This is a genomic window from Streptomyces sp. NPDC088554 (assembly GCF_044752945.1).
GTDB lineage: Bacteria > Actinomycetota > Actinomycetes > Streptomycetales > Streptomycetaceae > Streptomyces.
The window spans coordinates 1-111,396 of the sequence record NZ_JBIVMF010000025.1 but is presented as its reverse complement, the minus strand read 5'-3'; the positions used below and the strand labels follow the sequence as shown (position 1 = coordinate 111,396).

Here is a 111,396-nt window from a genome sequence, read left to right as displayed (position 1 = left end):
GAGATTATCTGGCCGCCACCAGGGACACCCACGAGGCCACCAGCGGGGAAGATCACTGGCCGCCCACGGGGAGCACTACGAGGCCGTTGACACGGTTCGAAGATCATGACGCAGTGGTCGTGCGGCACAGGGACGGCGATTTTGCCCGGAAACTTGGCCTGTGTCTCGGTGGCTTCCCGTACCCAGTTGAGGGCTTCGTGGTAGCCGAGGTCTGTGCCCTGCTCGCGTGCGGTGCGCTGGAGTTCGCGGGCGCGCTGCTGCTCGGTGGTGCGTTTGGTCATGGACGGGTCCTCTCGGCACCGGGTCCTCGCCCCCACACGGCAACCCCGGCTCGATGGATCCTCAAGGTGCTCGTCAAGCGGTCCGTCGATCCCGGAAGACCTTCCACCAGTGGTCCGGGCAGTGTGGGTGTCCGGATGCGGTGTGGGCGTCGGCGAAGCCCAGGGCGTCAGCCCCGCGGGCAGGATACCGGCTCGGCCGCCGGCTCTTCGCCCTCGCCCGGAGATGCGGGCGACCAGGGCAATGGCGCTGTCCGCGTACGGATCGATGGCTCATGTGCGTGCCGAAGGACAGCACCGGGACGCTGGCGACTTTGTCGTGACCCGTGCCGTCGGCTTGTCGCCGGTGCTTGTCCAAGGGCTCATATCTTGCGGCAGCCAGTGCTGTCCCGAGAATGCAAGAACGGGCAGGCAGGGGCAGGCGACGTGGGAGAACTGACACGACGGACTGCAGATGCCTGCCCTGGCGGCTGGCCGCTTCGAGAGGCGGATGTGGGACAGATCGAGCAGGGGTTGGAGCGCGCGTTACGCACCCGGCCCGTTCCTGCAAGCACCGAGGCCCGCCTGCGGTTTCTGCTGGCATCACACGGTGGTTCCACTCGGCAGGTCGCCACCGTGCTGGAGGTGTCGCAGCGCACCGTGCAGCGGTGGGTGACGAAGAAGCCAGGAGCGCGTCGTCCGCCGGGTCCGCTGCAGGTGCAGGCGATCGAGGAAGCGGTCCTGGCCCGGTGGCAGCCCCGAATACGGGCCCGTCGACGTGCCCAGGCAGAGGCGGAGGGCTTCGTCTTCCATACCAGGGCGCGATTCGGGTTCGCGGCTCCTGCAGGCTCCTCTGACGACCCCCGGGTGCGGTGGATCACCCAGGACCTGCCGGGAGAGGTAGCCCGGGAGCTGTTCGCCGCCCGGGACGCCGGCGCGGGCGAACAGCAGCAGACGGTGATCCTCGCCCGCGCGCTGGGACACGCCTACTTCCGCGAATGGGGCCGCCGGGCCCACGGTCTGCACATCGTCTTCAGCGGCGTCGAGTCCGCCGACTTCTCGATCGGCTGAGCCTGCCCCTTCGAGCGACCGCGTCAGGGTGTTTCAGCGTCGTGAGGGCCTGATGCGACTGGTCGGCACGGCTTCGTACCGCTCGGCTTCCTGCCGCTCGCGCCAGTCCCACTCCACACGGCCGACCGGGCCTTCGCGGCGGGCTGCGGGCGGTTGGGGCGGGCGCAGCTTGGCCGTCTCCGCCACGCGCAGCAGGTGCGCACGGTCACCTGGCGCGGCGAGCAGTTCCTGGTCCTCGTCGGAGACGAGCCGAGTGAAGCGGGCCGCGGCCCGCAGGAAAACGCCCGCCCAGGGTGGTACGGGGTGGGCGGCGCAGCCGTCGGTGTAGCGGGCGCGGTCGTGGAGGGTGAGCGTGGCCGCGGCGGTGTCGTAGTCGCGGGGGCGTGCGGTCGCGAGTTGCTGGAGGGAGGCGCCGGTGAACAGCGCGGCGGCAACAGCCGCGGCCAGGCCAGGATGTGCGGTCGCCGCGTGCAGTCGGTGGGCGACTTTCTGGGCGGTGTGCGCGGTGAGAGGCACGGGCGGTGGGCGGTGCCGCCAGATGATCGGGGGCGGGGTGCACGGATCGGTGCAGGGGCGGGGGCTGTCGTAGGAGATGAGGCGGTCCAGTGCGGGCAGCGTGGGCCACCGGCCGGCCGTCCCGGCGGACTCATCTGGAGGCGGGGGTTCGGCGATAGGCATGCCGTAGTAGTGGCGGCGGGCCGCGTAGAGGTCGGTGGTGAGGGAGTAGTCGGCCGTCCGCAGGGCCTGGTACAGGGCGGCGGGAAGGCGGGGGCGGTGGCAGACCAGGGTCAGGTGGATACCAGTGAGGGTCTGTAGCTGGAGGAGGCGCATCGTGCGGCGGGTGGTGAGGCGGTGGGCGCGCAGGACGGTCAGCCGGGTGACGGGCAGGGCGGTGATCCAGGCCGTGGCGGCTTCCCAGGCGGGCTGGCGCCCGGCGGGGAAGCGCCCGGTGAGTAGGGGCGGTTTGCCCAGGGCGTCGAGAAGGTCGTGGGCGAGGCCGGTTTCGCTGGTAGTGCCCGGGCCGGGGTGCAGGGTGATCCGGCCGGAAGGCGGGTGGTGGGCGGCCAGGGCGGTGTGGGTGTGGATGACGTCGTCATCGCGGTCGATGACCACGGTGACGGACGGCGGCCGCGTGGCGTGAGGCATGGTGGTGTGGTGGTCAGCCAAGGCGGCTGAAGGCCCAGCGCAGCAGTTCCTGATCCACGCGGGGGCGGCCGGTGCGTGCCAGGGCGGTGCGGGTGTGCGCGGTCAGCTGGGCCCAGGCGCGGAAGTTGCCGTGCGCGGCGTGACTGTCGGCGAACGTGATGTCGTCGGGGTCGGCATCGGCCCAGACCGGGTGGAACAGCGGGATGACGTCGAGGACCTCGCTGGGGGCGAGGCGGGTGAAGTGCTGCCAGATGAAGATGCGGGAGGAGAGCATCGGTTCGCGGCGCAGCACGGTATGGCAGCCCTCCCCACCGACGAAGATGATCGCCAGCTGGGTGGAGGGTTCGTCCCACAGGTAACGGAAGTACTCGAACGCCTCCCCGTTGAGCCACTGGGCCTCATCGACCAGAAAGGTGCGGGGGCGCTCGGCCAGGGCGGTCTTGAGCAGACGGTCGAATTCGCTGGGGTGGCGCGGCGGCTCGCCGACCAGGTCGAGCGCGGTGAACAGCTCGTAGCGCACGGCCCGGGCGGTGGGGCGGGCGCGGAAGGTGATCTTGCGGACATCCTCGCCCGGTTGGAGTTCGCGCAGGCAGGTGTTGACCGCGAGCGTCTTGCCGAAGCCGGCGCCACCGTGGATACACATCATCGCGCGGGCGGCGACCGTATCGCCGATGTTCTCCCGTGCGGTGAGCAGGGCCCGGGTGGTGACCACGGAAGCGTCGGGCAGGTCGACGTACTGGTAGGTGGCCGCGGTCACGTGGCGTCTCCTGCGGGTCGGGAGTCGGGCTCCGGCGCAACGTCCGCTGACGGGTCGGCTGGAGCGGAGGCGGGCGGGGCTGGCGCTGTGCCGGCCGCGAGGGCGGGCGGGGTGCGCCAGTACGCCGGAGGCGGGGCGGGCGGGATCAAGTCGGGAAGTGCCAGCCGTGCGACGTCGGTGTAGTCGGAGGCGGCGAGTTCACGCTCGGCCTGGGCGGCCGTGACGGCTCCCAGCCGCTGGGCGGGCTCCGCGCTGGTGGTGGGGGCGAAGCGCTGGCGGCGCAGGCGTTCGGCGGCCTTCGTGTCGGCCCGCAGGCGCCGGGCGCGCTCCGCGCGTGCCTCGCGCAGCGCCTGCAGTTGCTCGGGGGTGGCCGCGTCCGCGAGGTTCGCCGGGCCGAGGTGGCGGCCGCGGGCGTCGCAGACCTCGATCCCGTGGTCGTGGTGGGGCATGTAGCGCACGCGGACCTGGCGGCCGGCCTGGCCGGTCATCCACGCGGCGGTGTAGGTGCGGCCGCGCCAGCTCACGCCGTGGCTGGTCAGCTTCCGGGGCCGACCGTCGTCCTCGAGGGTGAAGGCCCACAGGTCGGCGGCGGGGATGTCGGTGACAGGGGTCGGATCAGCCTGCCACGCCTCCAGCGGCGTACGGCCCGACAGGGCTTTCGGGCGGTGCGCGGTGTTCCACCAGTTCGTCCACTCCAGGACCTCTGCGGTGAAGTCCTGGAACGACAGGGCGGACAGCGCCCCCGCGGGACGTCCGCGCCGCTCCGAGCGGGGCCTGGTGGGCCCGGCGGTGTAGCCGGGCAGGGCGGCGAACAGCATCCGGTCCGCAGCCCGGTTGAGGCTTTCCACCGTGCCTTTCAGATGCGGGCTGTAGGCGGGCAAGTCCTTGACCGTCACACCCATCGCACCGAGCGCGGTGGTTACGGCGGCCGACAGGAAGTCCTTGCCCCGGTCCATCCTCACCAGCTCCGGCACTCCCCCGGCCGGGCCGTAGGGATCGTCCCGCACCACTGCGGCGCGCAAAGCAGCCAGTACCGACGCGCGGGAGGGATGGCCCGGGGTGACAGCGGTACCGGTGATGACCTTAGTGGCGGTGTCGATGAACCAGGTGATCCACGGGCGCACCAGGTCGCCGTCAGCGTCGACCAGCAGCGGGGCCTGGACGTGGTCAGTCTCCCAGGCGTAGTTGCGCCATGACGCCGGCCGCTTGCCGAACACGTCATGGGCGCGTGCTGCCTCCGGTCCGCTGGCGAGACCGGCGCGCTCCCCCGCCGTCAGATCGCGGCGCAGCGCGCGCAGGAACGTCGACAGGGACGGGACCGGATCCAGCAGCGGCACCTGCGACAGGGCTGCCCCGCCCGGCACAGCCACAAGGCCCGGCGGGACGGACACGGCAGTGCCGGACGTCTGCGTGCGTACGCCCCCGGCCTCGGCCGCGGCGCGCTCCACGAGCTGGCGGTGGACTGCGGAGGCGTTGCCGTGCCAGTACGCCAGCAGCACCCGGATTTCCGCGGTGATCTCGAACCTGCTCGTGTGGCGGGCTCCGGGGTGCGCAGCCGCCGCCGGGCTCCGGGACGCCTCAGCCAGCCACCGCCACACCGTGCGCTCCGATGCCCCCAGGCACTCCCCCGCCAGCCGCACGTGCTGCCGCGATAGACCGCCCCGGGCCCTCAGCGCCAGCAGGCGGCGCACCGCCGGCGCCCGCAGCGCAACCAGCGACTGCTTTCCGAGCACGCCGGCCGGATCCCCCGACGGTGGCGGCCACTGTCCTCCCGCGTCAACGCCGTGGCCGCCGTTGGTGTCCCTCGATCCGCTGTCCGTCATCTCGCCGTTTCCCTCCTTGCCGAACGGGGTGAGGTTCTCTGCCGCCGGAACCGATGCGTCCCGGGCGCGTGAGAGTGGCGGTCATGAGTACGGACCGAGCCGGGCGCAGGCCTGGTCGATCGCGTCCCGATCCACACCCGCACCGGGGTCGCGGCCCCGGGCTGCACAGACATGCGAGGTGATCTTCGCCCAGGTACGGAAGTTGCCGCGGGCGGTCTGCTCATCCGCCCGCCCCAGGTCGGCCGGGTCAGCGTCCTCCCACACCGGGTGGAACAGACCCAGCGTCCGCGGTACGTCCTGCGTGTCGAGGCGGCTGACCTGGTGCCAGGTCAGAACCCGGGAACGCATCGCCGCGGCTCGGGCCAGCGCCCGCTCGCTGCCCGCCCCGCACAGCACCAGGGCAGCCGCACAGCCCGGCGAGTCCCACAGCTGCCGCAGGTAGTCCAGCACCGGCGGCGACAGACGCTGCGCGTCGTCGAGGAACAGCACACCCGGCTCAGCCAGCGCCTCAGCCAGCGCTTGGTCGGCCGGTCCGGCCCGGTGGGTCAAGGACCCCGACGGCAGTCCCAGCGCCTCGCACAACGCGGCCCGCACCTGCGGCAGCCCGGGCCTGACTCCCACCACCGCCCGCCACACCGGCACCCGGGCAGGCAGCAGATGCAGAGCCTGCTCGACCGCGACCGTCTTCCCCAGCCCCGTGTCCCCGTACACACAGCCGATCCCCCGCGCGGCGACCGTATGCCCCACCGCCTCCACCACCCCGGCCACCTGCCGCGTGGACACCAGCCGCGCTCCCGGCGCGTACAGGCGCACTCCACCCGACACCCGGGTACGCGAAGCGGTCTTCACCACGCCGGGCCGCTGTTCACCGCCCGTGCCGGACGGCATGGCATCCGGGCCGTCCACGACCGGCGGACCGTTCGCACCCTCTGCGAAGCCGAGTTCGGCCAGCGCCCGGTCGTACCGGCTCGGCTCCACCCGGCCCGACGCCGCCCGGGCGACCTGAAGCACCCGGCCCGCCCGCAACTCGTCCTTGATCGCACGGTGCAGGGTCGCCAAGGACGGCACAAACTCCGCCCCCCAGTGCTCCAGGACGCCCTCGTCCTGCGCCCGGAGCATCGTTCGGCGCAGTTCGGCGACGTTCCCGCCCGCCTGGGTCAGCACCTCCCACAAGGCGTCCCCCACCACGAACCCGCCCTGCCGTGGCCGCGCCTCCAGCCGCCCCTCGCGTCCCTCGGCCAGCCACCGCCATACCGTCCGCTCCGTCACGCCCGCCAAACCGGCCGCGATCCGCACGTGCAACGACGACAGACCGCCCTCCCCCCGGTCCACCACGAGCAGCCGCCGCACCACCACAGCCCGCTCCACCTGCCCGGCCTCCGCCGAACCAGGCGGACCCGGCGCCGTCTCCCCCACCGGGGTTCCCGAACCCGTCACAAGGCCAACCCCACCGCCCCGGCCACCCCCTCCACACGAAGACCGGCAAACCCAACACAGCCGGGCCGCGATCTGCTAGCCGCACCGTGACAGCCACCCGGTCACCCCATGACAGCAGCGGTCTCCCACCCGCGACCGCCGACCACCCGGCTAACCGCAGACAGCTGTCGAAAGTGGCTGCTGTGCAACGCCAAATCCTTTGCTGGCCGCCCGTATTGTGTGGTGAAGTGCCCCATGGGCTCCCGCACGAAGCGACGCGAAGCGCGCAACAAGAGACATCGCCGTTCCGTGCCGGAGACGCTGGTGCTCGATCCGCACGCGCAGGTCATAGCGGATTCCTTGACCACCATGACCACGCTCATGGCCTCCTTCACTGACGACGACCCTGCATCTGAGGCTGACGCGGCCTTCGCCACGGCGATCGAGGAGTTCGTCGTGGAGGTGCGGCGTTTCGACGCGATGCGGCTTATCGAGGTGGCTCGTCAGCGATTCTTGCCGATGGCCCGCGAGGGCGAGATACCTGTCACTGCGGAAGCGGGCGCGGTCTACGTCGAACTGCTGGCGCTGATTGCTCTGACCGCCCGGCAGGAGGCAGGGACGACGGTCGGGCCCGAAGCCGGATTTCAGGAGATGAGCCACTTCGTCTCCAGCGCGAAGGAAGAGCTGAGCAAGGTCCTCCACCTTGCTCAGCTGCGTTCATTCGCGCGTGCTGACCCGAACGACAAGCTCGCCACGGTGTCTTTGTTCATTCGGGGCGCCGAAGTATGGATGCGCAATCCGTCATATCCGGAAATGGTAGAGTAAACCAATCTGGCGCTCCTTGACGGCGTTGAGAGCGTCCGCGCAGCCCTGCAGGCGCAACTGGGCTTCGACGCCGCGGATGCAATAGCCGTCCTCAACGCCTGCCACGACCTGCAGCAGGACAGACTGAACGACCGCATTGAGGCGATGGGCAATGCGGTCCTGGATGCGATGGCGGCGGAGGACGAAGGCCGGGCGAACAGGCAACTGACGGAGCAGGCCATGCTCAGCGTCACGTCGATGTTCGAGCCACCTGCCGAGCAGGCCACTGTCACGATCGACGACATCGTTGCGCATACGAGCCTGCCGGAAGAATGTGTCCGGGCCGTTGTCGAGCGGTTCCGCCTGGACCTGGGGACGGACAGTCCGATAGATGTCGTCGAGGCGTTCACCAGCGGAAGGAACCCGCTGCGAACACGGCCACTCATCGTGGGCGCAGACGGGCGTCTGATGCTGCCGCACCCGGCGTTGAATGTGTTCGCTGTGCGGGAGAACATCGAGGAACACCTGAAGAAGACAGCTCCGGTGTGGAGCCAGTACGCCAAGCATCGCGGAGACCTTCTCGAATCCCGCACACACGCCGCGCTGGAGCGTGTGCTTCCCGGCGCTCGTTTCCGGCGCGGATTGGAGTACTACCTACCCGCGAGCGATGATGAAGCTGAGGCCGCCGACCCGTCGAAGTACACCAAACGGGCCGAGGGCGACCACCTCATCGTCCTCGACGATGTCGCCATCATCGTGGAGGACAAGGCCGTCGCTTTGAGCGCCCTATCCCGCGGAGGCAAGGCGGCACGGATCCGTACCGACCTGACCGGCATCATCACCAAAGCAGCCGACCAGGCCGGGCGCATGCGCGACGCCATCGAGCGGGACGGCGGCCTCCGCACCAAGAACGAGGGATGGATCGACCTCAGCCAAATCCGTGAGATCCACACCATCGCCGTCAGTCTCGATGACCTATCAACGGTCCTGACTGCCACCGCCGAGCTGGTGCGGGCCGGCCTGCTGGCCGAGGGCAACATTCCATGGACGGTATCTCTGCACGATCTCGAGCTGATCACCGGACTGGTGGCACGTCCGGCCGAGTTCCTGCTGTACCTGCGTCGGCGCCGCAACCCCGACGTCACCGTGATGTTCCACGCGCCCGACGAAATGGATCTGTTCCTGTACTTCTTCGAGGCATGCCTTTGGGTGGAACCCGACCCGGTGCAGGTGCGTGCGGCGTTCCCCTTCCTGCCCGAGCCGACCACAGCCGAACTGCGCCGCTACCGAACAAGAAATCCTGCGTTCCTGACCAGCCGAACCGATGCGCTGGACCAGTGGTTCCACACCCAAGACCGCGACGGCGCGCGCTCAGCACTGGCGCCCAAGCCGGCGATGGTGCCATCACCGCTCGCGCCACTGGTCGACGAGTTGCAGTCCCGCAATGTCACTGGATGGCTGAGCATCGGCGCCACGCTGCTGTCTGGGGCAACCGACGTGCAGCACAAATTCGCCCGCCACGGCAGCGAACTCCTCGACAGTCCGAGCCCCGAGGGCCGTAGCCTGACCGTGCCGCTCACGGCCAGCGTCGACCCGGCAGAGGGCTGGCTGTTCGTGTGGGCCACCCATCCGGCTGGAGCCGATTCCGAAGAGACGGACAGGAGGTTCCGCAACTACCTCCGAGCTAAGAAGCACCAACTCGGTCTGCTGCGAGGCGTCGTCTTCCTCTACGACCAATCAACCCGCAAGCTCCTCGATATTTGTTACGACGGGCACACCGGACCGCTTGATGCTGCTCAGACGGCCATCTTGTCGTCCTTGCGGCCGCCCTCAGAGCTTCATCGCTCAATCCACCCGAACGCCAAGCGGCCGCAAGGCGGCACGAGGAACGCAACACGGCACAAGCGGAAGCGATAGGAACAACCCTCGCCAGAAGCCCCTCCGGCGACACCAGCGCCGCCGATCATGGACCTACGTCACATCTCGACGCACTGCGGCGTCGGTGAGCAGCCGGATCCGTAGGACAGGCTTGTGCGCCTTCTGCGGCCCTCGGCTTCGTCCACAAGCGCCTGGAAAGATCTTCGTCGCGGTATGCCGACAACATCGGCCTACGACAAACCCCCGATAGGAACAGCCACCCCCACGACAGCGAACCTGCCCCACCCCAGCTGCTCAACGGCAGCCATTTGGTCACCTCATGGCAGCAGACCAGCACACGTCCACAGCGCATGACCAGGCAATCAACAACCGAACACCGCTGACACACAACCCCTGCCACTAACACGCCCACTCACAGTCCGCTGCCGGGCCGCGCCCGCCGCCTCCGTAGTGGCCGGAGCGGATCGCCCCGCGCCCGGAGGGGGCAGCCGCCGGGCTCAGGCCGGGAAGTCGAGGCGTGCGAGGCGGATCGGGCCGCTCAGGGTGGCCTGGAGGTCCCGCACTCCGGAGAGGCTCAGGCCGGTGCGTACCGTGATGTAGTCGTACGGGCCACCGCTGCCCGTGATCGCGGCCGTGGCGAGGATTCCGCCCCCGGGCAGCGCGAGGGCGACCGTGCCCGTCCCGGACGCCTCGATGGTGACGGCAGCCGTTCCGTCCCCGAAGTCGCAGGCGCGGAAGAGCAGTTCGCCCTTTCCGCCGTCCGGGGTCACGGCGTCGCCCGACACCTTCGTACGGTCCACGATCACGGTGCCGGTCTGTTCGTCGTAGTCGGTGGCGGACAGGCCGTTCTTCAGCACCGGCCGGGCCCGCGGGGTGTTCTCCGGGAGGGTGACCCCGGCCGAGCAGCGGATGTCCGCGCTGGACGCGCCCGCCTCGAAGACCTGGAGCCCGCCCGGTACGGTCCATTCCCCGTGCGCCACGTCGTAGTAGCCGATCCCGGCCAGGGGCACGGTCAGTTCGACCGTACGGGACTCCCCCGGGGCCAGCGGCACGCGCGCGTGCCCGACGAGCTGGCGGTACGGACGCCGGACCTGGGGGGCCGCCTCGCGGACGTACCACTGCACCACCTCGTCGGCGGTCCGGGGACCGGTGTTGGTGACGGTGACCCTGACACGTACCGACTCGCCGGTCACCTGCACCGTCAGGCGGCCGTAGCCGAAGGAGGAGTACGACAGTCCGTGGCCGAAGGCGTACAGCGGTGTGCCGTCGAAATAGAGATACGTCTGGCGCGATCCGATGATGTCGTAGTCGAGCAGCGACGGCAGATCCGCGTCGTCCGCGTACCAGGTCTGCGGCAGCCGGCCGGCCGGGGACACATCGCCCGCCAGCACCCCGGCGAGCGCGGTGCCCGCGGCCTGGCCGCCGTGAGCGGTCCACAGCAGGGCGGGCAGCGCGGCATGCGCGTCCGGTACGGCATAGGGATAGGACGAGGCGAGCACCAGCACCGTACGGGGGTTGGCGGCGTGGGCGGACCGCCACAGCCGCTCCTGGTGGGCCGGCAGGGCGAGGGTCGCGCGGTCCTCGGTCTCGCGGCCGCCCAGGTGCGGATCGTTGCCCGCCACGACGACGACCACCTCGGCGTCGGCGGCGGCGCGGGCCACCGCATCCTCGCCACGCTCCGTGACAACGATCTCGAACAGATCACCGTGTTCGGCAACCTTCAGACCGTCCGCGGCGGCTGATACGTACCGACCGGTTCCCAGGTGCAGAAGGAGATGCGCGCCGTCGTGCGGTTCGAGCCGGAAGCTCTCCTGGACCACCCAGCCGCCGGGCTGGTCCGCAGCGGCCCGTACATAACCGTCGTCGGCCACGGAGAGATAGCGTCCGTCGGGGGCGCGCAGGGTGAGCAGCCCGTTCCCCCAGTCGGCCAGGGCCAGTTCACTCGCCCCGGCCTCGTCGTCGGCGCGGGTCAGCGGGGGCAGGTCGGTGCGGCCCGCGAGCAGCGCCGGGTCGAGGGCGCCCGCCGCGCCGCGCTCCGCCGCCGCGCCGCCGTCCTGCGTCCCGGGCTCGGGGACGCGTACCCAGCCGCCCGCCGTGATCCTCAGCCGCACCCGGTCCACGCCCTCGGCATAGGTGACACACGCGGCACCGAAGCGCTCGGACAGACCGTCGAGCGGGGTGGAACGGTGGATCAGAGTGCCGCTGTACCAGTCGAGTTTGCACTCGTCGGCGAGCAGCCCGACCACCGCGATCCGGCTGCCCGGGGCGAGCGGCAGCAGGCCGTCGTTCTTGAGCAGGACGACAGCCTGTTCCGCGGCCTCCCGGGCAAGCGCGCGGTGCCCTGGGGTGTCCCAGCCGTCGGCGGGGGTGATGCCGGCGTGCGGGTCGAGGCCCGGATCGAACTCACCGAGCGAGAAGCGGACCGCGAGCTGGCGCCGTACCGCCGTGTCGATGTCGTCCTCGCCGATCAGCCCCCGCGCCAGCGCGCCCCGGATCCGGCCAATCATGACGGAGGAGTCGGTGCCGTGGTCGGTGAAACTGTCGACCCCCGCACGCAGCGCCGCCGCCGTGGCCTCCTCGTGGGTGTCGAAGTATGCCTCGGAGTCGGTGAGATTGCTGGGCGCGCCCGCGTCGGAGCAGACCAGGAGGTCCCGTTCGGTCCAGCCGCGCAGGTGTTCGCGCAGGGCGGGCGAGAGATGGTTGGGCCGCCCGTTGACCAGGTTGTACGCGGGCATCACACCGGCCACCGCGCCCGCCTCCACAGCGCCCCGGAAAGCACGCAGATCGTACTCGTGCAGGACCCGCGGGCGGATCGAGGAGGACGTGGTGTCCCGGTCCGTCTCATTGTTGTGGGCGAGCCAGTGCTTGAGCACCGGCGCGGTACGCCAGTAGACGGGGTGGTCACCGCGCAGCCCCCGGGTGTACGCGACGGCGATGGCCGAGGTCAGCACCGGGTCCTCCGCGTACCCCTCCTCGTTACGGCCCCACAGGGGGTGGCGCAGCAGATTGACCGTGGGGGCCCAGACGTTGAGGCCCACGCGCCCGTCACGGGTACGCAGGGCACGTACCTCGATGGACACGGCCTCCCCGATCCGGCGCACCAGATCCTCGTTCCAGGTCGCGCCGAGCCCGACCGCCTGCGGGAAGACAGTCGCGGGCCCCATCCAGGCGACACCGTGCAGTGCTTCCTGACCGGTACGGAAAGCAGCGACGCCAAGGCGTTCCACGGCAGGCGCGAACTGATGGAGCATGGCGGTCTTCTCCTCCAGCGACAGCCGCGCAAGCAGATCCTCGACACGGTCACCAGGAGAAAACCCCGGATCACGGAAAAACGGCTGGACTGCAGTCACGGATAGTTTCCCCTTGGAGGAGTGGGAGGAGCCCGGATGGCCGACCACACCGAAAACCGACCGGGACGGTCCCCGGACCCGCGGGCTTTCGAAGCGCTTCGATGCTCCGAGTCCGATCGTCCGATGTCAAGGCATCCCGGAACAACGGCACTTCGGAGGAGCCGACCGGCAACATGGCTCTCTCTGCGCTCTGTTGAACAGGGTCCTACCAGGGGTAAGGAATCTTGGGATCGACTCTTGTGCCTCCGGATGCGTTCATTTAACCTCGCAGCAACATCGAAGCGCTTCGACAGATTTCGGCCGGATCCAGCGGTGGACGTTCCCCGTCGCACCCGTTACCCGTGGCCCGTCAGGCCGGTTCCATCCGTTCCACTCATGGCATCTCCACTCATGACATCGCAGCCGACCGGCGGGCGTTTCCGCCGGATGGTCCGGCGCACCACGAAGGGTTGACGCAATGACGCCGAGGTCCTCCTCCGCCCCGAGCCGGAGAAGTTTTCTCTCCTCCACGGCGGTAGCCGCCGCGGTGGTGGCCGGCGGGGCACCGCTGCTCTCCGCCTGTTCCAGCGCCCCGGGGAGCAGCAGCAAGGGGGGAGGCACCACCTCCGGCAAGGACGCGAAGAAGATCCTGCCGGCCTTCGTGGCACAGAACGTCGTCACCCCCGACATCCCGTCGAAGAACGGTTCCTCGGCCGGTTTCACCCGGCCGCTGAAGACGGCGGACCTCGAAACATCGGTCCCCACGCCGCTCGGCAGGGGCAGCACGGTGAAGGTGATGGCCCCCTTCTGGGGATCGCCGCCGAAGGCACGGAACCCGTACTACGACGCGATGAACAAGCTGATCGGCGCCGATCTCGTCTGGCACAACCAGGACGGCAACACCTACGACCAGAAGCTCGGCGCGGTGCTCGCCTCCAGCGAGATCCCCGACATGGTGGTGATCCCCAGCTGGAACCTGGGCGGCAGGATCCCGTCCGCCGTCATCAGCAAGTTCGCCGATCTGGGGCCGTATCTCTCGGGTGACAGGATCAAGGAGTACCCGAACCTCGCGGCGATCCCCACCGAGTCCTGGCAGCGCTCTCTCTTCGGCGGCAGGCTGCGCGGTATCCCGATGCCCAGTTCGTACGTGGCGAACATCGTGCCGTTCTACCGCAAGGACGTCTTCGACCAGGAGGGGTACGAACTCCCCACCTCTGCGGACGAGTTCCTGGCGCTGGCGAAGGACATCACCAACGCCAGGGCCAAGCGCTGGGCCTGTGACGACATGAAGTGGACCGCGTTCAATATCTTCGGGGTGCTCTCCGGCAGCGAGAAGCCGCTCGGGTGGAACCTGGTCGACGGCGAACTGGTCTACCGGGTCGAGACCGACGCGTACCTCGAAGCGCTGGAGTGGACCCGCAAGCTGTACGCGGCGGGGTACGTCCACCCCGACGCCAGGGCGGGCAGGACCCAGGGCGACCCCGGGCTGCGCTTCACCTCCGGCGAGACCCTGATCTACAACCAGGACATCTCCCACTGGTACGGAAAGACCGCCGAACAGGCCACCCGGAGGACCGGGGTCGTCATCTGGGGCATGGACCTCTTCGGCCATGACGGCGGCGACCCGACGCTGTGGGCCGGATCGCCCGCCAACATCTGGTCGTTCATCAGCGCCAAGGCGTCCGATGCGGTGGTCCGGGACGCGCTGGCCGCCGCCAATGTGACGGCCGCGCCGTACGGCACCAAGGAGTACATGCTCACGCAGTACGGCGTGGAGGGTGTGCACTACACCGTCGAGGACGGGCTGCCCGTCAAGAACGACAGGGGCAACACCGAGGTCGTCAACGCGTACGTCATGCTCGACGGCCCCCCGCCCACGCTCGCCCACCCCGATCTGCCCGACATCACCACGGCGCAGGTCGCGTGGCAGCAGCGGATGGGCGCCTTCACCGAGAAGTCCTCCTTCTACGGGCTCCAGATCACCGAGCCCGCCCGCTACACCAATCTCTCCAACGACTTCGAGCAGTTGGAGGACGATGTGGTGCGCGGCCGGAAGAAGATCAGCGACATGCAGCAGGCGGTGTCCGACTGGAAGAGCAAGGGCGGCGACCAGCTCCGCGACTGGTACCGCAAGCTGCTGGACGACAGTTCGCCGCAGGGGTGACGGAGTGCCCCACAGCACCGCGTCCGGCACCGACCGGACACCCGACAACGGACACCACACGCCCCCCGCACACGGCTCCCACGACGGGCGGGCGGACGGGCCCGCCCCGTCCCGCCGGACACGTGCCACCGCGCGGGTGGCCAAGGGCGCCGGGCCCGATGTCACGGGCCGGCTCCCGCTGCGGACCCGGTTCCGCAAGGACCGGGCCCTGATCCTGATGACCGTGCCGGTCGTCCTGCTCGTCCTGGTCTTCAACTACCTGCCCATCCTGGGCAATGTCGTGGCCTTCCAGGACTACGACCCGTACATCAGCGACAACGGCCTCATCGCCATCCTGGAGAGCCCCTGGGTCGGGGGCGAGCAGTTCCAGCGGGTCTTCGCGGACTCCGCGTTCTGGGACGCGGTGACCAACACACTGGTGCTGTTCCTCCTCCAGCTCGTGTTGTTCTTCCCGGTCCCGATCGTGCTCGCGCTGCTCATCAACAGTGTGCTCAGGCCCCGGATCCGGGCCTTCGCCCAGGCCGTGCTGTATCTGCCGCACTTCTTCTCCTGGGTGCTGGTCATCACCGTCTTCCAGCAGATCTTCGGCGGCGCGGGCATCATCGCGCAGACCCTGCGGGAGCGCGGCCACGAGGGCTTCGACCTCATGACCGACCCGGAGGTCTTCAAGTTCCTGGTCACGTTCGAGGGCGTCTGGAAGGACGCGGGCTGGGGAATCATCGTCTTTCTGGCCGCGCTGACCTCGGTGAGCCCCGATCTGTACGAGGCCGCCGCGATGGACGGCGCGGGCCGCCGGCGCCGGATGTGGCATGTCACACTGCCCGCGCTGCGGCCGGTGATCGCCCTGCTGCTGGTGCTGCGGGTGGGTGACGCGCTCACCGTCGGCTTCGAGCAGATCCTGCTGCAACGCGACGCGGTGGGACCGGGCGCCGCCGAGGTCCTCGACACCTATGTGTGGTGGAACGGTGTGCGCAACCAGGACTTCGGTTACGCGGCCGCCGCCGGCATCGTCAAGGGCGTGGTCAGCCTCGGGCTGGTCCTCGCGGCCAACAAGATCGCCCATCTGATGGGCGAGCAGGGGGTGTACAAGAAGTGAGCACCCTGACCACTCCCCCGGTACGAAAGACCGGCGCACCGCCCCGGGCGGGCCGCCGGTGGGCGGCGCCCGACCGGCCCGTCTGGGAGGAGCCGCCCGGCCGGGCCGGGCTCGCCGGCAAGGCGGTCGTGCTGGCCGCCGCCTGTCTGGCGGTCCTCTTCCCGCTGTGGATCGTGATCGTCACCAGCCTCTCCACCAAGCAGACCGTCAACGAGGCGGGCGGGCTGGTACTGGTCCCCCGGGGGATCACCTTCATCGCGTACCAGGAACTCCTCAGCGGCGGCCAGGTCACCCGCGCCGCGCTGATCAGTGTGGGGGTCACCCTGGCCGGTACGGCCTTCTCGATGACGGTGTCGGTGCTCGGCGCGTACGGGCTCTCCCGCTCCGGATCGCTCGGGCACCGCTGGATGCTGATGACACTGCTCGCCACCATGTTCTTCGGCGCCGGGCTGATCCCCACCTATCTGCTGGTGCAGACCCTCGGGCTGACCGACACCTATCTCGCGCTGATCCTGCCGAGCGCGGTCAGTGTCTTCAACATCCTGGTGTTGCGCGGCTTCTTCATGGGGATCTCGCCGGAACTCACCGACAGCGCGCGGATCGACGGCGCCGGTGATCTGCGCATCCTGTGGACGATCGTGCTGCCGCTGTCGCGTGCGGTGATCGCGGTGATCACACTCTTCTACGCGGTCGGGTACTGGAGCGCGTGGTTCAACGCGTCCATCTATCTGAGCGACCAGGACATGATGCCGCTCCAGAACATCATGATCCAGCTGGTCCAGAAGCAGGAGCCGCCCGTCGGCATGGGCCAGGCGATCAAGACGGGCCGGCTCTCCCAGCTGTCCGTGCAGATGGCGGTGATGGTGATGGCGCTCGTACCGGTCGCCGTGCTGTCCCCGTTCGTCCAGAAACACTTCAAGAAGGGCATGCTCACCGGCGCCGTCAAGGGCTGAGACGCCGGGCCCGCGCCCCCCATCCCCCCACCGGAAGGTGACGTCATGTCCGATCCCGCAACCGGACCCAGCAGACGTACCGTTCTCGCCACGACCGCCGCGGCCGCCGCCGCGCTCACCCCGGCCGGCACCCCCGCGCTCGCCGCGCCCCGGCCGAAGGCCACGGGCACCACCGCGGCGCAGCCGTACAACTGGCGTACCGCCGCCATCGGCGGCACCGGGTTCATCACCGGTGTGCTGTTCCACCCGACGGTACGGGGACTGGCCTACGCCCGCACCGATATCGGCGGCGCCTACCGGTGGGACGACGCGGCCCAGCGGTGGGTGGCGCTCACCGACCATCTCGGCTGGGACGACTACAACCTGCTCGGGGTCGAGGCCCTCGCCGTCGACCCGAACCAGCCCGACCGGCTGTATCTGGCGCTCGGCGCCTACACCCAGTCCTGGGCGGGCAACGGCGCCGTGCTGCGCTCGTCGGACCGGGGGGCCACCTGGAGCCGTACCGATCTGCCCGTGAAGCTCGGGGCCAACGAGGACGGGCGCGGGACCGGCGAACGGCTGCTGGTGTCCCCGCTGAACAGCGACATCCTGTTCCTGGGGACCCGGCAGGGCGGACTGCTCCGCTCCACGGACCGGGGCGCGAGCTGGGCACGGGTCTCCTTCCCGGCCACACCGAACCCCTCCGGGCAGGGCATCACGTTCCTGGTGGCCGCCGGGCGCGCGGTGTACGCGGGGTGGGGCGACGGCGGCAGCGCGCTCTACCGTACGACCGACGGGGTCAGCTGGCAGGCGGTGCCCGGCCAGCCGTCCGGCGCGTCGGCGCAGGTGCCGGTCCGGGCGGCCTACGACGCGGGCGCGCAGGCGCTGTACCTCACGTACGCCAACACACCGGGTCCCAACAACCAGACCGACGGCTCGGTGCGCCGGCTCGCCGTCGCCACCGGGGTCTGGAGCGATGTGACCCCGGTGAAGCCCTCGGGCGGTGACACCTTCGGCTACGGCGGTGTGGCCGTCGACGCGCGGGTCACCGGCACCGTCGTGGTCTCCACCAACAACCGCTGGGGTCCGGTCGACACGCTCTACCGGTCGACCGACGGCGGCGCCCACTGGACCTCGCTGAAGGACACCGCCACCCTCGACGTACGCGAGACACCGTTCCTGAACTGGGGCGCCACCCCCAAGTTCGGCTGGTGGATCCAGGCCGTGGCGCTCGACCCGTTCGACTCGAAGCATCTGGTGTACGGGACCGGCGCGACCCTCTTCGGGACGCGTGACCTGGTGCGCTGGGCGCCGCAGATCCGGGGTCTGGAGGAGTCGGCGGTACGCCAGCTCATCGCGCCGCCCTCCGGTGCCCAACTGCTCAGCGGGCTGGGCGACATCGGGGTGATGTACCACGAGTCGCTGACGGTCTCCCCGTCCCGGGGCATGGCCGTGAACCCGGTCTTCGGCTCGGCGACCGGGCTGGCCGTCGCCGCGCTCAAACCCGCGTATGTGGTACGCGCGGGCTGGGGCGACCAGGGCAACGGCGCCTCTTCGACGGACGGCGGCCAGAGCTGGCGGCCCTTCGCCGGGCAGCCGTCGATCGCCTCCAGCGCGCCGGGGCCGATCGCGGTGAGCGCGGACGGCGCGACCCTGTTGTGGTCGTTCGTCCACTGGGACGGGACGAAGCACCCCGGTTTCCGCTCCACGGACGGCGGTGCGACCTGGAGCGAGGTGACCACCTTCCCCCGGGGCGGCACACCGGTCGCCGACCCCGTGGACCCCCGGCGCTTCTATGTGTACGACACGGACGGGGGCACGGTGTTCCGGTCCACCGACGCGGGCGCGACCTTCGTGCGGGGCGCGGGCTCGCTGCCGGCCGGGGACGTCCAGTTCCGGATCGCGGCGGCGCCGGGGCGCACCGGTGACCTCTGGCTCTCGGCCAAGTGGAACGGCCTGTACCGGTCGACCGACGGCGGTACGTCCTTCACCAAGCTGACCAGTTGCTGGGGCAGTTACGCGCTGGGTTTCGGGAGGGCGGCCCCGGGGGCCGCGTACCCGGCGGTGTTCCAGACCGGCGCGACCGAGAACTTCGTCGGTGTGTACCGCTCGGACGACACCGGCGCGAGCTGGACACGGATCAACGACGACGCCCATCAGTGGGGCTGGACCGGTGAGACGATCACCGGCGATCCCCGGGTGTACGGCCGGGTCTACCTCGGTACCAACGGCCGTGGAATCCAGTACGGAGATCCCCTCTGATGCCCTCCCTGAACGACTCGACGCGCGGCCGGCTGCTCTTCGGCGGCGACTACAACCCCGAGCAGTGGCCGCAGGAGATCTGGTCCGAGGACGTGGCGCTGATGAAGGCGGCCGGGGTCAACTCCGTGACCCTGGGGGTGTTCTCCTGGTCGAAGCTCGAACCTCGGCCGGGAGCAAGGGACTTCGGCTGGCTCGACCGGCTGATGGATCTCATGGAGACCACCGGGATCGGTGTGGTGCTGGCCACCCCGACTGCCTCTCCCCCGCCGTGGATGGGCGCGCGCCACCCCGAGACGCTGCCGCGCGACGAGGACGGCCGGACCGTGTGGTGGGGTTCGCGGCAGCAGTTCTGCCCCAGCTCGCCCGTCTACCGCACCTACGCGGCGGCCCTCACCGAGGATCTGGCGCTGCGGTACGGCGGCCATCCGGCCCTGCGCATGTGGCACATCAACAACGAGTACTGCACACACTGCTGGTGCGACGAGACCGGCCGCCACTTCCGCCGCTGGCTGCGTGCCCGGCACGGAAGCCTCGACGCGCTCAACGAGTCCTGGGGCACGGCCTTCTGGAGTCAGCGCTACGACTCCTGGGAGGAGATCATCCCGCCCCGGCGCGCGCAGTACATGAGGAATCCGGGGCAGGTGCTCGACTTCCGCCGGTTCACCTCGGACGCGCTGCTGGAGTGTTACACCGCCGAGCGCGATATCGTCCGGCGGCACACTCCGCACACCCCGGTGACCAGCAATTTCATGCCGTTGTGGTCGGGGCAGGACGCCTGGCGGTGGGCCGAGGAGGAGGACGTCGTCTCGGTCGACATCTATCCGGACCCGCGTGACGAGCACGGCGGCCAGTACAACGCGATGATCGGCGACATGACCCGTTCCCAGGCGGGCGGGCCGTGGGTGCTGATGGAGCAGGCCGCGGGGCCGGTCAACTGGCGTGGGGTCAACCACCCCAAGCCTCGTGGTCTGAACCGTCTCTGGTCCCTCCAGTCCGTGGCCCACGGCGCCGACGCCATCTGCTACTTCCAGTGGCGCCAGTCCCGCCAGGGCGCGGAGAAGTTCCACTCGGGGATGCTCAACCACGCGGGCGAACAGGGCCGTATCTTCCAGGAGATCAAGCGGATCGGCGCCGATCTCGCCCTACTGGGACCGTATGTGGCAGGGGGTCGGGTACGGGACGAGGTCGCCGTTCTGCACGACTGGGACTCCTGGTGGGCGGACCAGCAGGACGGCCGGCTCTCGTCGTGTCTGGATTACGCCGAGATCGTACGCGCCTGGCACCGCGCCCTGTGGGAGTCGAACCTGCCCACCGGCTTCGCCCGGCCCGGCCACGATCTGAGCGCGTACCGGATGGTGGTCGTCCCGCATCTGTATCTGCTCGGCGACGCCGCGATCGACCATCTGGTCGCGTACGTCAGGGGCGGGGGCACCCTGGTGTCCGGGTTCCTGACGGGCGTCGCCGACGAGGACGACCGGGTGCGGGCGGGCGGGATGGACGGACGGCTGCGCGAACTGTTCGGGATCCGGACGGTCCACGAGTGGTGGCCGCTCGACCCGGACGAGACCGTGGAGTGCGACGGCTTCCGCGCCTCGTTGTGGTCGGAGGAGCTGGAGCTCTCGACCGGCGAGAGCGTCACCTCGTACCGCAGTGGCGAGCTGGCCGGGCTCCCCGCCGTCGTACGCGAGGGCCGGGCCTGGTACGTCTCGACGCTTCCCGAACCCGAGGCCCTGCGGGGGCTGTTGGCGCGGGTGGCGGACGGCGCGGGTGTCCGGCCCACGCTGGAGGGGCTGCCCGCCGGGGTGGAGGCGGTGCGCCGCGGCGAGTTGCTCTTCCTGCTGAACCACGGCGGGAAAGCTCTCACCGTGCCGGTCGCCGGCCGCCATCACGAGGTGCTCGGCGACCGGCCCGTGGAGGGCTCGGTCGAGCTGGAGCGCCACGGTGTGGCCGTCCTGCGGGAGGCCACGCCCATCACGCCGTAACACCGACCCCGACACCGCGGAACAGGCAGCGCACCACGCCTGTGGTACACCTGTTTCCGCACTTCCCCCCACCCCTCATGGAAGGGACACCATGAAACTCCGCATACCGGGCAAGCTGCTCCTCGCCCCCGTCGTCGCGTTCGCCGCGCTGGTCGGCTTCGCCGCGGCGCCCGCGCAGGCCGCCATCTGGTCCTCGTCCGACCAGTGGGGCAACTACACCACCTCCGACGGCTACACCCTCTACAACAACATCTGGGGTGCGGGCGCGGGCCCCCAGTCCATCTGGGCCAACTCTTCGTCGAACTGGGGGGTTTGGGCCAGCCACCCGAACACCGGCGGCATCAAGTCGTACCCGAACGCCAAGAAGATCATCAACAAGCCGCTCACCACGCTGTCCTCGCTCAGGAGCGGCTACAACGTCACCGTCCCGTCGTCGGGCGCCTACAACACGTCGTACGACATCTGGGACAGCAACCACGACTACGAGATCATGCTCTGGGTCAACTACCGGGGCGCGGTCAGTCCGCTCGGCACCTCGCAGGGGACCCTGACACTCGGCGGGCACACCTGGACCGTCTACAAGGGGAACAACGGCAGCAACGAGGTCTTCTCCTTCCTGCGCACCTCGAACTCCACCTCGGGAACGGTCGACATCCTGCCGATCCTGAAATGGGTCAAGGACACCAAGGGCTGGTGGGGCAATGTGACCATCGGCGACGTGCAGTTCGGGTACGAGGTCACCTCGTCCCCCGGCGGTCTGGACTTCACGACGAACAGCTTCTCCGTCTCGGGGAGTTGATCGCGTACGACCGGATCAGCGCGGGTCCCCGAGAACGGCCCGGGGGCCCGCGCTCTCCCGGACGGTCAGCTCCGGACGGATCAGAACCACCTCGCCCGTACCGTTCCCGGCGAGTTTGGCGACCACCTGCTCGACCGCGCGGCGGCCCATCTCCTGCGCGGGGACGGCCACGGAGGTGAGCGGGACCTGAGCCTGGACGGCGACCTGGTCGGGACAGATCGCGACGACGGAGATGTCCTCGGGAACGGCTCTGCGGTGCTGGCGGAGCAGGGCGAGCAGCGGATCGGTGGCGGCCTCGTTCTGAACGACGAAGGCGGTGGTGCCGGGGCGTTCGTCGAAGATCCGGCCGACGGTGGCGGAGACCGCCGCGTAACTGCCCTCACAGGGGCGGTGCAGCAGCCGGATGCCCAGCTCCCCACTGCGCTCGCGCAGCCCGCCCAGGGTGCGTTCGGCGAACCCGGTGAGGCGTTCGTAGACCCCGGGGGCCTCGCCGATCACGGCGATCTCCCGGTGTCCGAGTCCGGCCAGATGCTCCGCGCACAGGGCGCCGGCCGCGGCGAAGTCGAGGTCGACGCAGCTGAGTCCGGTGGCGTCGGCGGGCAGTCCGATGAGGACCGCCGGACGGTTCGCCGCGCGCAGCAGCGGCAGCCGGTCGTCGTGCAGCTCCACGTCCATCAGGATCATCGCGTCGGCCAGGGCACTGCCCTCGATACGGCGGACCGCGGCCGGCCCCTCCTCGCCGGTGAGCAGCAGAACGTCATACCCGAAAGCGCGGGCGGTGGTGGCGACGGCGATGGCGATCTCCATCATGACCGGCACATACATATCGGTACGGAGCGGCACCATGAGGGCGATGATGTTGGACCGGCTGCTGGCCAGCGCGCGGGCTCCGGCGTTGGGGTGATAGCCGAGCTGCTCGATACTGCGCTCGACCCGTTCACGGGTGGCCACGGAGATGGACCGCTTACCACTGAGGACATAACTCACCGTGCTGGCGGAGACTCCTGCATGCTGAGCTACATCAGCGAGGGTGACCATGCGGATCTCCAAGGCGGACCGTGTGAAGTGAAGCGCTTCGACTCACAGGCCCCCGAGAGTAATCGGCCCGTCCGTGACCTGTCCACAGTCGGATCGAAGCGCTTCGACACAAGGGCCCGGACATACGAAACGCCGGACCGCCCCCATGGGCTGTCCGGCGTCCGGTTCCTCCTGCTGACAGCGGTGACGTGACTGCTCGCGATGCCGGTACGGAAAGAGCGGAACGCTCAGGACTCCGCACGCTCCCGCACCTCGGCGGACCCGCGGCGCCACACGCGCGGCTCCTGGTCGGGCAGCCACCCGAAGGCCAGGGAACTACCGATGACACCAAGGAGCAGCCCGACGAAGAAGCCGCCCAGGTTGGAGGTCACCCAGGTACCGAGTGAAACCAGCACCCCGATGACCGAGTAGAACAACCGCTGCCCGGGGTTGGTGAGGATCAGCAGCCCGCACACAGCCATGACCAGCGGCAGCAGATACGCGGCGATACCGCCCGCACCCGCATGCAGCACGACCGAGACAGAAGCCCGCTCGGTGAGCAGGATCTCGCCCCCGCCGAGCAACAGCAGCAGTCCGCCCCAGAAGGGCCGGGCCCTGCGCCAGCGGGCGAAGGCCCTCGGCGGGCGGCGCCCGCTGTCCGGGACGGCTGTCCCGGACAGCGGGCCCGGCGCGGCGGAGTCCACGCTCAGCAGCCCTTCGAGCTGAATTTGAGGTGGAGGTTGGGCAGCCTGAACCTGACCGCCGTGGTGGCCCAGTTCGTCTGCCGCAGGTTGGTGATGGTGACGGTGTCGGCCTGCTGCCCGAAGACACCCAGCCCGCCCCTGGCGCTGCCCTTGTCGAAGGTGCTGGCATCCCCGCCGATCTCGATGTTGTCGAAGTCGGCGGTGTCACCGGAGAGCACAGTGGAATCGGTGGTCAGATCAGTCGCGGTCACGGGGGTGCCCTTGTTCCCGGCCGTGATGTGCAGGAAGGTCCCGCCGAGCTCAACACTCTGGCAGAGCTTGGTCAGCTCGGCTTTCTTGATGGCGGAGACCACCACCAGGACCTGCCCGCCGGTGTCGCCCGCGTTGGGGCTGTCCGGCGCCATGTTGTCGAGGGCTCCGAACTGTGCGAACCCGTCGCCCACCATCCGCTCGGCGGTGACGGTGAAGGGCATGCCGGAGATGGCGAACTGAGCGGCGATGGCGCCCTGCGCCGTGAGGACCACCAGGGCGGCGGCCGCGGCGAAGGCGGGCGCCCCCATGAGGGCGGCCCTGCGCAGTCGTACTCTTCCCCGTGGTTCGGCTCTCGCGGGTGTTTCACCGCCGGTGACTTCGGACGTGGCCATGAGCTGCTCCTGAAGGTGTGGTGACCAAAGCGAGCGTGCGCGGCGATGTCCTGGCGCGGACGGCTCCCGGCGCCGAAGGGTTTCGACGGTGTGCTACGGCGCTGCCACGGGAGTCGCGGTTAAGTTACTCTCAGGTACCAGCACGGTCAACCACCTTGTGAAAATTGGGTGTTGCTCATGTGTGCGGCGCTGCAGGCAGGGACGTCCGAGGTACCCCGATCGGCCGCGCCACCAGCGCGTTGCTAACCCCGACAGCCCCTCTGACGTCCGGGTACCGCGGGTAACTTTCCTTGGGGACTTCGCTCTTGAACCCTTGACTCCGCCCACCGCGCAGGTCTACAACGCTCTTGGGTTTCCTTCCGTACCGCGCTGTCCGCGCCGCGGGGCGGGGCCATGGCGCCGGCCCCGTTCCCTACCCGCTCACCCGCCCGTTTCCCCGTACCGTCCTCCCGCTCCACCGCCGAGGCGAAAGCGCCCGCGCGGGGGCAGCGGACGGGAACGCCGGTCACACTCCGCCCCCGACGACCCGCGCGGCCGAGCCGCTCCGCCGGGTCCCGCCCCACCCTGCCCCCACCCCGCACGCCTCACCCCGCCACCGCTCAACCCTCCGCTCGCGAAAGGGACTTCGCATGGGTGCTCGACGCACACTCCTCGCCGCCGCCGGCCTCACCGCCGTCGCCGCTCTGCTCACCGCCACCTCGGCGTCCGCCGCAGGCAGCGCCGCCCAGGCCGGCAACGTCCTCACCTACGGCAGCGCGACCGGTCCCGCGGTCGCGGTCGGCGACGTACTGACCTCGTCGCTCAGCTCCGGCACCACGGTGGCGATCCGCACCGCCGTCGGCGGAACCACCGGAATCACCTGCACCGCCTCGCAGTTCACCGCCGCCGTCACGGCCAATCCGACCGCCCCCGGCGCCGCCACCGAGTCCGTCACGGCACACACCTTCGGCGGCTGCTCCAGCAACATCTTCGGCACCACCGGGGTGCAGAGCATCATCCTCGGCAATCTGCCCTATGTCGCGACGGCCGCCTCCGCGGGGACCCTCGATGTGACGGCGGGGACCGCCGGCCCCATCCGTACGACGGTCACGCTCAACACCATTCTCGGTGTGATGGTCTGCGGCTACACCTCGGCGGGACTGAGCGGCACGACCTCCAACACCGATAATTCCATCACCTTCGCCAACCAGCTGTTCACCAAGTCCACGGGCCCCCTCACCTGCCCGTCCAGCAGCTACTTCTCGGCGAAGTACGCCCCGGTCCAGGACACCAGCCAGTCCGGGAGCCCGTCCGTCTTCGTCAACTGACGCAGCAGCGACCGCGGTACGCCCCTCCCCGGACCCCGCGTACCGGTCCGGGGAGGGGTCAGCGCGGCACCGCCCACGCGTAGAGGTGCTCCGGGCGGCCCGTGTCGCCGTACTTCAGGGTGAGGCCGATGTGCCCGGTGCGCTCCAGGTACTTGAGGTAGCGCTGGGCCGTGGAGCGGCTGACCCCGGTACGCTCGGCCACCTCGTGGGCGGAGAGCGGCCGGCCCGACTCGCCCAGCACCCGGCGGATGAGGCCGGCCGTCGCGGCGGAGTGGCCCTTGGGGAGTGCGGAGCGTGGGGCGTCCGCGATCCGGAAGGCGCTGAAGATACGGTCCACCTGGTCCTGGCCCGCCTCGCCCCGGCCGCCGACGCGGTCGAGGGTACGGCGCAGCGCGGTGTAGCCGTCGAGTTTCGCGCACAGCCCGGAGAAGCTGAACGGCTTGACGAGGTACTGGAGCGCGCCGTACCGCATCGCGGCCTGTACAGTGGCCACATCGCGCGCCGCCGTCACCATGATCACGTCGGCGTGGTGACCGAGCTGGCGCATCCGCCGCACCAGGGTCAGCCCCGTCTCGTCGGGCAGATAGTGGTCGAGCAGCACCAGGTCGACATGGCCGCGCTCCAGTGCGGCCAGCGCCTGCGCGGCGGTGTGGGCGCGGGCCGTGACCCGGAAGCCGGGCACCTGGGACACGTACGCGGCATTGATCTCGGCGACGCGGAAGTCGTCGTCCACGACAAGGACATCGATCATGGTGGCTCTCCTCTCCCCCGCCCGCGCGGGCCGGCTCTTCCGGCGCCCCGGCTCCCTGGCGCCCCGGTGTTGCTGTTGCAACGACTCTCTCCGGTTTACGTCGTTGTGAACGCAACGTAAGCCGAAAGGGCTCCGCTGCCCAGCCCCTTGCGCCGCTTTTGCCGTTCCGGCGTGAGCACAATGGGCAGAACGGGGTTTGCGCGCAGAAAGACGGGTTGCGCCCACAAGGCTGCCGCTGTGGCCCGGATCACTCCTAGCCTCCGGGGCCATGAGCAGCCAACCGAGCCCCGCCATCGAGCTACGGGGTACGAGCAAGTCGTTCCGGACTCCGTCGGGGACCCTTCACACCGCGGTCAGGGATCTCGATCTGACCGTCGAGCGCGGCGAGTTCGTCGCGGTGGTCGGCCCCACCGGATGCGGCAAGTCGACCACCCTGACCCTGATCAGCGGTCTGGAGGAGCCCACCGAGGGCGAGGTGCTGGTGGGCGGCGTACCGGTCGTCGGCATCGGCGACAAGATCGGTTTCGTCTTCCAGCAGGACGCGGTCTTCCCCTGGCGCACCGTGCTGTCCAATGTGATGGCCGGTCCCCGGTTCCGCGGGGTGCCGAAGGCCGAGGCACGGGAGCGGGCCCGCGAATGGCTGGCCCGGGTCGGTCTCTCCTCCTTCGAGGACCGCTATCCGCACCAGCTGTCGGGCGGCCAGCGCAAGCGTGTCGCGCTCGCGGCGACCTTTGTCAACGATCCCGAACTCCTGCTGATGGACGAGCCGTTCTCGGCGCTCGACGTACAGACCCGGGCCCTGATGTCGGACGAACTCCTGGATCTGTGGGCGGGCACGGGTGCCTCGGTGGTCTTCGTCACCCATGACCTGGAGGAGTCGATCGCCCTCGCCGACAAGGTCGTGGTCATGACGGCCGGCCCGGCGACCGTCAAGGAGGTCTTCACCATCGACCTGCCGCGCCCCCGCAAGGTGGAGTCGGTGCGGCTCGAACCACGGTTCATCGAGATCTACCGGGAGATCTGGTCCTCGCTCGGCGAAGAGGTCCGCATCACCCGCGAGAGGGGTGCGGCCGATGCCGCCTGAGACCGTCACCGCCACGGCCACCACCGTCAAGACCGCTCCCGCCCCTGGCCCACCGGGCGGTGGCGAACGTACGCAGGCCAGGGCGCGCGCCGCCCGCAACCGCCAGTTCATGGTCTACGGCACCCGGGTGCTGCTGCTCATCGCGCTGATCGGGATGTGGGAGTGGCTCGCCAGGACCGCCGTGATCGATCCTTTCAACTTCTCGATGCCGTCGAAGATCTGGGACCAGATCACCCAGTGGGCGCTGCACGGCACTCCACAGGGCTCGTTGTGGGAGCAGATCTGGTACACGCTGTACGAGGCGCTGCTCGGCTGGGTCATCGGTGTGACCGCCGGTGTGGTGCTGGGGATCGCGCTCGGCCGGGTCCGTTTCCTGGCCGATGTGCTCGGCCCGTACATCAAGGTGCTCAACGCGCTGCCCCGGATCGTACTCGCGCCGATCTTCCTCATCTGGTTCGGTCTCGGACCGGCCTCGAAGGTCGCCTCCGCGGTGGTGCTGGTGTTCTTCCCGGTCTTCTTCAACGCCTTCCAGGGAGCGCGGGAGGTCGACCGCGATCTGGTGGCCAACGCCCGGATCCTCGGTGCGACCAACCGGCAGGTCACCCTCCAGGTCGTGATCCCCTCCGCCACCTCGTGGATCTTCACCAGTCTCCATGTCAGCTTCGGTTTCGCCCTGATCGGCGCGATCGTCGGCGAGTACATCGGCGCGACGAAGGGCATCGGGCTGCTGGTCTCGGCCTCGCAGGGCACCTTCAACGCGGCCGGTGTGTACGCGGCGATGGTGATCCTCGCGGTGGTCGCCCTGCTGGCCGAGGCCGTGCTGACCTTCCTGGAGAAACGCCTCTTCCGCTGGAAGCCTGCCGAGGCCGGTACCGACCGCTGATCCGCCGCCCCTTCCGCTCCTCCCGATGAATCAGCCCCGGTTCAGCCCCGGTTCACCTGGATCACCCCGAATCAGCCCCGAGTCACAAGGACATGACATGCGCAGTCAGCTCAGAATCCCGGCGGCGGCGGTCTCCGCGGTGCTCGCCCTCGCCACCCTGACCGCCTGCGGCGGGGACTCCGCCGCCTCGGGCTCCGGCGGCACGGTCAAGATCATGGTGGGCGGTCTCGACAAGGTCATCTATCTGCCCGCGATGCTCACCCAGAAGCTCGGCCACTTCGAGGACGAGGGCGTCCAGGTGCAGCTGCTCACCGAGCCCGCCGGAGTGCAGGCCACCACCTCGCTCGTCTCGGGCGATGTCCAAGGGGTCGTGGGTTTCTACGACCACACCCTCGATCTCCAGGTCAAGGGCAAGCAGGTGGAGTCGGTGGTGCAGTTCTCGCACGCGTCCGGCGAGGTCGAGGTCGTCTCCAACAAGGCGGCGGCCGACATCACCTCCGCGAAGGACTTCAAGGGCAAGCAGCTCGGTGTCACCGGGCTCGGCTCGTCCACCGACTTCCTCACCAAGTACCTCGCGGTCAAGAACGGTGTGAAGACCGACGAGTTCAGCACCGTGGCGGTCGGCGCGGGCCAGACCTTCATCTCCGCGCTCCAGCAGAACTCCATCCAGGGCGGTATGACCACCGATCCGACGGTCACCCAGATCCTGGACAAGAAACTCGGCAAGGTCCTGATCGACATGCGGACGCCCGAGGGTTCGAAAGAGGCGCTCGGCGGCCCGTACCCCTCCTCCAGTCTCTATATGAACACCGACTGGGTGAACGGCAACAAGGAGACGGTGCAGAAGCTCGCCAACGCCTTCGTGAAGACACTCCGGTGGATGGCCGCGCACACTCCGCAGGAGATCGCCGCGAAGATGCCGGCCGACTACGCGCAGGGCGGCGAGGGGCTGTACGCGCAGGCGATCAGAAGCACACTGCCGATGTTCACGACAGACGGTGTGATGCCCGAGGACGGCCCGGAGACCGTCGAGCGCGTCCTCAAGGCGTTCAACCCGAACCTCCAGAACGCCACGGTGGATCTGAGCAAGACGTACACCACCGAGTTCGTCGACAAGGTGAAGTGAACGGGCCTCCTCGGAAGTGTGTCGTGGACCGGGGTCAGATGCGCCAGCCGCGTATCCGGTCCGCGGCCTGGTAGACACTGGCCTTGCCGGACCGGATGGCCCGCACCAGCTCCACCAGGGCTCCGTACGGCGGGTCGATGCCCTCCCCGGACGCGTGCATGTACGCGGCGGCCACCTGACAGGCGAACAGGCTGTTGCGGTACGGCAGCGGCTCCAGGCGCACCAGGGTGTGGATGAGGGCCGCGGCGCGCCAGGAGACATCGGGCTCGCTGGTGGCGGGGCGCGGGATACGGGTCTTGTGGCGGGCGACGGCGGCGACGAGCGCCGAGTAGTCCGCCACGGACACGTCTTCCGGAACCGCCTGTTCCTGTACGTCCAGGAGCCAGGCCACGTCGATGTACAGCACGGGCATCAGGCGGCTTCCACCTGTCGCCTGCCGTGGGGGGCGGGTGGGATCTCGTCGGCGAACGCCTCGTCGAACTCGCCGCGGTGCTGCTCGCCCCAGGCCACCGCGTAGCGGACGAACTGGAGCCGCTGCTGTTCGCGCAGGGGCAGATCGTGCACGTACTGCTTGAGCGACTTGCCCTCGGCGGCCGCCGCCGCGCGGACCGCCTCCAGCTCGTCCTCGGTGAAACTGATGTTGAGTGATGGCATACCCGTACGGTACCTAACAGGTACCGTACGGGGGAAGCCGGTGTGCCGGGGGCGCGGCCGGTCACGCCGCGCGCTCCAGTTCGGCGCGGTCGACACGGTGGGCCAGCGGCACCCCGCGCAGCAGCCGCTCCACCTCGTCGACGACACACAGGCCGAGGCGGCGCAGTTCGTTGCCCTGCGATCCGGCGAGGTGCGGGGTGAGGAAGGCGTTGGGCAGGTCGAAGAGCGGGGAGTCCGGGGGCAGCGGCTCGGGGTCCGTGACATCGAGTACGGCGCTGACGCGTCCGGTCCGCAGCTCCGCGACGAGCGCCGGGGTGTCGACCAGGCTGCCGCGCGCGGTGTTGACGAGGACCGTGCCGTCGCCCAGCAGCGCGAGTTCGCGGCGGCCGATGAGCTTGTACGTCTCCGGGGTGGCCGGGGCGTGGACCGTGACGATGTCGCTGGTCCGCAGCAGGTCGTCGAGGTCCCTCAGGGTGACCCCCAGCGCGGCGGCCCCGGCGGCGTCCACGTACGGGTCGGCGAGGGAGACCCGGAAGTCGAAGGGGCGCAGCAGCTCGATGAGCCGGCGGCCGATCCGGGAGGCGCCGACCACACCGATACGGCGGCCGAAGTTGCCGATGTCCGGGATGATTTCGGCGGGGGCGAAGGTGCGGGCGGCGCGGTAGCCGTCGCGGGCGGCGAAGAGGTTCTTGCCCGCCAGCATGATCATGCCGAGGGTGTACTCGGCGACCGGCAGCGCGTTGGCGTCGGCGGCCGAGGAGACGAGCAGCCCCCGCTCCCAGCAGCCGGGGGTGAGCAGGCTCTTCACCGACCCGGCGGCGTGCAGCACGGCCCGCAGCCGGGGCGCCGCCCTCAGCGCGGCCTCGTCGACGGGCGGGCTCCCCCAGCCGGTGATGAGGATCTCGGCCCCGGCGAGCGCGTCGCGCACCCGGGGGTCCCGGAAGTCCTCGGCCACCAGAGCCAGATCGATGTCGACCGAGGCACGGAGCCTGGCCAGGGCGCCGGGCGGAAAGAGCCTCGGCGGGTTCTCGGCACGCATGGCGAACAACGCCAGGGGACGCTGGGGCAAGAGAGACCGCCTCCGGCTCGGGTACATGACGGCAACCGGTCTCCACGCTAAGCACCTGGGCCCGCGAGAGGCGACGTGGCACGAGGTAACAGCAGGTCGCGCCCGTGCGTCGACGTGATTATTTTCCCTGCCCGAGGGGGGCGACGGGATCGGGCGGCGTCACCTACGCTGCAAGGAAAACGTCATCTGTACGATCTTGTTCGCCTTGTCCGCCCGTGAAGGGATATTCCATCCGTGTCCAGCGACCGTCTCGACCACGCCTCCCTTGAGCATGTCGAAAGCTACGACCCGGGGCAGGGGCGGCTCGCCCCTCGGGCCCGGTACACGTCGGATGCCATGGTTCTCGATCTGGACGGCGACTGGCGTTTCCGGCTCGCCTCCGGTGCGCGCGATCTGACCCCCGGCTTCGAGTCGCCGGACCACGACGACTCGGGGTGGGAACTGCTCCCCGTACCGTCGAGCTGGCAGATGCGGGACATCGCGAACGGCCCGCGCTTCGGTTCCCCGGCCTACACCAACCTGACGTTCCCGTTCCCGGTGGACCCGCCGCGAGTGCCCGACGCCAACCCCACGGGTGAGTACCGGCGGGAGTTCTCGCTGCCCGGGACATGGCCCGCGCAGGGGCGCGCCGTGCTGCGCTTCGAGGGCGTCGACTCGGCCTTCTCCGTCCATCTGAACGGTGTTCTCCTCGGCAACGGCAAGGGCAGCCGGCTGCCCACCGAGTTCGATGTCACCGAGGCGCTCGGGCCGGGCCGTAACGTCCTGGCCGTCCGGGTCCACCAGTGGTCGGCGGGCAGCTACCTGGAAGACCAGGACATGTGGTGGCTCTCCGGGATCTTCCGCTCCGTCTCCCTGCTGCACCGGCCACCGCAGAGCGCGGGCGACGTCTTCGTCCACGCGGGCTACGACCCCCGTACCGGTGAGGGCGTCCTGCGCGTGGAGGCCGACACGGAGGGCCGGGTCACCGTCGCCGAACTCGGTCTCGACATCGTTGTCGGCCAGGAGGCGCGCGTCCCCGTCGAGCCGTGGACCGCCGAGACGCCCCGGCTGTACGACGCGGAGCTGGCCACGGCGGGCGAGCGCGTCCGGCTGCGGATCGGCTTCCGTACCGTGGCCGTCGAGGACGGTCTGCTGAAGGTCAACGGCACCCCGGTCCTGCTGCGCGGGGTGAACCGCCACGAGTGGGACCCGGACACCGGCCGCACCCTCGACACCGACACCATGCGCCGGGACATCGAGCTGATGAAACGGCACAACGTCAACGCGGTGCGCACCAGCCACTACCCGCCGGACACCCGCTTCCTCGACCTCTGCGACGAGCTGGGGCTGTGGGTGATCGACGAGTGCGATCTGGAGACCCACGGCTTCTACCTCACCGGCTGGCGGGACAACCCGAGCGCCGACCCGCGCTGGCGCGCGTCCTATCTCGACCGGATGAGCCGGATGGTCGAGCGCGACAAGAACCACGCGAGCGTCATCATGTGGTCGCTGGGCAACGAGGCGGGCACCGGCGACAATCTGCGCGCCATGGCCGACTGGTCCCATGACCGCGACCCCGGGCGCCCCGTCCACTACGAGGGCGACTGGGACTGCGGCTACGTCGACGTGTACAGCCGGATGTACACCGACCACGACGAGACCGACCGGATCGGCCGGGGCACGGAGGAGCCGACGAAGGACCCGGCCCTGGACGCGCACCGTCGTGAGCTGCCGTTCATCCTGTGCGAGTACGCGCACGCCATGGGCAACGGCCCCGGCGGGCTGAGCGAGTACCAGCGGCTGTTCGAGCAGCACCCCCGGCTCCAGGGCGGGTTCGTCTGGGAGTGGATCGACCACGGCATCCGCCGCCGTACCCCGGACGGCCGGGAGTTCTTCGCGTACGGCGGGGACTTCGGCGAGACCGTCCACGACGGCAACTTCGTGGCCGACGGGCTGGTCTTCCCCGACCGTGTCCCCTCCCCCGGGCTGATCGAGTACAAGAAGGTCGTCGAGCCGTTGGCGATCACCGTCGATCCGCACGCGCGCCGGGTCTCGGTGCGCAGCGGACTGGACTTCGCCGACACCTCGTATCTGCGTTTCCACTGGCGGCTGGAGGACGAGGGGATCGTACGCGCCGAGGGCGAGCTGTCCGTGCCCGCCGTGGCGCCGGGCGGCAGTACGGTCGTGGCCTGGCCCGAGGCGCTGGAGGGCGCGGTCGCGGCCGGCGCGGACGGCGAGCGGTGGCTGACGGTCAGCGCGCGGCTCGCCAAGGACGAACCCTGGGCGGACGCCGGTCACGAGGTGGCCTGGGCGCAGGAGCGGCTGACGGCCCCCGAGCCCGCCGTGGCCCCCGGTCCCGGGGTGGCCCCGGTGGCGGACGGGGCACTGATCACACTGGGGGAGGGCGTCTTCGACGCGTACACCGGGCGTCTCGTACGGCTCGGGGCACTGTCCGTGGAGGGGCCCCGGCTGGATCTGTGGCGCGCGCCCACCGACAACGATCTGCGTGGCTGGGGCGAGACGGGCGCGGTCGCCGTCAGGTGGCGCGACGCCGGTCTGGACCGGCTGGAACACAAGGTCCTGTCCGTGGAGACGGACGGCGAGGGGCTGACCGTGGCCACCCGGGTGGCCGCCGCCGGGACGGACTCCGCCATGTCGGCGCTCTACCGCTGGACGGCCCCGGCCGACCGGCCGGGGGTGCTGCGGCTGACCCTCGAAGTACGGCCGCTGGGCGGCTGGGACCTGCCGCTGCCGCGTGTCGGGCTGCGGGCATCCGTACCGAAGGAGCTGGACACGGTCAGCTGGTACGGCGGCGGTCCGCACGAGGCGTATCCGGACACCCGGGCGGCCGTGCGTATCGGCCGGTTCGACTCCTCGGTGGACGCTCTCCAGACGCCGTACCTCTTCCCGCAGGAGAACGGCAGCCGTCCCGACGTGCGGTGGGCCAGGCTCACCGGCGCCGGGTCCGCGGCCGGTCTGCGGATCAGCGGCCCGGTCCCCTTCTCCCTGGCCGCCCGCCCGTGGAGCAGTGAGGAGCTGGACGCGGCGGCGCACCCGACCGATCTGGTACGGGGCGACCGGATCCAGCTGACGGTCGACGCCGCCCAGCAGGGCATCGGCAGCGCGTCGTGCGGCCCCGGTGTCCTGCCCGAGTACCGGCTGCTCGCCGGGCCGCTCACCTTCACCGTCGACTGGGAGGCGCAGACCGGCTGAGGCTCGTACGGCGGTGGCCTCCCCGACCCGGACCGTCGGTCGGGGAGGCCACCGGGCGGACCGGTGGTTACCGCCGGTCGTGGCCTACCAGTCCCGGAAGCCCGGCCCGACGCGGCGCTGCGGGCGCTGCCCCTGACGCCGCGGCGGAGCCATGGTGGGCTCCGGCCGCCCGGCGGCGTCGTACGTCGGCGGCCATACGGGGCGTACCGGGGGGTTCTTCCGTACGGGCCCGCCACCGCCCTGCTCGCTCCACTCGCCCTCGCCCAGCACCAGCAGCGGGTCGAACATCACCACGACACCGGCCAGCACCAGGAAGACCAGGGGGCCGATCAGCATCGGGAAGATGATCGACGTGGGTGAACCGCCCTCCGCGGTGACGCCGGTGAGGCCCTGGAGATGGACGCTGACCGAGGCCATCCCGGTGTAGTGCATACCGGTCACCGCGATCCCCATCACCAGGCTGGCGCCCAGGCTCGCCAGGAAGCCGTGGATCGACACGGCCGCCCAGAGCGCGGCCGTGGCCGCGACGATGGCGATCACCACGGAGAGGACGACGATGGTGGTGTCGTACTCCATCCTGCCGTGCAGCCGCATCCCCGCCATCCCGATGTAGTGCATGGCCGCGACACCGAGACCGGTGATCACGCCCGCCGCCGTCAGGGTGACGGGCGTGGCTCCGCGGTAGCCCACGACGAAGACACCGACACCGACCACGACGATGGCGACCACCAGGCTGAGGACGGTCGTCGGTACGTCGTAGCGGATCGGCGCCTCCACCACCTGGAAACCCATCATGGCGATGAAGTGCATCGTCCAGATACCCGAACCGATGGACGTCGCGCCGAGCGCGAGCCATCCCGGCTTCCAGGACTGCTCGGTACGCAGTGACCTGGTGGTGCAGCGAAGCCCGAGCGCGGCGCCGAGGCATGCCATGAGATAAGCCGCCACGGGGGTGACGGCTCCATAGGTGAACCCATCAACGGTGCCCTGCATGATCTGACGCGCCTCCACCCCGTGCGACTCATGTGCGGAAATCGTGCACACGTGCCGACACTATGGCCACGCGCACGCACAACAAACCTTCATTTGATCACTTGTTGATAAAGGTGCTCAACAGGGCGTGATCGGACGGCCGTGACTTCGGCTGATATCCGGATATCACCAGCGGCGCAGCGGATGCGATGAGATGAACGGCAGGGCAGGCTGGGAACAGTGAACTGGCGGCGTGGAGCACCCTTCATCCCTTTCGCCGTCATCGCGCTGGCGGTCGTGGTCGATCTGACGACACCCCCCGCGGTGTCGTCCGCGCCACTGCTGTTCGTCGCGCCGGTGACGGCCGCACCCCTCATGCGGACGAGGGCGATCATCGGGGTGGGGCTCTGCGCGATCATGGTGCACGCCTTCCTCGCGTACGAGGACGGCACGTTCGGCTGGCAGCGCGGGATCGCCAACCAGCTGACCCTCGTGGCCGTCACCGCGCTGGCCGTCCTCATCCACCGCACCCTGCACCTCAAGGACAGCGAGACCCGGCGCGCCCAGCGGGTCGCGGCGGTGGTGCAGCGTGCCGTACTGCCCACACCGCCCTCCCGGCTGGGCCCGCTGCGGATCGCGGCCCGCTATGTGCCCGCCGAGGACGAGGCGCTGATCGGCGGCGACCTCTACGTGGTCCAGCAGACCGCCCACGGGACCCGGCTGATGGTCGGTGATATCCGGGGCAAGGGGCTGGGCGCGGTGGCGGCCGTCTGTGTCGACATCGGTGCCTTCCGGTACGCCGCCGACGAGTCGCCCGATCTGACCGGTCTCGTGGGCTCCCTGGAGCTGGCGCTGCTGCGCGAGGGGGAGCGCCGGGGAAACCTCGACCAGGAGGAGGGCTTCACCACCGCCCTGATCGCGGAGTTCCCGCCCGGTCTGGATCTCGTACGCATCGTCAACCGCGGCCATCCGCCGCCGCTGCTGCTGGACGCCAGGGGCACGGCCGTCCTGCTCGAACCCTCCCAGGAGGCCCCGCCCCTGGGCATGACCACGCTGGGGACCTGGGTCTCCCCCGTCGACACCTTCCCGTTCCCGCCGGGCTCGACCCTGCTGTGCTACACCGACGGGATCACCGAGGCCCGCGACCGCGCGGGCACCTTCTACGATCCCGTACGGCGGCTGCCCCGGCTGCTCCAGCACCGCGCGGCCGACCAGGGCCGCGCGCCCTCGCCGGGGCAGATCCTGGACACGCTGATCCGCGATGTACGGCGGCACAGCCGCGGCACGCCCCAGGACGACCAGGCGCTGCTGGCGCTGCACCGGGCGGACGGGACGGAGGGCTGAGCGGAGGTTCCCGGCCCGGGAGGGAATACCTCTCCCCTGTATCGGGCCGGCATCCGTATGAGCACTCTTGGACTGATCGGCAGTGGAAACAGCGGCGGCACCCTGGCGAGGCCCGGCGTCGCCGCCGGGATCGATGTGGCGCTGAGCAGCTCACGGGGCCCGAGACCCTGGCGGAGCCGGTGGCTGAGCCGGGACCACGGGCGCGGGCGGCGACCCCCGACGAGGCGGCCGCCGCCGGGGACTGGGTCGTGGTCAGCGTCCCGCTGAAGCACCATCTCCGGGTGCCCGTGGCGCCGCTGGCGGGCAAGGCCGTGCTGGACACCCACAACTACCCCGAGCGTGACGGCCGGATCGCCGAGCTGGACACGGAGGAGGTCACCACCGGCGAACTGCTCCAGCGGCGTCTGCCGGACGCCCATGTCATCAAGGCGTTCAACAACATCTACTTCAAGCATCTGGCCGCGCCGGCCCGGCCCTCCGGCGCGCCCGACCGCTCTGCACCGCCCCTCGCGGGTGACGACGCGGCCGCGAAGGCGGCCGCCATCCGGCTGTTCGACCTGCTCGGGTACGACGCCTCTCGACGCGGACCCCCTCGCCGAGAGCTGGCGCTTCCAGCGGGACGCCCGGCCCTATGTCGTCCCGTACGCGAAGGACCCGCAGGGGCTCGGCATCTCGCCGGCCGATCCGGGTGCGCCCGCGAGCGGCACGGCGCTGCGTACGGCCCTGGCGGCGGCGCGGCTGACGGCTCCGGCGGGCGGTGACCGGCCGGGCCGTCACCGGGCCGGGCCCGACCCGCTCTTCGGTATCCGTACGATCGCGGTCCCGCCGTCCAGATCCACCAGGGTCCGGTGCGGCGGGGCGCCGTCCTCCTCGTCGTCCCGCATCAGCAAGGCCGAGCCGCGCTCCTTGAGCTCGTTCTGCTTCCCCGGCGAGAAGCTCGCGTGCAGCTGTTCGAAACCGGTCGCGGAGATCTGTCCCTGCCGCGCGCCGTTGCGCCACGGCAGCATGCCCGCGCGTCCCACGCGCAGCAGGAGTTGGTCGACGAAGGCCACCACGGTCAGCACGATGACCAGACCGGGCAGCGTCATGAACACCAGGGTCTCCATGGCTCCAGTATCGGGGAAGCGGCGCCCCGGCGAAGGGAAATGACCGTATACGGTGTCCGTATCGGTGACCGTGGGACCGTGGCGTCCCGCCGCGGGTTACCGGAGCAGTGGCGGCGGCGCGGGGCCGGCGGGAAGCGGATCGACAGCATCTGGTCTCCGGTCCGCGTACGGCGGCGCAGTTCCTGGAGTACGGCCTGACCGGGGACGCGGCCCCGGGCCCGGCGCTCGACCCCGCGCCGGCCGACGCAGGGATCGGCCGGCGCGTCGACGCCCGCCCCGGTGACACCTACTGGACGGCGCTGTGGGCCGGCCCGTGCACGGCGGACGGGCTGATACGGACCGCCGCCGAGGTCGTCGCCCTCACCAACGCCGGGCGGACCGCCCACGGGCTGCGCCCGCTGGCCGACGACGGCGCGGGACCACAGCGCCGATATGGCGGCGCGCGCCTTCTACGCGCACACTTCTCCCGAGGGCACCCAGCCGGTGGACCGCTCCCACCGCGGCGGGAGCGGTCCACCGGGGCATCGGCGAGAACATCGCCTGCGGCCGGCGCACCCCCCGCGAGGTGGTCCGGGGCTGGAGGGACGGTCCGGGCCACCGGGCCAACATCCTCAAGCCGGACTTCACCCATCGGGGCGTCGGCTTCGCGGGCGGCGGCCCGGCCGGGACGTACTGGACCCAGCTCTTCGGCCGGCTCTGACCGAAGACCGCCCCGAAAGGAGATGGCCGTGGAGAGCGAAGAGACCATCGTCAGCACCGAGTACGGCCGGGTGCGCGGCCGTACCGAGAACGGGATCGCGGTCTTCCGGGGCGTTCCGTACGCGGCCGCGCCGGTCGGTCCGTACCGCTTCCGACCTCCCGTGGCGCCCGAGCCCTGGGACGGGGTGCGGGAGGCGGCCGTCTTCGGTCCCACGGCACCGAAGACCCCGTACAAGCCCCCGCTCGACCAGCTGCTGCCGGAGCCCGTCGTGCCCGGCGACGGCTGTCTCAACCTCAATGTGTGGACGCCCGATCCGGGCGGCGCCGGGCTGCCGGTGATGGTCTGGATCCACGGGGGTTCGCTGCGCAACGGTTCGTCGGCCGTGCCGGTCTACGACGGGGCCGCCTTCGCCCGGGACGGTGTGGTGCTGGTCTCGGTCAACTACCGGCTCGGGATCGAGGGCTTCGGGGTGTTCCCGGACGTGCCCGGGAACCCCGGGCTGCGGGACCAGCTGGCGGCGCTCCACTGGGTGCGGCGCAATGTGGCGGCCTTCGGCGGCGATCCCGCGCTGGTGACCGTCTTCGGCGAGTCGGCGGGGGCCCTCTCCACGGCCTGCCTGCTGGCGTCCCCGCTCGCCGCGGGGCTGATGCGGCGGGCCGTGCTCCAGAGTGGCGCCCCGTCCGCCGTCCTCCCGGCGAAGGCCCGGCGCACCACGCGGCGGATAGCCCGGCGGCTGGGGGTGGAGCCGACCGCCGCCGCGTTCGCCACCGTGGACCGCGCCGCGCTGCTGCGTGCCCAGGGCGAGGTGGCCGGGGGGAGCGGGCTGAGCGGCGGCCCGGCGTTCGACATCGTGGTGGACGGGGAGGTCCTGCCCGAGGATCCGGCGCGCGCCCTGGCCGCCGGGCGGTCCGGGGAGATCGATCTGCTGATGGGCACCACCACGGAGGAGTACCGGCTGTGGTTCGCGCCCGGCGGCGCGATCGACCGGATCGGCCCGCTCGCCCTGCGGCTGGCGATGGCAAAGGCCGGGGTACGGGGCCGGACGGCCCGCGTCTACCGGGCCAACCGTCCCGGCGCGTCCCCCGGGGAGATCCTCGGGCTGCTCGCCACCGATCTGGTGCTGCGGCTGCCGCTGGTCCGGCTGGCCGATGCCCGGCTGAAGGCCCCTGGCGCCACCCATTTCTACGAGTTCGCCTGGCCGTCGCCGGTCCTGTCGCTCGGCGCCTGCCACGGTCTGGACCTCGGCTTCGTCTTCGACACCCTGCGCGACCCGGCCACGATGGCGCTCACCGGACCCGACGCGCCGCAGTCCCTCGCCGACACCATGCACCGCGACTGGATCCGCTTCGCGCGGACCGGCGACCCGGGCTGGCCCGCCTGGGACACGGACCGGCCGGTGATGACATACGGCCTCGGCGCCCCCTCGGTCGTGTACGCGCCCCGGGACGACGAACGCCGTGCCTGGGACCTCTGACGCCGGACCGGACCGGTCGATCCCCGGCCGGTCCGGCGTCGGTCGCGCACCGGTCTCTCAGCGCGTGCGGTACGAGGTCACGTAGCCGGCCGCCGGGGTGCCGACGCCCGTCACATCGTCGTAGCCGACGACCGCGGACAGCGAGCTGTCCCGGCCGAGGCTGCGCAGCGAGGTGGTGATGCCGTCCGTGGCGTCGTGGCCGTTGACGAAGTCGTTGCGTACGACGGCGAGCCCGCGGCCCGCGCCCAGCGGGTGATCGGTCACGTCGTGGTAGGCCGAGGTGCCGTACCGCTGGTAGATCGCGGGGTTGGCGAAGCCGATCGGCACGCCGTGGCGCGCCTGCTGGGCCAGCGCCTGGACGCCCGCGATGACGGGCGCGGCCAGCGAGGTGCCGCCGATGCGGTACTCGCCGTAGCCGAGGGTGCCGTCCGGCCGGGTCTGGGTCTGGCCGACCAGGAAGCCGGTGTTCGGGTCGGCGACGGCCGCGATGTCGGGGACGGTCCGCATCGGCGTCGTACCGTTCGCCCCGGCGAGCGAGTCGGGGACGGTGCCGCGCTGGTAGTACGGCTGCGCCACGGTGGCGCTGGTGCCGCCGCCCGCCCCGGAGGTGTAGGTGCCGGGGAAGTCCGTCCAGCTGTCGCCGGTGGCGGCGAGGCCCGCCTTGAGGGTGCCCCAGCCGGTCTCCCACTGGTAGGTGCCGCGCTTGCCGACGGCGAGCGAGGTGCCGCCCACGGCCGTCACCCACGCGGAGTTGGCGGGCAGGTCGACCTGTTTCGTACCGGTGGTGGCGACATTGTCGCCGTCGTCGCCGGAGGAGAAGTAGAAGCCGACACCCTCGACGGCGCCGCGCTGGAAGACCTGGTCGTAGGCGGCGGCGGAGGCCGGTGTCTCGCCGGACTCCAGGTCGCCCCAGGAGTTGGAGACGATATCGGCGAGCCGGCCGTCCACGACCTTGCCGAGCGAGTCGAGCAGATCGTCGTCGTGGCAGGAGGCGGCGCCCACGTAGACGATGCCGGCGTCGGGCGCGACCGCGTGGACGGCTTCGACATCGAGGGTCTCCTCGCCGTACCAGCCGGCCGCGTCGCACTCCTCGGTGCTGTGGTAGGCGGCGGGCAGTACCTGGGAGAGCCGGCCCGCGCGGTAGGGCCGGTCCCCGTGGCGCCCGGCGTAGGCGCGGACGTCCTTCGCGAGGGTCGGCGAGGCGTACGCGTCGGTGATCGCGACGGTGACGCCCTTGCCGGTGAAGCCCTTCGCCCCGTAGGCGGCGCGCAGTTGCCCGCCGGTGTAGCCCTTGACGGCGTACGGGGCCTTCGTCCCGTACGCGGACGGCAGCGTCCGGTCGGTCTTCGAGCCGTAGTACGCGGAGAACGGCCCGGCGTTGCGGAAGGCGGCGTCCGGCGGCGGGAGGGTGTCGTCGCGGTGGGCCCGGTGGGGCGCGTTGTCGAGTCCGGTGACGGTGAGCACCGCGCCGTTCAGCGAGTCGGGCACCGAGGGCGTGGCCACCGGGGCGCGGTAGGTGTGGCCCGCCTTGGTGTAGTTGTGGAGCTGGGTGGAGAACGCCTTCTCCACGGCGGCGGTGGTGCCACGCACCGTCAGATAGCGTCGGCCGGTGGCGGTGACCTTCAGTCCGGCCGAGGTCAGCCAGTGGGTGACGCGGGATATCTGCCGCGGAGTCGCGCCGAAGCGGTCCTCGGTCTGCCGGGCTGTCAGATAGTGCCCGTACGCGGCGGACGCCGGGTCGGAGACCTCCCGGGCGTACCGTGCGAGACCGGTGGCGTCCCGTCCCGCGAGATAGACCCGAACGGTGACCCCGGTGGCGTCGGGGGCGCTGCCCCGGTCGGCGGCGCTGGACGCCCACAGCGGCTTGGTGCCGTGGAGCGTGTCGCGTCCCGCGGGGCCGGTGTCGGCGCCGGCGGACGGGATGGAGAGTGCCAGGGCTCCGACGACCATGGGCAGTGTCGCCGCCCAGGTCAGTCCGGTGCGCAGGCGCGGCCTACTGGATCTCATGGAACCCCCTGCGGTGTGAAGTCGGTGCGGCGGACGCGGTAGTTGGCCGCTGCGCACACACCTCACTCTTTCGATCAACCGTCCATCAGGGGGACATGCGTTGGCCAAAGGCCCCTCAAGGTCACGTCATGTCCGGATCAACCGGACCGGTGCGGGTCGACGGACCGACCGCCGGAGCTGTGGCGCACCGACGCGCCACCGCTCCGGCCCACCGCACGGCCTACCGCATCGGCAGCTCTCCCGTACGGGCCACCTCGCCGTACCAATGGGCGCTGGACTTCGGGATGCGGCGCTGGGTCGCGTAGTCCACGTACACCATGCCGAAGCGCTTGCTGTAGCCGTACGCCCACTCGAAGTTGTCCAGCAGCGACCAGAGGAAGTAGCCGCGGACGTCGGCCCCGGAGCCGATGGCCCGGTGGACGGCGGCGAGGTGCTCGCGGAGGTAGGCGATCCGTTCCGGGTCGCGGACCTCGCCCTCGGGGCCCGCGTAGTCGTCGAAGGCCGCGCCGTTCTCGGTGATCATCATGGGCAGGCCGGGGTGGTCCCGCCGTACCCGCGTCAGCAGGTCGTACAGTCCGCTCGCGTCGATCGTCCAGCCCATGGCGGTCCGCTCGCCGGGGGTCTGGTGGAAGGCGACCTGTTCGGCGGCGGGCCAGGGGCTGTGGTCGCTCGCGCCGTGGTTGTCGGCGCCGTGGGCGGCCGGGCCCTCGTGGTGGGAGACCAGCGTCGGCGAGTAGTAGTTGACGCCGAGGAAGTCGAGCGGCTGGTGGATGAGGGACTCGTCGCCCTCCTGGACGAAGGACCAGTCGGTGACCGACGCGGTGTCCTCGATGACATCCGCGGGGTAGGCGCCGTCCAGCATGGGTCCGGTGAAGATCCGGTTGGCGATGCCGTCGATCCGGCGGACCGCGTCGGCGTCGGCGGCGCTCCCGGTCAGCGGCCGCAGCTGGTGCAGATTGAGGGTGACGGCCACCTCGGTGCCGGCGGGGAGCCGCTCGCGCAGCTCCTCGACCGCGAGACCGTGGCCGAGGTTGAGATGGTGCGCGGCGCGCAGGGAGTCGGCGGCGTCGGTACGGCCGGGGGCGTGCACACCGGAGCCGTACCCCAGGAACGCGCTGCACCAGGGCTCGTTGAGGGTCGTCCAGGTCTTCACCCGGTCGCCCAGGGCGTCGGCGACGATCCCCGCGTACTCGGCGAAGCGGTACGCGGTCTCCCGCGCGGGCCAGCCGCCCGCGTCCTCCAGCTCCTGGGGCAGATCCCAGTGGTAGAGGGTGATGACCGGCTCGATGCCCTTCTCCAGCAGTCCGTCCGTCAGCCGCCGGTAGAAGTCCAGCCCCTTCGCGGACGCGGGACCGCAGCCGGTCGGCCTGACCCGGGGCCAGGAGACCGAGAAGCGGTACGCGCCGACGTTCAGCCGGGACATCAGCTCGATGTCCTCGGGCCAGCGGTGGTAGTGGTCGGTGGCGATGTCACCGGTGTCGCCGTTGCGCACCCGGCCGGGGGTCCGGGAGTAGACGTCCCAGATGGAGGGGGTCCGGCCGTCCTCCCGGGCGGCGCCTTCGATCTGGTACGCGGCGGTCGCCGTGCCCCAGCGGAAATCGGCGGGGAAGCGCAGGGCCCCGGCGGGGTCCGGATCCTGCCCGGTGGTGGGTACGGAGGTGGAGGTGGCCACGAGGGTCCTTCCGCAGAAGCGAACAGGGTGCGTAGAGCGGTCTGTGGTACGCGTGGTGTGGGTGAGGGGAGGTCAGGGCTCAGCCCTTGACGGCACCTTGCATGATGCCGCCGACGATCTGGCGTCCGAAGACGACGAACATCGCCAGCAGCGGCAGGGTGCCGAGCAGCGCGCCCGCCATGATCACGGACTGATCGCGTACGTACCCCGCGCTGAGCTGCGAGAGCGCCACGGGAACCGTCGGATTCGTCATGTCCAGCGCGATGAAGGGCCAGAAGAAGTCGTTCCAGGCGTGCACGAAAGTGATCATGAACAGTACGGCCATCGGGGGACGCGCGATCGGCAGGACGATGCTCCAGAAGATCCGCAGCGAGTGCGCGCCGTCCAGCCGTCCCGCCTCGATGAGTTCATCGGGCAGGGCCTCCTTCAGGTACTGCCGCATGAAGAACACCCCGACCGCGCTGACCAGCGTCGGGAAGATCACGGAGGGCAGCTTCTGCCCCCAGCCGAGGTCGGCCATCATCATGAACAGCGGTACGACACCGAGCTGCGGCGGCACCATCATCGTGCCGATGACCAGCGTCAGCAGCACGTTGCGGCCCTTGAAGCGGAGCTTGGCGAAGGCGAATCCCGCCAACGTGGCGAAGAAGACCGTCGAGAGCGCGATCACCCCCGCGACGATCACGCTGTTGACCATCGCCCGGCCCATCGCGGCATCGGTCCACGCCGTAGCGAGATTCTTGAGGAGATTCGGCCCGGGGAGGAACGGCGGCGGGGTCTGTGTCACCCGGGTGTTGTCGGTGGAGGCCGCCACCATCGTCCAGTACAGCGGGAAGAGGGAGACGAGCGCGGCGAGGCCGAGCAGGAGGTGGGCGAGCGGTCCCGCGTGGTGCTGACGGCCGGCACCCGGCCGCAGCACCCGGCCGAGCCCTCGCCGTTCGGGCGGCGGCGACTGCGGTGTCCGCTCGCGCGCGTCCGCCCGTACCTGTGCGGTGTCGGTGGTCATGGGGCTGCTGCTCCCTGGTCAGGAGGGACGGGACGTGAAGCGCGCGACAACGCGCTGGAGGACGAAGAGGAGGACGAGGATCAGGAACATGGCCCAGGCGATCGTCGAGGCCCGCCCCATCTGGTAGTTCTTCCAGCCCTCTTCGTAGAGCAGCAGACCCAGCGTCTGGTACTGGTTGTCGGCGCCGCCACTGACGCCGTTGGGGCCCTGGCCGAAGATCAGCGGCTCACCGAAGAGCTGGGTGGCGCCGATCGTGGAGAGCACGATCGTGAAGATGATCGTGGCGCTGATGCCCGGGATGGTCACGGTCCGGAACTGCTGCCAGCGGGAGGCCCCGTCGATGGCCGCCGCCTCGTACAGATCCTTGGGTATGGCCTGCATGGAGGCCAGATAGAGCAGCGCGTTGTAGCCGGTCCAGCGCCAGATCACGATGGTGGAGATGGCGAACTGGGCGTACCACTTCTCGCTCTCCCAGTTGATGTTGTCGATGCCGACGAGCCCGAGGCCCCAGTTGATCATTCCGAAGTCGCGTTCGAAGAGCATGGTGAAGACGAGCGCGGCGGCGCCGATGGAGGTCGCGTACGGGGTGATGACGGCGACCCGGAAGAACACCGAGCCGCGGAGCCGGTAGTTCAGCAGATGGGCCAGGCCCAGGGCCATCAGCAGCTGCGGGACGGTCGATAAGACACCGATGGTGAAGGTGTTGCTCAGCGCGTTCCAGAACCGGTCGTCCACGACGAGATCCGTGAAGTTGGAGAACCCGCGCCACTCCATCGTGTCCATCGAGGACAGTTCGACACGGTGCAGCGAGATCCAGAAGGTGTAGAGCAGCGGATACAGGCCGAAGGCGCCGAAGATGAGGAAGAAGGGGGCGATGAAACCGTACGGCACCGCCCCGAGATCCAGCCGGTGGAGGAGGTTGCGCCGGGACTGCCGGGGCTGCCCGCCCGCGCCGCCCTTTCCGGGGGGACCGGCTGACGCGGGGTGCGGCTGCCCGCCCGTGGGGGCTGCCGGGGTGGAGGTGGCCACGCGGGCTTCCTTCCGTGGGGTGATCGGGAGCGGGTGGTCAGGGGGACCGGGTACCCGGTCGGGGCGGCCCGGCCGGTCGGGTCACCGGCCGGCCCGGACCTGTCGGGCCGGCCGAGCGAGCGCCGGTCGGCCGGGTCCGGCCGGACCCGGCCGGATCACGGGACGGATCAGCGCGTCAGCTTCTTGATGCGCTCGTCCGTCGTGTCCCACGCCGTGTCGGCGTCCCTGCCCTGCTCGACCAGCTGGATACCGGCCGAGAACGTGTCCTTGATGCCGGCGTCCTTGCGCCCGAGGACCTGCTCGGCCGGGATCTCCTTGGCCGCCGCGCCGAAGATCCGGCCGATCGGCGCGTCGCTGAAGTACGCCGACGTGCCGTTCGCGACCGCGGGCAGATCGATCGCCTTCTGCGAGGACGGGAAGATGCTGAGCTTCTCGAAGAGGTACGCCTGCTGCTCCGGCGCGGTCAGCCAGGCGACCAGCTTCCCGGCCTCCTGCTTGACCGGGCTCTTCTCCATCACCCCGAGGAACGCGCCGCCCCAGTTGGCGCCCTTGGGTGCCTTGGCGATGTCCCACTTGCCCTTGTTCGCCGGACCGGCCTTCTCGCTGATGTGGGCGAGCATCCAGGCCGGGCAGACGGTGGAGGCGAAGGTGCTGTTGGCCAGCCCCGGGTCCCAGCCGGTCTGGAACTGCCGCAGCTTGGCGGTCATCCCGGACTTCGCGGCGTCCGTCGCGAGGGCCCAGGCGTTCTTGACCACCGGGTTGTCCTGGTAGATCAGCTCGCCGCTCTCGTCGTAGAACTGCTTGTCCGCGCCGTAGACCATGGCGTTGAACAGCCCGGTGGAGGTGTCCATGAAGGAGACCTTCCTGTCCTTGGACTTCTCCTTGAACGTCCGGCCGGCCTCGATGTACTTGGCCCAGTCCCCCGCCCACAGGTTCGCCACCTCCTCGCGGTCGGTGGGCAGCCCCGCCTGCGCGAACAGGTCCTTGCGGTAGCAGACGGCCATCGGGCCGATGTCCGTACCGAGCCCGATCACCTTGCCGTCCTCGGCCGTGACCTGGTTCGACTTCCACGGCAGATAGCCGTCGATGCCCTCCGTCCCGGACAGATCCGTGAACTTGTCCGCCTGGGTGTCGACCAGCTCCTTCGCACGGCCGACCTCTATGCCCTGGATGTCCTTGAGCCCGCTGCCCGCGGCGAGGTGGGTCTGGAACGCCGTGTAGTAGGTCTGCTCGTCACCGGCCACCTCGGCCTCGATCGTGATGTCCGGGTTCTCCTCCATGTAGCGGTCCAGGAGACCGGACTCCTCGTAGCCCATGACCCCGAACAGGCCCATGCTGATGACGGTCTTGCCGTCCTTGGTGGTCGCCTTGCCCGAGTCGCCGCTCGAACAGCCGGCGACGAGGACGAGGGTCACCGCGGCCGCGGTGACGGATGCGAAGGTCGAACCGGAGCGATGACGGGCCAGGCCCATGTGCTTCCTCCTAGCAGCGGCACTCAGGCACGCGCCTGCTGCGGCTCACGTACGACTGGACGGGAGACCCGCCCCAGAAACTGGGAGCGCTCCCAATGGATTGTGGAAGACTCTCCGTAGACACAGGTTCGTGTCAAGAGTCGAAGTCGGTTCCGTTGCGGGAATGTGTCCGTACCCCGCCCGTCCCTCGCCGGTACGCCCCGGCCGACCAGCGCAAACTCTCGATGGGTGGTTTTGTGGCCCCACGGGAGCACGAGTCAGGAGACGCGATGAGCAGCCGTACACCGTCAGGCCGGAGGCCAACTCTTGAAGCCGTGGCCCAGCTCGCGGGCGTGGGGCGCGGCACGGTCTCACGGGTCGTCAACGGCGCGCCCGGCGTGAGCGCGAAGGCCAGGGCCGCCGTCGAGGCTGCCATCGCGGAGCTGAAGTACGTACCGAACCCGGCCGCCCGCTCCCTGGTCACCAGCAGGACCGACAGCATCGCGCTGGTGATCCCCGAGCCGGAGAGCCGACTGGCCTCCGAGCCCTATTTCTCGGCCGTGATCCGGGGCGTGAGCACGGAGCTCGCCGATACGGAGATGCAGTTGCTGCTGATCCTCATCCGCGACCAGCGCGAGCGGGACCGGCTGACCCGGTTCGTGGAGGCGCGCCGGGTCGACGGGGTGCTGCTGGTCGCGGTCCACCGCGACGACCCGCTGCCCGCGTTCCTGGAGAAGGTGCGGATGCCGACGGTCCTGGCGGGCAGGCGTTCACCCTCCGAACCTCTCAGCCATGTCCAGTCGGACAACGCGGGGGGCGCCGCACAGGCCGTACGACATCTGCTCGGCCAGGGGCGTACGGCCGTCGCGACGATCACCGGGCCGCTCGACATGGATGTCGGCGTGAGCAGGCTCCAGGGCTGGCGCGACGCGCATGCCGCGGCGGGCCGGGGGGCCGACGAGTCGCTGGTCGCGGCGGGTGACTTCACCCGGGAGGGGGGCCGCGACGCCATGCGGGAACTGCTCGCGCGGCGGCCGGACATCGACGCCGTCTTCGCCGCGTCCGATGTGATGGCGGCGGGCGCGCTCGGTGAGCTGCGGGAGCGGGGGCGGCGGGTGCCGGAGGACGTGGCGGTGATCGGTTTCGACGACTCGATCATCGCCCGGCACACGGTCCCGCCGCTGACCAGTGTGAGCCAGCCGATCGCGGAGATCGGGCGGGCGATCACCCGGCTGCTGCTCGAAGAGATCAACGATCCCGGTGTCGCGCGCCGCTCCCTGACGCTCCCCACCACGCTCACCCACCGGCTGAGCACCTGAGCCGGCGTACCGTACCCGCCGGGCGCGGACACCGGCCGACTCCCCCCACGCCGGCCGGTGTCCTCCGTGGCCGGTCCGTCACCGCCGGTACGGTACGGGCCCACCCGCGCCGGACCGCACGCCCACCGCGCCCGGCCGGGGAGGGTCACCGCGCTCAGGCGGTCGGTGCGAACGCGTTCACCCCGGTCAGCTCGGCCGAGAGCGTCCACAGCCGCGCGGCCTGCTCCGGGTCGGTCGCGTACCCCGCCACCCCGCCGTAGACCGCGGGGTCGTCCGCCGCGGGAGCGGCGATCTCGCAGTCCTCGCAGAAGACCCCGCCCGCGTCCGCCAGCATCGGCGAGGTCGCCGCCCACACCTGGGTGGCGGCGCCCTGCTCCGGGGACTTGAAACCGGGGTTCGCCACATCGCCGTTCTCGTCGATCCAGCCCGCCGCGACCATCTCCTCCTTGGCCAGATGGCGCTGGAGCGGGGTGAGGATGCCTCCCGGATGCACGGAGAACGCCCGTACGCCCGACTCCCGGCCGAGCCGGTCGAGGTGGACGGCGAACAGCGCGTTGGCGGTCTTCGCCTGGCCGTACGCCTGCCACTTGTCGTAGCCGTTGGCGAACCACAGGTCGTCCCAGCGGATCGGCGAGAGCCGGTGCCCGGAGGAGGACAGCGAGACGACCCGCGCCCCGCCGGGTTCGATCGCCGGCCAGAGCCGGTTGACGAGGGCGAAGTGGCCGAGGTGGTTGGTGGCGAACTGGGCCTCCCAGCCGGGGCCGACCCGGGTCTCGGGGCAGGCCATGATCCCCGCGTTGGTGATGACGAGGTCGAGGGTGCGGCCCGACGCGAGGAAGCGTCCGGCGAAGCCGGCGACGCTGTCGAGGTCGGACAGGTCCAGTTCGTCGACCTCGACGCCGTCGATCCCGGACAGTGCCTTCTCCGCGGCCTCGGGCCGCCTGGCGGGGACGACGACCCGGGCGCCGGCGGCGGCGAGCGCGCGCGTGGTCTCCAGTCCGATCCCGGAGTAGCCGCCGGTGACGACGGCGAGCTTCCCGGTGAGGTCGATCCCGGCCAGAACCTCGCCGGCCGTGCTCCGGGCTCCGAACCCTGATCCGATCGCGTGCTGCGGTGTGCTGATGTCAGTCATGTACGCAGGCTACGAATGAGAGTGCGCTCCAAGTCAAGCGCGGCCCGCGGGGGCCGGGCAACCGATGGCGGCCGCCGTCAACGCGCGAGCCGTACCGCGCCGGATTTCGCGGCCTGTTGAGCGAGAGTCGAATCCATCAGCGGACCAGGAGGTGCGAATCGCCCACGATCGGGTCAGTGTCACCGGCTCCGGCCCGACCGGCTGCTAGGCAGGGGCGTCGTTGTCCCTTCCGGAGCCCTGGAGTCACCATGCCCACCGATGCCGTTCTCACTCAGGACCAGGAATCACCCGGTGCCCGCCCGGTGATCCCCGGACAGGCGACCGAGGCGAGCGCCCGCGGGCCGGCCGACCGGGTCGAGGAGCGGGATCTCGCCTTCGGAGGGTTCCGCTACACCTGCCGGATCGTCCACGGCGACGACGAGCGGACCGAACCCGTCCTGGTGCTGGGCGGCTCCTCGCAGGACCGCAACTCCTGGGTGCGGCACGAGAAGTGGCTGGCCCCGACGGGCCGGATGATCACCGTCGATCTGCCCGGGTACGGCACCGCCGACTTCCTCCCCGCGTACTACGGCATCGACTTCCTCGCCGCCGCCGTCCGGCATCTGCTCGACGAACTCGGTGTGCCGCGCGTCAATCTGGTGGCCGTCTGCTTCGGCGGAGCCATCGGGCTGCGGTTCGCCCAGCACTACCCGGGGATGGTCTCCCGGCTGATGCTGGTCGGCATGGCCACCCGGATCCCGGCGGACTACAGGGCCGCGATGGAGCGGTGGGCCGTGATGATCGACCGGGGGGAGACCTCGGGGATCGCCCGGGAGCTGGCCGACTACTTCATGTCGCCCCCCGGCACCGGACGGGTCCGCAAGCACGCCGTCGTCGCGCGGCTGGTCTATCAGCAGATCGCCGGGCAGACCTCCGAACAGCTGGGCAAGTCGGCGGAGCACAACACCCGGCTGATGCGGCACGAGTGGTACCGCCCCGAGCCCGTACCGGCCGTACCGAGCCTGGTGGTGACCGGTGAGTACGACACCCTGACCACGCCCGCGATGGGGCGTAAGGTGGCGGCCGTCCTGCCCGAGGCCCGGTTCCTGACCATCGAGGAGACCGACCATCTGGCCCCGGTGGAGCGGATCGCGGAGTTCGCCGATCTGATGGCGCGCTTCTTCTCGGACCGGCCGCTGGACGAACTGCCGTACATCAGCGGGACGGAGATCCTGGGAACGGCCGTCGCCGCCGGGCCCGGGGAGGGGCCGGACGGCCGCCGCCCGGCCGCCGTGGCGGCCGACTGACCCGGCCGGCCCGACCGTACGCGCGGCCGCTACAGGGCGAGTTCGCGTACGGTCGCCATGTCGCTGAACGGGATCAGCCGTTCACCGACGATCTGGTACGGCTCGCTGCCCTTGCCCGCGATCAGGACGATGTCCTCGCGGCCCGCCCGCTCCAGCGCGAACCCGATCGCCTCGCGGCGGTCGGCGATCCGCTCGAACGCACCGCCGGTGGCAGCCAGCCCCGGGGTGATCTGGTCCATGATCGTGCCGGGGTCCTCATCGCGCGGGTTGTCCGAGGTCAGGACGGACAGGTCGGAGTGGGTTCCGGCGATCTCGCCCATCCGCGCCCGCTTGGTGATGTCGCGGTCGCCGCCGCAGCCGAAGACGGTGATGATCCGGCCCCGGGCGAAGTCGCGGATGGTGGTGAGCACCTTCTCCAGCGAGTCCGGCGAGTGCGCGTAGTCGACGATGACGGAGGTACCGCCGGGGGTCTCGAAGCGTTCGAACCGGCCCGGGACCGGCGGCATCCGGTCGAGCGCGCCGATCAGTCCGAGCAGATCGTGTCCGAGCAGATGGCAGGCGGCCACGGTGGCCAGGGCGTTGGCCACCGAGAAGCGGCCGGGCACGGGGATGGCCGCCGGATACTTGCGCCCCTCGTGGTGCAGGGTGAAGCGGGTGCCGAACGCGTCCATGGTCAGATCCGTCGCCCGGTAGTCCGCCTCCGTGTCCAGCGCGTACGTAGTCACGGCCCCGGGCATCAGCACCCCGATCCCGGCGCCCACCGGATCGTCGGCGTTGACCACCGCGCGCTCGCACAGCCCCTGGAACAGCCGTAGTTTGGCGTCCCGGTAGTTCTCCATGGTGCCGTGGTCGTCCAGGTGGTCCTGGGTCAGATTGGTGAAGATCCCCACATCGATGTGGGCCTGGTCCACCCGGTGGTGCAGCAGCCCCATGGAGGTGGCCTCCAGGACGACGGTGGCGACCTCGCGGTCGCGCATACGGCCCAGCAGATACTGGAAATCCGGCGCCTCGGGGGTGGTCAGGACCGACCTCGGCATGGGGATCAGCTCGTCGCCGATCCGGCTGCCCGCCGTCCCGATGACCCCGACGCTCACGCCCTCGGCGAGCCGCAGCACGGACTCGACCATGTACGACACCGAGGTCTTGCCGTTGGTACCGGTGACGGCGACCATGTCCATCGCGCGCCCCGGTTCGCCGTGGTAGCGGGCGGCGACGACGGCGGCGGTCCTGCGGGTGTCCCGTACCCGGACCACACACACGTCCGTGTCCGCCCACACCGACGCGGACAGGTCCGGTGCCCCGCCGTCGACGAGCACCGCCACCGCGCCGCGCGCGAGCGCCGGGCCGATGGACTCGGGCCCGCCCTCGCGATGGCCGGGTACGGCGATGAACAGCGATCCCGGGGAGACCCGGTGCGCGTCGAAGCAGGTGCCCGCGGTGATCTCCGTTCCCGGATCTCCCCGCAGGGTCTCGTGGTCGTGCCCGGCGAGCAGCTCGCTCAACTTCACAGGGGTCCTCTCGAAGGCCCGCGGCGCCCCGGCGGTCCGCGCCGGTCACCGAAGAGGCACCGACAGCGCGCCGTGGCGTCGCGTAAGGGGTGGGGGAGGTACGCGAGCGGTGCCGCGGACCGGCCCGGAGGGGCGTCGGATCACACGGCGGCGGGAAGGCGCTGCGGAGGAAGCGGTGGTACGGACGGGGAGCGCGGTGGGCCCGGAGGGAGAGCGAAGGGTGCTAGCCGTGGCCGTGCAGGGCGCGGCAGCCGGCCTCCGGCGCGGACACCGGTCCCCGGTCCGGGGCCGCCGAACGGGCGGCGGCCGGACACAGCGCGCGAGGGGCCGGTCGCCGGCACTCCCTCATCGCACGTGTGGAACCCATGAGGGGAGTGTACGGGCAGTCGGCCGGTCGGAGCCCCTCCCGGCGGCGGGCCCGGCGGATCACGCCACGGGAAGTCCGGAAGCGGCGAAACCGGAGACGTGAGCCTGATCGACGCTCCCGACCGGGGGCGTCATGGCGGTCTCACACGCACCAGCCGTAGGCCGTACCCAACGGTCGCCGCAGGAAAAGAAAGCTGCCACCAGCCGGTGCGGCCGGTGGCAGTCGAGATACACGGAAGCCCGGCGCCGGGAGCAGGGGCCGCGGAGGTCAGACGCCCCGGCCCGCGCCGGAGGTGCCGGCGGCGGCCTTGATTCCCCGGGTGATCGTGTCCATCACGGAGAGCTTGGGGGCCTTGTCGTTGATGTCGAAGCCGGACCGTACGACGACGAGCATGCCGGAGGTGCGGGGCGAGGGGAAGACGAGGGACTGCACATAGCCGTCGTCGCCCTTGCTGGTGACGACCTTCCAGCGGACCAGGTAGCCCTTCTGTCCGGCCACCGTGACGGCTTCGGACTTGAGCTCCTCGTGCGAGGAGATCGCGCCGTAGGACTCGCTGCCGTAGGACTCCTCGGCATTGGCCCGGATGTCCTTCTCGGCGGACTCCTTGGCCGTGGTGGCGGTGAGCTTGAGCGCGACGGCGGGCGCGGAGAACACCCCGCCGCGTACGCAGTCGGCGGAGGCGCCGCCCGGACAGGTGTACTTCCCGGTGGTCACTCCGGCGCCGAGGGTGCCCGACTGGCCGGTCCAGCCGTCCGGTACGGGAATGCTGATGCCGCTGGCCGCGTCGGTGGCATAGCCGGCCTCGCTCTGCGGCTGCCGGGGGTCGGCGGACCCGCCGTCCCCTCCCCCGCTGCCGCCGCCCGGGCCGCCCCTGTTCTGCGGGCCGTCGGGGACGGAGGGGGCCGCCGACGTGCCGGGTCCGGCGCCCGCCCGGTCCGCCGGGCCGCTGCCGCCGCTGTCGCGTCCGAGCAGGTAGAAGCCGCCCGAGAGGGCCAGCGCCACCACCCCGGCGGTGACACCGAGGAGGACCTTCCGGCCCGTGCCACGGGCCGGGGGGCGTGGTGGTGCGGCGGGGTAGGGCGGCGCGCCGGGCGGTGCCCACTCACCGGGCGGCGCGGCACGCAGCTCTTCGGTCCAGGCGGAACCGTCCCACCATCGTTCCTGCCGGGGACCGTCACCTGTGTGACCCGGGTCGGGATGCCAGCCGGGCGGAGTCGTATGCGTCACGACCCTCAGCCTAAGCATCTTGTCTGAAAAGCTGGTGAGAGGGATCTGAGAATTCTGCTTCCTGCGCCCCGGCCATTCCCCGTACGACACCGAACTCCACCAGATCCTGCGGGCGCAGCCGCAGGATCTGCGGTCGCGCGGGTCTCGGACGCGGGTCTCCTCAGGAGATCCGTGGCGAGTTCGGACACGATGACGGAGAAGTAACTGTCCGGTGTGGCCCCCATGTTGCCGGGCGCGGACAGCGCGAGCGCCCCGCCGGATCCGCCCTCGCCGATCAGCAGGGTGGTGACCGGCACCCGGGCCGCGGCCATCGCTGCGAAGCGGTCCGCGATCGCGCTGCCCGCACCCGGAGTGTCGACAGGATCAGGCCGGGGATGCCCCAGCCGTCCCGCGAGACGGATCAACCGGGCGGCGGTGAGCAATCCGGCCGGGAGAGTGGGGTGAGCGCCGCGTACGGAGGACATGGTCCCCGCCGATCTCCTCGCGGCGGGCGAAGCAGGCGTCCAGACCGGCGCGGGCCCGGGGCCGCCCGGCCGACCCGGCCCGCAGGACCGCCTCCCCGCCGGTGTCCGGGAGCGCGGTCCCGCCGAGGGCGGCGGGCGGCCGCGGCGTCCCGTACTTCCGCGTCCCCGCGCTCAGGAGCGCCGGCCAGTGGGCGACGGTGGCGCGCGGCGCGTCCCGGAGACCACCGCGTCGATATGGGACGGCTCCCTGGTGGCCCCCGGCCCGTGAGCCGTCCGTGCGGCGCGCGCGGGCGCACGCCGCGCGCGTTCCCCAGGTGCCGGGCGCCCCGGCGGGGGACACTGGAAGCGCCGGGCCTCCCACCGGCGTTGCCCGTGGAATGCGCCCGGGGTCCGGCGGGTTCTCCCCTCCGGGCACCGGCCCGGGTTCGGGCCGGGGGCCCGGACCACCCGGGAACGGCCGCGGTGGTGGAGCGGAGTACGGAAAGTGGGCGGCCCCGATGGGTGAACTGATCCTGGTACGGCACGGAGAGACCGCCTGGTCCCTGTCCGGGCAGCACACCAGCTACACCGACCTGCCGATGACCGAGCGGGGCGAGAGCCAGGCCCGGTCCCTGGCGCCGCTGCTGCGCGGACGCCGGATCGGCCTCACCCTCGTCAGCCCGCTGGCCCGCGCACGCCGTACCGCCGAGCTGGCCGGTCTGGACCGGCTCCGGACCCTGCCCGATCTGCGCGAATGGAACTACGGAGGGTACGAGGGCATCACGACCGCCGAGATCCACCGCACCCGCCCCGACTGGGATCTGTGGACCGACGGGGTCACCCCCGGCACCGCCGAGGAGCCCGGGGAGAGCCCCGCCGAGGTCGGGCACCGCGCCGACCGGGTGCTCGTGGAGGCGCTGGAGGCGCTGCGGTCGGGCGACGACGATGTCGCGCTGGTCTCGCACGGCCACTTCCTGCGGGTGCTGACCGCGCGCTATCTCGGGCTGGCCCCGGCCGCCGGATCGCTGTTCCAGCTCGCCACCGGCACCCTCTCCCGGCTGGGCACCGAGCACGGCCGCCCGGTGATCACCGGCTGGAACCTCGCCCTGCCCGAGAGCCTCCTCGGCGCCGCCCCGCGCGAGCGGGAGAGCGCGGCCTGACGGACAGCGCGAAGGGCGCCGTCCCGGTGGACCGCTGGTCCACCGGGACGGCGCCCTGGCGAGCACTCACGTCCGGCCGCGCCGGACACCCGTACTCAGGAGGGGACGATGTTCTCCGCCTGCGGGCCCTTCTGGCCCTGGGTGACGTCGAAGGTGACCTTCTGGCCCTCGGCCAGCTCGCGGAACCCCTGGGCGTTGATGTTCGAGTAGTGCGCGAACACATCCGGGCCACCGCCGTCCTGCGCGATGAAGCCGAAGCCCTTTTCCGAGTTGAACCACTTCACTGTTCCACTGGACATGCCGAATCTCCGTTCAAGGGACACAAGGCACCCGCACGGTTGCGGGCACCGGAGGTGATCGCCCTGGTCCGCAGAGACGCTGAACAGCACAAACGCCCGTGACGGCACGTCACGGGCGAGCGGTACTTCGGAACCACGACAGCTGATCAAGACGCTACATGGCGCGACGCGATACAGCCACAGAAACGACCAACTCTTCCGTCCGCGCCCCCCGATCGGAGCGCCCTCCCCCGTCGCCCCGGCCCCCGGTTTCCGCCCGCCCGTGGCCGCTACCAGCGGGGATGGACCGAGGCCCGCAGCCTGCTGTCGTACAGCTCCCGCACCGCGTCCAGGACCGGCGGCGACAGCGGCGGGAGGCCCGCGGCGGCGGCGTTGGCGCGGACCTGCCCGACGGAGCGCGCGCCGGGGATGACGCTGCTGACGCCCGGCTGCTGGAGGATCCAGCGCAGCGCGGTCTGCGCCGGGGTCGCCCCCTCGGGCGCCAGCCCGGCGAACGCGACGGCGGCCGCCACACCTGTCCGGTAATCGACCCCCGAGAAGGTCTCGCCCTGGTCGAACGCCTCCCCGTGCCGGTTGTACGTACGGTGATCGTCGGCGGCGAAGACCGTGTCCTCGGTGTACGCCCCGGACAGCAGCCCCGAGGCGAGCGGGACCCGCGCGATGATGCCGACCCCCGCCGCGCGGGCGGCCGGCAGAACCTCCTCCAGCGGCTTCGTACGGAACGGGTTGAGGATGATCTGCACGCTCACGACACCGGGGCGGGCGAGGGCGGTGAGCGCCTCGGCGCAGCTCTCCACGCTCACCCCGTACGCGGCGATCCGCTCCTCGGCGACCAGGGTGTCCAGCGCGTCGTACACCTCGTCGGACGAGTGGACCGGCGTGGGAGGGCAGTGCAGTTGTACGAGGTCGAGGGTGTCCACGCCGAGATGGGCGCGGGAACGGTCGTTCCAGGCCCGGAAGTTGTCCAGCGTGTAGTTCTCCGGGACCTGCTCCGCGCGCCGGCCCATCTTCGTCGCGACGAACACCCCGGCGTCCGGACGGTCCTTCAGATAGCGGCCGATGAGCCGTTCACTGCGGCCGTCCCCGTAGACATCCGCCGTGTCGAAGAAGGTGACGCCCGACTCGACCGCCGCGTCCAGGACCGCGAAGGCGTCGGATTCGGCCACCTCGCCCCAGTCCGCGCCGAGCTGCCATGTTCCCAGTCCGACGGCGGATACGGCCCGTCCCGCCCTGCTCATCTCACGCTGTTCCATGCCGATCATGCTACGGGCCCGTCCGTGTCCGCCGGAAAATAATTTTGCGGATTCTGCACTTTTGCATACTCTGCAAGATATGAGGAACGAAGGAAGCGCGCCCGGACTCCGTGAGCGCAAGAAGCAGGCCACCCGCGCGGCTCTCGCGGAAGCGGCGGTGCGGCTGGCCGCCGAGCACGGAGCGGAGAACGTGACCGTCGAGGCGATCAGCGAGGCCGCCGGGGTCTCCCCCCGTACCTTCTTCAACTACTTCGACTGCCACGACGACGCGTTCGTCATGGCCCACACAGGGAGCGGGGAGCGGATACGGCGGGCCGTGCGCGAGGCCCCGGCCGGACTGACCCCGCTCGAAGCCGTGCGCGACGCGCTCGCCGCCGAGCTGGCAGACGTCGAGGAGCAGCAGGAGATCTGGCATCTGCGGGCCAAGGTGCACCAGCGCTCCCCGCATCTGCTGATGCGCGGCCTGGGGGTGCACACGGCCGAGGAGATCCTGCTCGCCAACGCCATCGCCGAGCGGATCGGCGCCACACCGGCCGTCCCCGGAACACCGGGGGTGCCGGGGCGCGGCCCCTGCGAGGGCGGCCCCGACACCTCGGCCCTCGATCTCTACCCGCGGCTGCTCGCCGCCGTCGCCATGACCGCCGTACGGGTCTGCGTCGAGCACTGGTTCTCCCGGGACCGGTCCGTCCCGTTCCCCGACATCTTCCGGCGCCTCTTCGCCCATCTCGCCGCCGGGCTTCCACCCCCGCCGTCGGCCGATGACCGGACAGCCCCCGTCACCCCCCTTTCCCTCCCATGATCCCGAAGGACACCGTGAGCACAGCAGAGGCGACCGAACAGTCGCCGACCTCCATGACAAATCGTCAGATCCTCCAGGCGATGTCCGGGCTGATGGCCGGGATGTTCGTCGCCATCCTGGCCGGTACGGTGGTGGGCAACGCGCTTCCCCGCATCATCACCGACCTCCACGGCAGCCAGTCCTCGTACACCTGGGTGGTCACCTCCGAGCTGCTCGCCATGACGGCGACCGTGCCGCTGTGGGGCAAACTGTCCGACCTCTACAGCAAGAAGCTGCTGCTCCAGCTCTCGCTCGCGCTGTTCATCGTCGGATCGCTGCTCGCGGGCTTCTCCCAGGGCATCGGCCTGCTCATCTTCAGCCGGGTCGTCCAGGGGATCGGCGCGGGTGGTCTGACGGCCCTCGCGCAGATCATCATGGCGGCCATCATCCCGCCCCGGCGGCTGGGCAGGTACGCCGGTATCTTCGGCGCGGTCTTCGCCATCGGTACGATCGCCGGGCCGCTGGTCGGCGGTGTCATGGTGGACACCCCCTGGCTGGGCTGGCGCTGGTGCTTCTTCATCGGTGTGCCCTTCGCGCTGGTCGCGATCCTGATGCTCCAGCGCACACTGCGGCTGCCCACGGAGCGCCGTGAGGTGAAGATCGACTACCTGGGCGCCTTCCTGATCGTCGCGGGCGTCTGCGCGCTGCTCATCTGGACCTCGCTGGCAGGCAACGACTTCGACTGGGTCTCCTGGCAGACCTTCGCCCTGACCGGCGGCGGGGTCGCCCTGCTGGTGGCCGCGGTCTTCGTGGAGTCCCGGGTCCCCGAACCGATCATCCCGCTGTCCATCTTCCGCAACCGCACCGTCACGCTGACCACGACCGCCAGTCTGCTGGTCGGTGTGGCCATGTACGGCGGCACCGTCTTCCTCTCCCAGTACTTCCAGATATCGCTCGGCAAGACGCCGACCGTCGCCGGGCTCATGGGCATGCCGATGATCCTCGGTCTGCTGCTGTCCTCCACCGTCGGCGGCCAGCTGATCAGTGCGTCCGGCAAGTGGAAGGTCTATGTGGTCTCGGGCGCCACGATCATGACGGCCGGGCTGGCCCTGCTGGCCACCATCGATGCCGGTACGAACTTCTGGCTGCTCAGCCTCTACATGGCCGTTCTCGGTATCGGCCTCGGTCTGCTGATGCAGAACCTGGTCCTGGTCGCGCAGAACGACGTACCGGCGAAGGAGCTGGGCGCGGCCACCTCCGTACTGTCGTTCTTCCGCAGCATGGGCGGAACGATCGGAGTGAGCGCGCTGGGCGCGATCCTCGCCAACCGGGTGAACTCCGAGATGAGCAAGAGCCTGGGCGGTTCGGGCCGGCCCGCTTCCGGCGGCTCGGGCGAGGGCTCCGTACCGGACATGTCGACGCTGCCCGCTCCGATGCGGGGGATCGTCGAGCACGCGTACGCGGTGGCCACCGCGGAGCTGTTCCTGATCTCCACCCCGATCGCCGCGCTCGCGGTGGTCGCGGTGGTCTTCCTCAAGGAGAAGCCGCTCAAGACGACCAGCGGGATGGAGCGGCTCGCCGAGGAGAGCGCTGCTGCCGGGGGCAAGCGGTCCGACGCCTCGCCCGCCCCGGTCGGCTAGGGATTTCGTACGCGGCTTTCCCCGGCGGGGTCACCGCGCGCCGGACGGGCCGGTCACGGCCGGTCCGGCGCGCGGCTTTTTCCGGGCGGGGTCCCGGCATCGTGGCGCAGGGGGGTGAGCTGCTCGATGTCGTAACGGGACCGGAGTTCGGCGATGGCCCGCGGGTCGGGCGTGGCGTCGTCCTTGAGGAGGGCGAGCAGTTCCTCGAAGTACCGCTCGTGGCGGGACGGCGGGGACGACTGGAAGAACATCCTGGCGGGCTCGTCGCCCCGGTTGGCGAACGCGTGCGGACACCCCGGTGGTACGACGATGACGGTGCCCCGGGTGGCCCGTACCGTCTTCAGGCCGGAGGCGGACTCCCAGTGGCGCCAGTCCCCGTCGCGTACCCGTGGTTCGAAAGCCAGCACCTCCAGTTCGCCGTCGAGGATGTAGAACAGCTCCTCGCTGTGGGCGTGCCGGTGCGCGCCGACGTCGAAGCCCGGCGGGACGACGACCTCGAAACTGGAGGAGACCCGTGAGTGCTCCCCGGTGGCCTTGAAGGTCACCTGCTGGGCCGCCGTACGGATGGTGGTGCCGCCGCCCGGGGGCACCACCAGTCCCTCGGCCCGGGACAGCCGGGTCACCGTCACCTCACCGGCTCGGTCGCGGGTTCGGCGCCACGGCCGGTGGATCCGATGATCCTGCGGTCCGCGAACGAGGCGGGGGCGTCCGCCGCCGTCCAGCTGCCCAGGGCCATCTCCGCGGTGATCCCGGGGCCGAATCCGGCGATGATGCCCCGGGCGCGGTCGGTCACGCCGCCTTCTTCGAAGAGCCTGCGTACGGCGTCGAGGACGACGGCGCTGGCGATGTTGCCGTACTCGGTAAGGGTGCCCCGGCTGAACCGGAACGCCTCGGGCTCCACGTCCAGGAAGCGGCTGAGGTCGTCCAGGATGCGCGGTCCGCCCGCGTGGATGATGTAGAAGTCGAGGCCGGTGGCGTCCCAGCCGTGCTGGTCGGCCATGGTGCGCAGCGCGGGTGCCAGCGGCTCCATGGTGGTGGGGACACGCTTGTCCAGCAGGAAGTGGAAACCGGTGGCCCGGACGCTGTAGGCGATCCAGTCGGTGGTGTCGGGCACGAGGTGGGAGCCGTTGCGCTCCAGCACGATGCCGGTGCCGCCCTCGCCGCGTACGACGGCGGCGGCGACCGCGTCCCCGAACAGCCCGTTGGAGAGCAGCGAGCCGACGCCGAGGTCGGTCGGCTGGTAGCACAGCGAGCAGAACTCGCACGCGACGATCAGGACGTTGGCGCCGGGATACGAGCGGCAGAAGTCATGCGCCCGGTTGATGGCCGCGCCGCCCGCCGCGCAGCCGAGCTGGGCGATCGGCAGCTGGCGGGTGTGGCTGGGGAAGCCCATGGTGTTGATCATCCAGGCCGTCAGCGAGGGCATCATGAAGCCGGTGCACGAGACATAGACGATCATGTCGATGTCGGCGGGGCGCAGTGCGGCGTGGTCGAGTGCCCGGTGGACGACCTCGGGGACCCTGGCCTTCGCCTCGGCCTCGTACAGCACGTTGCGGTCCTCGAAACCGGGGTGTTTGAGCGTCTCCTCGATGGGCTGGACGATATGGCGCTTGGCCACCCCGGTGTTCTCGATCAGCCGCAGCGCCAGGGACAGTTGCGGATGGTCCGCGTGCAGCGAGCGGGCGAGAGCGAGGGTGTCCTCCATGGTGATCACATGCTCGGGGACCGAGACCGCCGGTTTGCACAGAGTCGCCACTACGCGCTCTCCTTCATTCGTGTTCGCGGTGAACCGCTGCCCACACTCACGGACCGCCCACCGCCCCGCAACCCGGGAAACCCAGGTGGGAGCGGAGGCGGACGGGCCGATCCACGGGCCCGGCGCGGGATCCGGGGAACCGTCGGGAATCCGTGCCGCGACTACCCTGCGTAGGGAAAAGGGACCCCCATTCGGCTGTTCGGGGGTCCCCCGGGCGAGGGGTGGACGGACCCGCTCAGCGCACCGTCAGCCGCCACAGCGAGGTGACCTCGGCGGCGCGGGCGGTGTGGAGCGGGTCCCCGGGGTCCGTGGCGCGCCCGTGGCGCGGCCTGATGTCGAGCCGGGCGGCCACGGCCAGCCCCGCCGCGCCGAACGCGGCGAGCAACTGCGCGCGGGTGCGCAGCCCGAGGCGTTCGGCGAGATCCGACAGGACGAGCCAGCCCTCCCCGCCCGGTTCGAGATGGCCGGCCAGTCCCGCCAGGAAGCCGTGGAGCATACGCCCTTCCGGGTCGTACACCCCCTGGTCGAGTGAGGACGCCGGGCGGGCGGGGAGCCACGGCGGGTTGCAGACGACGAGCCCGGCGCGGCCCGGTGGGAACAGGTCGGTGTGCCGTATGTCGATCCGGTCGGCCAGCTCCAGCCGCCGGGCGTTCTCGCGCGCGCAGTCGACGGCCCGCGCGCTGATGTCGGTGGCCACGATCCGCTCGATGCCCCGGCGGGCCAGTACGGCGGCGAGCACGCCGGTGCCGGTGCCGATCTCGAAGGCGGTACGGGGACGGCCCCCGGCGGCCGGATCCGGCAGTGGCGCCTCGGCGACCAGATCCACGTACTCCCCCCTGACCGGCGAGAACACGCCGTAGTGGGCGTGGACGCGGGCGCCGAGGGCGGGGACGTCGACGCCCCTGATCCGCCACTGCCGGGCGCCGATGACGCCGAGCAGCTCCCGGAGGGAGACCACCCGGGGGCGTTCCGCCGGGCCGTACGCCTGCGCGCACGCCTCCTGGACGTCGGGGGCGCGGCCGAGGGCCAGGGTGTGGTCGTCCTCCAGCCGCATCAGCAGCATGCCCAGGATCCGGGCGCGCCGTTCACGGTCGCGGCGGTAGGAGTGGAACGCCTCGGCCGGAACGGCCTCGTCGGGGGCCCCGCTCGGGCGGTGGGTGCGACCGGTACGGCGGGTGTCCGCGCGGTCGGTGCGGCGGCCCATGGCCCGGAGCAGTTGCCGGGCGTTGTGGAAGTCACCGCGCCAGAGCAGGGCGGTTCCCTCACTGGCCAGCCGGTAGGCGGTGTCGGCCCGGGTGCGGTCGTCGGCGATGACGACCCGGCGGGGCGCAGGCGTTCCGTTCTCGGAGTGCCAGGGGGCGGACTGTTCGGTTCCGGATTCGATCCAGCGGATCTCGGACACCTTGTACTCCTCGTGATCGAGCGTGCGGTGGGCACGAAGAGCACTTCGACGAGGAGGGAGCGAGCCGACGCGACCTGCGGGCAGGGCTGATTGCGGAGAGGGGCAGGGTCGGGCGTCAGGGCCGGTACGGCTCCCGCGTCGAAGCGCGAGCCGAGAAGTCACCGAGGACCATGCCGAGCGTCATGAGACGGCCTTCCGAGAGGGAGGATCGCCGGAACCGTCTCACGCGCGGTACCCGCCGGGCAAACGCGGCCGCCCGCGGTCCCGCAGGACCGTACCGCATGCCCGGCCGGGTCATCGGTCCGCTGCCGGGCTGGCGCCGTGGCCACGGATCGGGCGGCGGAAGCCGGTCGGGGAGGTGCGTATCGTCCCTGACCCACCCCCGTTGATCAGGCGCCCTCCCCCTCGGTCCGTCCGGCGTGGCAGGCTGGGGGCGGCGGAGCAGGGCGACGGGGGGAGAAACACCATGGGCACCACCACGGACAGCGGGGCGTGTCTCGGCCTCACCGGCTGGACCTGGCTCAACCCGCCCGCCGCCCTGACCTCGGGCGACGACGCCCTGGAGGTCACCACGGCGCCGGACACGGACTTCTGGGCGACCACGCACTACGGCTTCGTACGGGACACCGGCCACGCCCTGCTGCGTCCGGTGCCCGCCGCGTTCCGACTGCGCGTCACCTTCTCCGGCGCCTACCGGGACCAGTACGACCAGGCGGGGCTGCTGCTGCGGCTCGACGAGCGGAACTGGATCAAGACGGGGATCGAGTACGTCGACGGACAGCCGCAGCTCAGCGCCGTCGTCACCCGCGAGGTCTCCGACTGGAACGTCGTCCCGCTCGACCCCTCGACCCCCCTCGGCCCGGTGACCGTCGAGGTAGCGCGCGAGGGCGACACCGTCACCATCCGCTACGGCCTCGACGGCGGTGAGCCGGTGACCATGCTGCGGCTCGCCTACTTCCCGCCGGGCGTCGGGGCGCAGGCCGGGCCGATGTGCGCCTCGCCCGACGGGACGGGCTTCACGGCCCGCTTCACGGCGCTACGTCTCGAACTGCCCTGACAGCCGCCCGCGTTCGCGCGCGCGGCTCCCCGATCCGGATCTCCGCCCGCCGGGTCAGCCCGCCGACCGTCACCGCGAGGGTGACCGTGCCGGGGCGCAGGGCGGTGAGGGTGGCGGTGGCCGGGTCGAAGGCCGCGACGGGCCTGGTCCCGCCACCGGCCGCGCGCCCGATGCGCAGGCCCGGGGACCCGGCCCAGTCGGCGCTCAGCGGGAAGCCGACCGGGACCGTCCGCGTCCCCTGAAGAACCGCGGCACGGACCCGGGCGGCGTGTCCGGGGGCCAGGGTGTCCGGCGCGTCCAGGGTCAGCGCGTCGGTGTGCGGGCGGGTCTGGACGGAGATCCAGTCGGGGCCGCCCCGCCACGGCCGGCGGCGCGCGTCCGTCCACGCCGCGCGGGAGAGCCGGTCCACACCGATCAGCGACCAGCCCGTGAAGCCGCCCCCGGCCGCGGGGCCCGCCGGGGCCCTGCCCGCGTTGCCGTTGACCAGATACGGCACACCGTCCACCCGCGAGGCGTCGAAGACCCCCGCGTGCGCGCCGATGAACCCGGCGCCCTTGCCGGTCGTACGGCGGAAACCGGCGAGCCACTCCTCCAGCAGCGCCGCCTCCTTGCGGTCGGTCAGCTCACCGGCCTTCTCTACGGTCGGATCGCGCGGCGGTACATGTCCGACGACCAGCACCGAACCCACCCGGTCGTCGGCCGCCGCCGCGTCCAGCCCGTCCCGTACCGCCCGGACCTGGGCCAAGCCGCCGCCGCGCAGGGTCAGCCGTGAGGTGTCCAGGGTGAGGAAGCGGGTCCCCCGGTGGTCGAAGGACCGGTGCGCGGACCCGAACCGGGCCGTGAAGTCGCCGATCGAGCCACCCCTCACCTCGTGGTCGCCCGGTACGTAGTACCAGGGCAGCGCGTCCCCCAGCTCCTCGTCGAGCAGCCGCCGGGCGAGGTCGAGGCCGACGGGCGAGCCCTCGTCCACCAGATCACCGTTGATCACCAGGAAGTCCGGGCCCGCCGCCCTGATCTCCCGCAGCGTGCGGCGGGTCCTGGCGACGATCGCGCTGTCCGGGTCCCGGGCGACGAACCGCGCGTCGGACAGCACCGCGAACCGCCACTCCCGGCCCGCCGCGGCCGCCGCCGGGCCGATCAGCGGATCGCTCCGGGGCTCCACCGGCGGCGGTGCCACGTCGGGCGGTACCCGCGCGGTCAGTTCGTCGATCGTGACGGCGCCGGTGTAACGCGCGGTGGCGGAGGTCTCGGCGAGATAGAACCGGACCACCGTGAGCGGGGTCGGCGCCCCGGCCGGTACGTCGAAGGTCACCTGTCGCCAGCCGGTCCAGGTGAGGCGCGGGCCGCGCAGCGGATGGTCGGAGCCCGCCGCGTCCCGCAGCTGCAGGGTGGGCAGGGCGCCCCTGCCGTCGCCCTTGATCCGGAGCGCGAGGGAGCGCGGCCTGCCGGGCACCGGAAGCGGCCCCGGCGGGTGGGCGTAGGCCGCGCGGGTGGCGGTGGAGCCGGTGAAGTCGTACGCGAGGGTGAGCCCGGTGCCCTCGTGGCCGTCCGGGGTGGCCGCGACCGAGCCGCTCGCGCGGGCCTGGGCGAAGGTCCAGGAGGCCGCGTCGTCGAAGCCGGACACCCGGTGCTCGGCGAGCCCCACGCTGACGGCGAGCGTGGTCGTGACGCCGCCCGCCGCCGCCGTGATGTGTCCGGCGCCGGCGCCCGTCAGGGATCTGACGGTGAACGAGCCCCGTCCGTCGTCGGTGACGGCGAGGAGCGAGCGGTCGTAGTCGAGCGTGATGTCCGCGGGTTCGACCGGCGCGCCGGTGCCGGTGGCGTCGGAGCCGACGATGCCGAAGGTGCCGGTCGCCGTCGCGTCCGCGAGCGGGACCCAGGGGGTGGTCGGCGCGATCCGGGTGAGCGCGCCGACCACCGTCAGCCGGGTGGCTCCGGTGGCCCGGCCGTGGGCGGCGCGCACCTCCGTGGCGCCGCTCGCGCGCGCGGTGAACACGCCATGGCCGTCGATCCGGCCCACCGAGGGGTGCTCCGCCGTCCAGCGCGGGGTGCCCGCCGCCGGGCCGTAGGTCTCGTCGTACCCGGCCGCCGTGAGTCTGCGGGTCAGCCCGGGAAAGACCCGCTCGGGGCGGCCGCCGCCGACCGGGCCCGTGCCCGGGGCCACGGCCGGGGGTGTGCGGGTCTCGACCCAGAACCCTTCGAGGCGTCCGCTGCCGTCCGGCGCGGTGAGTGCCAGGCCGTTCGGCACCGGGCGCTCGGCGCCGTCCGAGGGGCTGTTCTCGACCCGGAGCACGTCGCTGCCCGGCACCCGGGCGACCAGGGTGGAGGAGCCGCCGCCGTCGAGGTTGAGCGCGCTGTGGGCACCGGCCCGGCGCATCATCAGGCCCAGTTCGGTGAGGGTGACCCCGCCGCTGTCGGCCTGCCGTCCGTCGACGGTGATCACCTGCATGGTCGCGCCGTCGCGGGAGAAGCCGATCGCGGTGCGCGGCGCGGCGGTGTTGTTGGGCCGGCCCTCGTGGTCGCGCGCCACCCCGTCCACGACGAGGAGTTCCCGGCCGCCGACCGCCGTGCGCGGCACGGGTCCGCCGTCGGTACGCGGCCGGAACGCCACGGCGACCGGGTCCCCGGGCCGCAGCGCGGCCAGCGCCCGCGCGCCCGCCTCCCTGCCGACCAGGACGGTGGTGCCCGGCCCGATGGGCCCGGTGCCCGCGCGGCCGGTGACGGAGACGACCCGCCCGTCGCGTACGGCCGCCTCGGCGACGGGGTCCGCGCGGTCCACGGTGCGGGCGCGGTCGGCCTCGCCCCAGCCCGCCGTGTAGGCGCCGATCCCGTCGGGCGGGACCCGTGCCGCGTTGTACGCCTCCAGCGCGCGGGGGCCCGAGGGGAGCGTCACCGTACCGTCGAAGTACAGCCGCAGGACGCGTCCGGCGGCTCCGGGGCCGATACCGGCCGCCGTGTGCGCGCCCGGCTGCGGGGAGTGGACGACCGTCCCGTCCGCGATGCCCGGTCCCAGGGGCGCGCCCGTCCCGTTCAGGTCGAAGAAGTCCGCGTTGACCGCGGCGACGGTACGGCGTCCCGGCCCCGGATCGTGGCGGGCGGCGAGCTGGGAGACCGTACGGCGGTCGGTGACCCGGCCCGAGGAGAGGTAGTCGGCCCGCGCGCCGCCGCGGAGGTCGACCCGCAGGCTGTCCACCCGCAGCCACGTGGCGGATTCGTACCGGTCGTACGAGGTGAGGCGGACGCCCGGGGCGAGCGGCCGGGAGACGCGCGCCGTCTCGATGCCGTCGCCGTCGGCGACGGAGCGCGCGGCCCCGGTGAGCGGGGGGCGGGGGACGGCGGTGGCGGGGGACGGTGGCGCCCCGCCCGCCGTCAGGACGGTCAGGGCCGCGCACAGTAAGGCGGTCCGCCTGGCGAGGGCTGGGGGCACGTCTGCTCCTGGAGAACGGTGATCGCTCGGGCCGCCCGGCGCACTCCGTGGGCCGCGGCGTTGCCGTGCACACCAATGAACCAGGGGTGAGGGGCACCGTACGGGAGAACACGCGGTGACACCGCCGTCAGGACGGCCCGTCCCTGCGCAGGAGCAGCAGCGCCCGGTCGTCCCCGCCGGTGCGGTCCTCCACCGCGTCGAACAGCGCGTCGGCCAGGGCGGGCAGGGCGGCCGGGCCGGTGCGTACGCTCTGTCTGAGCGCCTCCAGGCTCTCCCCCAGATCGATGCCGGGCTGCTCCACCAGCCCGTCGGTGCACAGCAGCAGGGTCTCGCCGGGGCCCAGCCGCTGCGTGGTCACCGGATAGCCGGGCCCGCCGGGCCCGGTGAACTCGGCGGAGAGGCCGAGCGGCAGCCCGCCGGCCACCGGGATCCACTCGCAGCCGCCGTCCACGCGCCGTACCAGCGGGTCGAGGTGGCCGGCGCGCACAATGCGCAGTGTCCCGCTGCTCAGGTCGGCCTCCACATAGGTGCAGGTAGCGAAGCGTTCGGTGTCCAGCTCGCGCAGCAGGAGCGAGGCGCGGGCGAGCGCGGTGTCGGGCGGATGGCCCTCGGAGGTATAGGCCCACAGCGCCATCCGCAGCTGACCCATCACCACCGCGGCGTCGGTGTCATGGCCCTGGACGTCACCGATCGTCAGCCCCACCCGGCCGCCGGGCAGCGGCAGTACGTCGTACCAGTCGCCGCCGACGCTCCGGCCCAGCCGCGCCGAGCGGTAGCGTACGGCGGTCAGCGCGCCGGGGACCTCGGGGATGCGCCGGGGCAGCATCGCCTGCTGAAGCTCCTCGGCGAGATCGTGCTCCTGTTCGAAGAGCATGGCCCGCTGCAGGCTCTGGGCGATCCCGCTGGCCATCGCGAGCAGCAGATCGCGCTGCTCGTGGCCGATGTCGCCGGGCCTCGGGTAGAGCAGCCCGAGCACCCCGATCGGCCTGGCCTGGGCGATCAGCGGGAAATAGGCGCCCGCGGAGACCGGCAGCGGCTCGATATGGGGCCACAGCAGCGGGTAGGACGACCGGAACTCGTCCCGCGAGGTGATGAAGAGCGGCCGCTCGGTCCGTACGGCCTCGCTCATCGGGTACGCGTCGGCGACCCGGGTGTACTGGAGCGCCGGTACGTACGCCCCGGCGCGTCTCTCGGCGACGAGCCTGATCCGGGCCCCCTCGACCACCCCCAGCACCACGCCCACCGCCCCGAGGTGGCCGAACGCCTCCTCGTCGCGCAGCACATCGAGGACGTCCTCCACCGAGGCCGCGCGGGAGAGCAGGGCGGCGGTCCGCTCCACCACACCGGTCAGCCTGCCGCGTCCCGCGTCGAGGTCGCTCCTGGCGGCGGCCTCGGCCAGCTCGTGCCGGGCGTCGCGCACGATGCCGATGATCCGCAGCGGCCGTCCCGTCGGGTCGTGCCGGATATGGGCCTGGGTGTACGTCCAGCGCAGCGATCCGTCCCGGCGCCGGACGCGGAAGTACGCGCCCCCGGTGGCCGTGCCGCCCTTGAGCGCCCGCGCGGCCAGGGCCTTCAGCCGCGCCGCCTCGAACAACGGCACCCGGGGCGCGAGGCCCGCCGGGTCGCCGTCGTACTCCTCGGGGCGGAGATCGAGGAGGCCGAGCGCGACCGGGTCCAGATGCAGCAGCCCGCTGCCGAGATCCCAGTCGAAACCGCCCATGCGGTTGAGCGCCAGGCTCAGGTCCGGACGGGCGGGCCAGTCGCCCGGCAGCGGCGCGGCGGCCGGCGGTCCGCCCCGATCAGCCATGCAGCCACCATCTCACCGATCGGCCGACCCCGCGTGCCCTGGGCCGGGCCCCGCGCGACGCCCCGGACGCCCCTCCGCCGTGCTGCGCTGACCGGGTGGAGATCAAGCCGATCGAAAACGGATCGCCGGTTATCCGTTACCGCGTGTGGGTCCGGGCGTTGAACGTCCGTGAAGGCCGCACATCGTGCGGCTGTGCTCGAAACGTTCAAGGAGAATCCTGATGTCGCGTATCGCGAAGGCAACCGCTGTTCTCGTCGGCACGGGCGCCGTGCTGGCCGGTGGCGCCGGAATGGCCGCTGCCGACGCCGGCGCCGGCGCCGCCGCTGTCGGTTCGCCCGGTGTCCTGTCCGGCAACGTTGTCCAGGTGCCCGTGCACATCCCGGTCAACCTCTGCGGCAACACGATCGACGTGATCGGTCTGCTCAACCCGGCGTTCGGCAACACGTGCGCCAACGTCTCGGTCACCGAGCACCACATGGGTGGCTACGGCTACTGATCGCCGGATCCGGGGATGTACGGCCCCCGGGCCACATGTTTCGGTGAGTGACGGCCTCTCGCGTCTCGGCGCGGGAGGCCGTCGCGCGTACCGGGGCGGCCGTCAGCCGGCGTAGCGGTACAGGTCCGCGTGGCCGAGGAGTTCGGACGGCCTGACGTTCCACGGGGGCATGGGTTCGCTCAGGCTGATGACCCGGCCGCGCTGCGGATCGCCGGGTCCCAGCTTCGTCCTGGGCAGATAGCCGGCCTTCGGATGCTGCCGCTGCCAGCGGTCCCAGAGCAGGTCCACGAAGGAGTGGTGGAGCCAGAAGACGGGGTCGTTCGGGGAGGAGGCGCCCAGCATCGCGCCGCCGACCCAGCGGTGGACGCGGTTGTGGTTGCGCCAGCGGTCCCGGCCGCCGGCCGTCCAGCCCTCCAGCCGGTTGCGGAAGCCGGTGGTGACCGTCGAGTCCCAGGGCTCGGCGTCGTACACCGGATCGTTCATCGCCAGGGCCAGTTCGTCCTTGCCGGGTAAGGCGATCGGGTTGGACGGGCGGCCGAGGTCGCGGGTGAGGTACCGCGCCGTGCTCACCCCGTTGGTGATGGTCCAGTTGCCGGTCCGGTGGGCGAAGGGGCCGGTCGTGACCTGCTGGTCGCGGGGGCGGCCGGTACCGCCGAGGAAGTCGTCCGCCCACAGCGAGGAGGCGGGCGTGTTGTCGGTCGTCCAGTCCCAGTACGGGACGGACACCTTCGGGTCCACCCGCTGGAGCGCCCGCTCGAACTCCAGCAGGAACCGCCGGTGCCAGGGCAGGAACGACGGGGCCATGTGCCCGGCGCGCAGACCGCCGCCCTCCGCGTCGGAGACGTTGTACTGGGTGTGCAGCCGGACGAAGTCCTCGTACTCCCCACGGCGTTTGACCTCCAGGACGGCGTTGACGAAGCTCCGCTTCTCGGCCGCGGTGAGGTCGCGCTGGTTCTTTCTGGTGTACACGGGTGGGGCCTTTCCCGGGGTCGGAGGGGGTTTCAGATGTGGTGGACCGGTCCGGCCGGTGCCAGCTGGGCGCCGTCGAGGGCGTCCACCGCCGCGCGGGCCGCTTCGAGCGGGGTCGGGAACGACTCGTAGTGGTTGACCGCGCTGAGATAGCTGCCGTCCGCGCGCCGCATCACGTGCAGGGGCCGTCCGTCGATCCGGATCTCGGGCGGGGCGGGGGAAGGGAACCGCTCCGATACGGCGGCGGTACGGGCGTGGGCGACCCGGATATGGCGCCCCCGGTACAGCTCCTCCAGGACCCCGCCCTCGCCGGACCCCGGTCCCGGGGCCACCGCGTGCTCCCCTCCTCCGGCTGCCGGGTGGCCCGCCCGCCACAGGGGGGTCAGCGCCGCCGCGGTGCCCGCGACCGTACCGAGGGTGAGGAGCGCCCGCAGGAGATGGCGCCGGGAGCGGCTCCGGCCCGGCGGTGCGGCTCCGGTCTCCGCCGGGGGGCCGGGGGTCTTCGAGGGGCTCGGCTGGACCTGGATTCCGTCGGGCATGAGGCCTCCGCTCGTCGCGCGCTGCTCGGTCGGGGCGGCGGCGCCGGTGCGCGGTCGGGCGCGGGCCGGCCGCCGCGGTCCCGACCGGGTCAACGAGACGATGGCCAAACAGTTCTCCGGGAGGGCAGGACACGGGCGTCCCGAGGGCCTGCCTCGTCTCCTGACACCCGGCGGGGCGCGGCGCCGGGGGCAGTGGTGGGATGGGGCAGGCTGAGACCGGCCTGATCGAACCGACCACAGGAGGCATGTTTGTCCGCCGAGGAATCCGGACGCCGCGCAGCGGAGCGAGGCGCGGGGCCCGTCGTCAGCCGACTGACGGCGGTGTCGCGGCGTACGCTCGTCGCCCTGTGGCGGGACGACGCCACGGACCGGGCCGCCGCGCTGACGTACTACGCGGTGCTCGCGATCTTCCCCGCGCTGCTGGTCACCGTCTGTTCCATCGGCCTCGCCGCTCCCGAGTCCGGCGGGCAGTTCGCCGACCAGGTGGCGGACATCGTCCCCGGGCAGTCGCGGCCGCTGGTGCACAGCGCCCTGGTGGAGATGGCCGAGCAGCGGTCCGCGGCGTGGCTGCTGGTGTCGTTCGGTACGGTCGGGGCACTGTGGTCGGCCTCCAGCTATCTGGGGGTGTTCCGCCGGGGGCTGCACGCGATGCACGGCTCGGTGGACCACCGGCCGCCGTGGCGGACCGCGCCACGGATCGCGCTCACCGCGTGCGCGATGCTGACGCTGCTGGTGACCAGCGCGCTGACCCTGGTGCTGACCGGTGAGGCGGCGGACGCGCTGGGGCGGATGCTGGGCGCGGGGTCCACGGTCAGGACGGTGTGGTCGCTGCTGAAGTGGCCGCTGATGCTGGCGCTGGCGGCGGTCCTGGTGCTCATGGTCTTCCGTACGGGCCCGCCCGCAACGCGTCGGCTGCGGAACGCGCTGCCCGGGGGGATTCTCGCGGTCGGGCTCTGGCTGCTGATGTCCGCGGGGTTCGCGGTCTACACCTCGCACGCGGGCACGTACAACCGGCTCTACGGTTCGCTGGCCGGGATCATCGTGTTCCTCGTCTGGCTCTGGGTCACCAATCTCTCGCTGCTGGCCGGTGCCCAGTTCAACGCGGAGCTGGCCCGGGGGCACGCGGGGAGCGCCGGGGCGCCCGCCCGCTCCGTACCCGCTCCGGCGCGGCGGGTCCGGGCGGGCCGGGGCGGGCGGTGAGCTGCCGTCAGGGGCGGGGCCGGGAGAGGGTGGAGGCGCGTACCACCAGCTCGGGCCGGAGCACGACGCGCCGGTGTTCGTGGGTGTCGGCGCCGTCGCCGGTCTCCTCGATGAGCAGCTCGGCCGCGGCCCCGCCGAGCTGGAAGGCGGGCTGGCGCACCGAGGTCAGCGGGACGGCAGAGGCGGAGGCGAACCCGATGTCGTCATAGCCGACGAGCGCGATGTCCTGCGGGACCCGTACCCCCGCCTGGTAGAGGGTCTGGAGGACGCCGAGGGCCAGCAGGTCGTTGGCGCAGAACACCGCGTCGGGCCGGGGCGCCATGCCGAGCAGGCGCGCCCCGGCGTCGCGGCCCGCGACGACATCGAGGCGCGCGGCCTCGACGGGGCGCAGCGCGCCGGGGGGCAGTCCCGCCTCGGCGAGGGCGAGCAGCGCGCCGTCCCTGCGGTCCTGGCACTGTGCCAGCTGCGTCGGGCCGCTGACGTAGGCGATCTCGCGGGAGCCGCGTCCCAGCAGGTGGCGTACGGCCAGGGCGCCGCCGTTCACATCGTCCACGGAGACCGAGCAGCCGTGCGCGCTGGGCACGACGCGGTCGACGAGGACGAAGGGGATGTGGTGGCGCCGGAACACGTCGAGGTTGCGGCCGCTCATGTCGGCGGGGGTGACGAGGACGCCGCGTACCCGCTGTTCGGAGAACATGGTCAGGTAGGCGGCCTCCTCGGCCGGGCTCTCCGCGCTGTCGCAGAGCATGACGCCGAGCCCGGCGGCGCGGGCGGAGTGCTCGGCGCCGCAGGCCACGTCCACGAAGAAGGGGTTGGCCATGTCGAGCACGAGCATGGCCAGCATGCGACTGCGGCCCGCGCGCAGCTGGCGCGCGGACTCGCTGCGTACGTAGCCGAGCCGTTCGATGGCGGACAGGACGCGCCGGCGGGTCTCCCCGGTGACGGCGTCGGGGCGGTTGATCACGTTGGAGACGGTGCCCACCGAGGCTCCCGCCGCGCCGGCCACGTCCTTGATGCCCACCGGCCGGCGCATCAGACGGTGACCTCCACGAGTTCCAGGCCGGTCAGTCCGGCGAGCGCGCGCAGTTCGGGCAGCAGCACGCCGGTGGCCAGGGCCCAGTGGTGACCGACGCCGCTGGCGCTCCAGGCGTCGGTCCACTCCCCCGGGTCGTGGCCGAAGTCGACCCGGGAGGTGGTGTTGCCGATCTCCAGCAGCGGTCCGGCGACGACCTCGCCCTCGGCGGCGATGATCCGGTAGCGGCCGTCGCGGGTCTGTCCGAGGCCGACCAGGGTGACCGGTCCCCGCCGTACGTCGAATTCGACGGAGACGCCCCAGCCGCGCTTGCCGTGGTAGAGGCCGAGGCCGCGCAGCAGTGGTCTGCGCGCGCTGATGGCGAGATGGCCGGGGCCGTCGTGGCCCATCTCGACGACGCCCGCGGTGAAGTCCAGGGCCTGGAGTTCGGTGAAGGAGCCGCCCGCGCCGAGGCGGTCGCAGATCAGCATGGCGAGGGAGGTGCGCAGTTCGTACTCGCCGCAGGCGGGGATTCCGCGGGAGGTGAGCAGGGAGGAGCCGAGGATCATGCCGGCGCCGAGCTGTTCGTGGATCTCGGCGTCGAGCCCCCGGTGGTAGTACGCGAGCGAGTCCAGGTCGAAGTCGGCGACGAGCCGGTCGAGGCCGACGGCGACGCGGGCGGCCCAGCGCAGGTCGTCCTCCACCACGGAATCGGCGAGTTCGAAGACCTCGCGGGTCTCGTCGAGTTTCGCCGTGACGGCGTCGTCCCCGGCGCTCTCCACCCGTACCCGCAGGTCGTCGAATTCGAGGACCTCCACATGGCCACCGAGCCGGCCGGGGACCATCGTGAGGTCGGTGGAGACGTCGTACATCCCCGGGTAGAGGTGTCCCATCAGTCCGTGGCGGCCGTTGCGCAGGACCGAGCGGACCCCGGCGGCGCGGATCCAGCGGCCGATGCGCTGCCAGGCGCGCTCGTCCTCCAGATGGCCGGAGACGGAGCGGAAGGACACACCGACGCGTTCGAAGGCGTTGGCCATCTCGGGGAGCGGGCAGGCGCCGCAGTACGCCAGCCACTGTCCGGTGGAGAAGGACGCGTGGTCCATGGCCGGGGTGGGCTGGAGGTTGATGAGCAGGACGGGCGCCCCGGCGCGCTGGGCGACGGGGACGAGCATGGTGGCCGTCATATAGGTGGTGAGGAAGCCGACGATCAGATCACAGTCGGCGGCGCGCAGCCTCCCGGCCGCCTCGGCGCCCTCCTCGGCGTCGGAGACGAAGCCGACGTCGATGACCTCCGCGTCGAACTCCCGCATCCGTTCCGTGACGCGTTCGGCGGAGCGCCGCAGCTGCGGGAGCAGCTCGGGGAACTGCGGCCAGTAGGCGCCCAGTCCGCCCGCGACGAGGCCGATCCTCGGCCTGCGGGTGACCGCGGGGGTGCGGGGGGCTGCGGGGGTGCGCGGGGTCATGGCGGGGTCCTCCGTACGGTCGGTTCAGGACGGGAGCCGGAAGTCGACGACCCTCAGGGGTGAGGGCGTGGTGCCGGTCGACTTCCGCTGGTACATGAACGACAGGACACCGTCCTGGGCCACGCGGGTGTCGTCGACGACGACCTCGCCGAAGGCGTCGAGGCCGCTCCCGTCGAACACGGTCCGCCAGTCGCCGTACCCGGAGGTTCTGGAGGCGGCGACGATCCGTCCGTACGGCATGACGGCGTAGGCGTTGTCGTAGCGGTCGAGGACGAGACGGGTGCGCTGGCTGGAGTTGAGCGGCACCGGTATCTCGGTTTTCCTCCAGGTGCCCGCCGCGTTCCTGAAGAGGTGGAAGGCGCGGCCGTTGGCGGTGCGGTCGGCGACGTAGTCGGTGGTGCACCGGCCGAAGCGGCCGGGGACATAGCTGATGATCGCGTGCGGCAGCCCGGCGGAGTCGGTGGCCTGGCTCTCCTGGTTCATCAGGGAGTGGTCGGGGCCGAGGGGGTCGACGACCGTGCCGGCGGCGCCGACCCCGACGGTGTCGGCGCCGCCGGTGGTGCCGACCCGGGTGCCCGCCGCGTTGCGCCAGGTGCGGCCGCGGTCGGCACTGTAGACGTAGCCGGTGTCGTGGTTGGTGATGCCGCCGCCGTCGCACATGACGGCGTTGCTCTGTTCGCGCCAGGTGTAGAAGGCGTGGAGCCTGCCGTCGACGCCGTAGTCGATGCCGTGGAGGTACATGTTGCGGGCGGTGCTGGAGCCGTGCTCGCTGGTGTACGTACCGGTGGATCCCGACCATTCGCCGAGCGCGGTCCACTTCGTACCGTCGTACTCGGCCAGCGCGTTGCGGCCGTTGCCGGAGATTCCGACGCGGTAGCTGAGCTGGAGGCGGCCCTCGGGGGTGGCGACGAACTGCGGGTAGGTGAACCGGTCGGTGAGCGCGAGCCCGTCGAGGCTGGTCTGTACGGAGCCGAACTGCCCGGTGTTCCAGGCGTGTCCGGCGGGATCGTCGAGGAGTCCGGCGACGGACTTCACGTAGAAGAAGCCGTCGCTGTGCGAGTCCATGTTGATGTGGAGTCTGCCGTCGACGCGGGAGAGGCCCATGGAGATGACGTTGTGCGAGTCGTCGACGGTGAGCCGGTGGGGCAGGCGCGCGGTCTGCCAGGAGGTCGCGCCGAGAGCGCGGCGGGCGAGGACGGCGGTGCGGTCGGTGGTGTACCAGGCGGCGTACTGGTGGCCCCGGTAGGTCAGCAGGCCGTTCTTCTGGAAGGAGTTGTTGTTGACCAGGCCGTCGTACGACACGAAGTAGATCGCCCGGCTGTCGAGTTGGGTGTCGGCGATGCGGGTGACCGAGGGGGCGGGGTCGGCGGCCTGCGCCGTGCCCGTGGCGCCGGGCAGCAGGGCCGCGGCGATCAGCGCGGCGGCCGGCATCGCGAGGGCTGCGGTTCTCAAGTCCATACCTCTTCCGGGCGGGATCCGGTCGTGGATCCGGGAGATTCAGGCGGTTCAGTCGGGATTTCAGGCGGGATTTCAGGCGAGATGGAACACTTCGGCGAGCGGCTTCATCGCCTCGTCCGGCCGGGCGCCGTCGAGGGATTCGAAGAAGGGCGCCATCTCCTGCTGCCAGCGGGCGTTGACCTCGGTGGCCGCCATGGCGGCCTGGGCCTGCTCGAAGTCCGCCGTCTCCAGGTAGCCGACGAGCAGGCCGTCGTCGCGCAGGAAGAGCGAGTAGTTTCCCCAGCCGCACTCCGTCAGGGCCCGGAGCATGTCGGGCCAGACGTCGGCGTGCCGTTCGCGGTATTCGACGATGCGGTCCTGACGTACCTTCAGCAGAAAACAGACGCGTCGCACGAGTGGTCCCCCGCTCAGAAGTCGAAGTTGTCGATGTTCTTCCTGTCGAAGACGGTCGGCTCGCCGAGGATGATCTCGCCGTCCTTGCCGACGGTGTACTCGCCGAGCTTGCCGGCCTTGAACTTCTCGCCCTCGGCGCCGGTGATCTGCCCGGAGGCCAGGGCGGCGGCGGCGTACGAGCCGAGGTAGCCCAGCTCCTCCGGGTTCCACAGGGAGAACTGCGCGACGGTGCCGTCCTTGACGTACTTGCGCATCTGGTTGGGGGTGCCCAGTCCGTTGAGGACGACCTTGCCCTTGTACGAGGAGTCGCTGAGGTAGCGGGCGGCGGCCGCGATACCGACGGTGGTGGGCGAGATGATGCCCTTGAGATCGGGGTAGGCCGCGAGCAGGCCCTGGGTCTGCTGGAAGGACTTCTGGTCCGCGTCGTCCCCGTACGCGACCTTCACGAGCCGCATGTTCTTGTACGGGGGAAGCTTCAGCTCGTCCTTCATGAACTCGATCCAGGTGTTCTGGTTCGTGGCGTTCTGGGTGGCCGAGAGGATCGCGATCCTGCCCCGGTAGCCGATCTGTTCGCCGAGGTGCTGGACGAGGCTGCGGCCGATCTGCTCGGAGCCGGCCTGGTTGATGAAGAGCTGACGGCAGTCCTTGGCGGTGTCGGAGTCGTACGCGACGACCTTGATGCCCTTCTTCATGGCCTGCTTGAGCGGGCCGCACACCGCGTTGGGGTCGTTGGCGGCGATCAGGATGGCGTCCTGGCGCTGCTGGATGAGGGTGTTGATGTAGGAGACCTGGGAGGAGGCGTTGGCGTCGGAGGGGCCGACCTCCTTGCCGGTGGCGCCGTACTCCTCGGCCGCGGTGATGCCCGCCTCGTCGACGATCTTCTCGTACGGGTTGTTGATCTGCTTGGGCAGGAACGCGAGCTTCAGCCCCTTCTTCAGGGGCGCGTCCGGGTTCGCCGCGGCCACGGCGGGGGCGTCCGCGCTCGTGGTGTCCTTCGCCACGCTGTCCTTGGTGGTGCCGGAGCAGGCGGTGAGCACGACGGCGAGGGCGCAGGCAGTGGTGGCGGTGGCGGCCGCGCGGCGTCGGGCAGCGGTACGGATCGGCATGGCGGGTGGTGGCCTTTCACGAGGTTCGGGGGCGGGAACTCGGTGTGCGGGGGCCGGGGATTCAGGCCCCGGGCGGACCGGCGGCTCCCGCCGCGCGCCGGTGCCGGCGTTCGACGACGGTGGCGATGGCCCGGGGGGTGAGGACGGAGGCGACGAGCAGCAGTCCGGTCACGATGACCTGGACCTCGTTGGGTACGTCGTTGAGGGTGAGGAGGTTCTTCAGGACTCCGATGAGCAGCACACCCGCGACCGCGCCGAAGAGGGTGCCCCTGCCGCCGTCGAAGTCGACGCCGCCGAGCAGCACGGAGGCGATGACCAGCATTTCGAAGCCGAGGCCGTTGTCGGCGCGGGCGCTGCCGTACCGGAGGGTGAAGACGATTCCGGCGAAGGCGGAGAACAGGCCGGTGGCCACGAAGAGGATCAGCTTGAAGCGTTTGACCCTGATCCCGGCGAAGTAGGCCGCGTCCTCCTGCGCGCCGATGGCGAACAGCGACCGGCCGAAGGTGGTGGAGTGCAGGAGGACGGCGGTGGCGACGGCCAGCGTGACGAACAGGGCGATGGGGTACGTGATGAAGGTGCCCGGGATGGTCGTGGTGTCCACGGCCCAGGCGGCGTAGGTCTGCGGGAAGTCGGTGACGGCGTCGCTGCCCAGCACGACCGAGGCAAGGCCCCGGTAGAGGGCGAGGGTGCCGATGGTGACGGCGAGCGAGGGCAGCCCGACCCGGGTGACCAGCCAGCCGTTGAGGAGGCCGCCCGCGACACCGACGAGCAGGACGACGGGCACGATCAGCTCGAAGGCCCAGCCCGCGTCCCACAGCGCGCCGGTCAGGGCGGAGCCGAGGCCGAGCATGGAGGCGACGGACAGGTCGACCTGTCCCGCCACCACCAGCAGGGTCATGGGCAGGGCGATCAGGGCGACTTCGGCGATGTCGTTGATGGCGAAGGCGAGGTTCTCGCCGGACGCGAAGCCGTCGGTGGTGGAGAGTCCGACGGCCAGGACGGCCACCAGCAGGGTGCCGACCGCCGTGTCCCAGCGCAGGCCGACAGCCCTGACGCGGTCGCCCGCCGTGGTGGCGCGGGACTCCGACGGCTTCGCGGGGGGCCGTGGCGCGATCCGTGTATCAGGCGCCATGTCGCGCGCTCCTCTTCCTGAGTGCGGCGGTCATGCGCAGGGACACGATCCGGTCGACGCTGATGGCCGCGAGGAGCAGCGCGCCGGTGATGGCGCCCTGCCAGAACGCGTCGACCTTCAGGACGACCAGCGCGCTGCCGATGGTGGTGAGCAGCAGGGCGCCGAGGGCCGCGCCCCACACGGTGCCGGTGCCTCCGGTGATGGCGACACCGCCGACGACCACGGCGCTGACGACGGTGAGTTCCCAGCCGTGGGCGTTGTCGGCGACGACGGTGCCGAAGCGGGCGAGCCACAGGGCTCCGGCGAATCCGGCGACGGCGCCGGAGAAGGCGTACGCGCCGAGGATCCGGCGGCGGATCGGCACTCCGGCGAGCCGGGCCGCCCCGGGGTGGGAGCCGATCGCGTACAGCTCCCGTCCCGCGCGGTAGTTGCGCAGGAAGTACGCGGTGGCGGTGAGCAGGGCGAGGGCGATCAGCGGCAGGTAGGGGATGCCGAGCACGCTGCCGCTGCCCAGCCCGAGGATCGGGTCGGGGACGTCGTTGGCGCTGATCTGCTCGCCCCGCGCCCACCAGTAGTCGAGGCCCTGGATGATGTAGAGCATGCCGAGGGTGACCACGAGCGCCGGGACCCTGCCGAAGCCGACGAGCGCTCCGCTGACCAGTCCGCACACCACGCCGAGGGCGATGCCCAGGAGCATGACGGTGAGAACGCCGTGGTCGGTCCCGGCGACGAACGTGCCGCAGGCGAAGGCGGAGAGCCCGACGACGGAGCCGACCGAGAGGTCGATGTTGCGGGTGACGACGACCACGGACTGGCCGACGGCGAGCAGGACCAGGATGGAGGCGTTCAGGAGGAGGTCCTTGACGCCCTGGTCGTCGAGGAAGCGCGGATTGGCGATCCATGTGGCGAGGATCAGCAGCGCGAGCGCCCCGGCGATGCTGATCTCGCGGGCCCGGAACACCGCGTCGACGAGCGAGCGCGCCGACCGGTCGCCCTTGGCGCCCGGGGCCTCCGGGGCGGGTTTGTCCAGCAGGGCCGTCATGCCGCCGTCCTTTCCGTACGTCCGGTCGCGGCCGCCATCACCGATTCCTCGGTGGCCTCCGCGCGCGGGATCTCGGCGGTGAGCCGGCCGTCGTGCATGACGAGCACCCGGTCGGCCATGCCCAGGACCTCGGGCAGGTCGGAGGAGATCATGAGAACGGCGAGTCCTTCCGCGGCCAGGGAGGAGAGCAGCCGGTGCACCTCCGCCTTCGTCCCGACGTCGATCCCCCGGGTGGGTTCGTCGACGATCAGTACGGTGGGTTCGGTGGCCAGCCACTTGGCGAGGACGACCTTCTGCTGGTTGCCGCCGGAGAGCACCCCGACGGGGTCGGCGAGCCGGTTGTACGTGAGCTGGAGGCGTACGGCCCAGTCGGCGGCCCGGCCGCGCTCCAGGCTCCGGCGCACCAGGCCGCCCCGGCCCAGCCGGTCGAGTCCGGTGAGGCCGATATTCCGTTCGATGGACAGGTCCATCACCAGTCCGCACTGTCTGCGGTCCTCGGGGACGAGGGCGAGTCCGGCGTCCATGGCGGCGGTCGGTGAGCCGGCCGGCAGCGCGCGCCCGTCGACCACGACCTCGCCCGCGTCGGCCCGGTCGACGCCGAAGACGGCCTGGGCCACCTCGCTGCGGCCCGCGCCGACGAGTCCGGCGAGGGCGACGATCTCGCCCCGCCGTACCTCGAAGGAGATGTCCCGGAAGACGCCCTCCCTGGTCAGTCTGCGGACCGACAGGGCGATCCCGCCCACGTCGGCCCGCTGTTCGGGGTACAGCTCGCCGAGGTCGCGGCCGACCATGGAGCGCACCAGGTCGTCCTCGGTCAGTCCGTCGAGCGGCTGGGAGGAGATCCAGCGGCCGTCCCGCAGGGTGGTGACCCGCTGGCAGAGGGCGAAGACCTCCTCCAGCCGGTGGGAGATGAACAGGACGGCGGCGCCCTCGGCCCGCAGGGTCCGTACGACGGAGAAGAGCCGGGCGGTCTCACTGCCCGTCAGCGCCGCGGTGGGCTCGTCCATGATGAGGACGCGCGCGTCGAAGGAGAGCGCCTTGGCGATCTCGACGATCTGCTGGTCGGCGATGGAGAGCCCGCGCGCGGGCCGGTCGGGGTCGAGCTCCACGCCGAGCCGCCTCATCAGGGCGGCGGTGGTCTCCCGCACGGCCTTGCGGTCGATACGGCCCAGAGCCCGGCGGGGCTGACGGCCCATGGAGATGTTCTCGGCGATCGACAGATCGGGGAAGAGCGTCGGCTCCTGGTAGATGACGGCGATACCGGCGTCCCGGGCGTCGGCCGGGCCGTGGAAGACCACCGGCGCGCCGTCGAGCAGCACTTCTCCGGTGTCGGGCCGGTGCACTCCGGCGAGTGTCTTGATGAGGGTGGACTTGCCGGCGCCGTTCTCCCCGGCGAGGGCGTGTGCCTCCCCGGGGAACAGGCTCAGGGAGACGTCCCGCAGGGCCCGTACGGCACCGAAGGACTTGCTCACGTCCTTGAGCGCCAGGACCGGGGCGGGCCCTGTGACGGGCTGGTTCATGAGGGCTCCTCAGCAGCGATGGCCGATCACACCACCCGCCGTGAAAGGTTTCAAAGAAGTTCCACGGAAGCTAAACGGCGACAGGCGGTGACGTCAATGGAGTACGCATGACATTTTCGGTGGACTCCCCAAGGGGCTTTACCGGAGAGGGAGCAGGTGGTGCGCGGAGGGTTGACACACGTTGCCCCCTCCCATAACTTCACCGCGATGAAACGATTCACAAGAATCGCGGCACCGACTCGCCCGGCGAGTCCGCATCACGGGAGCGCTGAGAGATGACGGGTCGCACCGCCGTGTCCGCTGTGAAGGCGGCACTGAAGTCACAGGTCGTCGAGACGCCGTCATGGGCGTTCGGGAACTCCGGGACGCGATTCAAGGTGTTCACGCAGCCGGGCGTGCCACGGACCCCGCAGGAGAAGCTGGCGGACGCCGCCCGGGTGCACGCGCACACGGGCGTGGCGCCGACGGTCGCCCTGCACATCCCCTGGGACCGGGTGGACGACTACGCCGGCCTGGCCGAGGAGGCGCGGGGGCTGGGGCTGCGTATCGGGGCGATCAACTCCAATGTGTTCCAGGACGACGACTACAAGCTCGGCTCCGTCACCCATCCGGACGCCGCCGTGCGCCGCAAGGCGCTGGGGCATCTGCTGGAGTGCGTGGACGTCATGGACGCCACCGGGTCGCGCGATCTGAAGCTGTGGTTCTCGGACGGGATCAACTACCCGGGCCAGGACGACATCTCGGCGCGTCAGGGACGGCTCGCCGAGGCCCTGTCCGCGGTGTACGAGCGGCTCGGCGCGGACCAGCGGATGCTGCTGGAGTACAAGCTGTTCGAGCCCGCCTTCTACGCGACGGACGTGCCGGACTGGGGCACCGCCTATCTGCACTGTCTCAAACTGGGCCAGAAGGCCCAGGTGGTCGTGGACACCGGGCACCACGCGCCGGGCACCAACATCGAGTTCATCGTCGCGACACTGCTGCGGGAGAAGAAGCTCGGCGGATTCGACTTCAACTCGCGCTTCTACGCCGACGACGACCTGATGGCCGGGGCGGCCGACCCCTTCCAGCTGTTCCGGATCATGTACGAGGTGACCAGGGGCGGCGGTTTCACCTCGGGGACGGCGTTCATGCTCGACCAGTGCCACAACATCGAGGAGAAGATCCCCGCGATCATCCGCTCGGTGATGAACGTCCAGGAAGCCACCGCCAAGGCCCTGTTGGTGGACGCGGACGCGCTGGACGCGGCCCAGCGCTCCGGGGACGTCCTGGCGGCCAACGCGGTGATCATGGACGCCTACAACACCGATGTACGCCCGCTGGTGGCCGAGACCCGCGACGAACTGGGCGCGGACGCCGATCCCGTCGCCGCGTACCACGCCTCCGGCTACGGCAAGAAGATCGCCGCCGAGCGGGTCGGCGGCACCCAGGCCGGCTGGGGAGCCTGAGCCTTCGCCCCGTACATCCGTCAGAACCGCACCTCACCGAGGGACATGATGACCGACCAGCCCCGCCTCCACCCCGAGGCCGCGCACCTGCTCGCCCGTTCGCACCGGCTCGGCGCCGATCCGCGCAACACCAACTACGCCGGTGGCAACACCTCCGCCAAGGGCTCCGCCACCGACCCCGTGACCGGCGACGATGTCGAACTGATGTGGGTCAAGGGATCCGGCGGGGATCTGGGCACCCTGACGGCGGGCGGACTGGCCGCGCTGCGCGTCGACCGGCTGCGCGCGCTGACCGGGGTCTATCCGGGGGTCGAGCGCGAGGACGAGATGGTCGCCGCGTTCGACTACTGCCTGCACGGCAAGGGCGGGGCCGCCCCGTCCATCGACACCGCGATGCACGGGCTGGTCGACGCCCCGCACGTGGACCATCTGCACCCCGACTCGGGGATCGCGCTGGCCTGCGCGGCCGACGGCGAGAAGCTGACGGCCGAGTGCTTCGGCGACACGGTGGTCTGGGTGCCCTGGCGGCGGCCCGGCTTCCAGCTCGGGCTGGACATCGCCGCGGTCAAGGAGGCCAACCCGCGGGCGATCGGCTGTGTGCTCGGCGGCCATGGCATCACGGCCTGGGGCGCCACCTCCGAGGAGTGCGAGCGCAACTCCCTGCACATCATCCGGACCGCCGAGGCGTTCCTCGCCGAGCGCGGCACGGCCGAGCCCTTCGGTCCCGTACTGCCGGGGTACGAGCCGCCGGCCGAGGCGAGGCGGCGGGCGAAGGCCGCCGCGCTCGCCCCGCTGATCCGCGGTCTCGCCTCCACCGACCGGCCCCAGGTCGGCCACTTCTGCGACGCCTCGCCGGTGCTGGACTTCCTCTCCCGCGCGGAGCACGGGCGGCTGGCGGCGCTGGGCACCTCCTGCCCCGACCACTTCCTGCGCACCAAGGTCCGCCCGCTGGTCGTCGACCTGCCCGCCGACGCCCCGCTGGAGGAGGTACGGGAGCGGCTGGCCGCCCTGCACACCGCGTACCGCGAGGAGTACCGCGCGTACTACGAGCGCCACGCGGTGCCCGGCTCGCCGCCGATGCGCGGCGCCGACCCGGCGATCGTGCTGGTGCCGGGGGTGGGCATGTTCTCCTTCGGCAAGGACAAGCAGACCGCCCGGGTGGCCGGCGAGTTCTATCTCAACGCCATCAAGGTGATGCACGGCGCCGAGGCCGTCTCCTCGTACGCGCCCATCGAGGAGTCCGAGAAGTTCCGCATCGAGTACTGGGAGCTGGAGGAGGCCAAGCTGCGCCGGATGCCGGCCCCGAAGCCGCTGGCCGCCCGGGTCGCGCTGGTGACGGGGGCGGGCTCGGGGATCGGCAGGGCCATCGCGCACCGGCTGGCCGCCGAGGGCGCCTGTGTGGTGGTCGCGGACCTCAACACGGAGGGCGCGGCGACGGTCGCCGAGGAGCTGGGCGGGCCGGACCGGGCGGTCGCGGTGACCGTCGACGTCAGGGACGAGGAGGCCATCGCGGCGGCGTTCGACGCGGCGACGCTGGCCTTCGGCGGGGTGGACCTGGTCGTCAACAACGCCGGGATCTCGATCTCCAAGCCGCTGCTGGAGACGACCGCGAGGGACTGGGACCTCCAGCACGACATCATGGCGCGCGGTTCCTTCCTGGTGTCCCGCGAGGCCGCCCGGGTGATGACCGCGCAGGGGTTCGGCGGGGACATCGTCTACATCGCTTCCAAGAACGCGGTGTTCGCGGGCCCCAACAACATCGCCTACTCCGCGACCAAGGCCGACCAGGCCCATCAGGTACGGCTGCTCGCGGCCGAACTGGGCGGGGCCGGGATCCGGGTCAACGGCGTCAACCCCGACGGGGTGGTACGCGGTTCCGGGATCTTCGCGGGTGGCTGGGGCGCGGAGCGCGCGGCGGTGTACGGCGTACCGGAGGAGAAGCTCGGCGAGTTCTACGCACAGCGGACGATCCTCAAGCGCGAGGTGCTGCCCGAACATGTGGCCAACGCGGTGTTCGTCCTCACGGGCGGCGAGCTGAGCCATACGACGGGGCTGCACATCCCGGTGGACGCGGGGGTCCCGGCGGCGTTCCTGCGCTGACCCCCGGGGAGCGGGCCGGACCGGCCCGCTCCCCCTCCCACTCCTCCCTTTCCGTTTCCTTCCCGAGGTCCCACGAGGTCAGTCGTGTCACTCGCCGAACCGCTCCCCTTCGCCGCCGTCGATCTCGGCGCGTCCAGCGGCCGTGTCATAGTCGGCCATGTCTCCGGCCGGGGCGCCGGCACCCTGCGCCTGGACGAGGTGCACCGGTTCCCCAACCGCCCGGTGCGGGTCGCGGGCACCCTGCACTGGGACATCCTGGCGCTGTACGACGGGGTGCTGAGCGGGCTGCGGGCCGCGGGCACGGTGGCCGGGCGCGCGCCGGCGAGCGTCGGCATCGACACCTGGGCGGTGGACTACGGACTGCTCGACGCGTCGGGGGCGCTGCTCGGCAATCCGGTGCACTACCGCGACACCCGCACCGAGGGCGAGGCGGAGAAGGCCGCCGCCCTGCTGCCGCCGGACGCGCTCTACGCGGCGACGGGCCTGCAGTACCTGCCGTTCAACACGGTGTACCAGCTCACCGCCGCGCAGGGCAGTCCCGCGCTCGACGCCGCGCGCCGGCTGCTGCTGATCCCCGATCTGATCGCGTACTGGCTGACTGGCGAGGCCGGTACGGAAGTCACCAACGCCTCCACCACACAGCTCATCGACCCCCGTACCCGCGACTGGTCCCGGCCGGTGGCCGAGGCGCTCGGGATCGATCTGTCGCTGTTCGCGCCGCTGCGCGGGCCCGGCGATCCGGCGGGCCTGCTGCTGCCCGGGGTGCTGGCGGAGACGGGGCTGCGCGGTCCGGTGCCGGTGACGGCGGTCGGCTCCCATGACACGGCCTCCGCGATCGCCGCCGTCCCCGCCGCCGGGGACCGCTTCGCCTATATCGCCACCGGCACCTGGTCGCTGGCCGGACTCGAGCTGGACGCCCCCGTGCTCACGGAGGAGAGCAGGCTGGCCAACTTCACCAATGAGCTGGGGGTGGACGGCACCGTCCGCTATCTGCGCAACATCATGGGGCTGTGGCTGCTCCAGGAGTGCCTGCGCGCCTGGGAGGCCGAGGGCACGCCCCAGCGGCTGGACCGGCTGCTGGCCGAGGCCGCCGATGTCCCCGCGCTGCGGGCGTTCGTCGACGCCGGCGATCCGGCGTTCCTCGCGCCGGGGGACATGCCGCGCCGGATCGCGAACGCCTGCCGGCGCACCGGGGGAACGGTCCCCGAGAGCCCCGCCGAGATCACCCGTTGTGTCCTCGACTCCCTGGCCCTCGCGCACCGGCGGGCGATCGAGGACGCGCAGCGGCTGTCCGGCCGGACCGTGGACACCGTGCACATCGTCGGCGGCGGCGCGCACAACGAACTGCTGTGCCGGCTCACCGCCGACGCCTGTGGCCTGCCCGTCGTGGCAGGGCCCGCGGAGGCGGCGGCCCTCGGCAACGTACTCGTCCAGGCCCGTGCGGCGGGCGTGGCCGGGGTCGGGGGCGGGCTCGCCGAGCTGCGCGCCCTGCTCCGCGCCACGCTGGAGCCACGCGTCCACCGGCCCGCCACCGACCGGCCCACCCGGGACGCCTGGGACCGGGCGGCCGCGCGGATCTGACCGTACGGGCACATCCGCGCAGCCGTACCCCCGATATGATGGTTCACCCGGTCGGGGCAGTTTCGAGATGTGACAGAACAGGCAGGACGCGTGGCGCAGACCGTCGGCATCAAGGACGTGGCCAGACTGGCCGGTGTCTCGGTCGGCACGGTCTCGAACGTGCTGAACCGCCCGGAAAAGGTGTCCGAACCCACCCGGGTGCGAGTCAGGGCCGTCATAGACCAGCTCGGTTTCGTACGGAGCGAGACGGCCCGGCAGCTGAGGATCGGCACGAGCCGCATTCTGGCCATTCTGGTGCTCGACATGGGCAACCCCTTCTTCGTCGCGGTCGCCAAGGGCGCGGAGCGCGCGGCCCGGGAGGCGGGGCTGGGGGTGATGCTCTGCAACAGCGCGGGGAGCATCGCCGAGGAGGCGGAGTATCTGTCGCTCTTCGCCGAACAGCGGGTGCGCGGGGTGTTGCTCACCCCGGCGGATGCGACGGGCCGCAATGTGCGGGACTTCGCGCGCCGGGACATCCCGTTCGTCCATGTGGACCGGGCGGTGCCCGCCGCCGAGGGGTGCTCGGTCTCGGTGGACGATGTGGCCGGTGGCGCGCTCGCGGTCCGGCATCTGCTGGCCGCCGGGCACCGTTCGGTGACCTACATCAGCGGCCCGATGTCCCTGCCCCAGTGCCGGGACCGCCACAGCGGCGCGCTGACGGCCCTGCGCGAGGCCGGACTGCCCCCCGAGGCGCTGCGCCATGTGGAGTCCGCCCGGCTGGACGTCGCCTCCGGTATCGACGCGGGGGCCCGGCTGCTGGGTCTGGCCGAACGCCCCACCGCCGTCTTCTGCGCCAACGACCTGCTCGCGCTGGGTGTGCTCCAGGCCATGTACGGGGCCGGGGTCGACGTACCGGGCGATGTGTCGATCGTCGGCTACGACGACATCGAGTTCGCGGCCGCGGCCGTCGTACCACTCACTTCGGTACGACAGCCGGCGGACGCGATGGGACGGGTGGCGGCGGAGATGCTGATGGAGGAGACGGGCCCGGAGGCGGAGCACCACACACACCGCTCGGTGGTGCTCCAGCCCGAACTGGTGGTACGAAGCTCCACCCGCCGCCTGGAGCACTGAACGGGGGGCCTCCCCTCCCCTCCCCTCCCCCCTCCCCCTCCCCCCCTTCTTCAGTGCCCCTGGCCCGCCCCGCCGAATGGGGAACCGGTCAGTTCGGGGCCGCGTAGCAGTGGACCGTGACTGTCTGGTCCGGGCTCCAGGTCTGGTCGACGGTGGCCAGCAGGTCCCAGCCGAGGCATTCGTAGAGTGCCGCCGCCGCGGTGTCGGAGGCGACGACGTCCAGGACGGGATGCAGGCCGCGCTGTCTGGCCTCCTTGTCCGCACGGGACATCAGCAGCGCGCCGATGCCGTGGCCGCGCGCCGACGGCGAGACGAACAAACGGCTCACCACCGCGGTATCACCGGCGTCCCGGTCCGTGTCCCCGTCCGCGCCGCCGCTCCACAGCGCGGGGGCGAGATCGTCCTCGCCCGCCGGGGACAGCGCCAGATGGCCGACGATCCGGCCGTCCAACTCGGCCACCCAGGCGGCGAGCTGTCCGTCCCCCACCAGCCAATCGGCGGGGGAATCAGGCCAGTTCACCGGATAGCCGTCGTCCTGGTGCACCTCGGCCAGCACCCGCACGCACTCGTCGAGATCTTCCCCGTCACGTTGCCGGATCTCGCACACGGGGATCTCTGCGGCCTTCGGCACAGTCTGTCGATTCACCGAACCATGCAATCACAGCCAGGCAGTTGCGCCTCCTTCTCCATAAACCTGCGATCGGATACAAGGCGAGTACTCGCCGTTCCGCTGGTGCCCGAGTGGTGATTGATTCAAGATCGAGTCAAAAATCGCCAATGGGAAGTGATGGCCAAAGTTGTCACGGCTAGTCTCCGGCCGTGAGATTGAGCAGACAGGCACGTACCTCCCCCATCGCCATCGGCACACCCCGCCGTTCACTACTGCGCGCGGCCCTCGCGGGGACCGCCGCCACCGCCGGGGTAGCGCTCGCCGCACCGGTCGCGAGCGCCGCCCCCACCCCCCGGCCCGCTCGCCCGGCCACCCCGGACGAAGCCCTGCGAGAGCTGGCGGAGGGCAATCGCCGCTGGCGGACCTTCCGCGAGCAGCATCCCCACGAGACGGAGACCGTACGGCACGCTCTCGTGTCGGGCCAGCATCCCTTCGCCGTCGTGCTCGGGTGCATAGATTCCCGGGTTCCTCCGGAGCTGGCCTTCGATCAGGGGCTCGGCGATCTGATGACCGTGCGCTCGGCCGGCGAGGTGCTGGACGAGGCCATCCTCGGCAGCATCAGCTACGGCGTGCTGGAGCTGGGCGTTCCGCTGGTCCTGGTCCTCGGCCACCAGTCGTGCGGCGCGGTCGCCGCGGCGGTGGAGGCGGACGAGACGGGCCACGAACTCCCGAACCATATCCAGTATCTGGCCGACCAGATCCGGCCCGCGATCGACCACACCAAGCAGGGCGCCGAACGGATCGACTCCACGGTGAGCGCCCAGGTCGCACTGGTCCGGTCCCGGCTCGCCGCGGAGCCCGACCTCGCGGACAAGGTGGACCAGGGCAAGCTGGCCATCGTCGGGGCCCGCTACGAACTGACCACCCAGCGCGTCCACCTGCTCGACTAACCGCACCACCGACAACCGGTCGGCCGCGCCGCCCGCCTCCGCCGCCCCGTCCCCGGGGCGGCGGGCCGCGGACCACGCCGGAGCCCGCCCTCATCCGCCCGCCCCGAGCCCCGGATCGTCGCCCCTTCTGTTCCACAGCCGGGCCAGCAGCCTCTTGCGGCCACCCCCCGGCGGTGGCCCGGACGACCCCGCCGGACGCGGCACACCCGCATCGGGGCGCGGGGCCCGCCGTACCACCCTGGCCTCCGTCAACAGGGTGCCGAGGCTCGACAGATGCCATTGGATCTCATCGGGGTTGTCCGCCGTCAGCAGGCGCTCCATCGCCGCCCGCGCGGCCTCCGACCCCGGTGCGCCCGGGGCGAGATCGGGGCGCAGCCGGGCCAGATACGCCCGCTCGAACGGGTCCGGTACCAGCTCGGCGAGGTCCGCCGGGGCGAGCACACAGCTCACCACGGCCGCCCTCTCCCAGGGATCCTCGCGCTCGTGCAGCAACTGGCCGATACGCCGTCCGCGCCAGTTGCGCGGACGGCAGTCCTCCCCCGCGTCGGCTTCGGCGCAGAGGGCTTTGGGCATCCGGCCGGTGAGCAGTAGGGGCTCCCGGTCCGCGAACTCCGTCAGCTCGTCCGCCAGATACAGCCACACGACCACCCGGTACCGGTTGAGGTAGAAGCGGACGGGAGCGAAGAATCCCGCCTTGGCCAGCCGGGTGAAGCGGCCGGGGCTGACCGGCATCAGCTTCGCGCCCTCGGCCGTGCCCACTGTCCTCACTCGCTCGCGGAGCGCGTCCGGGAAACCCTCCGCCGACTTCAGCCGGTCGATCTCCTCCTGGGTGACCCTCCGTCGGCCGCCGACCGCCCCCGCGGTGGTGCGGATGTGTCCCAGCTGCGCGGCAAGCTCGAACTCCCCGCGCCTCAGCTCCAGTTCCTGTGCCGCCCGGTTGACTCCGACGCTCGGCGGTTCCGTCCGGCCCTGGGCGCGAGCCGGTCCCGGGCGCTGCCCCGGGCCCGACTCCGATCCGCGCTCCTGTCCCGGAGCCCGGTCCTCGTACCGTGTCCGACGCTCGTCCCGTGTCCGGGTCTCACGCTGCGCCCGGTCCTCGTACCGTGTCCGGGTCTGTGTGCCGCTGATGGACATAACGGTCCTCCCCCGTGAGGTTCAACTACTCTCGGTGACGACCGTAGCCCGACAGCGCCCTTTCCCGCTCGGCCTGTGGATAACTTACGGCGGACGGCTCGCGCCGGGCGGAAGTCGGCCTCAGAGGCCACTCAGCGTGGTGCGGCCGGGCTGGCGCGCCGCGACTCCGAGGTGTTCTCCCACTCTGTTGACCAGCAGCGTCATCTCATAGGCGACCTGGCCGACGTCAGCCTCGGCCGACGTCAACACGCACAGGCAGCTACCGTCTCCCGCCGCCGTGACGAACAGGAGCGCCTCGTCGAACTCGACCATGGTCTGACGGGCCTGGCCCGCCCGGAAGTGCCGCCCGGATCCCCGTGCGAGGCTGTGCAGCCCCGAGGAGACAGCCGCGAGATGCTCCGCGTCCTCGCGGGCGAGTCCCGAGCTGGCTCCCGTCACCAGGCCGTCGTTGGACAGCACCAGCGCGTGCGTGATGTGTTCGACCCGTTCGGTCAGATCATCCAGCAGCCAGTCAAGACCCTTTTCGAGTGGCATTGCCGTTCCTTTCCGCTCATACGTTCCCGTGTCCCCAACGCCTGTAGCCTTCCGCACCGGCCGTGCCCGGGGCAAGCGGCGACCTGCGCGGCACCACTCCGGAGCGGCCCGGGGGTGCCCGGAGCCCCACGTCGCGCCGGATCTCCGGGGGATGGAAACACGGGCGTGGCGACAAACATGAGCGTCGCGGGATCATGTCTTCATGGCCCATGACCACACACAGGTACAGGAATTCTTCGGCGCTCGGGCGGCCGGCTGGGACCGCCGCTTCTCCGGCGACGGCCCGGCCTACGCCACCGCCGTCGCCGGCCTCGGGCTGCGCCCCGGCGACGCCGTCCTGGACGCGGGATGCGGAACGGGTCGCGCGCTGCCGCCCCTGCGGGAGGCGGTGGGCGCGCACGGTACGGTGCTGGGCGCCGATCTGACCCCGGAGATGCTCGACGAGGCGGTACGGGCGGGCCGTTGGCGCAGCGGGCGGCTGCTGCTCGCCGATGTGGCCAGGTTGCCGGTGCGCTCGTCCGCGCTCGACGCGGTCTTCGGCGCGGGGCTGATCTCGCATCTTCCGCGACCCGCCGAGAATCTGCGGGAGTTGGCCAGGGTGGTACGGCCCGGCGGGCGGCTGGCGCTCTTCCATCCCCTCGGGCGGGCCGCGCTGGCCGCGCGGCAGGGCCGGCGGATCACGGACGACGATCTGCGCGCCGAGCCCAATCTCCGGCCGCTGCTGGCCAGTTCGGGCTGGCGGCTGGTGTCGTACAGCGATGTGGATTCCCGTTTTCTGGCGCTCGCCGTCCGGCAGGGGTGAACCGTCCCGGAACGGAGTGGTTCTGGTGCTGGAGCGCGGAGCGTTTCTCTGGTGCTGGAGCGCGGGGAGGTTCTCTTCTGCCGGGGGCCGGGCAAAACGTACGTGGGAAGGGCGGCCCCCGGACGACCGGGCGGTTCGCACCATGCCAGGCAGCAGGGAAGGTGGACCCCGTGCTCAGCAGATTGCGCAGGATCCTTGTGTCGGACCGTGTCTCCGGGCCGGCCCCGGAGACGCCCAGACCACGGCAGCACAACATATTCGAGGCCGCCGCCGGCTATGTCACCGCGTGCGCGGAGGACGACCAGCGGCAGATGGACGAGGTGTCGGACTGGGTCTCGCCGGAGGCGCTGTCCTTCGGGGTCAACGAGCTGGCCTGTAGGGCGGTCATCGCGCTGGCCCGCGAGCGGGACGAGTCGCCGCGGACGGTGGCACGCAACCTCATGGGGCTGCCCGCCGCGTGACGTACCGGGAAAACCGGTGGTTCCGGACCCGGCGCACCCAGCCGTCAGGCGCGCGGACGAGCCAGACCCAGCCGCCGGTCCCCCGGCCGCCGCCCGCCGCCCGCCGGGCGACCGGGCGTTCCTACAGCGGCTTCGCGAGGAACAGGCTGTCGGCGTTGTCCCGGTAGACCCCGAAGCCGGTGGTGGGGGTGTATCCGCTGGAGGTGTAGAGGGCCAGCGCCTCGGGAAGCGCCTCCCCGGTCTCCAGGCCCATCCTGATCCGCCCGGCCTCGCGCGCGCTGGTCTCCAGCACGGCCAGTATCCGGCGGGCGAGCCCCTGTCCGCGTGCGCCGGGGGTGACGTACATCCGTTTCACCTCGGCGTCCCCGTACGCGTACCCCTCGTCCTCGGCGTCCTGGGCCCGCCAGCCGCCGGAGGCGACCGGTGCGCCGTTCTCGTACGCGACGAGGTACAGACCACGCGGCGGGTCGAAGTACGAGGGGCGCAGGGGCGTCGTGTCGTCGTAGCCGAATCGGGTCCGGTACTCCGCCTGCACCTGGTCCGACAGTTCGACGGCGTCGGGGTGGTCGTAGGCGACTTCTTTGATCTCCACGGCCGTCGATCCTACGTGCCGCCCCCGCGCGTCGGCGCACGGCGAGAGTGGGGCCCGGACCACGTGCGGTCCCGGGTCCCACCTCGGCGTCACCGGCTCAGCGGCCGATCTCCTTGCGGCCGATCCGGCGCAGCCTGCGGCGCTGGGACGGGTCCAGCATCAGATACGCGGCCGCCGGCACCCCGATCACCACCAGCAGCGAGAACCAGAATCCGATCAGTGGCCACAGAAGAAGGCCAATGGCCACTCCCCCGATGGCGATCTTCGCTTGTGTCGACATCTCGACGCCTCCTTCGCGGCCGGTGCCGCTCCCTGACCGGTGAACGCGCACAGTCGTCCGCCAGTTCCACTATGCGCCCGTACGCAGCGGTTCGCCGACCTCGTACAGATGACCGAGCGCCTGCCTGGTACGACTCGATCAGCCCGGTCTCGGTGTACGGAACGCCCAGCGCGCGGCAGTGGGGCCGCACCAGTGGCTGGGCGAGGCGCAGGTGGGGGCGGGGCATACCGGGGAAGAGACGGCGCTCGATCTGGTAGTTCAGTCCGCCGAGGACCCAGTACGTGAGGGGTCCGCCGCGTACGTTCCGCGAGGTGAGGACCTGGCAGCCGGTGCGGCGCCCACCGACGGGGGCTCCGCCCTCGTGGCGCGACCCGCCCGGGGCACCGGCCGGCCGCGCGCCGAGCTGGAACTCGCGGTGCGCGCCTGGCGGTACGGGGGCGCCGCCGCCCTCGCCGTACTGGAGGAGGAGTGGACTCCGGGCCCCGCCGACCTCGTACGGCCGAAGGCGGCTCTCGACGCGACCGGGGAGGGCGCCGAGTGGCCAGCGCCACGTCATGGGGGCGGTGGCCGCTGGACCGTGTCCGGTGCGGCGGCGCAGCTGCGTTACGGACAGGACTGCGCTGGTGGCCGTACCGCGAGGAGGGCGGGCGCTGGGTGCCCGCCGGGCCCGCGGACCGGGATCCGGCGGCGGTGCCGGCGGACATCGGGCCCGGGTGATCCCGGCGTACGGAGGCGCGGACCGCGCTCCGTACGCCCCGCGCCTCCGTACGCCCCCGGTGTGAGCTTGCCCCCGCCGGGGGCGCCGGAGCACGATGGGCGCGTCCGGTGGGATCCGGCCGGGGGAGGCGTAGGTGACCGACACGTGGGTGGCTCTGGAAACGGGCGTCGACCCGGCGAAGCGCCGTGGTGCGCTGTGCCGCGCCTATGAGTCGTTCGCGAGCGCGGGCCGGGTCGAGCGGCCCGTGCGGCCGGTGGTGGCGGACTCGTGGCAGCGGTCGGCGCGGGCCCGGGTCCGCCCGGAGGGCACACCGCGCGTCGAGCTGTCGGACGACGAACTGGCCGCGTACCGCCAGGCGCATCCGCTGGCCAGGATGATGCCGCTCTTCCGGGAGCTGATGGGCGCGTACGCCATGGACGGCGAGCATCTGATGGCGGTGTGCGACGCGCACGGCAGGCTGCTCTGGGTCGAGGGGCACCCGGCGACCCGGCTGCTGGCGGACCGGATGAACTTCGTGCCGGGTGCCCGCTGGGCGGAGAGCGCGGCGGGGACGAACGCGCCGGGGACGGCCATCGCGGTGGACCGGCCCGTCCAGGTCTTCGCGGCCGAGCACTTCCAGCGGCCCGCGCACCCCTGGACCTGCGCGGCGGCGCCCGTCCACGACCCGGGCACCGGGCGGCTGCTGGGCGCGGTCGACATCACGGGCGGGGACCGGCTGGCCCATCCGCACAGCCTGGCCTTCGTCGGCGCGGTCGCGCGGGCGGCCGAGTCGCAGCTCGCACTGGACGCGCCGCCGCCCGCCGCCGGGTCCGTCCGGCTGTCGGCGCTCGGGCGGGACGAGGCACTGCTGGTGGCGGACGGCCGCAGGCTCTGCCTCAGCCCCCGGCACAGCGAGATCCTCACCCTGCTGGCGCGCCGCCCCGAGGGCGTCACCGGCGACGAGCTGCTCACCGAGTTGTACGAGGAGGAGTCGGTCACCCCGGTCACCCTGCGCGCCGAGCTCTCCCGGCTTCGGGCGGTGCTCGGCCCCGGGCTGCTGCGGTCCCGTCCGTACCGGCTGGCCGTGACCGCCGACCCTGACTTCGCCGCCGTGGACCGTCATCTGGCCTCCGGTGCCGTGACCGCCGCGATGAACGCGTACGCGGGCCCGCTGCTGCCCTCCTCGCAGGCACCGGCCGTGGTACGGATGCGGCGGCGCCTGGCCGACCAGATGCGGGCTGCGCTGATCGCCCGTGGGGATCCGGGGCTGCTGGCCGACTGGGTGTACAGCCCCTGGGGCGAGGACGATCTGGCGGTGTGGCGGGCGCTGGCCGCCGTGCTCCCCGTACCGCAGCGGCCCTCGGCGCTCGCGCGGGTGCGGGAGCTCGACGCGTGGCAGCGCGGCTGAACGGTCCGCGACGGCCGGCGTCGGCCCGGGCGCGGCTCCCGCCCCGGGGCCCCGCAGGCGAAAGTGGACATATCTCCTTACTGTCGGTGGGGAGAGCGCCCCGGGGCGTGCCTGGTCCGACCGGCCGCGCACGCGCCGCGGCCGACTCGGAGGAGCCTGATGCCGGAGCTGTTCATCGGTGGTACGTGGACGGCCGCCCGCGGCGGGCGGATCGGTAAGATCCGCTGCCCGGCCGACGGCTCCCTGGTCGCGGCCGTCGACGAGGTCGGGCCCGAGGACGCCGCCGCGGCCCGGGACGCCCTTCGAGCGCGGCCCGTGGGCCGTCCACCCCGGCCGCCGAGCGCGGCCAACTGCTGCTGCGCGTCGCCGCGCCGCTGGAGCGCGACCGGGCGGTGCTGGCCGGAGCCGAGTCCCTGGACACCGGGAAGCGGCTGGTGGAGAGCGAGTACGACAGGGACGACAACGCCGACTGCTTCCGCCACTTCGGCGCGCTGACGCTCTCCGGCGGTAGGGACCGGGGCGTCGACACCGGCAATCCGGGGGGCCAGCTGGGCGACGCATGAACCGGTCGGGGAGATCGGTATCTTCGCCACCACCGAACCGTGCCTGGACCGGCCCGATCTGATGTTCCACTACGGATCGGTGCCGTTCGACATGAACACCTACCGGCGCGGCTATCCGACCACCGACAACACCTTCTGTCCCACACCGAATGTCACCCGCGCCCGGTCGCTGGGCACGGTCCGGCTGCGCAGCCGCGACTTTCCGGGACACACCTGAGGTGGATCCGCGCCATTTCACTCATGAGCACGACATCCGGGTGACGACGTGGGCTGCGGCTCGCCCGGGAGATCGCGGCACAGGCGCCGCTGGCCGGGTGGGCGGGCACCGAGCCGGCACCGGGCTCCGCCGCGCGCTCCGACCAGGAGCTGTTCTCGTACCTCCGCGAAACCCACAACACGGTCTACCACCCGGCGGGGACCGTATGGATGGGGGGCGGCCGGTGACCGGGACGCGCCGCTCGATCCCCGGCCGCGGGTCAAGGGAGTTGAGGGGCTGCGGGTGGCGGACGCGTCCGTGATGCCGTTCCTGCCCGCGGTCAATCCGTGTATCACCACGATGACGATCGGCGAGAAGTGCGCGGACCTCGTCAAGGAGGACCACACCATGCCGGGCTGACGCTGCCGGACCGCTTTCCCCCCGGCCTTCCCCGGCCGGGCAACCTGCTCGCAACGTTCGCGGCCCTAGCGTCGGATCCGGCGCCGTCCAATGGCGGGCGGCGCGGAATTCGGGAGGCCACGGAGATGACCCGCTACACAGCGCCCGGCAGCGAGGGCGCCATTGTGTCGTACGAGTCCCGCTACGACCACTGGATCGGCGGGGAGTACGTCCCACCGGCCCGCGGCCAGTACTTCGAGAACCCCAGTCCGGTCAACGGCCGCCCCTTCACCGAGATCGCCCGTGGCACCGCCGAGGATGTCGAACGCGCCCTGGACGCGGCACACGGCGCGGCTCCCGGCTGGGCGAGGACCTCCGCGACGGACCGGGCGAACGTACTCCACCGGATCGCCGACCGGATGGAGGCGCATCTGGAGGAACTGGCGGTCGCGGAGAGCTGGGAGAACGGCAAGCCGGTACGGGAGACCCTCGCCGCCGACATCCCGCTCGCCATCGACCACTTCCGCTACTTCGCGGGGGTGCTGCGCGCCCAGGAGGGCACGCTCAGCGAGATCGACGACGACACCGTCGCGTACCACTTCCAGGAGCCGCTCGGAGTTGTCGCGCAGATCATCCCGTGGAACTTCCCCCTTCTGATGGCGACGTGGAAACTGGCCCCCGCGCTGGCCGCCGGAAACACCGTCGTCCTCAAGCCCGCCGAGCAGACGCCCGCCTCGATCCATCTGTGGATGGGGCTGATCGCCGATCTGCTCCCGCCGGGCGTGGTCAACATCGTCAACGGTTTCGGTGTCGAGGCGGGCAAACCGCTGGCCTCCAGTCCGCGCGTGGCGAAGGTCGCCTTCACCGGCGAGACCACCACGGGCCGACTGATCATGCAGTACGCCTCCGAGAACATCAAACCGGTCACTCTGGAACTCGGCGGCAAGAGCCCCAACCTCTTCTTCGACGATGTCTCGGCCATGGACGACGACTTCCGTGACAAGGCCCTGGAAGGCTTCACCATGTTCGCCCTCAACCAGGGCGAGGTCTGCACCTGTCCGTCGCGTGCCCTGATCCAGTCCGGGCACTACAGCGAATTCCTGGCGGCGGGCATCGCCCGCACCGAGGCCATCGTGCCCGGCCACCCGCTGGACACGGACACGATGGTCGGCGCACAGGCGTCCAACGACCAGTTGGAGAAGATCCTCTCGTATATGGACATCGGCCGACAGGAGGGCGCGAAAATCCTGACGGGTGGTCAGCGTATCGAGTACGAGGGCGAGATGGCCGGTGGCTACTACGTACAGCCCACGATCTTCGAGGGCCACAACCGTATGCGGATCTTCCAGGAGGAGATCTTCGGCCCCGTACTCGCTGTGACCTCCTTCAGCGACTTCGACGACGCGATCAAAACCGCCAACGACACCCTGTACGGACTCGGCGCGGGCGTCTGGACCCGGGACATGAACACCGCCTACCGCGCGGGCCGTTCGATCCAGGCGGGCCGCGTCTGGACCAACTGCTACCACGCCTATCCGGCACATGCCGCGTTCGGCGGCTACAAACAGTCCGGTATTGGCAGGGAGAACCACCGGATGATGCTGGACCACTATCAGCAGACGAAGAACCTTCTCGTCTCGTACTCACCGAAGAAGCTGGGCTTCTTCTAGACACCGCAGAAGGGCGCCTGACCGGGAAAATTCCCGTCAGGCGCCCTTCATGGCCGCTGTTCAAGAAGCAAGGCGAAAGTGTGCTCACTCGATTGCCGAAGACCCACCGGTTCGAGGGTACGGAGGTTACCCACTGTGCCGCGGGAGCTCTCGTCGATCCGCGTGCGGGGTTGAGGCGTGCGGCGCGGTCATGCCTTCCGAGGGCCTGTGTCCTCAGGGGTCTGCTCGCCCGTCCGCTCCGGGTCGTAACCGGGGAAAGGGCGGTCGAAGAGCCAGTTGTAGAGCATCTCCCGGCAGATCTCCGGCTGGAATGTCGGCACCTGATGCCCGGAGTCGGGTACGGCGACCTGTGTCAGGTTCCCGACGTTGCGGACGAATCCCTTCGGGTCTCCCTGCGCCTGGGTCCAGATCAGGCGGGTGGCATCGCGCCACTCCGCTTGCCTGCCTCCCTGTTTCATCAGGTCGTCCAGGATTTCCTCGGTGCTGCGGTACCCGCAAGCGGTGTCGAAGTTCCCGGTGTAGAGAAGGGTTTTGTAGTTTTTCTCGACGAGCTGGGTGTACAGCCCCGAGGCGTCCGCCATGTTGTCGGCCAACAGATTTTCGGTTACCGGCCCCTTGTCGTCCGCGCTCTGCCAGACGGTGTTCGCGGGAACGTGCAGGGATTTTTTCACCTCCGCACTGTTGAGATAGGAGCTCAGCGCCCCCATGGCCAGATCGTCCCAGCGCCGTACGTCGTAGACGTCGAAGTGCCCGCCGTACGCCACGGTCCTGTCCACCAGAGCGTTGCCGATCCGATTGGCCTCCTCCATGTTCTTTCCCGCGAGGGCTTCCTGGAAATAGACGTAGGTCTTGTCCAGGGATTCCTTCTGACTGATGCCGAGAAAGCCGGTGGTGTAGGCGTAGTCGATCAGGACCCGGAGAGACAGCTCGGGCTTGATCCAGCCATTTCCTACGGCGATCCCCTTCAGGTTGAGGTGCTGTCCGCCCGTGTCGGTGCCGTTCTGCCGGTCGATCTCCAGGGCGATTGCCGGGACGTACTTGCCTGCGTAGCTCTCACCGCAGACGTACAGCGGGCATGCGACGTACTCCGGGTGCAGGCGGAAGAACTCCTGGAGCCCCTGCCAGAACATGTGGCTGAGGGTGGCCTCGTCCTGGACGTACTCCTCCGGCTTGTCGGAGTAGCTGTATCCGGTGCCGATGGGCTGGTCCCAGTAGACGACATGCGCCTCCTGGTTCCAGGTGGTGGAGGTCGCCGACACCGTCCCGGCGGCGTCGTCGGCGATGGACAGCGGCCCGTTCTCCAGGAACAACCCCAGTAGCGAGGAGGCACCGGGGCCGCCGTTGAGCCAGATCACCAGGGGTGTGCTCGTGATCAGGTCCCGCTGTTCGCCGACCGGGATGCGGGGGTTGCAGGTCCGGCTCTCGAAGAACCAGTAGAAGAGGTGGTTCTTGTTCTTCTCGCCCTTCGTTCCGTCGACGTGGACGTGCCCGGCGTAGGAGCGGACCTTCTTGGTGCCTTTTTCGATGAAGAATTCGATGCGTTGGGTGTTGAGAATGTTCGCCGGAATCGAGTCGACGAGGTCTGGGGACATCTTCGGTATCCGTTCGGGAGCGGCAGCGGATCAGGGAGCAAGCGGACGGCGTCGACGGGACTGCGTGCGGTGGGAGCCGAACAGCCTCTTCGTGCGCTCCTTCGGCTCCAGCAGACCGATGCGCTGTCCCTGGAGCAGTTGCAGCGCCGGGAAGCGTTCCTTCTCGAACAGCAGGATGTTCAGCGACCCGCCGTACTTGAAGTTTCCGATCTTATCCCCCTTTGTCACGTTGACCGGAACCACAGGAGCCACGGGATGATTAATATTCTGGAACTCCGGCAGATAGTTCACAGAGGCGATCGAATTGAGGCCGACGGTCACCATTCCGACGTAGCCCTCCTGCTTTTCCCCTTCCGGGCTGTCCGGATACTGTGTCTTGATGATCAGGTACCCCCGGCGGAAGTGATCGAACATCTCATAGTCGTAGCCGTAGCCGACATTCCCCTTGTCGAGCAGCTCGGGGAAGTCCCGCATCCCGTAGTAGACGCCGGCGATGTCATCTCGGGACTCCACCACCTCACCCGTCACCGGGGCGTGATACCAGTGGTAGCTGTCGGGCATCAGGATGCACGACACCGCCGTACCGCCGATGAACGCGTCCGCGAACGGGGATTTGTCGAGTAGCTGCTCGACGTTCATGGTTACGGTTTTTACCGGAATCGGCGTGTCCTTCTTCAGCTCATCAACGATCATGTTGATGACGCAGTCCGCCGGGGCGACCACCACCGCGTTGTCGTGCTTCGCGGAGATCGGCCGGGCATTCTCGGCGAGTTCCCGGACGAAGAAATCATTGAAGGTCGACCAGGGGCCGCTCTCGTAGTCCTTCATCTTCGGCCCCAACTGCTTGACCCATGTGGCGATGAGGGCCTGGGTCCGCTCGTTATCCTCCTCGTCCATCAACAGGCCTTGCAGATGCGTGAAGTCGGCGAGCGCCTTGTGTCCGGGGCCACAGGTCACGAAGACCATGCCGTACGAGTTCTCGTAGTTGAGCCAGCTGAACTTCTCGATGTATTCCAGTCCGTTACTGACCCCCGGATCCCACGCGTACCAGTCCTCGAAGAATTCGCACAGGAAGTCAATTCCCTGACCCTTCCAGTCGCACTGCAAGGACGGAAGAGTACCCTTCGGGTACGGCACCACGTTCGCGGTCGCCGCATCATACATGGTCTTGAAGCCTTCGAAATCGTCTCGGTACCACTGCCGGATTTTATCGGTGAACTCTTTGATACTTGTCGAAAACGACTCGTCGTTCTGCGCCACTGCACGGTCTCCTTCAAGCGCGAGGGGATGGATCGCTTCCGGACGCGACAGAGGAGTCCGGGCGTACCTGGATTTCCCGGAGATCATTCGACCACCGAGTGAATCCAACCCTAAGCGGAGCGTGATCTTCGAAACCCCGTCGAGGGGGGTGCAGTTGTGGCAAAGCGGGGAGCGCGAGGGGCGCACGGCAGACAGGTCGCTCCCGCCCGGCTCATGAGCAGGTTCCGCGAGTCGCCTTGGTCTACGGAGTGTTGGGTCGAGCAGGTGATGTCCGCGCCTTCGCCCCCCGAGCCCACACCCTCCGGTACGGGTGGGCCGTTAGGCAAGAGCCGCCGCCCGGCCCCGGGTGGCGGCTCGGGCGGAGACATGGAGGTTGTCGGATGGGTGTGTCACGGCGTGCGGTGCTGCTGGCCGGTGCGGGGACGGCTGCCGCGACAGTCGGCGTCACGACGGCGGGTACGGCTCTGGCGGCGGACGGTTCCCTCACGGATACGGCCGTCGGCAGGGCGGGGCGTTCCGCGAGAGCAGAGGATGTCGTACGTACGGACGACGACCTGTCGGACCGCTATCCCGACGAGCGCCGTTGGGTCAACGACCGCATCCAGCGGATCAGGGCACTCCCGTACAAGCCGACGCCGATGCTGGAGCTGGAACTGCCGGCGCGCCTGCGCGGATCGCGGCTGTTGGTGAAGAACGAGTCGGTGCACCCCTCGGGCAGTCACAAGCACCGGCTGGCCGAGGCGCTGTTCCTCAACGCCCTGGCCAACGGGTGGTTGGTGCGCAGCAGCCCGGTCGTGGAGGCGTCCAGCGGGTCGACCGCCATCTCCGAGGCATGGTTCAGCAAGCTGCTCGGCATCAAGTTCGTCGCCGTCGTGCCCTCCGGCACCACGACGGAGAAGAAGCAGAAGATTCGCGACTACGGCGGCGAGATCGTCGAAGCGACCGGCGCGACCATCTCCGAGCGGGCCGCGCAAGAAGCCCACGATCGCCACGGCCATTTCATGGACCAGTTCACCTACGCCGAGCGCGCATACGACTGGCGCGGCGACCGCGGGATGGCGGCCGAGATCCTCGGCGAGTCGGACCCCGACTGGTTCGTCATGGGCGCCGGGACAGGTGGTACGGCGACCTCACTGGCCCGCTATGCGCGCTACACCGGGCACCGGGTACGGGTGTGCGTCACCGACCCCGAGAACTCCGCGTTCTTCCCCGGCTGGCGGGACAACGACCGCACGGTGACGGCGAAGGGCTCCCGCATCGAGGGCATCGGCCGGCCCACGGTTGAACCTTCCTTCCTCTTCCCCCTGGTCAACCGCATGATCCGGGTCCCGGACCCCCTCTCCATCGCCACCATGCGGGTGGCCAAGGAGCGGCTCGGTATCGCCCCCGGGGGATCCACCGGCACCGGGTTGTACGGCGCCCTGAAGGTGCTGCGCGGACTGCACCGGCGCCGCGAGAGGGGCACCGTCGTCACCGTGCTCTGCGACTCCGGCGAGCGCTACCTCGACACCTACTACAGCGACACATGGCTCGACCAGCAGGGAATCGACTTCCGCCCCTGGGTGGACACCGTCGAGCGCTTCTTCGAGACCGGTCACTGGACCCCGCCCAGGTCTTGGAACAACCCGCCCATGCCGCGCGGCCTCATGTGGAACATGTGACGGTCTGTGGTGTGCGGCCTCACACCACGGCACACTGAAGGCCGTACGGAAACAGCGATGCGGGGTCTGTCCTCGGGCGGTGCGGGCAGACCCAGCGCGTTCCGGCATATGGGCCCGGTTGTCGACGCTGCCGCGGGCACGGGCAGACGCCGGTTATCACAGATCTGACCAGCTCTCACACCAGCACAAAGGATGTGCAACCGCCCTGCGACGCACCCCCTCAGGGGCCGCGCCCATATAGATTTCACACCACTGCAGATTTCACGCCATTCACAAAGCAGTACTCGCCCCAAGCGGTGGGCAGCATGCTAAAAGTTTCGAATGGCGGCGGCACCCGTCATCCGCTGGGCTTCTCCAACCCCCAGCCACGGAGTCGCGGTGACGCCATCCACTGCCGTTTCCCCAGTCCCTCCTCGCGTGACACTGTCGGTCGCGCTCGTCAGTCACCGACACCCCGGGCTCTGCTACAACATGAGATTCCGCATCGCCCAGGAACCGTGCGAGATCCGCGCGTCCGACGACGTGGCCCTCTTCCACGGGCCTCGTATGGGCCGGGAGCTCAGACGATTCTCGATCGCGGCGAACGGCAGCTTGCCGCCCCTCGCCGTCCTGGCACCCCACTTCGACCGGGCCGATGTCCGCCTGGCCCTGAGCAGCGGCGCCGTCGGCTATCTGCTGGAGAGCGGGCATCCGCAGGTGCTCGCGGCCGCACTGCACTGCATATCCCATGGCCGTACGACTCTCGCCCCGCAAATCGCCGCCACGCATGTACGGGTCGCGTCGGACGCCGGGGGCACGCCACGGCGGGCGCCGGCCGCGCCGACAGCTGACGCGACCGCAGGCGGGACCCGACCAGCGACTCCTTGCTGTCGCTGATTCTCTCGCCCCGGGAACGAGAGATCATGACCCGGCTCGCCGCCGGCCTCTCGGTCCGCGAGGTGGTCATCGAGATGAACCCGGCCGAGAAAACGGTCAGAAACCACTGAGCCATATCTACGGAAAGCTCGGCGTACGAAACCGGTCCCAGGCCCTCCTCCGATGGCTCGGGCATCCTGGCGGCACCACGCCGCGCCACTGCCCGGCCGATAGCCGGGCCCACACCTCCAGGCACGGTCATCGCGTCCCGTGTCTGTACGATCGCCCGCGCCGGCGGTACAGCGCTCCGGCACCGCCGAGAGCCCCATTATTTCCCGCGCGCGATATCGCCCATCATGATTTGCGGGCAGAGAGCAACACATAACCATATTGCGGCATATCGAACATACCGATCCAGTTCCTCTTCGCTTCAGCGACCCCATCTTCACCGAGCGCGGGCAGCAGGACGTCGAAGGAGGGCAGAACCACCGCTCCGGTTGGACGCGTCTGCTCACTCACGTCGGCGAGCTCCACGAGGTCGAGCCCGGCGGCCTTCACCAGCGCGGGGTAATTCTCGATGTACTCCATCGACTGCGCGCTGCTCAGAACACAGAACCGCTCCGCCACGGATTTCTCTTCGTCATCGAGTGTTCCGCGTACCACGATGTCGGCGATGGCCAGGCGCCCACCGGGCCGCAGGACGCGCGCCATTTCGCTCATGACCTGGGCGCGGTCGGGCATGTGGATCATCGACTCGATTGCCCAGACGCGATCGAAGGAGTCGTCGGGGTAAGGAAGGTGCATGGCGTCGGCGACCTCGAAGCTGACCTGGTCCTGCAGCCCTTCGGATCGTACGTGCGCATCCGCGACCTCCAGTTGGATACGGCTGACGTTGATGCCCTTCACGGTGGCGCCGGTCTTCCGAGCCAGCCACGCGGTGGGTTTCCCCACACCACAACCCACGTCCAGCACCTTGTGTCGAGCGTTGACGTCGAGCCGTGCGAAGAGTTGCTCGGTCATCCGCTCGCCCGCCTCGGCAAGGGAGTCAAGGGTGGACGGATCTTCCCAGTACCCGTAGTGAATGTTGTCCGTGAACATGGCGCGCACCAGGTCATTGACCTGATCGTAGTAATCGCCGACCGCAAGGCTGTGCGAGTTGAACATCGTTACCTTCCGAACTTTGTTGGGCAGATAATCAAGTGACGCCTTGCAGGAAACACCGACATTCGGAACCTGCTCGGGAGAGCACATGGTCCGATGCCACAGCCCATGTCCGACAACCTAACGCGCCGGGGCAGTCGCGCATCTCCCCCAACTAAGTAGTCTTGGGAGCTAATTCGCAGATGAGCAGGACCGGTATGGGTGTATGTGTACGAGCGGGCCGCCACGCCTCGGTCCCCTGTGGCGTACCCGAGGCGCGGCAAGGCTGCCGTCGGTTACCAGGTAATGGGCAGTTCGTAGACGCCGTGGGCGATCTGATCGTATTTGAAGGGGAGTTGGTCGATGGTGGTGGCCAGCGCGAGCGTGGGGATCCGGCGCAGGAGTGTGCTGTAGACGATCTGTAGCTCGACCCGGGCCAGTGTCGCACCCAGGCACTGGTGGACGCCGTAACCGAAGGCCAGGTGGCGGCGGGCGTTGCCGCGGTGGATGTCGAGGCGGTCGGGGGTGTCGGGGTAGACGTCCGGGTCCCAGTTGGCGGCGTTCAGGGGGAAGACGATGCCGTCGCCGGCCTTGATGACCACGCCACCGAGCTCGATGTCCTCGGCCGCGACCCGACGGACTGTGTCCTGGGCGATCGTGAGGTAACGCAGCAGTTCCTCAACCGTGTTGGCGATGACCTTCGGGTCGTCGCTCTCACGCACCACGGTCAGTTGCTCCGGGTTCTCCAGGAGGGCGAGGGTACCCAGCGCGATCATGTTGGCGGTGGTCTCATGTCCGGCGCCGAGCAGCATCATGCCGATGCCTGCGGCGTCGTCCTGGGTGATCTCACCGATCTCGACCTGAACCGCCAGGTCGGAGAATATGTCGTCACCGCGCTCGACGAGTTTGGTGCCGACCAGCTCCTTCAGATACACGGTCTGCGCGATGGCAGCGTTCTGCGCGTCTCCCTGCGCGGTGTCGCGGTAGATCATGGCGTTGTTGTTCCGCTGGAGGAACTCCCGGTCCTCGTACGGGACTCCGAGCATTTCGCAGATCACCCGGACCGGCAGAGGCAGGGCGAGCGCCTCCACCAGGTCGACCGGCTTCGGGCCCGCCAGCATCCCGTCGATCAGCTCGTCGGTGATCTTCTGGATGGCTGGCCTCAGGGCCTCGATCCGCCTGGCGGTGAACGGAACGGTGACCATCCGGCGGATTCGGCCGTGCTCGGGGTCGTCCTGGCCGGCGAAGGACGGCTGAGCCGCGCTGAGGAACTTGAAGTCCGCGCTGATGTGCGGGAATCCGTCGCGGATACCGTCGTGGCTGACGCGCGGGTCGCTGAGCAGGGACCTCTGGTCGGTGTGTCGGGCGATGATCCAGGGGGTACTGCCGTCCCAGATCCGCGCCTTCGAGATGGGATCCTGGGCGAGCAGCCGCCGTACCCCCGGCGGCGGGTCGAACGGGCAGCCGGTGTCCCTCTTCATCGGCCACTGCGGAGCCTGCTCGGCAGGTTCCGCAGCTTCCACAAGTGTCGTGTCGGTCATGTGCTCTCCTGTAAATCGATCCTGCTCTTACATGGTTTCGGTTTCGTGATGCGGGTCGGTTCCGCGTGGGATCAGCGGCGATTCGTCAGGAGAGGGATCCGATCCAGTCCTGTACAGCCTGCGCGACCGAGGCCGCGTGATCTTCCATCATCGTGTAGTGGTTTCCCGGCACATCGACAGCTGTGTGTGGTAGTTCCCACGTACTGCGCCAGTCTGCGCCGGCCGCGACGCCCGGCATCGGCTCGGTCGACCGGACCAGCAGACTCGGGGCCTTGATCACGGTCGGCCGCCAGTGGTCGAACAGGCGGAAGTAGCCGCCCATGGCGGTGAGCCAGACGTCGTCGCCGAAGTCGAACCTGAACTTCTCGCGCCGTTCCACAAGAGCGCCCACCAGTTCCGGGCCGAGCTGACCGACTACGCCGTCGGACAGATAGGTGTCCAGCAGGACCACACCTGCGGGGGTGACGCCCTGTTCCTCCAGGCGGCTCGCGACCGCGTGGGCCAGCCACCCGCCGGACGAGTAGCCGACCAGCACGAACGGTGTCTCACCGACGTGACGGGCCACGGCCTCCGCTGTCGCGTCGGTGTACGTCGCGAGATCCTTCGGGAGGAGTTCCCCCTGAGCGAACCCGGGCGGGGCCACGGCCCACACCTCACGCCGCTCTCGCAACGGGCCCGCGAACCGCGCGTACTGGTGCGGGCCGGACGGCCCGACCACGGACGCGAAGCAGATCAGCATGGGACCGGCCGGCCCTTCGGCGAGCCGGACCGGCTCCGGCACACTCTCCCGCGCCCGTACGGCGTCGAAGGTCGGGCGGAACTCGGAGGCGAGGCGGAGCATGCGGAAGAACTCCTCCGACCTGCCCTGCCGGTACGACTCCACGAACAGGTCCCCGAGCGATTCGGAGGAGCCACTACGGCCCGGCCGATCCGCGTTCGCCACATCGGCCGGGGCCGCTGTGTTCGCACCGGAGTCGGCGGCGTGCAGCGCTACGAGATCGCTCCGCAGCTGTGCGGCGAGCGCGGCCGGCGTGCGGTGCTTGAAGACGAGCGTGGTCGGCAGCCGCAGCCCGGTCGCCGCGGTCAGCCGGTTGCGCAGTTCAACGCCGGTGAGCGAGTCGAAGCCCAGGTCGAGGAAGGGCCGGTCCGTGGTGACCTGGCCCGGGTCGGGGTGCCCGAGTACGGCCGCCGCCTGTCCACCGACCAGGTCGAGCAGCGCGGCTTCCTGCTCGGCCGGAGACAGTACGGCGAGATGTCCCCACAGCGAAGCCGGATCCGCCACCGGAGTGCCGCTGTCCGGAGCCACGACGGCACGCCGGGGCGGGACGTGTACCAGCCCGCGCAGCAACGGGTGGTCGACGCCCGTCCTGCGTACGGCGCCGAGGTCCAGCCTGACCGGTACGAACCAGGGCCGGCCCGTGGCCAGCGCCGCGTCCAGCAGGGCGAGCCCCCGCTCCGAGGAGAGCGGCAGCACGCCCTGGCGCGCCATCCGGCCCACGTCGGACTCCGCCAACTGTCCTGTCAGTCCGCTGCGTTCGGCCCACAGCCCCCAGGACAGGGACGTCGCCGGGAGCCCTTCACGGTGCCGATGGACGGCCAACGCATCCAGGAAAGCGTTGGCGGCGGCATAATTACCCTGGCCCGCCGCACCGAACACACCAGCCGCAGAAGAGAACAGTGCGAATACCGACAACTCCAGACCAGCAGTCAGCTCATGCAGCCACCACGCCCCGTCCACCTTCGGCCGCAACACCCGCTCCAGCCGCCCCGCAGTCAACGACTCGACCACACCATCATCCAACACACCCGCCGTATGAATCACACCCCCCACCGGATGCCCCACCGGAACATCAGCCAGCACCGACGCCACCGCCGCCCGGTCCCCCACATCACACCGAACCTGCCGCACCGACACACCCGACGCGGCCAACTCCCCCGCCAGATCATCAGCTCCACCACGACTGAGCAACACCACATGCCGCACACCCCACACAGCCACCGCATGCCGAACCACCAACCCGGCCAACACCCCCGAAGCACCCGTCACCAACAACGACCTCACCGGATCCCAACAGACACCACCATCGGATACCGGAGCCCTGACCGCCCGGGCCAGCCTCGGCACCAGAACCTCACCACCACGCACCGCGACCTGCGGCTCACCCGTGGCGAGACCTCTCTGCGCCGCGGACCACGACACCGCCCGATCGTCCATATCCAGCAGCACGAACCGGCCAGGGTGTTCGGACTGCGCCGACCGCACCAGCCCCCACACCGCCGCACCCGCCAGATCCGACACCGCGTCGCCCGGCCGGGCAGCGACCGCGCCACCGGTCACCACTGCCAGACGCGCCCCCGCGAACCGTTCGTCGGCAAGCCACTCCCGAAGCAACGCCAACACCTCGCAGGTCGTCACATGCACCGCATTCGCCCCATCGGCCTCCCTCGGCTGATGAGCGCAGAAGGCAAAGACCACTTCCGGCACCGCCGCGCCCAGGTCCACAGTCTGCCGCAGCTCCGTCAGATCCTCGTACCAGCCAAGACCCGTACCGCCTGCCGAGACACCGGCCTCCCCGCAACCGACCACTGCCCAACTCTCGGCCCCGGCCGGTGAAGAGAGCACCGGTGCCCACTCCATCTCGAACAGACCCGACTGTCCGGCCGACCGCCCGGCCTGAAGAAGCTGCCCTGCCGTCACCGGACGCGTCACCAACGCGTCCACCGATGCCACCAACCCACCGGCAGCGTCCGCCACCGTGACACCCACGGTGTCACCGCCGGTCAGGGTCAGCCTCACCCGAGCCGTAGCCGCGCCCGTGGCCCGGAGCGAGACGCCGCTCCAGGAGAACGGCAACCGTCCCAGCCCCTCGGACCGCGGAGTGTCGTACCCCAGCAACAGCGGATGCAACGCCGCGTCCAACAACGCCGGATGGACACCGAACCGCCCCGCCGCATCCCGCTCCGACCCGGCCAACTCCACCTCGGCGAACAACTCACCCTCACGCCGCCAGACACGCCGTAGCCCCTGGAACGCCGGACCGTACACATAACCCGCCTCGGCAAAGCGCTCGTACACCTCGTCGAGATCCACCTCGATGACACCGGACGGCGGCCACGCAGCCGACACGGCGGGAACCTCAGCGGTCCCCGCCACCGCCAGCGCACCCGTGGCATGCCGTGTCCACGCCTGCTCCCCGGCCCCGCCCTCGGGCCTGGAGTGAACGGTGAGCGCGCGCCGACCCAAATCGTCCGCCCCGGCGAGAACCAGCTGAATGTGGACCGCGCCCCGCTCCGGCAGGACCAACGGGGCATGGACGGTCAGCTCATCCAGGTGGCCGAAGCCGGTGTACTGACCGGCGGCCAACGCCAGCTCGACGAAGCCCGTGCCCGGCAGCAGCACCGAGCCGAACACCGCGTGATCGGCCAGCCACGGATGCGTCGCCACCGACAACCTGCCTGTGAACACCGTACGTTCGCCCTCCGCCAGATCCACCACACCGGTCAGCAGGGGGTGTTCGAGGGTCCGCAACCCGGCTGCGGACAGATCCTCCGGTACGTTGGCGGTCGCTTCCAGCCAGTAGCGCCGGCGTTGGAAGGGGTAGGTGGGCAGATCCACCCGGGCGGCACCCGTACCGGTGAAGACGGTGGTCCAGTCGAGGGTGCCGCCGTGAGTGTGCACCTGCGCCAGGGACACCAGGAGCCGGTCCAGTCCGCCTTCCTGCCGACGCAGTGAGCCGGTGACGACGCCCCGGTGGTCGAGTGCCTCCAGGGTTTCCTGCATCCCCACGGTCAGGACCGGGTGCGGGCTGGCCTCGACGAACACACCCCACCCCTCGTCGGCCAGGGCGCGGATACCCTCCTCGAAACGGACAGTCTCGCGCAGGTTGCGGTACCAGTAGTCGGCGTCCATGACGGTCCCGCCCAGCCACTGCCCGGTCACCGTGGAGAACAGCGGAACGGTACCGGCCCGGGGCGTCACCCCGTCCAGGACGCGCAGCAGCTCATCGCGGATCCGGGCGACCTGCGGACTGTGGGAGGCGTAGTCCACCGGAATGCGCCGGGCCCGGATCTCCTGCGCGGCCAGCAGCTCCAACAGAGCCTCCACGGCCGGAGAATCGCCGGAAACCACTGTAGAAACCGGGCCGTTGACCGCGGCGACGGCGATCTGGCCGCTGTCGGCCCACGGGCGGATCAACTCGACGGTGTCGGTCTCCGACAGCGGAACGGAGACCATCTGCCCCTCACCGGCAAGCGTGGTAATGGCACGGGAGCGCACGGCCACAACACGGGCTCCGTCCCCCAAGGACAGGACCCCGGCCACACAGGCGGCGGCGATCTCGCCCTGTGAATGCCCGATGACCGCGTCGGGCCGGATCCCGTACGACCGCCATACGGCGGCCAGGGCCACCATGACCGCCCACAGCGCCGGTTGAACGACATCCACCCGCTCCAAGGAGGGCGCGCCATCGGCCTGACGCAGCACCTCGTACAGCGAGCGGCCGTCCCAGTCCACGTACGCGGCCAGGGCCTGACCGCACTCCTCCAGCGCGGCGGCGAAGACCGGCGACTGGTCGGCCAGATCCAGGCCCATGCCGATCCACTGGGACCCCTGGCCCGGGAAGACGAACGCCACCCGGCCCGCGCCCTCGGCCGGCGCGCGGCCGGTCACGAGATGGGCTGCCGCCTCGCCCGAGGCCAACGCGTCGACACCGGCCAGCAGTTCATCGCGGTCCCGTCCGACGACCACCGCCCGATGCTCGAACGACGAGCGGGTGGACACCAGCGAATACCCCACGTCGACCGCGCGCAGCGACGCGTCGGCTCCGACCAACGCGCCCAGCTGGAGCGCCTGTTCGCGCAGGGCCTGTCCGTCCCTGCCCGAGATCGGCCAGGCGACCACCTGCACCGGGGCGGTGTCGGGTTCCCCGCGTTGGGCGAGGCCGGTGCCCGCGGCCTGTTCGAGGATGACGTGGGCATTGGTACCGCTGGCCCCGAAACTGGAGACGGCGGCGCGGCGGGGTCGGCCGGTGGCGGGCCAGGGACGGGCCTGGGTGAGCAGCTCGACCGCCCCTGTTGACCAGTCGACTTGAGGGGTGGGCTCGTCCACGTGCAGGCTGGCTGGCAGTATGCCGTACCGCATCGCCATCACGGACTTGATCACCCCGGCGACGCCGGCTGCCGCCTGCGTGTGGCCGATGTTGGATTTCACCGATCCCAGCCACGCAGGCTGGTCCTCGGGCCGGTCCTGGCCGTACGTCGCCAGCAGTGCCTGGGCCTCGATGGGGTCTCCCAGCCGGGTGCCGGTGCCGTGTGCCTCCACGAGGTCCACGTCGGCAGTGGTCAGGCGGGCGTTGGCCAGGGCCTGGCGGATCACCCGCTGCTGGGAGGGCCCGTTGGGCGCTGTCAGACCGTTGCTGGCGCCGTCCTGGTTGATCGCACTGCCGCGTACGACAGCCAGTACGGGGTGACCGTTGCGCTCGGCGTCCGACAGACGTTCCAGCAGCAGCATGCCGACGCCCTCGCCCCAGCCCGTACCGTCGGCCGCCGCCGCGAACGCCTTGCACCGGCCGTCCTCCGCCAGTCCGCGCTGCCGGGTGAACTCGGTGAACACTCCCGGGGTGGCCATCACGGTGACACCGCCGGCCAGGGCCATGGAACACTCGCCCTGCCGCAGCGACTGGGCAGCCAGATGGAGTGTGACCAGGGACGAGGA

At 70.9% G+C, this 111,396-nt stretch carries 89 protein-coding genes and 4 pseudogenes; 41 read left to right on the top strand and 52 right to left on the bottom strand.

Annotated features, from left to right (window positions below):
- Nucleotides 1–281, bottom strand: a 281-nt coding sequence (locus tag ACIP8W_RS25990; RefSeq protein ID WP_402204827.1) for a hypothetical protein, incomplete at its 3' end; no start/stop codon positions are given.
- Nucleotides 282–770: 489 nt separating this feature from the next.
- Here ACIP8W_RS25990 and tpg point away from each other — a divergent pair.
- Nucleotides 771–1,328: a telomere-protecting terminal protein Tpg gene (gene tpg, locus ACIP8W_RS25985; protein ID WP_402204825.1), complete on the top strand. Its 558-nt coding sequence runs from the start codon at nt 771–773 to the stop codon at nt 1,326–1,328.
- A gap of 33 nt (nt 1,329–1,361) precedes the next feature.
- Here the strand turns inward: tpg and ACIP8W_RS25980 are convergent, their stop codons facing one another.
- The 4 genes from ACIP8W_RS25980 to ACIP8W_RS25965 all read right to left on the bottom strand — a co-directional run bounded on the left by ACIP8W_RS25980 (nt 1,362) and on the right by ACIP8W_RS25965 (nt 6,422).
- The gene (locus ACIP8W_RS25980) at nt 1,362–2,474 is read right to left on the bottom strand and encodes a hypothetical protein (RefSeq protein ID WP_402204823.1); all 1,113 of its coding nucleotides are present in this window, start codon (nt 2,472–2,474) and stop codon (nt 1,362–1,364) included.
- A gap of 13 nt (nt 2,475–2,487) precedes the next feature.
- The gene (locus ACIP8W_RS25975) at nt 2,488–3,231 is read right to left on the bottom strand and encodes an AAA family ATPase (RefSeq protein WP_402204821.1); all 744 of its coding nucleotides are present in this window, start codon (nt 3,229–3,231) and stop codon (nt 2,488–2,490) included.
- The gene (locus ACIP8W_RS25970) at nt 3,228–5,054 is read right to left on the bottom strand and encodes a Mu transposase C-terminal domain-containing protein (RefSeq protein WP_402204819.1); all 1,827 of its coding nucleotides are present in this window, start codon (nt 5,052–5,054) and stop codon (nt 3,228–3,230) included. The genes ACIP8W_RS25975 and ACIP8W_RS25970 overlap by 4 nt, the downstream gene beginning before the upstream one ends.
- A gap of 81 nt (nt 5,055–5,135) precedes the next feature.
- The gene (locus ACIP8W_RS25965; protein WP_402204818.1) at nt 5,136–6,422 is read right to left on the bottom strand and encodes an AAA family ATPase; all 1,287 of its coding nucleotides are present in this window, start codon (nt 6,420–6,422) and stop codon (nt 5,136–5,138) included.
- A gap of 357 nt (nt 6,423–6,779) precedes the next feature.
- Here ACIP8W_RS25965 and ACIP8W_RS25960 point away from each other — a divergent pair, with 357 nt between their 5' ends.
- Together ACIP8W_RS25960 and ACIP8W_RS25955 are read left to right on the top strand one after the other, a co-directional pair.
- On the top strand, nt 6,780–7,295 hold the full coding sequence (locus tag ACIP8W_RS25960) for a hypothetical protein (protein ID WP_402204816.1): 516 nt from the start codon (nt 6,780–6,782) through the stop codon (nt 7,293–7,295).
- A gap of 144 nt (nt 7,296–7,439) precedes the next feature.
- A complete protein-coding gene (locus ACIP8W_RS25955; RefSeq protein ID WP_402204814.1) occupies nt 7,440–9,191 on the top strand; it encodes a preprotein translocase subunit SecA in 1,752 nt (583 codons plus the stop codon).
- A 458-nt stretch (nt 9,192–9,649) separates the two neighbouring features.
- Here ACIP8W_RS25955 and ACIP8W_RS25950 read toward each other — a convergent pair whose 3' ends face one another.
- Nucleotides 9,650–12,502: a glycoside hydrolase family 3 C-terminal domain-containing protein gene (locus tag ACIP8W_RS25950; protein ID WP_402204812.1), complete on the bottom strand. Its 2,853-nt coding sequence runs from the start codon at nt 12,500–12,502 to the stop codon at nt 9,650–9,652.
- Nucleotides 12,503–12,959: 457 nt separating this feature from the next.
- Here ACIP8W_RS25950 and ACIP8W_RS25945 point away from each other — a divergent pair, with 457 nt between their 5' ends.
- From ACIP8W_RS25945 to ACIP8W_RS25920, 6 genes are all read left to right on the top strand, one after another.
- Nucleotides 12,960–14,645 (top strand): extracellular solute-binding protein, encoded by a 1,686-nt coding sequence (locus tag ACIP8W_RS25945; protein ID WP_402204810.1) that lies wholly within the window; start codon nt 12,960–12,962, stop codon nt 14,643–14,645.
- Nucleotides 14,646–14,649: 4 nt separating this feature from the next.
- Nucleotides 14,650–15,741, top strand: a complete 1,092-nt coding sequence (locus ACIP8W_RS25940) for an ABC transporter permease (RefSeq protein ID WP_402204808.1) — start codon at nt 14,650–14,652, stop codon at nt 15,739–15,741.
- On the top strand, nt 15,738–16,694 hold the full coding sequence (locus tag ACIP8W_RS25935; RefSeq protein ID WP_402154076.1) for a carbohydrate ABC transporter permease: 957 nt from the start codon (nt 15,738–15,740) through the stop codon (nt 16,692–16,694). The genes ACIP8W_RS25940 and ACIP8W_RS25935 overlap by 4 nt, the downstream gene beginning before the upstream one ends.
- Nucleotides 16,695–16,739: 45 nt before the next feature.
- Nucleotides 16,740–18,935: a 1,4-beta-glucanase gene (locus ACIP8W_RS25930; protein ID WP_401958603.1), complete on the top strand. Its 2,196-nt coding sequence runs from the start codon at nt 16,740–16,742 to the stop codon at nt 18,933–18,935.
- On the top strand, nt 18,935–20,917 hold the full coding sequence (locus ACIP8W_RS25925; RefSeq protein ID WP_401958601.1) for a beta-galactosidase: 1,983 nt from the start codon (nt 18,935–18,937) through the stop codon (nt 20,915–20,917). Before ACIP8W_RS25930 ends, ACIP8W_RS25925 begins: the two co-directional genes overlap by 1 nt.
- A gap of 91 nt (nt 20,918–21,008) precedes the next feature.
- Nucleotides 21,009–21,716 (top strand): hypothetical protein, encoded by a 708-nt coding sequence (locus ACIP8W_RS25920; RefSeq protein ID WP_401958600.1) that lies wholly within the window; start codon nt 21,009–21,011, stop codon nt 21,714–21,716.
- A 15-nt stretch (nt 21,717–21,731) separates the two neighbouring features.
- On the opposite strand, the gene ACIP8W_RS25915 is transcribed toward ACIP8W_RS25920, so the two are convergent.
- From ACIP8W_RS25915 to ACIP8W_RS25905, 3 genes are all read right to left on the bottom strand, one after another.
- A complete protein-coding gene (locus ACIP8W_RS25915; RefSeq protein WP_402204806.1) occupies nt 21,732–22,754 on the bottom strand; it encodes a LacI family DNA-binding transcriptional regulator in 1,023 nt (340 codons plus the stop codon).
- Between the two features lie 227 nt (nt 22,755–22,981).
- Nucleotides 22,982–23,437 carry a DUF6114 domain-containing protein gene (locus ACIP8W_RS25910; RefSeq protein WP_401958595.1) on the bottom strand — a complete coding sequence of 152 codons (456 nt, stop codon included), beginning with the start codon at nt 23,435–23,437 and terminating at the stop codon, nt 22,982–22,984.
- Nucleotides 23,438–23,439: 2 nt separating this feature from the next.
- A complete protein-coding gene (locus tag ACIP8W_RS25905) occupies nt 23,440–24,081 on the bottom strand; it encodes a DUF6230 family protein (RefSeq protein WP_401958594.1) in 642 nt (213 codons plus the stop codon).
- A gap of 629 nt (nt 24,082–24,710) precedes the next feature.
- On the opposite strand from ACIP8W_RS25905, the gene ACIP8W_RS25900 reads away from it, so the two are divergent.
- A complete protein-coding gene (locus ACIP8W_RS25900; protein ID WP_402204804.1) occupies nt 24,711–25,388 on the top strand; it encodes a Tat pathway signal sequence domain protein in 678 nt (225 codons plus the stop codon).
- 58 nt (nt 25,389–25,446) lie between these two features.
- On the opposite strand, the gene ACIP8W_RS25895 is transcribed toward ACIP8W_RS25900, so the two are convergent.
- Nucleotides 25,447–26,139 carry a response regulator gene (locus tag ACIP8W_RS25895; protein ID WP_401958590.1) on the bottom strand — a complete coding sequence of 231 codons (693 nt, stop codon included), beginning with the start codon at nt 26,137–26,139 and terminating at the stop codon, nt 25,447–25,449.
- A 268-nt stretch (nt 26,140–26,407) separates the two neighbouring features.
- On the opposite strand from ACIP8W_RS25895, the gene ACIP8W_RS25890 reads away from it, so the two are divergent.
- From ACIP8W_RS25890 to ACIP8W_RS25880, 3 genes are all read left to right on the top strand, one after another.
- Complete coding sequence (locus ACIP8W_RS25890) at nt 26,408–27,223, top strand: ABC transporter ATP-binding protein (protein ID WP_401958587.1); 816 nt, start codon at nt 26,408–26,410, stop codon at nt 27,221–27,223.
- Nucleotides 27,213–28,106 (top strand): ABC transporter permease, encoded by an 894-nt coding sequence (locus tag ACIP8W_RS25885; RefSeq protein WP_401958585.1) that lies wholly within the window; start codon nt 27,213–27,215, stop codon nt 28,104–28,106. Before ACIP8W_RS25890 ends, ACIP8W_RS25885 begins: the two co-directional genes overlap by 11 nt.
- A 97-nt stretch (nt 28,107–28,203) precedes the next feature.
- Nucleotides 28,204–29,232 carry an ABC transporter substrate-binding protein gene (locus ACIP8W_RS25880; protein ID WP_401958583.1) on the top strand — a complete coding sequence of 343 codons (1,029 nt, stop codon included), beginning with the start codon at nt 28,204–28,206 and terminating at the stop codon, nt 29,230–29,232.
- A 34-nt stretch (nt 29,233–29,266) separates the two neighbouring features.
- Here the strand turns inward: ACIP8W_RS25880 and ACIP8W_RS25875 are convergent, their stop codons facing one another.
- The 3 genes from ACIP8W_RS25875 to ACIP8W_RS25865 form a co-directional block, all read right to left on the bottom strand.
- Nucleotides 29,267–29,644 carry a toxin Doc gene (locus ACIP8W_RS25875; RefSeq protein ID WP_401958581.1) on the bottom strand — a complete coding sequence of 126 codons (378 nt, stop codon included), beginning with the start codon at nt 29,642–29,644 and terminating at the stop codon, nt 29,267–29,269.
- Entirely contained in the window at nt 29,644–29,886 is a 243-nt protein-coding gene (locus tag ACIP8W_RS25870) for a hypothetical protein (protein WP_402154216.1), read from the bottom strand. Before ACIP8W_RS25870 ends, ACIP8W_RS25875 begins: the two co-directional genes overlap by 1 nt.
- 61 nt (nt 29,887–29,947) lie before the next feature.
- Complete coding sequence (locus ACIP8W_RS25865; RefSeq protein WP_402204801.1) at nt 29,948–30,955, bottom strand: hydroxyacid dehydrogenase; 1,008 nt, start codon at nt 30,953–30,955, stop codon at nt 29,948–29,950.
- Between the two features lie 234 nt (nt 30,956–31,189).
- Between ACIP8W_RS25865 and ACIP8W_RS25860 the strand changes: the two genes are divergently transcribed.
- Nucleotides 31,190–34,147, top strand: coding sequence for a glycoside hydrolase family 2 TIM barrel-domain containing protein (locus tag ACIP8W_RS25860; RefSeq protein ID WP_401957302.1), 2,958 nt, complete (start codon nt 31,190–31,192; stop codon nt 34,145–34,147).
- A gap of 84 nt (nt 34,148–34,231) precedes the next feature.
- Here ACIP8W_RS25860 and ACIP8W_RS25855 read toward each other — a convergent pair whose 3' ends face one another.
- Nucleotides 34,232–35,140 carry an MHYT domain-containing protein gene (locus ACIP8W_RS25855; protein WP_402204832.1) on the bottom strand — a complete coding sequence of 303 codons (909 nt, stop codon included), beginning with the start codon at nt 35,138–35,140 and terminating at the stop codon, nt 34,232–34,234.
- Between the two features lie 219 nt (nt 35,141–35,359).
- Here ACIP8W_RS25855 and ACIP8W_RS25850 point away from each other — a divergent pair, with 219 nt between their 5' ends.
- Both ACIP8W_RS25850 and ACIP8W_RS25845 read left to right on the top strand, forming a co-directional pair.
- Nucleotides 35,360–36,463: a PP2C family protein-serine/threonine phosphatase gene (locus ACIP8W_RS25850; protein WP_402204799.1), complete on the top strand. Its 1,104-nt coding sequence runs from the start codon at nt 35,360–35,362 to the stop codon at nt 36,461–36,463.
- A gap of 179 nt (nt 36,464–36,642) precedes the next feature.
- Complete coding sequence (locus ACIP8W_RS25845; RefSeq protein WP_402204797.1) at nt 36,643–37,224, top strand: NADP oxidoreductase; 582 nt, start codon at nt 36,643–36,645, stop codon at nt 37,222–37,224.
- A gap of 12 nt (nt 37,225–37,236) precedes the next feature.
- Here the strand turns inward: ACIP8W_RS25845 and ACIP8W_RS25840 are convergent, their stop codons facing one another.
- Entirely contained in the window at nt 37,237–37,569 is a 333-nt protein-coding gene (locus ACIP8W_RS25840; RefSeq protein ID WP_401957311.1) for a DUF6191 domain-containing protein, read from the bottom strand.
- 143 nt (nt 37,570–37,712) lie between these two features.
- On the opposite strand from ACIP8W_RS25840, the pseudogene ACIP8W_RS25835 reads away from it, so the two are divergent.
- Both ACIP8W_RS25835 and ACIP8W_RS25830 read left to right on the top strand, forming a co-directional pair.
- Nucleotides 37,713–38,269 (top strand): annotated as a pseudogene (locus tag ACIP8W_RS25835) (CAP domain-containing protein); the annotation flags it as partial.
- Nucleotides 38,270–38,291: 22 nt separating this feature from the next.
- Nucleotides 38,292–39,743, top strand: a complete 1,452-nt coding sequence (locus tag ACIP8W_RS25830) for a carboxylesterase/lipase family protein (protein WP_401957403.1) — start codon at nt 38,292–38,294, stop codon at nt 39,741–39,743.
- Between the two features lie 57 nt (nt 39,744–39,800).
- Here ACIP8W_RS25830 and ACIP8W_RS25825 read toward each other — a convergent pair whose 3' ends face one another.
- The 5 genes from ACIP8W_RS25825 to ACIP8W_RS25805 form a co-directional block, all read right to left on the bottom strand.
- Nucleotides 39,801–41,750 carry a protease pro-enzyme activation domain-containing protein gene (locus tag ACIP8W_RS25825; protein ID WP_402152937.1) on the bottom strand — a complete coding sequence of 650 codons (1,950 nt, stop codon included), beginning with the start codon at nt 41,748–41,750 and terminating at the stop codon, nt 39,801–39,803.
- Nucleotides 41,751–41,970: 220 nt separating this feature from the next.
- Complete coding sequence (locus ACIP8W_RS25820; RefSeq protein ID WP_402204794.1) at nt 41,971–43,422, bottom strand: GH1 family beta-glucosidase; 1,452 nt, start codon at nt 43,420–43,422, stop codon at nt 41,971–41,973.
- A 79-nt stretch (nt 43,423–43,501) separates the two neighbouring features.
- Entirely contained in the window at nt 43,502–44,428 is a 927-nt protein-coding gene (locus ACIP8W_RS25815) for a carbohydrate ABC transporter permease (RefSeq protein WP_401957318.1), read from the bottom strand.
- Between the two features lie 18 nt (nt 44,429–44,446).
- Complete coding sequence (locus tag ACIP8W_RS25810) at nt 44,447–45,457, bottom strand: carbohydrate ABC transporter permease (RefSeq protein ID WP_401957320.1); 1,011 nt, start codon at nt 45,455–45,457, stop codon at nt 44,447–44,449.
- A 167-nt stretch (nt 45,458–45,624) separates the two neighbouring features.
- Complete coding sequence (locus ACIP8W_RS25805) at nt 45,625–46,929, bottom strand: ABC transporter substrate-binding protein (RefSeq protein ID WP_402153471.1); 1,305 nt, start codon at nt 46,927–46,929, stop codon at nt 45,625–45,627.
- 269 nt (nt 46,930–47,198) lie between these two features.
- Here ACIP8W_RS25805 and ACIP8W_RS25800 point away from each other — a divergent pair, with 269 nt between their 5' ends.
- A complete protein-coding gene (locus ACIP8W_RS25800; protein WP_401957325.1) occupies nt 47,199–48,227 on the top strand; it encodes a LacI family DNA-binding transcriptional regulator in 1,029 nt (342 codons plus the stop codon).
- Nucleotides 48,228–48,381: 154 nt separating this feature from the next.
- On the opposite strand, the gene ACIP8W_RS25795 is transcribed toward ACIP8W_RS25800, so the two are convergent.
- Nucleotides 48,382–49,350 (bottom strand): SDR family NAD(P)-dependent oxidoreductase, encoded by a 969-nt coding sequence (locus ACIP8W_RS25795; RefSeq protein WP_402153477.1) that lies wholly within the window; start codon nt 49,348–49,350, stop codon nt 48,382–48,384.
- Nucleotides 49,351–49,607: 257 nt separating this feature from the next.
- Here ACIP8W_RS25795 and ACIP8W_RS25790 point away from each other — a divergent pair, with 257 nt between their 5' ends.
- A complete protein-coding gene (locus tag ACIP8W_RS25790) occupies nt 49,608–50,645 on the top strand; it encodes an alpha/beta fold hydrolase (protein WP_402204791.1) in 1,038 nt (345 codons plus the stop codon).
- Between the two features lie 29 nt (nt 50,646–50,674).
- Here the strand turns inward: ACIP8W_RS25790 and ACIP8W_RS25785 are convergent, their stop codons facing one another.
- The 3 genes from ACIP8W_RS25785 to ACIP8W_RS25775 all read right to left on the bottom strand — a co-directional run bounded on the left by ACIP8W_RS25785 (nt 50,675) and on the right by ACIP8W_RS25775 (nt 54,211).
- The gene (locus tag ACIP8W_RS25785) at nt 50,675–52,153 is read right to left on the bottom strand and encodes a UDP-N-acetylmuramoyl-L-alanyl-D-glutamate--2,6-diaminopimelate ligase (protein WP_402153473.1); all 1,479 of its coding nucleotides are present in this window, start codon (nt 52,151–52,153) and stop codon (nt 50,675–50,677) included.
- A 634-nt stretch (nt 52,154–52,787) separates the two neighbouring features.
- Nucleotides 52,788–53,747: a DUF2510 domain-containing protein gene (locus ACIP8W_RS25780; RefSeq protein ID WP_401957330.1), complete on the bottom strand. Its 960-nt coding sequence runs from the start codon at nt 53,745–53,747 to the stop codon at nt 52,788–52,790.
- A 5-nt stretch (nt 53,748–53,752) separates the two neighbouring features.
- Nucleotides 53,753–54,211 (bottom strand): hypothetical protein, encoded by a 459-nt coding sequence (locus ACIP8W_RS25775; protein WP_402151184.1) that lies wholly within the window; start codon nt 54,209–54,211, stop codon nt 53,753–53,755.
- On the opposite strand from ACIP8W_RS25775, the gene ACIP8W_RS25770 reads away from it, so the two are divergent.
- Together ACIP8W_RS25770 and ACIP8W_RS25765 are read left to right on the top strand one after the other, a co-directional pair.
- Entirely contained in the window at nt 54,210–54,479 is a 270-nt protein-coding gene (locus tag ACIP8W_RS25770; protein WP_402151182.1) for a hypothetical protein, read from the top strand. The two genes, ACIP8W_RS25775 and ACIP8W_RS25770, sit on opposite strands and share 2 nt — an antisense overlap.
- Before the next feature lie 229 nt (nt 54,480–54,708).
- Nucleotides 54,709–55,350 (top strand): histidine phosphatase family protein, encoded by a 642-nt coding sequence (locus ACIP8W_RS25765; protein ID WP_401957334.1) that lies wholly within the window; start codon nt 54,709–54,711, stop codon nt 55,348–55,350.
- 95 nt (nt 55,351–55,445) lie between these two features.
- Here the strand turns inward: ACIP8W_RS25765 and ACIP8W_RS25760 are convergent, their stop codons facing one another.
- The gene (locus ACIP8W_RS25760) at nt 55,446–55,649 is read right to left on the bottom strand and encodes a cold-shock protein (protein WP_402151179.1); all 204 of its coding nucleotides are present in this window, start codon (nt 55,647–55,649) and stop codon (nt 55,446–55,448) included.
- 269 nt (nt 55,650–55,918) lie between these two features.
- Complete coding sequence (locus tag ACIP8W_RS25755; RefSeq protein WP_402151176.1) at nt 55,919–56,911, bottom strand: aldo/keto reductase; 993 nt, start codon at nt 56,909–56,911, stop codon at nt 55,919–55,921.
- A 70-nt stretch (nt 56,912–56,981) separates the two neighbouring features.
- Between ACIP8W_RS25755 and ACIP8W_RS25750 the strand changes: the two genes are divergently transcribed.
- Complete coding sequence (locus tag ACIP8W_RS25750) at nt 56,982–57,701, top strand: TetR/AcrR family transcriptional regulator (RefSeq protein ID WP_402151173.1); 720 nt, start codon at nt 56,982–56,984, stop codon at nt 57,699–57,701.
- A 53-nt stretch (nt 57,702–57,754) separates the two neighbouring features.
- A complete protein-coding gene (locus ACIP8W_RS25745; RefSeq protein ID WP_401957406.1) occupies nt 57,755–59,320 on the top strand; it encodes an MDR family MFS transporter in 1,566 nt (521 codons plus the stop codon).
- Between the two features lie 53 nt (nt 59,321–59,373).
- On the opposite strand, the gene ACIP8W_RS25740 is transcribed toward ACIP8W_RS25745, so the two are convergent.
- The 3 genes from ACIP8W_RS25740 to ACIP8W_RS25730 form a co-directional block, all read right to left on the bottom strand.
- Nucleotides 59,374–59,934, bottom strand: coding sequence for a cupin domain-containing protein (locus ACIP8W_RS25740; RefSeq protein WP_401957408.1), 561 nt, complete (start codon nt 59,932–59,934; stop codon nt 59,374–59,376).
- An 11-nt stretch (nt 59,935–59,945) separates the two neighbouring features.
- Nucleotides 59,946–61,187 (bottom strand): type III polyketide synthase, encoded by a 1,242-nt coding sequence (locus ACIP8W_RS25735; RefSeq protein ID WP_402151187.1) that lies wholly within the window; start codon nt 61,185–61,187, stop codon nt 59,946–59,948.
- 124 nt (nt 61,188–61,311) lie between these two features.
- Complete coding sequence (locus ACIP8W_RS25730) at nt 61,312–62,478, bottom strand: methyltransferase (protein WP_402204787.1); 1,167 nt, start codon at nt 62,476–62,478, stop codon at nt 61,312–61,314.
- Between the two features lie 466 nt (nt 62,479–62,944).
- On the opposite strand from ACIP8W_RS25730, the gene ACIP8W_RS25725 reads away from it, so the two are divergent.
- Entirely contained in the window at nt 62,945–63,535 is a 591-nt protein-coding gene (locus tag ACIP8W_RS25725) for a DUF1349 domain-containing protein (protein WP_402204785.1), read from the top strand.
- Here ACIP8W_RS25725 and ACIP8W_RS25720 read toward each other — a convergent pair.
- A complete protein-coding gene (locus ACIP8W_RS25720) occupies nt 63,507–66,962 on the bottom strand; it encodes a phosphodiester glycosidase family protein (protein ID WP_402204783.1) in 3,456 nt (1,151 codons plus the stop codon). The genes ACIP8W_RS25725 and ACIP8W_RS25720 overlap by 29 nt on opposite strands.
- 127 nt (nt 66,963–67,089) lie before the next feature.
- On the bottom strand, nt 67,090–68,769 hold the full coding sequence (locus ACIP8W_RS25715) for a SpoIIE family protein phosphatase (protein ID WP_401957350.1): 1,680 nt from the start codon (nt 68,767–68,769) through the stop codon (nt 67,090–67,092).
- A 220-nt stretch (nt 68,770–68,989) separates the two neighbouring features.
- Between ACIP8W_RS25715 and ACIP8W_RS25710 the strand changes: the two genes are divergently transcribed.
- A complete protein-coding gene (locus ACIP8W_RS25710; RefSeq protein WP_401957352.1) occupies nt 68,990–69,265 on the top strand; it encodes a chaplin in 276 nt (91 codons plus the stop codon).
- Between the two features lie 102 nt (nt 69,266–69,367).
- Here the strand turns inward: ACIP8W_RS25710 and ACIP8W_RS25705 are convergent, their stop codons facing one another.
- Together ACIP8W_RS25705 and ACIP8W_RS25700 are read right to left on the bottom strand one after the other, a co-directional pair.
- Complete coding sequence (locus tag ACIP8W_RS25705) at nt 69,368–70,234, bottom strand: tyrosinase family protein (RefSeq protein ID WP_401957354.1); 867 nt, start codon at nt 70,232–70,234, stop codon at nt 69,368–69,370.
- Between the two features lie 32 nt (nt 70,235–70,266).
- Entirely contained in the window at nt 70,267–70,773 is a 507-nt protein-coding gene (locus ACIP8W_RS25700) for a tyrosinase family oxidase copper chaperone (RefSeq protein WP_401957355.1), read from the bottom strand.
- 249 nt (nt 70,774–71,022) lie between these two features.
- On the opposite strand from ACIP8W_RS25700, the gene ACIP8W_RS25695 reads away from it, so the two are divergent.
- Nucleotides 71,023–71,973 (top strand): YihY/virulence factor BrkB family protein, encoded by a 951-nt coding sequence (locus ACIP8W_RS25695; RefSeq protein WP_401957357.1) that lies wholly within the window; start codon nt 71,023–71,025, stop codon nt 71,971–71,973.
- Between the two features lie 7 nt (nt 71,974–71,980).
- On the opposite strand, the gene ACIP8W_RS25690 is transcribed toward ACIP8W_RS25695, so the two are convergent.
- The 8 genes from ACIP8W_RS25690 to ACIP8W_RS25655 form a co-directional block, all read right to left on the bottom strand.
- Entirely contained in the window at nt 71,981–73,006 is a 1,026-nt protein-coding gene (locus ACIP8W_RS25690) for a LacI family DNA-binding transcriptional regulator (RefSeq protein ID WP_402204781.1), read from the bottom strand.
- On the bottom strand, nt 73,006–74,448 hold the full coding sequence (locus ACIP8W_RS25685) for an arabinose isomerase (protein ID WP_402204779.1): 1,443 nt from the start codon (nt 74,446–74,448) through the stop codon (nt 73,006–73,008). The genes ACIP8W_RS25690 and ACIP8W_RS25685 overlap by 1 nt, the downstream gene beginning before the upstream one ends.
- Before the next feature lie 24 nt (nt 74,449–74,472).
- Nucleotides 74,473–75,879, bottom strand: a complete 1,407-nt coding sequence (locus ACIP8W_RS25680) for a BNR repeat-containing protein (RefSeq protein ID WP_402153813.1) — start codon at nt 75,877–75,879, stop codon at nt 74,473–74,475.
- A gap of 99 nt (nt 75,880–75,978) precedes the next feature.
- Nucleotides 75,979–76,299, bottom strand: a complete 321-nt coding sequence (locus ACIP8W_RS25675; RefSeq protein ID WP_401957362.1) for an L-rhamnose mutarotase — start codon at nt 76,297–76,299, stop codon at nt 75,979–75,981.
- 14 nt (nt 76,300–76,313) lie between these two features.
- Nucleotides 76,314–77,405 (bottom strand): rhamnose ABC transporter substrate-binding protein, encoded by a 1,092-nt coding sequence (gene rhaS, locus ACIP8W_RS25670; protein WP_402204776.1) that lies wholly within the window; start codon nt 77,403–77,405, stop codon nt 76,314–76,316.
- 61 nt (nt 77,406–77,466) lie between these two features.
- The gene (locus ACIP8W_RS25665; RefSeq protein ID WP_402204774.1) at nt 77,467–78,537 is read right to left on the bottom strand and encodes an ABC transporter permease; all 1,071 of its coding nucleotides are present in this window, start codon (nt 78,535–78,537) and stop codon (nt 77,467–77,469) included.
- The gene (locus tag ACIP8W_RS25660) at nt 78,527–79,579 is read right to left on the bottom strand and encodes an ABC transporter permease (protein ID WP_401957367.1); all 1,053 of its coding nucleotides are present in this window, start codon (nt 79,577–79,579) and stop codon (nt 78,527–78,529) included. The genes ACIP8W_RS25665 and ACIP8W_RS25660 overlap by 11 nt, the downstream gene beginning before the upstream one ends.
- The gene (locus ACIP8W_RS25655; protein ID WP_402204772.1) at nt 79,576–81,099 is read right to left on the bottom strand and encodes a sugar ABC transporter ATP-binding protein; all 1,524 of its coding nucleotides are present in this window, start codon (nt 81,097–81,099) and stop codon (nt 79,576–79,578) included. Before ACIP8W_RS25655 ends, ACIP8W_RS25660 begins: the two co-directional genes overlap by 4 nt.
- A gap of 275 nt (nt 81,100–81,374) precedes the next feature.
- Here ACIP8W_RS25655 and rhaI point away from each other — a divergent pair, with 275 nt between their 5' ends.
- From rhaI to ACIP8W_RS25635, 4 genes are all read left to right on the top strand, one after another.
- Entirely contained in the window at nt 81,375–82,544 is a 1,170-nt protein-coding gene (rhaI, locus tag ACIP8W_RS25650) for an L-rhamnose isomerase (RefSeq protein ID WP_401957372.1), read from the top strand.
- Between the two features lie 48 nt (nt 82,545–82,592).
- Nucleotides 82,593–84,644, top strand: a complete 2,052-nt coding sequence (locus tag ACIP8W_RS25645; protein WP_402204829.1) for a bifunctional aldolase/short-chain dehydrogenase — start codon at nt 82,593–82,595, stop codon at nt 84,642–84,644.
- An 84-nt stretch (nt 84,645–84,728) separates the two neighbouring features.
- The gene (locus ACIP8W_RS25640) at nt 84,729–86,225 is read left to right on the top strand and encodes a rhamnulokinase family protein (RefSeq protein WP_402204770.1); all 1,497 of its coding nucleotides are present in this window, start codon (nt 84,729–84,731) and stop codon (nt 86,223–86,225) included.
- 90 nt (nt 86,226–86,315) lie between these two features.
- Nucleotides 86,316–87,338, top strand: a complete 1,023-nt coding sequence (locus ACIP8W_RS25635) for a LacI family DNA-binding transcriptional regulator (protein ID WP_401957375.1) — start codon at nt 86,316–86,318, stop codon at nt 87,336–87,338.
- Between the two features lie 88 nt (nt 87,339–87,426).
- Here ACIP8W_RS25635 and ACIP8W_RS25630 read toward each other — a convergent pair whose 3' ends face one another.
- Nucleotides 87,427–87,984: a GNAT family N-acetyltransferase gene (locus tag ACIP8W_RS25630; RefSeq protein WP_402204768.1), complete on the bottom strand. Its 558-nt coding sequence runs from the start codon at nt 87,982–87,984 to the stop codon at nt 87,427–87,429.
- A gap of 173 nt (nt 87,985–88,157) precedes the next feature.
- Between ACIP8W_RS25630 and ACIP8W_RS25625 the strand changes: the two genes are divergently transcribed.
- Nucleotides 88,158–88,898 carry a carbonic anhydrase gene (locus ACIP8W_RS25625; RefSeq protein ID WP_401957380.1) on the top strand — a complete coding sequence of 247 codons (741 nt, stop codon included), beginning with the start codon at nt 88,158–88,160 and terminating at the stop codon, nt 88,896–88,898.
- Nucleotides 88,899–88,988: 90 nt separating this feature from the next.
- Here ACIP8W_RS25625 and ACIP8W_RS25620 read toward each other — a convergent pair whose 3' ends face one another.
- Together ACIP8W_RS25620 and ACIP8W_RS25615 are read right to left on the bottom strand one after the other, a co-directional pair.
- Entirely contained in the window at nt 88,989–90,032 is a 1,044-nt protein-coding gene (locus tag ACIP8W_RS25620) for a DUF6397 family protein (protein WP_402204766.1), read from the bottom strand.
- Between the two features lie 120 nt (nt 90,033–90,152).
- Nucleotides 90,153–90,566 (bottom strand): roadblock/LC7 domain-containing protein, encoded by a 414-nt coding sequence (locus ACIP8W_RS25615; protein ID WP_401957384.1) that lies wholly within the window; start codon nt 90,564–90,566, stop codon nt 90,153–90,155.
- A gap of 202 nt (nt 90,567–90,768) precedes the next feature.
- On the opposite strand from ACIP8W_RS25615, the gene ACIP8W_RS25610 reads away from it, so the two are divergent.
- Together ACIP8W_RS25610 and ACIP8W_RS25605 are read left to right on the top strand one after the other, a co-directional pair.
- On the top strand, nt 90,769–91,368 hold the full coding sequence (locus ACIP8W_RS25610; protein ID WP_402204763.1) for a class I SAM-dependent methyltransferase: 600 nt from the start codon (nt 90,769–90,771) through the stop codon (nt 91,366–91,368).
- Nucleotides 91,369–91,538: 170 nt separating this feature from the next.
- On the top strand, nt 91,539–91,829 hold the full coding sequence (locus ACIP8W_RS25605) for a hypothetical protein (protein WP_402204761.1): 291 nt from the start codon (nt 91,539–91,541) through the stop codon (nt 91,827–91,829).
- A gap of 121 nt (nt 91,830–91,950) precedes the next feature.
- On the opposite strand, the gene ACIP8W_RS25600 is transcribed toward ACIP8W_RS25605, so the two are convergent.
- From ACIP8W_RS25600 to ACIP8W_RS25590, 3 genes and pseudogenes are all read right to left on the bottom strand, one after another.
- Nucleotides 91,951–92,421, bottom strand: coding sequence for a GNAT family N-acetyltransferase (locus ACIP8W_RS25600; RefSeq protein WP_402204759.1), 471 nt, complete (start codon nt 92,419–92,421; stop codon nt 91,951–91,953).
- A gap of 97 nt (nt 92,422–92,518) precedes the next feature.
- Nucleotides 92,519–92,701: a hypothetical protein gene (locus tag ACIP8W_RS25595; RefSeq protein ID WP_401957391.1), complete on the bottom strand. Its 183-nt coding sequence runs from the start codon at nt 92,699–92,701 to the stop codon at nt 92,519–92,521.
- A gap of 69 nt (nt 92,702–92,770) precedes the next feature.
- A pseudogene (locus tag ACIP8W_RS25590) lies at nt 92,771–93,023 on the bottom strand (fatty acid desaturase family protein); the annotation flags it as partial.
- 529 nt (nt 93,024–93,552) lie between these two features.
- Here ACIP8W_RS25590 and ACIP8W_RS25585 point away from each other — a divergent pair.
- The 4 genes and pseudogenes from ACIP8W_RS25585 to ACIP8W_RS25570 all read left to right on the top strand — a co-directional run bounded on the left by ACIP8W_RS25585 (nt 93,553) and on the right by ACIP8W_RS25570 (nt 97,634).
- Nucleotides 93,553–94,806 carry a GAF domain-containing protein gene (locus ACIP8W_RS25585; protein ID WP_402204757.1) on the top strand — a complete coding sequence of 418 codons (1,254 nt, stop codon included), beginning with the start codon at nt 93,553–93,555 and terminating at the stop codon, nt 94,804–94,806.
- 159 nt (nt 94,807–94,965) lie between these two features.
- Nucleotides 94,966–95,339 (top strand): annotated as a pseudogene (locus ACIP8W_RS25580) (aldehyde dehydrogenase family protein); the annotation flags it as partial.
- A gap of 37 nt (nt 95,340–95,376) precedes the next feature.
- A pseudogene (locus ACIP8W_RS25575) lies at nt 95,377–95,985 on the top strand (GMC oxidoreductase); the annotation flags it as partial.
- A gap of 125 nt (nt 95,986–96,110) precedes the next feature.
- Complete coding sequence (locus ACIP8W_RS25570; protein ID WP_401957396.1) at nt 96,111–97,634, top strand: aldehyde dehydrogenase family protein; 1,524 nt, start codon at nt 96,111–96,113, stop codon at nt 97,632–97,634.
- 188 nt (nt 97,635–97,822) lie between these two features.
- On the opposite strand, the gene ACIP8W_RS25565 is transcribed toward ACIP8W_RS25570, so the two are convergent.
- Nucleotides 97,823–99,226: a hypothetical protein gene (locus ACIP8W_RS25565; protein WP_402204755.1), complete on the bottom strand. Its 1,404-nt coding sequence runs from the start codon at nt 99,224–99,226 to the stop codon at nt 97,823–97,825.
- A gap of 30 nt (nt 99,227–99,256) precedes the next feature.
- Entirely contained in the window at nt 99,257–100,486 is a 1,230-nt protein-coding gene (locus ACIP8W_RS25560) for a phosphatidylserine decarboxylase (RefSeq protein ID WP_402204753.1), read from the bottom strand.
- Nucleotides 100,487–100,866: 380 nt separating this feature from the next.
- Here ACIP8W_RS25560 and ACIP8W_RS25555 point away from each other — a divergent pair, with 380 nt between their 5' ends.
- The 3 genes from ACIP8W_RS25555 to ACIP8W_RS25545 all read left to right on the top strand — a co-directional run bounded on the left by ACIP8W_RS25555 (nt 100,867) and on the right by ACIP8W_RS25545 (nt 103,133).
- A complete protein-coding gene (locus ACIP8W_RS25555) occupies nt 100,867–102,147 on the top strand; it encodes a PLP-dependent cysteine synthase family protein (protein ID WP_401958867.1) in 1,281 nt (426 codons plus the stop codon).
- Nucleotides 102,148–102,564: 417 nt separating this feature from the next.
- Nucleotides 102,565–103,023 (top strand): hypothetical protein, encoded by a 459-nt coding sequence (locus tag ACIP8W_RS25550; RefSeq protein WP_402204751.1) that lies wholly within the window; start codon nt 102,565–102,567, stop codon nt 103,021–103,023.
- Entirely contained in the window at nt 103,011–103,133 is a 123-nt protein-coding gene (locus tag ACIP8W_RS25545) for a LuxR C-terminal-related transcriptional regulator (protein ID WP_402204749.1), read from the top strand. Before ACIP8W_RS25550 ends, ACIP8W_RS25545 begins: the two co-directional genes overlap by 13 nt.
- A gap of 223 nt (nt 103,134–103,356) precedes the next feature.
- On the opposite strand, the gene ACIP8W_RS25540 is transcribed toward ACIP8W_RS25545, so the two are convergent.
- The 3 genes from ACIP8W_RS25540 to ACIP8W_RS25530 all read right to left on the bottom strand — a co-directional run.
- Nucleotides 103,357–104,253: a methyltransferase domain-containing protein gene (locus ACIP8W_RS25540; RefSeq protein ID WP_402154274.1), complete on the bottom strand. Its 897-nt coding sequence runs from the start codon at nt 104,251–104,253 to the stop codon at nt 103,357–103,359.
- 185 nt (nt 104,254–104,438) lie between these two features.
- Entirely contained in the window at nt 104,439–105,683 is a 1,245-nt protein-coding gene (locus ACIP8W_RS25535; protein WP_401958873.1) for a cytochrome P450, read from the bottom strand.
- A gap of 85 nt (nt 105,684–105,768) precedes the next feature.
- Nucleotides 105,769–111,396, bottom strand: a 5,628-nt coding sequence (locus ACIP8W_RS25530) for a type I polyketide synthase (protein WP_402204747.1), incomplete at its 5' end; no start/stop codon positions are given.

What these genes read in the sequence shown, in the direction of transcription:
- ACIP8W_RS25595 (WP_401957391.1), bottom strand. Translation starts at nt 92,701, where the DNA reads ATGTCGACACAAGCGAAGATCGCCATCGGGGGAGTGGCCATTGGCCTT.
- ACIP8W_RS25840 (WP_401957311.1), bottom strand. Translation starts at nt 37,569, where the DNA reads ATGGAGACCCTGGTGTTCATGACGCTGCCCGGTCTGGTCATCGTGCTG.
- ACIP8W_RS25885 (WP_401958585.1), top strand. Translation starts at nt 27,213, where the DNA reads ATGCCGCCTGAGACCGTCACCGCCACGGCCACCACCGTCAAGACCGCT.
- ACIP8W_RS25745 (WP_401957406.1), top strand. Translation starts at nt 57,755, where the DNA reads ATGACAAATCGTCAGATCCTCCAGGCGATGTCCGGGCTGATGGCCGGG.
- ACIP8W_RS25690 (WP_402204781.1), bottom strand. Translation starts at nt 73,006, where the DNA reads ATGCGCCGGCCGGTGGGCATCAAGGACGTGGCCGGCGCGGCGGGAGCC.
- ACIP8W_RS25660 (WP_401957367.1), bottom strand. Translation starts at nt 79,579, where the DNA reads ATGACGGCCCTGCTGGACAAACCCGCCCCGGAGGCCCCGGGCGCCAAG.
- ACIP8W_RS25620 (WP_402204766.1), bottom strand. Translation starts at nt 90,032, where the DNA reads ATGTCCATCAGCGGCACACAGACCCGGACACGGTACGAGGACCGGGCG.
- ACIP8W_RS25895 (WP_401958590.1), bottom strand. Translation starts at nt 26,139, where the DNA reads ATGATCGATGTCCTTGTCGTGGACGACGACTTCCGCGTCGCCGAGATC.
- ACIP8W_RS25875 (WP_401958581.1), bottom strand. Translation starts at nt 29,644, where the DNA reads ATGCCCGTGCTGTACATCGACGTGGCCTGGCTCCTGGACGTACAGGAA.
- ACIP8W_RS25755 (WP_402151176.1), bottom strand. Translation starts at nt 56,911, where the DNA reads ATGATCGGCATGGAACAGCGTGAGATGAGCAGGGCGGGACGGGCCGTA.
- ACIP8W_RS25825 (WP_402152937.1), bottom strand. Translation starts at nt 41,750, where the DNA reads ATGAGATCCAGTAGGCCGCGCCTGCGCACCGGACTGACCTGGGCGGCG.
- ACIP8W_RS25900 (WP_402204804.1), top strand. Translation starts at nt 24,711, where the DNA reads ATGGGTGCTCGACGCACACTCCTCGCCGCCGCCGGCCTCACCGCCGTC.
- ACIP8W_RS25930 (WP_401958603.1), top strand. Translation starts at nt 16,740, where the DNA reads ATGTCCGATCCCGCAACCGGACCCAGCAGACGTACCGTTCTCGCCACG.
- ACIP8W_RS25855 (WP_402204832.1), bottom strand. Translation starts at nt 35,140, where the DNA reads ATGCAGGGCACCGTTGATGGGTTCACCTATGGAGCCGTCACCCCCGTG.
- ACIP8W_RS25775 (WP_402151184.1), bottom strand. Translation starts at nt 54,211, where the DNA reads ATGTCCTCCGTACGCGGCGCTCACCCCACTCTCCCGGCCGGATTGCTC.
- ACIP8W_RS25915 (WP_402204806.1), bottom strand. Translation starts at nt 22,754, where the DNA reads ATGGTCACCCTCGCTGATGTAGCTCAGCATGCAGGAGTCTCCGCCAGC.
- rhaI (WP_401957372.1), top strand. Translation starts at nt 81,375, where the DNA reads ATGACGGGTCGCACCGCCGTGTCCGCTGTGAAGGCGGCACTGAAGTCA.
- ACIP8W_RS25920 (WP_401958600.1), top strand. Translation starts at nt 21,009, where the DNA reads ATGAAACTCCGCATACCGGGCAAGCTGCTCCTCGCCCCCGTCGTCGCG.
- ACIP8W_RS25615 (WP_401957384.1), bottom strand. Translation starts at nt 90,566, where the DNA reads ATGCCACTCGAAAAGGGTCTTGACTGGCTGCTGGATGATCTGACCGAA.
- ACIP8W_RS25870 (WP_402154216.1), bottom strand. Translation starts at nt 29,886, where the DNA reads ATGCCATCACTCAACATCAGTTTCACCGAGGACGAGCTGGAGGCGGTC.
- rhaS (WP_402204776.1), bottom strand. Translation starts at nt 77,405, where the DNA reads ATGCCGATCCGTACCGCTGCCCGACGCCGCGCGGCCGCCACCGCCACC.
- ACIP8W_RS25880 (WP_401958583.1), top strand. Translation starts at nt 28,204, where the DNA reads ATGCGCAGTCAGCTCAGAATCCCGGCGGCGGCGGTCTCCGCGGTGCTC.
- ACIP8W_RS25610 (WP_402204763.1), top strand. Translation starts at nt 90,769, where the DNA reads ATGGCCCATGACCACACACAGGTACAGGAATTCTTCGGCGCTCGGGCG.
- ACIP8W_RS25565 (WP_402204755.1), bottom strand. Translation starts at nt 99,226, where the DNA reads ATGTCCCCAGACCTCGTCGACTCGATTCCGGCGAACATTCTCAACACC.
- ACIP8W_RS25980 (WP_402204823.1), bottom strand. Translation starts at nt 2,474, where the DNA reads ATGCCTCACGCCACGCGGCCGCCGTCCGTCACCGTGGTCATCGACCGC.
- ACIP8W_RS25665 (WP_402204774.1), bottom strand. Translation starts at nt 78,537, where the DNA reads ATGGCGCCTGATACACGGATCGCGCCACGGCCCCCCGCGAAGCCGTCG.
- ACIP8W_RS25955 (WP_402204814.1), top strand. Translation starts at nt 7,440, where the DNA reads ATGGGCAATGCGGTCCTGGATGCGATGGCGGCGGAGGACGAAGGCCGG.
- ACIP8W_RS25570 (WP_401957396.1), top strand. Translation starts at nt 96,111, where the DNA reads ATGACCCGCTACACAGCGCCCGGCAGCGAGGGCGCCATTGTGTCGTAC.
- ACIP8W_RS25800 (WP_401957325.1), top strand. Translation starts at nt 47,199, where the DNA reads ATGAGCAGCCGTACACCGTCAGGCCGGAGGCCAACTCTTGAAGCCGTG.
- ACIP8W_RS25535 (WP_401958873.1), bottom strand. Translation starts at nt 105,683, where the DNA reads ATGACCGACACGACACTTGTGGAAGCTGCGGAACCTGCCGAGCAGGCT.
- ACIP8W_RS25685 (WP_402204779.1), bottom strand. Translation starts at nt 74,448, where the DNA reads ATGACCCCGCGCACCCCCGCAGCCCCCCGCACCCCCGCGGTCACCCGC.
- ACIP8W_RS25725 (WP_402204785.1), top strand. Translation starts at nt 62,945, where the DNA reads ATGGGCACCACCACGGACAGCGGGGCGTGTCTCGGCCTCACCGGCTGG.
- ACIP8W_RS25815 (WP_401957318.1), bottom strand. Translation starts at nt 44,428, where the DNA reads ATGACCACCGACACCGCACAGGTACGGGCGGACGCGCGCGAGCGGACA.
- ACIP8W_RS25905 (WP_401958594.1), bottom strand. Translation starts at nt 24,081, where the DNA reads ATGGCCACGTCCGAAGTCACCGGCGGTGAAACACCCGCGAGAGCCGAA.
- ACIP8W_RS25805 (WP_402153471.1), bottom strand. Translation starts at nt 46,929, where the DNA reads ATGGGCCTGGCCCGTCATCGCTCCGGTTCGACCTTCGCATCCGTCACC.
- ACIP8W_RS25770 (WP_402151182.1), top strand. Translation starts at nt 54,210, where the DNA reads ATGGTCCCCGCCGATCTCCTCGCGGCGGGCGAAGCAGGCGTCCAGACC.
- ACIP8W_RS25890 (WP_401958587.1), top strand. Translation starts at nt 26,408, where the DNA reads ATGAGCAGCCAACCGAGCCCCGCCATCGAGCTACGGGGTACGAGCAAG.
- ACIP8W_RS25680 (WP_402153813.1), bottom strand. Translation starts at nt 75,879, where the DNA reads ATGCCGGCCGCCGCGCTGATCGCCGCGGCCCTGCTGCCCGGCGCCACG.
- ACIP8W_RS25540 (WP_402154274.1), bottom strand. Translation starts at nt 104,253, where the DNA reads ATGTGCTCTCCCGAGCAGGTTCCGAATGTCGGTGTTTCCTGCAAGGCG.
- ACIP8W_RS25555 (WP_401958867.1), top strand. Translation starts at nt 100,867, where the DNA reads ATGGGTGTGTCACGGCGTGCGGTGCTGCTGGCCGGTGCGGGGACGGCT.
- ACIP8W_RS25750 (WP_402151173.1), top strand. Translation starts at nt 56,982, where the DNA reads ATGAGGAACGAAGGAAGCGCGCCCGGACTCCGTGAGCGCAAGAAGCAG.
- ACIP8W_RS25830 (WP_401957403.1), top strand. Translation starts at nt 38,292, where the DNA reads ATGGCCGTGGAGAGCGAAGAGACCATCGTCAGCACCGAGTACGGCCGG.
- ACIP8W_RS25970 (WP_402204819.1), bottom strand. Translation starts at nt 5,054, where the DNA reads ATGACGGACAGCGGATCGAGGGACACCAACGGCGGCCACGGCGTTGAC.
- ACIP8W_RS25945 (WP_402204810.1), top strand. Translation starts at nt 12,960, where the DNA reads ATGACGCCGAGGTCCTCCTCCGCCCCGAGCCGGAGAAGTTTTCTCTCC.
- ACIP8W_RS25710 (WP_401957352.1), top strand. Translation starts at nt 68,990, where the DNA reads ATGTCGCGTATCGCGAAGGCAACCGCTGTTCTCGTCGGCACGGGCGCC.
- ACIP8W_RS25925 (WP_401958601.1), top strand. Translation starts at nt 18,935, where the DNA reads ATGCCCTCCCTGAACGACTCGACGCGCGGCCGGCTGCTCTTCGGCGGC.
- ACIP8W_RS25715 (WP_401957350.1), bottom strand. Translation starts at nt 68,769, where the DNA reads ATGGCTGATCGGGGCGGACCGCCGGCCGCCGCGCCGCTGCCGGGCGAC.
- ACIP8W_RS25760 (WP_402151179.1), bottom strand. Translation starts at nt 55,649, where the DNA reads ATGTCCAGTGGAACAGTGAAGTGGTTCAACTCGGAAAAGGGCTTCGGC.
- ACIP8W_RS25655 (WP_402204772.1), bottom strand. Translation starts at nt 81,099, where the DNA reads ATGAACCAGCCCGTCACAGGGCCCGCCCCGGTCCTGGCGCTCAAGGAC.
- ACIP8W_RS25645 (WP_402204829.1), top strand. Translation starts at nt 82,593, where the DNA reads ATGACCGACCAGCCCCGCCTCCACCCCGAGGCCGCGCACCTGCTCGCC.
- ACIP8W_RS25765 (WP_401957334.1), top strand. Translation starts at nt 54,709, where the DNA reads ATGGGTGAACTGATCCTGGTACGGCACGGAGAGACCGCCTGGTCCCTG.
- ACIP8W_RS25700 (WP_401957355.1), bottom strand. Translation starts at nt 70,773, where the DNA reads ATGCCCGACGGAATCCAGGTCCAGCCGAGCCCCTCGAAGACCCCCGGC.
- ACIP8W_RS25790 (WP_402204791.1), top strand. Translation starts at nt 49,608, where the DNA reads ATGCCCACCGATGCCGTTCTCACTCAGGACCAGGAATCACCCGGTGCC.